The sequence below is a fragment of the Ensifer sp. EB106-05-01-XG146 genome, assembly GCF_058791875.1.
The window spans coordinates 785,919-896,315 of record NZ_JBYTDX010000001.1; the positions used below are offsets into that span (position 1 = coordinate 785,919).

General features: G+C 62.5%; 110 protein-coding genes and 1 tRNA gene (2 of these 111 running past the window's edge). 58 read left to right on the forward strand and 53 right to left on the reverse strand.

The features are described 5' to 3' along the window. Positions 1–307: the 5' portion of an aminopeptidase N gene (gene pepN / locus AC3WVQ_RS03755; protein WP_110818467.1), read on the reverse strand. The gene continues 2,342 nt to the left of window position 1, outside the view; only the first 307 of its 2,649 coding nucleotides appear in the window; the start codon lies at positions 305–307; its stop codon lies off the left edge, out of view. A 429-nt stretch (positions 308–736) separates the two neighbouring features. Here pepN and AC3WVQ_RS03760 point away from each other — a divergent pair, with 429 nt between their 5' ends. Next, positions 737–1,675 carry a DMT family transporter gene (locus AC3WVQ_RS03760; protein ID WP_060516200.1) on the forward strand — a complete coding sequence of 313 codons (939 nt, stop codon included), beginning with the start codon at positions 737–739 and terminating at the stop codon, positions 1,673–1,675. 8 nt (positions 1,676–1,683) lie between these two features. Here the strand turns inward: AC3WVQ_RS03760 and AC3WVQ_RS03765 are convergent, their stop codons facing one another. The 5 genes from AC3WVQ_RS03765 to AC3WVQ_RS03785 all read right to left on the reverse strand — a co-directional run bounded on the left by AC3WVQ_RS03765 (position 1,684) and on the right by AC3WVQ_RS03785 (position 6,039). Beyond that, positions 1,684–2,976: an MFS transporter gene (locus AC3WVQ_RS03765; RefSeq protein ID WP_060516199.1), complete on the reverse strand. Its 1,293-nt coding sequence runs from the start codon at positions 2,974–2,976 to the stop codon at positions 1,684–1,686. 197 nt (positions 2,977–3,173) lie between these two features. Beyond that, positions 3,174–3,329: a hypothetical protein gene (locus AC3WVQ_RS03770; RefSeq protein ID WP_089043881.1), complete on the reverse strand. Its 156-nt coding sequence runs from the start codon at positions 3,327–3,329 to the stop codon at positions 3,174–3,176. Between the two features lie 74 nt (positions 3,330–3,403). Further along, the gene (locus AC3WVQ_RS03775; protein WP_089043882.1) at positions 3,404–3,580 is read right to left on the reverse strand and encodes a hypothetical protein; all 177 of its coding nucleotides are present in this window, start codon (positions 3,578–3,580) and stop codon (positions 3,404–3,406) included. A 178-nt stretch (positions 3,581–3,758) separates the two neighbouring features. Next, a complete protein-coding gene (locus tag AC3WVQ_RS03780) occupies positions 3,759–4,643 on the reverse strand; it encodes a uracil-DNA glycosylase (protein ID WP_110818586.1) in 885 nt (294 codons plus the stop codon). Between the two features lie 97 nt (positions 4,644–4,740). Then, the gene (locus AC3WVQ_RS03785) at positions 4,741–6,039 is read right to left on the reverse strand and encodes an Hsp70 family protein (protein WP_090294659.1); all 1,299 of its coding nucleotides are present in this window, start codon (positions 6,037–6,039) and stop codon (positions 4,741–4,743) included. Positions 6,040–6,494: 455 nt separating this feature from the next. Here AC3WVQ_RS03785 and AC3WVQ_RS03790 point away from each other — a divergent pair, with 455 nt between their 5' ends. Further along, positions 6,495–8,156 carry an electron transfer flavoprotein-ubiquinone oxidoreductase gene (locus tag AC3WVQ_RS03790; protein ID WP_192370710.1) on the forward strand — a complete coding sequence of 554 codons (1,662 nt, stop codon included), beginning with the start codon at positions 6,495–6,497 and terminating at the stop codon, positions 8,154–8,156. A gap of 83 nt (positions 8,157–8,239) precedes the next feature. On the opposite strand, the gene AC3WVQ_RS03795 is transcribed toward AC3WVQ_RS03790, so the two are convergent. Continuing rightward, the gene (locus AC3WVQ_RS03795) at positions 8,240–9,145 is read right to left on the reverse strand and encodes an alpha/beta fold hydrolase (protein ID WP_090294656.1); all 906 of its coding nucleotides are present in this window, start codon (positions 9,143–9,145) and stop codon (positions 8,240–8,242) included. 91 nt (positions 9,146–9,236) lie between these two features. Here AC3WVQ_RS03795 and AC3WVQ_RS03800 point away from each other — a divergent pair, with 91 nt between their 5' ends. From AC3WVQ_RS03800 to AC3WVQ_RS03810, 3 genes are all read left to right on the forward strand, one after another. Then, positions 9,237–9,809 (forward strand): CGNR zinc finger domain-containing protein, encoded by a 573-nt coding sequence (locus tag AC3WVQ_RS03800; protein WP_090294655.1) that lies wholly within the window; start codon positions 9,237–9,239, stop codon positions 9,807–9,809. 231 nt (positions 9,810–10,040) lie between these two features. Then, the gene (locus AC3WVQ_RS03805; RefSeq protein WP_034804335.1) at positions 10,041–11,039 is read left to right on the forward strand and encodes an ABC transporter substrate-binding protein; all 999 of its coding nucleotides are present in this window, start codon (positions 10,041–10,043) and stop codon (positions 11,037–11,039) included. Positions 11,040–11,151: 112 nt separating this feature from the next. Continuing rightward, on the forward strand, positions 11,152–12,039 hold the full coding sequence (locus AC3WVQ_RS03810) for an ABC transporter permease (protein WP_060522087.1): 888 nt from the start codon (positions 11,152–11,154) through the stop codon (positions 12,037–12,039). A 73-nt stretch (positions 12,040–12,112) separates the two neighbouring features. Here the strand turns inward: AC3WVQ_RS03810 and AC3WVQ_RS03815 are convergent, their stop codons facing one another. After that, positions 12,113–13,021 carry a DMT family transporter gene (locus tag AC3WVQ_RS03815; RefSeq protein WP_090294654.1) on the reverse strand — a complete coding sequence of 303 codons (909 nt, stop codon included), beginning with the start codon at positions 13,019–13,021 and terminating at the stop codon, positions 12,113–12,115. Positions 13,022–13,173: 152 nt separating this feature from the next. Here AC3WVQ_RS03815 and AC3WVQ_RS03820 point away from each other — a divergent pair, with 152 nt between their 5' ends. Together AC3WVQ_RS03820 and AC3WVQ_RS03825 are read left to right on the forward strand one after the other, a co-directional pair. Then, positions 13,174–13,647 (forward strand): Lrp/AsnC family transcriptional regulator, encoded by a 474-nt coding sequence (locus tag AC3WVQ_RS03820; protein WP_060522089.1) that lies wholly within the window; start codon positions 13,174–13,176, stop codon positions 13,645–13,647. A gap of 167 nt (positions 13,648–13,814) precedes the next feature. Beyond that, positions 13,815–14,738, forward strand: coding sequence for a diacylglycerol/lipid kinase family protein (locus tag AC3WVQ_RS03825; protein ID WP_090294653.1), 924 nt, complete (start codon positions 13,815–13,817; stop codon positions 14,736–14,738). Here the strand turns inward: AC3WVQ_RS03825 and AC3WVQ_RS03830 are convergent. Both AC3WVQ_RS03830 and AC3WVQ_RS03835 read right to left on the reverse strand, forming a co-directional pair. After that, a complete protein-coding gene (locus AC3WVQ_RS03830) occupies positions 14,675–16,204 on the reverse strand; it encodes an ArnT family glycosyltransferase (RefSeq protein ID WP_090294652.1) in 1,530 nt (509 codons plus the stop codon). The two genes, AC3WVQ_RS03825 and AC3WVQ_RS03830, sit on opposite strands and share 64 nt — an antisense overlap. Then, complete coding sequence (locus AC3WVQ_RS03835) at positions 16,197–17,174, reverse strand: glycosyltransferase family 2 protein (RefSeq protein ID WP_034804195.1); 978 nt, start codon at positions 17,172–17,174, stop codon at positions 16,197–16,199. The genes AC3WVQ_RS03830 and AC3WVQ_RS03835 overlap by 8 nt, the downstream gene beginning before the upstream one ends. 130 nt (positions 17,175–17,304) lie before the next feature. Between AC3WVQ_RS03835 and AC3WVQ_RS03840 the strand changes: the two genes are divergently transcribed. Next, on the forward strand, positions 17,305–18,258 hold the full coding sequence (locus AC3WVQ_RS03840) for a lysylphosphatidylglycerol synthase domain-containing protein (protein ID WP_034804192.1): 954 nt from the start codon (positions 17,305–17,307) through the stop codon (positions 18,256–18,258). A gap of 41 nt (positions 18,259–18,299) precedes the next feature. Here AC3WVQ_RS03840 and AC3WVQ_RS03845 read toward each other — a convergent pair whose 3' ends face one another. The 5 genes from AC3WVQ_RS03845 to AC3WVQ_RS03865 form a co-directional block, all read right to left on the reverse strand. Then, entirely contained in the window at positions 18,300–19,802 is a 1,503-nt protein-coding gene (locus AC3WVQ_RS03845; RefSeq protein ID WP_034804189.1) for an AMP nucleosidase, read from the reverse strand. A gap of 83 nt (positions 19,803–19,885) precedes the next feature. Next, a complete protein-coding gene (locus AC3WVQ_RS03850) occupies positions 19,886–20,206 on the reverse strand; it encodes a YnfA family protein (protein ID WP_034804329.1) in 321 nt (106 codons plus the stop codon). Positions 20,207–20,351: 145 nt separating this feature from the next. Further along, entirely contained in the window at positions 20,352–20,528 is a 177-nt protein-coding gene (locus AC3WVQ_RS03855) for a hypothetical protein (protein ID WP_162728748.1), read from the reverse strand. A gap of 72 nt (positions 20,529–20,600) precedes the next feature. After that, positions 20,601–20,774 carry a hypothetical protein gene (locus AC3WVQ_RS03860; protein WP_034804185.1) on the reverse strand — a complete coding sequence of 58 codons (174 nt, stop codon included), beginning with the start codon at positions 20,772–20,774 and terminating at the stop codon, positions 20,601–20,603. A gap of 314 nt (positions 20,775–21,088) precedes the next feature. Continuing rightward, positions 21,089–21,430 (reverse strand): DUF2147 domain-containing protein, encoded by a 342-nt coding sequence (locus AC3WVQ_RS03865; protein ID WP_034804181.1) that lies wholly within the window; start codon positions 21,428–21,430, stop codon positions 21,089–21,091. Positions 21,431–22,025: 595 nt separating this feature from the next. Here AC3WVQ_RS03865 and AC3WVQ_RS03870 point away from each other — a divergent pair. After that, entirely contained in the window at positions 22,026–22,292 is a 267-nt protein-coding gene (locus tag AC3WVQ_RS03870) for a sel1 repeat family protein (protein ID WP_034804178.1), read from the forward strand. Between the two features lie 51 nt (positions 22,293–22,343). Here AC3WVQ_RS03870 and AC3WVQ_RS03875 read toward each other — a convergent pair whose 3' ends face one another. From AC3WVQ_RS03875 to AC3WVQ_RS03885, 3 genes are all read right to left on the reverse strand, one after another. Beyond that, a complete protein-coding gene (locus AC3WVQ_RS03875; RefSeq protein WP_090294648.1) occupies positions 22,344–23,459 on the reverse strand; it encodes a pyridoxal phosphate-dependent aminotransferase in 1,116 nt (371 codons plus the stop codon). A gap of 120 nt (positions 23,460–23,579) precedes the next feature. Then, positions 23,580–23,957 carry a PilZ domain-containing protein gene (locus AC3WVQ_RS03880; RefSeq protein ID WP_034804171.1) on the reverse strand — a complete coding sequence of 126 codons (378 nt, stop codon included), beginning with the start codon at positions 23,955–23,957 and terminating at the stop codon, positions 23,580–23,582. Positions 23,958–24,158: 201 nt separating this feature from the next. Beyond that, entirely contained in the window at positions 24,159–24,515 is a 357-nt protein-coding gene (locus AC3WVQ_RS03885) for a hypothetical protein (RefSeq protein ID WP_090294647.1), read from the reverse strand. A gap of 291 nt (positions 24,516–24,806) precedes the next feature. Between AC3WVQ_RS03885 and AC3WVQ_RS03890 the strand changes: the two genes are divergently transcribed. The 5 genes from AC3WVQ_RS03890 to AC3WVQ_RS03910 all read left to right on the forward strand — a co-directional run bounded on the left by AC3WVQ_RS03890 (position 24,807) and on the right by AC3WVQ_RS03910 (position 31,273). After that, positions 24,807–27,026, forward strand: a complete 2,220-nt coding sequence (locus AC3WVQ_RS03890; RefSeq protein WP_060522094.1) for a caspase family protein — start codon at positions 24,807–24,809, stop codon at positions 27,024–27,026. Positions 27,027–27,212: 186 nt separating this feature from the next. Continuing rightward, positions 27,213–27,302 (forward strand) — tRNA-Ser (locus tag AC3WVQ_RS03895). A gap of 660 nt (positions 27,303–27,962) precedes the next feature. Further along, entirely contained in the window at positions 27,963–29,009 is a 1,047-nt protein-coding gene (locus AC3WVQ_RS03900; RefSeq protein ID WP_492382598.1) for a porin, read from the forward strand. Positions 29,010–29,232: 223 nt separating this feature from the next. After that, the gene (locus AC3WVQ_RS03905; RefSeq protein ID WP_492382917.1) at positions 29,233–30,117 is read left to right on the forward strand and encodes a tyrosine-type recombinase/integrase; all 885 of its coding nucleotides are present in this window, start codon (positions 29,233–29,235) and stop codon (positions 30,115–30,117) included. A 115-nt stretch (positions 30,118–30,232) separates the two neighbouring features. Beyond that, positions 30,233–31,273, forward strand: coding sequence for a porin (locus AC3WVQ_RS03910; protein ID WP_034804167.1), 1,041 nt, complete (start codon positions 30,233–30,235; stop codon positions 31,271–31,273). A 151-nt stretch (positions 31,274–31,424) separates the two neighbouring features. Here the strand turns inward: AC3WVQ_RS03910 and AC3WVQ_RS03915 are convergent, their stop codons facing one another. The 3 genes from AC3WVQ_RS03915 to AC3WVQ_RS03925 form a co-directional block, all read right to left on the reverse strand. Next, complete coding sequence (locus AC3WVQ_RS03915; protein ID WP_090294643.1) at positions 31,425–32,312, reverse strand: alpha/beta fold hydrolase; 888 nt, start codon at positions 32,310–32,312, stop codon at positions 31,425–31,427. 160 nt (positions 32,313–32,472) lie between these two features. Continuing rightward, entirely contained in the window at positions 32,473–32,994 is a 522-nt protein-coding gene (locus tag AC3WVQ_RS03920; RefSeq protein ID WP_090294642.1) for a BA14K family protein, read from the reverse strand. A gap of 109 nt (positions 32,995–33,103) precedes the next feature. Then, entirely contained in the window at positions 33,104–35,170 is a 2,067-nt protein-coding gene (locus tag AC3WVQ_RS03925) for a lytic transglycosylase domain-containing protein (RefSeq protein WP_162731778.1), read from the reverse strand. Between the two features lie 293 nt (positions 35,171–35,463). Between AC3WVQ_RS03925 and dapA the strand changes: the two genes are divergently transcribed. Together dapA and smpB are read left to right on the forward strand one after the other, a co-directional pair. Beyond that, positions 35,464–36,348, forward strand: a complete 885-nt coding sequence (dapA, locus tag AC3WVQ_RS03930) for a 4-hydroxy-tetrahydrodipicolinate synthase (RefSeq protein ID WP_060580958.1) — start codon at positions 35,464–35,466, stop codon at positions 36,346–36,348. Further along, positions 36,348–36,827, forward strand: a complete 480-nt coding sequence (gene smpB, locus AC3WVQ_RS03935; protein ID WP_034804150.1) for an SsrA-binding protein SmpB — start codon at positions 36,348–36,350, stop codon at positions 36,825–36,827. The genes dapA and smpB overlap by 1 nt, the downstream gene beginning before the upstream one ends. Positions 36,828–37,019: 192 nt before the next feature. Here the strand turns inward: smpB and AC3WVQ_RS03940 are convergent, their stop codons facing one another. After that, on the reverse strand, positions 37,020–37,601 hold the full coding sequence (locus AC3WVQ_RS03940; protein ID WP_034804147.1) for a LabA-like NYN domain-containing protein: 582 nt from the start codon (positions 37,599–37,601) through the stop codon (positions 37,020–37,022). Between the two features lie 464 nt (positions 37,602–38,065). Between AC3WVQ_RS03940 and rpoZ the strand changes: the two genes are divergently transcribed. From rpoZ to era, 8 genes are all read left to right on the forward strand, one after another. Then, complete coding sequence (rpoZ, locus tag AC3WVQ_RS03945; protein ID WP_034804144.1) at positions 38,066–38,473, forward strand: DNA-directed RNA polymerase subunit omega; 408 nt, start codon at positions 38,066–38,068, stop codon at positions 38,471–38,473. Positions 38,474–38,686: 213 nt separating this feature from the next. Next, a complete protein-coding gene (locus AC3WVQ_RS03950) occupies positions 38,687–40,921 on the forward strand; it encodes a RelA/SpoT family protein (protein ID WP_090294639.1) in 2,235 nt (744 codons plus the stop codon). A gap of 165 nt (positions 40,922–41,086) precedes the next feature. After that, positions 41,087–41,236, forward strand: coding sequence for a DUF3563 family protein (locus tag AC3WVQ_RS03955; RefSeq protein ID WP_064816984.1), 150 nt, complete (start codon positions 41,087–41,089; stop codon positions 41,234–41,236). Between the two features lie 188 nt (positions 41,237–41,424). Beyond that, a complete protein-coding gene (locus AC3WVQ_RS03960) occupies positions 41,425–41,979 on the forward strand; it encodes a DUF2062 domain-containing protein (protein WP_060580957.1) in 555 nt (184 codons plus the stop codon). Beyond that, positions 41,976–42,395 carry a holo-ACP synthase gene (gene acpS / locus AC3WVQ_RS03965; protein WP_034804122.1) on the forward strand — a complete coding sequence of 140 codons (420 nt, stop codon included), beginning with the start codon at positions 41,976–41,978 and terminating at the stop codon, positions 42,393–42,395. The genes AC3WVQ_RS03960 and acpS overlap by 4 nt, the downstream gene beginning before the upstream one ends. Before the next feature lie 160 nt (positions 42,396–42,555). Continuing rightward, entirely contained in the window at positions 42,556–43,299 is a 744-nt protein-coding gene (gene lepB / locus AC3WVQ_RS03970; protein ID WP_060522099.1) for a signal peptidase I, read from the forward strand. Next, on the forward strand, positions 43,299–44,015 hold the full coding sequence (rnc, locus tag AC3WVQ_RS03975; RefSeq protein ID WP_090294803.1) for a ribonuclease III: 717 nt from the start codon (positions 43,299–43,301) through the stop codon (positions 44,013–44,015). The genes lepB and rnc overlap by 1 nt, the downstream gene beginning before the upstream one ends. 8 nt (positions 44,016–44,023) lie before the next feature. Next, a complete protein-coding gene (era, locus tag AC3WVQ_RS03980; protein WP_034804323.1) occupies positions 44,024–44,953 on the forward strand; it encodes a GTPase Era in 930 nt (309 codons plus the stop codon). Between the two features lie 75 nt (positions 44,954–45,028). On the opposite strand, the gene arsC is transcribed toward era, so the two are convergent. Beyond that, complete coding sequence (gene arsC / locus AC3WVQ_RS03985; RefSeq protein ID WP_090294637.1) at positions 45,029–45,457, reverse strand: arsenate reductase (glutaredoxin); 429 nt, start codon at positions 45,455–45,457, stop codon at positions 45,029–45,031. Between the two features lie 102 nt (positions 45,458–45,559). Then, on the reverse strand, positions 45,560–46,549 hold the full coding sequence (locus AC3WVQ_RS03990) for a glycerophosphodiester phosphodiesterase family protein (protein ID WP_090294636.1): 990 nt from the start codon (positions 46,547–46,549) through the stop codon (positions 45,560–45,562). Between the two features lie 179 nt (positions 46,550–46,728). Between AC3WVQ_RS03990 and AC3WVQ_RS03995 the strand changes: the two genes are divergently transcribed. The 4 genes from AC3WVQ_RS03995 (at position 46,729) to AC3WVQ_RS04010 (ending at position 52,314) form a co-directional block, all read left to right on the forward strand. Continuing rightward, positions 46,729–47,727 carry a glutathione S-transferase family protein gene (locus AC3WVQ_RS03995; protein ID WP_492382599.1) on the forward strand — a complete coding sequence of 333 codons (999 nt, stop codon included), beginning with the start codon at positions 46,729–46,731 and terminating at the stop codon, positions 47,725–47,727. Between the two features lie 316 nt (positions 47,728–48,043). Next, a complete protein-coding gene (locus AC3WVQ_RS04000; protein ID WP_090294633.1) occupies positions 48,044–49,351 on the forward strand; it encodes a cyclopropane fatty acid synthase in 1,308 nt (435 codons plus the stop codon). A 140-nt stretch (positions 49,352–49,491) separates the two neighbouring features. Continuing rightward, complete coding sequence (locus AC3WVQ_RS04005) at positions 49,492–51,801, forward strand: Tex family protein (RefSeq protein ID WP_090294631.1); 2,310 nt, start codon at positions 49,492–49,494, stop codon at positions 51,799–51,801. Between the two features lie 195 nt (positions 51,802–51,996). Continuing rightward, complete coding sequence (locus AC3WVQ_RS04010; protein WP_492382600.1) at positions 51,997–52,314, forward strand: hypothetical protein; 318 nt, start codon at positions 51,997–51,999, stop codon at positions 52,312–52,314. A 33-nt stretch (positions 52,315–52,347) separates the two neighbouring features. On the opposite strand, the gene rkpK is transcribed toward AC3WVQ_RS04010, so the two are convergent. The 3 genes from rkpK to AC3WVQ_RS04025 form a co-directional block, all read right to left on the reverse strand. Next, positions 52,348–53,661, reverse strand: a complete 1,314-nt coding sequence (rkpK, locus tag AC3WVQ_RS04015) for a UDP-glucose 6-dehydrogenase (RefSeq protein WP_060522103.1) — start codon at positions 53,659–53,661, stop codon at positions 52,348–52,350. A 169-nt stretch (positions 53,662–53,830) separates the two neighbouring features. Continuing rightward, positions 53,831–54,847 carry an NAD-dependent epimerase gene (locus AC3WVQ_RS04020; RefSeq protein ID WP_090294629.1) on the reverse strand — a complete coding sequence of 339 codons (1,017 nt, stop codon included), beginning with the start codon at positions 54,845–54,847 and terminating at the stop codon, positions 53,831–53,833. A 77-nt stretch (positions 54,848–54,924) separates the two neighbouring features. After that, a complete protein-coding gene (locus AC3WVQ_RS04025; RefSeq protein WP_034804089.1) occupies positions 54,925–55,248 on the reverse strand; it encodes an ArsR/SmtB family transcription factor in 324 nt (107 codons plus the stop codon). 50 nt (positions 55,249–55,298) lie between these two features. Between AC3WVQ_RS04025 and AC3WVQ_RS04030 the strand changes: the two genes are divergently transcribed. Next, positions 55,299–55,781 carry an SRPBCC domain-containing protein gene (locus AC3WVQ_RS04030; protein WP_034804086.1) on the forward strand — a complete coding sequence of 161 codons (483 nt, stop codon included), beginning with the start codon at positions 55,299–55,301 and terminating at the stop codon, positions 55,779–55,781. A gap of 103 nt (positions 55,782–55,884) precedes the next feature. Here AC3WVQ_RS04030 and AC3WVQ_RS04035 read toward each other — a convergent pair whose 3' ends face one another. After that, on the reverse strand, positions 55,885–56,628 hold the full coding sequence (locus AC3WVQ_RS04035; protein WP_034804083.1) for a L,D-transpeptidase: 744 nt from the start codon (positions 56,626–56,628) through the stop codon (positions 55,885–55,887). A 214-nt stretch (positions 56,629–56,842) separates the two neighbouring features. Between AC3WVQ_RS04035 and recO the strand changes: the two genes are divergently transcribed. Both recO and AC3WVQ_RS04045 read left to right on the forward strand, forming a co-directional pair. Beyond that, the gene (gene recO / locus AC3WVQ_RS04040) at positions 56,843–57,589 is read left to right on the forward strand and encodes a DNA repair protein RecO (RefSeq protein WP_060522226.1); all 747 of its coding nucleotides are present in this window, start codon (positions 56,843–56,845) and stop codon (positions 57,587–57,589) included. A gap of 16 nt (positions 57,590–57,605) precedes the next feature. Next, the gene (locus tag AC3WVQ_RS04045) at positions 57,606–58,115 is read left to right on the forward strand and encodes a PaaI family thioesterase (RefSeq protein WP_034804064.1); all 510 of its coding nucleotides are present in this window, start codon (positions 57,606–57,608) and stop codon (positions 58,113–58,115) included. 180 nt (positions 58,116–58,295) lie between these two features. On the opposite strand, the gene AC3WVQ_RS04050 is transcribed toward AC3WVQ_RS04045, so the two are convergent. Beyond that, positions 58,296–60,308, reverse strand: a complete 2,013-nt coding sequence (locus AC3WVQ_RS04050) for a PhoX family protein (RefSeq protein ID WP_110818462.1) — start codon at positions 60,306–60,308, stop codon at positions 58,296–58,298. A 195-nt stretch (positions 60,309–60,503) separates the two neighbouring features. On the opposite strand from AC3WVQ_RS04050, the gene AC3WVQ_RS04055 reads away from it, so the two are divergent. The 3 genes from AC3WVQ_RS04055 (at position 60,504) to AC3WVQ_RS04065 (ending at position 65,078) form a co-directional block, all read left to right on the forward strand. Then, positions 60,504–63,383 carry a DUF2339 domain-containing protein gene (locus AC3WVQ_RS04055; protein WP_110818461.1) on the forward strand — a complete coding sequence of 960 codons (2,880 nt, stop codon included), beginning with the start codon at positions 60,504–60,506 and terminating at the stop codon, positions 63,381–63,383. A gap of 6 nt (positions 63,384–63,389) precedes the next feature. Then, positions 63,390–64,046: an HD domain-containing protein gene (locus tag AC3WVQ_RS04060; RefSeq protein ID WP_034804057.1), complete on the forward strand. Its 657-nt coding sequence runs from the start codon at positions 63,390–63,392 to the stop codon at positions 64,044–64,046. Between the two features lie 180 nt (positions 64,047–64,226). Beyond that, on the forward strand, positions 64,227–65,078 hold the full coding sequence (locus AC3WVQ_RS04065) for an MOSC domain-containing protein (protein ID WP_034804054.1): 852 nt from the start codon (positions 64,227–64,229) through the stop codon (positions 65,076–65,078). A 46-nt stretch (positions 65,079–65,124) separates the two neighbouring features. Here the strand turns inward: AC3WVQ_RS04065 and AC3WVQ_RS04070 are convergent, their stop codons facing one another. Further along, positions 65,125–66,057, reverse strand: a complete 933-nt coding sequence (locus tag AC3WVQ_RS04070; RefSeq protein WP_090294625.1) for a phytanoyl-CoA dioxygenase family protein — start codon at positions 66,055–66,057, stop codon at positions 65,125–65,127. A 127-nt stretch (positions 66,058–66,184) separates the two neighbouring features. Here AC3WVQ_RS04070 and AC3WVQ_RS04075 point away from each other — a divergent pair, with 127 nt between their 5' ends. The 5 genes from AC3WVQ_RS04075 (at position 66,185) to nadC (ending at position 72,253) form a co-directional block, all read left to right on the forward strand. Beyond that, positions 66,185–67,051: a helix-turn-helix domain-containing protein gene (locus tag AC3WVQ_RS04075; protein ID WP_090294623.1), complete on the forward strand. Its 867-nt coding sequence runs from the start codon at positions 66,185–66,187 to the stop codon at positions 67,049–67,051. Positions 67,052–67,149: 98 nt separating this feature from the next. Further along, positions 67,150–68,388 carry an MFS transporter gene (locus AC3WVQ_RS04080; RefSeq protein WP_034804045.1) on the forward strand — a complete coding sequence of 413 codons (1,239 nt, stop codon included), beginning with the start codon at positions 67,150–67,152 and terminating at the stop codon, positions 68,386–68,388. Between the two features lie 173 nt (positions 68,389–68,561). After that, positions 68,562–69,641 carry a quinolinate synthase NadA gene (nadA, locus tag AC3WVQ_RS04085; RefSeq protein ID WP_034804309.1) on the forward strand — a complete coding sequence of 360 codons (1,080 nt, stop codon included), beginning with the start codon at positions 68,562–68,564 and terminating at the stop codon, positions 69,639–69,641. Positions 69,642–69,696: 55 nt separating this feature from the next. Continuing rightward, positions 69,697–71,295: an L-aspartate oxidase gene (locus tag AC3WVQ_RS04090; protein ID WP_034804041.1), complete on the forward strand. Its 1,599-nt coding sequence runs from the start codon at positions 69,697–69,699 to the stop codon at positions 71,293–71,295. Positions 71,296–71,344: 49 nt separating this feature from the next. Beyond that, positions 71,345–72,253: a carboxylating nicotinate-nucleotide diphosphorylase gene (gene nadC / locus AC3WVQ_RS04095; protein WP_034804039.1), complete on the forward strand. Its 909-nt coding sequence runs from the start codon at positions 71,345–71,347 to the stop codon at positions 72,251–72,253. 132 nt (positions 72,254–72,385) lie between these two features. Here the strand turns inward: nadC and AC3WVQ_RS04100 are convergent, their stop codons facing one another. The 9 genes from AC3WVQ_RS04100 to AC3WVQ_RS04140 form a co-directional block, all read right to left on the reverse strand. Further along, positions 72,386–72,631, reverse strand: coding sequence for a hypothetical protein (locus AC3WVQ_RS04100; RefSeq protein ID WP_077961811.1), 246 nt, complete (start codon positions 72,629–72,631; stop codon positions 72,386–72,388). 155 nt (positions 72,632–72,786) lie between these two features. After that, entirely contained in the window at positions 72,787–73,809 is a 1,023-nt protein-coding gene (locus tag AC3WVQ_RS04105; RefSeq protein WP_034804035.1) for an NUDIX hydrolase, read from the reverse strand. Then, a complete protein-coding gene (locus AC3WVQ_RS04110) occupies positions 73,757–74,296 on the reverse strand; it encodes a tyrosine phosphatase family protein (RefSeq protein ID WP_034804033.1) in 540 nt (179 codons plus the stop codon). Before AC3WVQ_RS04110 ends, AC3WVQ_RS04105 begins: the two co-directional genes overlap by 53 nt. 1 nt (position 74,297) lies before the next feature. Continuing rightward, complete coding sequence (locus AC3WVQ_RS04115; RefSeq protein WP_034804032.1) at positions 74,298–74,906, reverse strand: YfbR-like 5'-deoxynucleotidase; 609 nt, start codon at positions 74,904–74,906, stop codon at positions 74,298–74,300. Then, complete coding sequence (ygfZ, locus tag AC3WVQ_RS04120) at positions 74,903–75,751, reverse strand: CAF17-like 4Fe-4S cluster assembly/insertion protein YgfZ (RefSeq protein WP_060522110.1); 849 nt, start codon at positions 75,749–75,751, stop codon at positions 74,903–74,905. The genes AC3WVQ_RS04115 and ygfZ overlap by 4 nt, the downstream gene beginning before the upstream one ends. 155 nt (positions 75,752–75,906) lie before the next feature. Then, on the reverse strand, positions 75,907–76,701 hold the full coding sequence (locus AC3WVQ_RS04125; protein WP_034804030.1) for a hypothetical protein: 795 nt from the start codon (positions 76,699–76,701) through the stop codon (positions 75,907–75,909). A 15-nt stretch (positions 76,702–76,716) separates the two neighbouring features. Continuing rightward, entirely contained in the window at positions 76,717–76,986 is a 270-nt protein-coding gene (locus AC3WVQ_RS04130; protein ID WP_089043914.1) for a hypothetical protein, read from the reverse strand. Between the two features lie 158 nt (positions 76,987–77,144). Continuing rightward, a complete protein-coding gene (locus AC3WVQ_RS04135) occupies positions 77,145–77,597 on the reverse strand; it encodes a TIGR02301 family protein (protein WP_060522111.1) in 453 nt (150 codons plus the stop codon). Beyond that, positions 77,594–78,067, reverse strand: a complete 474-nt coding sequence (locus tag AC3WVQ_RS04140) for an NUDIX hydrolase (RefSeq protein WP_090294622.1) — start codon at positions 78,065–78,067, stop codon at positions 77,594–77,596. Before AC3WVQ_RS04140 ends, AC3WVQ_RS04135 begins: the two co-directional genes overlap by 4 nt. Positions 78,068–78,125: 58 nt before the next feature. On the opposite strand from AC3WVQ_RS04140, the gene AC3WVQ_RS04145 reads away from it, so the two are divergent. Beyond that, on the forward strand, positions 78,126–78,905 hold the full coding sequence (locus AC3WVQ_RS04145; protein WP_090294801.1) for an SOS response-associated peptidase: 780 nt from the start codon (positions 78,126–78,128) through the stop codon (positions 78,903–78,905). A 20-nt stretch (positions 78,906–78,925) separates the two neighbouring features. On the opposite strand, the gene AC3WVQ_RS04150 is transcribed toward AC3WVQ_RS04145, so the two are convergent. Continuing rightward, positions 78,926–79,069 carry a hypothetical protein gene (locus AC3WVQ_RS04150; RefSeq protein ID WP_164475065.1) on the reverse strand — a complete coding sequence of 48 codons (144 nt, stop codon included), beginning with the start codon at positions 79,067–79,069 and terminating at the stop codon, positions 78,926–78,928. A gap of 414 nt (positions 79,070–79,483) precedes the next feature. Between AC3WVQ_RS04150 and cysS the strand changes: the two genes are divergently transcribed. The 8 genes from cysS (at position 79,484) to rarD (ending at position 86,597) form a co-directional block, all read left to right on the forward strand. Next, entirely contained in the window at positions 79,484–80,875 is a 1,392-nt protein-coding gene (gene cysS / locus AC3WVQ_RS04155; RefSeq protein ID WP_060522113.1) for a cysteine--tRNA ligase, read from the forward strand. A 107-nt stretch (positions 80,876–80,982) separates the two neighbouring features. Continuing rightward, positions 80,983–81,366: a VOC family protein gene (locus tag AC3WVQ_RS04160; RefSeq protein ID WP_090294620.1), complete on the forward strand. Its 384-nt coding sequence runs from the start codon at positions 80,983–80,985 to the stop codon at positions 81,364–81,366. Positions 81,367–81,378: 12 nt separating this feature from the next. Next, on the forward strand, positions 81,379–81,870 hold the full coding sequence (locus tag AC3WVQ_RS04165; RefSeq protein ID WP_034804016.1) for a GFA family protein: 492 nt from the start codon (positions 81,379–81,381) through the stop codon (positions 81,868–81,870). Then, positions 81,867–82,343, forward strand: a complete 477-nt coding sequence (locus AC3WVQ_RS04170; protein WP_034804014.1) for a GFA family protein — start codon at positions 81,867–81,869, stop codon at positions 82,341–82,343. The genes AC3WVQ_RS04165 and AC3WVQ_RS04170 overlap by 4 nt, the downstream gene beginning before the upstream one ends. Then, the gene (locus AC3WVQ_RS04175) at positions 82,316–82,837 is read left to right on the forward strand and encodes a GFA family protein (RefSeq protein WP_034804013.1); all 522 of its coding nucleotides are present in this window, start codon (positions 82,316–82,318) and stop codon (positions 82,835–82,837) included. The genes AC3WVQ_RS04170 and AC3WVQ_RS04175 overlap by 28 nt, the downstream gene beginning before the upstream one ends. Positions 82,838–82,839: 2 nt before the next feature. Further along, a complete protein-coding gene (gene pip / locus AC3WVQ_RS04180) occupies positions 82,840–83,808 on the forward strand; it encodes a prolyl aminopeptidase (RefSeq protein WP_492382601.1) in 969 nt (322 codons plus the stop codon). Between the two features lie 24 nt (positions 83,809–83,832). Continuing rightward, positions 83,833–85,449, forward strand: coding sequence for a citramalate synthase (gene cimA, locus AC3WVQ_RS04185; RefSeq protein WP_090294619.1), 1,617 nt, complete (start codon positions 83,833–83,835; stop codon positions 85,447–85,449). A 215-nt stretch (positions 85,450–85,664) separates the two neighbouring features. After that, positions 85,665–86,597: an EamA family transporter RarD gene (rarD, locus tag AC3WVQ_RS04190; RefSeq protein ID WP_034804008.1), complete on the forward strand. Its 933-nt coding sequence runs from the start codon at positions 85,665–85,667 to the stop codon at positions 86,595–86,597. A 68-nt stretch (positions 86,598–86,665) separates the two neighbouring features. Here rarD and AC3WVQ_RS04195 read toward each other — a convergent pair whose 3' ends face one another. Then, positions 86,666–87,286, reverse strand: a complete 621-nt coding sequence (locus tag AC3WVQ_RS04195; protein ID WP_034804006.1) for an LOG family protein — start codon at positions 87,284–87,286, stop codon at positions 86,666–86,668. A 244-nt stretch (positions 87,287–87,530) separates the two neighbouring features. Between AC3WVQ_RS04195 and AC3WVQ_RS04200 the strand changes: the two genes are divergently transcribed. The 4 genes from AC3WVQ_RS04200 to pssA all read left to right on the forward strand — a co-directional run bounded on the left by AC3WVQ_RS04200 (position 87,531) and on the right by pssA (position 93,149). Continuing rightward, positions 87,531–89,294 (forward strand): LysM peptidoglycan-binding domain-containing protein, encoded by a 1,764-nt coding sequence (locus AC3WVQ_RS04200; RefSeq protein ID WP_090294617.1) that lies wholly within the window; start codon positions 87,531–87,533, stop codon positions 89,292–89,294. A 205-nt stretch (positions 89,295–89,499) separates the two neighbouring features. Then, entirely contained in the window at positions 89,500–91,386 is a 1,887-nt protein-coding gene (locus AC3WVQ_RS04205; protein WP_034804301.1) for an ABCB family ABC transporter ATP-binding protein/permease, read from the forward strand. Between the two features lie 179 nt (positions 91,387–91,565). Further along, positions 91,566–92,264 carry a phosphatidylserine decarboxylase gene (locus AC3WVQ_RS04210; protein WP_034803995.1) on the forward strand — a complete coding sequence of 233 codons (699 nt, stop codon included), beginning with the start codon at positions 91,566–91,568 and terminating at the stop codon, positions 92,262–92,264. A 9-nt stretch (positions 92,265–92,273) separates the two neighbouring features. Next, positions 92,274–93,149 carry a CDP-diacylglycerol--serine O-phosphatidyltransferase gene (gene pssA, locus AC3WVQ_RS04215; RefSeq protein ID WP_051659665.1) on the forward strand — a complete coding sequence of 292 codons (876 nt, stop codon included), beginning with the start codon at positions 92,274–92,276 and terminating at the stop codon, positions 93,147–93,149. A 108-nt stretch (positions 93,150–93,257) separates the two neighbouring features. On the opposite strand, the gene AC3WVQ_RS04220 is transcribed toward pssA, so the two are convergent. The 5 genes from AC3WVQ_RS04220 to alr all read right to left on the reverse strand — a co-directional run bounded on the left by AC3WVQ_RS04220 (position 93,258) and on the right by alr (position 99,084). Further along, on the reverse strand, positions 93,258–93,998 hold the full coding sequence (locus AC3WVQ_RS04220) for an SDR family NAD(P)-dependent oxidoreductase (protein ID WP_034803992.1): 741 nt from the start codon (positions 93,996–93,998) through the stop codon (positions 93,258–93,260). A gap of 12 nt (positions 93,999–94,010) precedes the next feature. Beyond that, positions 94,011–95,498: an amidophosphoribosyltransferase gene (gene purF / locus AC3WVQ_RS04225; protein ID WP_034803990.1), complete on the reverse strand. Its 1,488-nt coding sequence runs from the start codon at positions 95,496–95,498 to the stop codon at positions 94,011–94,013. Positions 95,499–95,643: 145 nt separating this feature from the next. Next, positions 95,644–96,267: a CvpA family protein gene (locus tag AC3WVQ_RS04230; RefSeq protein ID WP_034803987.1), complete on the reverse strand. Its 624-nt coding sequence runs from the start codon at positions 96,265–96,267 to the stop codon at positions 95,644–95,646. 124 nt (positions 96,268–96,391) lie between these two features. Next, entirely contained in the window at positions 96,392–97,795 is a 1,404-nt protein-coding gene (gene radA / locus AC3WVQ_RS04235) for a DNA repair protein RadA (protein ID WP_034804296.1), read from the reverse strand. A gap of 149 nt (positions 97,796–97,944) precedes the next feature. Continuing rightward, positions 97,945–99,084 (reverse strand): alanine racemase, encoded by a 1,140-nt coding sequence (alr, locus tag AC3WVQ_RS04240; protein WP_034803986.1) that lies wholly within the window; start codon positions 99,082–99,084, stop codon positions 97,945–97,947. A 150-nt stretch (positions 99,085–99,234) separates the two neighbouring features. Between alr and AC3WVQ_RS04245 the strand changes: the two genes are divergently transcribed. The 3 genes from AC3WVQ_RS04245 to AC3WVQ_RS04255 all read left to right on the forward strand — a co-directional run bounded on the left by AC3WVQ_RS04245 (position 99,235) and on the right by AC3WVQ_RS04255 (position 101,198). Further along, positions 99,235–100,092, forward strand: a complete 858-nt coding sequence (locus AC3WVQ_RS04245) for an AraC family transcriptional regulator (protein WP_034804294.1) — start codon at positions 99,235–99,237, stop codon at positions 100,090–100,092. A 156-nt stretch (positions 100,093–100,248) separates the two neighbouring features. Continuing rightward, positions 100,249–100,902 carry an AzlC family ABC transporter permease gene (locus AC3WVQ_RS04250; RefSeq protein WP_060580970.1) on the forward strand — a complete coding sequence of 218 codons (654 nt, stop codon included), beginning with the start codon at positions 100,249–100,251 and terminating at the stop codon, positions 100,900–100,902. Continuing rightward, the gene (locus tag AC3WVQ_RS04255; protein ID WP_090294614.1) at positions 100,899–101,198 is read left to right on the forward strand and encodes an AzlD family protein; all 300 of its coding nucleotides are present in this window, start codon (positions 100,899–100,901) and stop codon (positions 101,196–101,198) included. The genes AC3WVQ_RS04250 and AC3WVQ_RS04255 overlap by 4 nt, the downstream gene beginning before the upstream one ends. A 117-nt stretch (positions 101,199–101,315) precedes the next feature. Here the strand turns inward: AC3WVQ_RS04255 and AC3WVQ_RS04260 are convergent, their stop codons facing one another. Next, positions 101,316–102,818 (reverse strand): replicative DNA helicase, encoded by a 1,503-nt coding sequence (locus AC3WVQ_RS04260; protein WP_043611355.1) that lies wholly within the window; start codon positions 102,816–102,818, stop codon positions 101,316–101,318. A 332-nt stretch (positions 102,819–103,150) separates the two neighbouring features. Here AC3WVQ_RS04260 and AC3WVQ_RS04265 point away from each other — a divergent pair, with 332 nt between their 5' ends. Genes AC3WVQ_RS04265 through AC3WVQ_RS04275 form a run of 3 tightly spaced genes read left to right on the forward strand, consistent with a single transcriptional unit; the run spans position 103,151 to position 106,428 of the window. Beyond that, positions 103,151–103,594, forward strand: a complete 444-nt coding sequence (locus tag AC3WVQ_RS04265; protein WP_034803983.1) for a MarR family winged helix-turn-helix transcriptional regulator — start codon at positions 103,151–103,153, stop codon at positions 103,592–103,594. A gap of 5 nt (positions 103,595–103,599) precedes the next feature. After that, the gene (locus tag AC3WVQ_RS04270) at positions 103,600–105,312 is read left to right on the forward strand and encodes an MFS transporter (RefSeq protein ID WP_090294612.1); all 1,713 of its coding nucleotides are present in this window, start codon (positions 103,600–103,602) and stop codon (positions 105,310–105,312) included. An 18-nt stretch (positions 105,313–105,330) separates the two neighbouring features. Continuing rightward, on the forward strand, positions 105,331–106,428 hold the full coding sequence (locus AC3WVQ_RS04275; protein ID WP_090294611.1) for an HlyD family secretion protein: 1,098 nt from the start codon (positions 105,331–105,333) through the stop codon (positions 106,426–106,428). Between the two features lie 103 nt (positions 106,429–106,531). Here AC3WVQ_RS04275 and rplI read toward each other — a convergent pair whose 3' ends face one another. The 6 genes from rplI to AC3WVQ_RS04305 all read right to left on the reverse strand — a co-directional run. After that, positions 106,532–107,107, reverse strand: a complete 576-nt coding sequence (rplI, locus tag AC3WVQ_RS04280) for a 50S ribosomal protein L9 (RefSeq protein ID WP_034803982.1) — start codon at positions 107,105–107,107, stop codon at positions 106,532–106,534. Positions 107,108–107,139: 32 nt separating this feature from the next. Then, positions 107,140–108,093 (reverse strand): membrane protein, encoded by a 954-nt coding sequence (locus AC3WVQ_RS04285; protein ID WP_034803975.1) that lies wholly within the window; start codon positions 108,091–108,093, stop codon positions 107,140–107,142. Positions 108,094–108,285: 192 nt separating this feature from the next. Then, positions 108,286–108,534: a 30S ribosomal protein S18 gene (gene rpsR / locus AC3WVQ_RS04290; RefSeq protein WP_025426448.1), complete on the reverse strand. Its 249-nt coding sequence runs from the start codon at positions 108,532–108,534 to the stop codon at positions 108,286–108,288. Positions 108,535–108,560: 26 nt separating this feature from the next. Continuing rightward, positions 108,561–109,007 carry a 30S ribosomal protein S6 gene (rpsF, locus tag AC3WVQ_RS04295; RefSeq protein WP_034803973.1) on the reverse strand — a complete coding sequence of 149 codons (447 nt, stop codon included), beginning with the start codon at positions 109,005–109,007 and terminating at the stop codon, positions 108,561–108,563. 274 nt (positions 109,008–109,281) lie between these two features. Beyond that, complete coding sequence (locus tag AC3WVQ_RS04300; RefSeq protein WP_090294609.1) at positions 109,282–109,794, reverse strand: ClbS/DfsB family four-helix bundle protein; 513 nt, start codon at positions 109,792–109,794, stop codon at positions 109,282–109,284. Positions 109,795–109,813: 19 nt separating this feature from the next. Next, positions 109,814–110,397, reverse strand: partial view of an aldo/keto reductase gene (locus tag AC3WVQ_RS04305; protein ID WP_090294607.1) — the 3' portion only. The gene runs 460 nt beyond the window's last position; only the last 584 of its 1,044 coding nucleotides appear in the window; the start codon falls outside the window, past its right edge; its stop codon occupies positions 109,814–109,816.

Genomic DNA, 110,397 nt, shown 5'->3' on the forward strand with positions numbered 1-110,397 from the left:
TGGTGATGGTGATTTCGAACGGGGCGGTTTCGGGCAGGCCGCGGATCGTCAGCGTATCGTCGGCGACATCGTAGAGCGTTGCGGCGAGTTCTTCCTGGTCCAACAAAAGGCCGGTCATGGTCAACTCGTCGCCATCAAGCACGAGCGGCGCGGCACTGTCGACACCTTCGCGGCGATGGAAGATCAGCCGGGCCTCGACCTTGGTCTCCTTCGGATCGAGCTCGAAGGTCAGATCCACTCTCTCCAGAACGAAGTCGGTCGGCCGGTAGTCTTCCAGATGAATGATCTGGCCAGTATTTGTCCGCATGGTCAGTCCCGCTTGCACCGTTCTACTGGAGAATTTGTAGAGGGTGCCTGTGATGGTGAAAAGGCCAAGGGGCGAAAAGCTGGGCTGTGCCACACGATTGTGATGCCGGCGACCGCACTTCCGACAGAAAAGACATGGCGCCCGTTATTCTTCCCGCTCCCTTATCGGACCGATGTGTATCGAAGTGGGACTAACAAGACATGAATTGGAAAGGTTTTTTTCGGGGCAGCTAAAGAAAAGCCGGCCGCCCTACTGTCGAAGGTTAATCGATCAAGAAAAAACGTCATTCATCACGAAGTTTGATCCGACTTTCGAGAAAAGCGTCGCTAAGGTGGCCCGGTCCTGCAGCGGTGCTCTCCGCTGAAAAATCTCCAAACCAGCCCGCGTGCCAGCTGATCGCCGGTCAAGGCTGTTCGAAAAGTGCCCTCAATGGATGCGGAAGTCGAAAGCCCGATGAAGGGGATCCTGCTCAAGGTCCTTTCAGTCGTCATTTTCGTTTGCATGTCTACGCTGATCAAGGCGGCCGGAAACGAGATCGCCACCGGCCAGATCACCTTCTACCGCTCGGCCTTCGCCATGGTGCCGATCCTCGGCTATCTCGCCTTCCGCGGACAGCTGCGCGACGCCTTCAAGACCGAAGATTTTACCGGCCATATCGCTCGCGGCTTCGTCGGCATTCTCGCAATGAGCTTCGGTTTTTACGGCCTCGTACACCTGCCGCTGCCTGAAGCCATCGCCATCGGCTATGCCATGCCGCTGATCGCCGTCGCCTTCGCCGCGATTTTTCTAGGCGAGTCGGTGCGGCTCTACCGTTGGTCGGCCGTTGTCGTCGGGCTGGTCGGCGTGATGATCATCACCTGGCCACGGCTGACCCTTTTTCGCGAAGGCGGCTTCGGTTCGCTGGAGGCGCTGGGCGCTGCTGCTGTGCTGGTTTCGGCGGCCCTGGGCGCAGTTGCCATGGTGCTGGTACGAAAACTCGTCAAGAATGAGCGCACCCACACGATCGTGCTCTATTTCTCGCTGTCGGCCTCGGTCTTCTCTCTCGCGACCTTGCCCTTCGGCTGGCCGTCGATCTCGCGCGAGGCCTTCCTGTTGCTGATGGTCGCCGGTTTCTGTGGCGGTGTCGCCCAGATCCTTTTGACCGAGAGCTATCGCCATGCCGACATGTCGACCATCGCACCGTTCGAATACACTTCGATCGTGCTCGGCCTGATCATCGGCTACTTCCTGTTCGACGATATCCCGACGGCCGCCATGCTCGTCGGCACGGCCATCGTCGTTGGCGCAGGCATCTTCATCATTTTCCGCGAACATCGGCTTGGCCTCGAGCGCCGGGGCGCTCGCAAGCATGTGACGCCGCAGGGCTGAGCCACGGCCTACGGCCGCGGGTTTTCCCAGGCCGGAACCGTATCGTCGTCGATCAGCGGTTCCTGCGCCGCCTGCTGGGCAGCCGGGCTCGTCACATCAGGGCCGGGCGTCGGCATGACGCTCGTTGCCTGGAAGTCGGTCTTGACGACGAGCCCCTTGTGCTGCTCGCGCCGCAGAATGCGCCAGGCTGCATAGCCGCCATAGAGCGCGAAGTAGACGGCAAGGACGAGAAACAGCGCCGCCGGGCCGAAACGATCCATGACCGGACCGACCATCAGCGGGCCGGAAATCGTGCCGAGCCCGTAGGTGATCATCAGGCCCGAGGATGTTTCGACATACTCGTTGGGTTTGGCGAGATCATTGGCATGGGCGACGTTCAGTGCGTAGATCGGGAAGAGCACCGATCCGACGAAAGCGGCGATGATGTAGAGAACGGCGGGCTGGCTGCCGATCGATGCCGACATCACCAGGCACGAGATGACGCCGACGATGCCGCAGCCAACCATGACGATGCGCCGGTCGATCTTGTCGGAGAGACGTCCGATCGGGATTTGCGAGAGGGCGCTGCCGGTCAATAGCGAGGCGAGCAGTGTCGCGCCTTCCGCCGTCGAAAGTCCGATCTTCTGGGTGAAGACACCGCCGAGGTTCAGCCAGGCGCCCGAGAGCGCGCCGGCGAGAAAACCGCCGACGACGGCGACCGGCGAGCGGCGGAAGAGGGCGGGGATATCGAACTTCGCCTGTGCCGGTGGCGCCGGCATGGGGGAGGAGGAGAGCGCCGTCGGCAATAGCGCCAGCGAGAACAGCACGCTGCAGAGCATGAACAGCGACGTGTTTGTCGGGTCGCCGAGCGGCACCATGTACTGCCCGCCGATCGTGCCGACCATCGTCGTGATCAGGTAGAGCGAAAAGAGCAGGCCGCGGTTCTCGTTGGTAACGCGCTCGTTGAGCCAGCTCTCGATGACGAGATAGCTGCCGGAGATGGCAAAGCCGGCAATGGCACGGAACACAATCCAGAGGCGCCAGTCGACGATGAGGCCGCAGAGCAGGATAGCGATGGAGAGCAGCGTGATCAGCGCGGTGAAGACGCGCACATGGCCGACACGCAGCACGAATTTCGGCGTGACGACGCAGGAAAGGGTGAAGCCGACCGTATAGCCGGTGGCGATCACCGAGACCGTCAGCGTCGACCAGTTCTCGGCGACGGAACGCACGGGGATCACATAGCTCTGCAGGCCGAAGCCGACCATCATGAGCAGGGTCGACACCATCAGGCTGAAGACGGAAGCGAGGCTGGCCAGCATCGGCGCTCCTGGAAACGTGGCGCTTCGTCATTTGTCCGATGACAAGCAAACGCAGATGGAGCGAGGAACGGTCTGGCAGGGCCGGATGAGCCTGACACTCCTTAGTCGGGACGAGTGTGGCTCTATCCAGTTTTTTACGCCCTGTCGATTGCGACAGGCGATGGCAAAAAGGCGGTGCTTATACCTGCGGGCAGCAGTCAGTTCGGCAGCAACGGGCTCACGGCCGTGCGATGGGCGCGGCGTGCATCCTTCTTGGTGCTGAGAACGGTATATTCGCGCGAGGCGCGCACGGCCGTACCGATGTCGGAGATCGAATCGAGCAGGACCTTGAGGCTGGCAATCGGCTTGGTCATGGGTTCGTTCCTTTCTTCGTGTCGGGTCAATCGATGCGTCACGCGATACGCAAAAGCCGCGTATCGCGTGGGGATCAGCGCTGGATGAAGTCGGCGAAAATCTGCGCCGGACGGGTGGTCCGGGCGAGGCCGATCGCGGTCATCTGCTCGTTGGCTGCCGTGCCAAAGCGGTTGAACGGCGTCCGGTAAGCAGCGCCAGTGTGGCGGAGCGTCTCAAAGCTGCTGTGGATCGGACGAAAGCGGGCAGTCATGGTTCAATTCCTTAAATTCCATTCCTCCCGTGCCAGTATATTGCGCTGCAACATAACGTTTTGCAATGCGTCAAAATGCGCCGCTGATATGCGCAAACCGCATGGCTTTCTTCATTCTTTGTTCATGAAACGGGCAAGCGGCCGGGAGCACGATCCGGGCAGGGCGCTTTCCTTAGGATCAGCCGTGAATGCGGGCCTTGAAGGCAAGCAGGTCCTGCCAGGCGAAGCGCTTGTTGATCGGCGCCGTCACCAGGTCCTGCGGATGCAGGGTGGCAAGGGTCGGCACATTAATGCCGCCGATCGCAAGCTCGCGCCATTCGCCGCGAAGCTGGTGGATCGTGTCGTTGCCGCCGAAGAAGAAACGGGCGGTGAAATTGCCGAGCAGCAGCAGATGCTTAGGCTCTGCCAGCGCGATCTGGCGTTCGATGAAGGGTCGGCAGATATCGGCCTCGCGCGCCGTCGGCACGCGGTTACCCGGCGGGCGCCAGGGCACGATATTGCTCAAGAGCACGCTCTCGCGCGTAAGACCGATGCCCGCCATCATCCGGGTCAGCATCTCGCCGAGGCGGCCCGCAAAAGGCTGGCCGTCGCGATCGTCGTCGGCATAGGGCATCGGGCCGACGATCATGATGCCGCTTGCCGGATCACCCTCGGCAAAGACCAGATTGCGGGCGCTGTTCCTGAGATTGCAGCCGGCAAAACCTTCCATCGCAACGCGGAGCTCGGCGAGCGACCGGGCCGTTTCGGCGGCAAAGCGCGCCTCTTCGATCGCCTGCGCATCGGGGATGGCGACCGCAGGGGCGTTCGCGACTGGGGCAGGTGCGCGGGAAGGGGTGGGAGCAGCGGCCGCCGCTGTCTGGCGCGCCGTCGGTTGCGAAGCGGGTGCCTCCGCCCGGTTGCTGGTTGCCGCCACGCGGGCGTTGCCGCGTGCTGCCTTCATCGCCTCGAACTCGGCGAAACGGTCGACCGGTTCCTCTTCCAGCAGCCATTCGACGCCCGCATCGCCGTGGAAGGCGAGAAGGGCGGCAAGCTGCGCCGGAGAAAGGTCGTTGGCGGAAATCATGGCCGCCAACCTAGCCCATAAGCGGCCGGACCGGAACCGCTTTTCCGGCGCTCGACCCTCCTATCCAAGGTCATGCACATCCGGTTCGCGCGTCGGCTCAGACCGCATTCGCGGTCCAGTGGGCGATGTCCTCGTGCTCGCCGATCAGCGCCAGGCCATGGGCGATCGACAGCAGTTCGCCGCCGCTCTCGATCCGGTCGGCATCGAAACGCCGCTCGAAGATGCCGCGTACGGCCGGAACGAAGGAGGTGCCGCCGGTCAAGAACACCTTGTCGATCGTCTCGGGTGCCGTTGCCGTCGACTGCAGCACATCATCCAGCGCGCCCTCGATGCGGGCGAGCTCCGGCGCGATCCAGCCTTCGAAATCGCTGCGGCGAACGGTGCGGCGCGACATTTCGCCGAGCGGGGCGAAATAGAACTCGGTCTCGTCCTCCTTCGACAGTTGCATCTTCGTGGCCGAGATTGCGTTGTAGAGCGGATAGCCCTCGTCATGCTCGATCAGGTCAACGAAGGCCTCGAGCTTTTCCGGCTCCAGGCTCTGGCGCACGAGCTTCTTCAGATCGGTGAAATCTTTCAGTGTCTTGAAGATCGAAAGCTGATTCCAGCGGCCGAAATTCGCGTAGTAGTTCGACGGCACTTCAAGCAGCTTGTCGAAGCTCTTGAACAGACTCCCCTTTCCGATCAGTGGCGAGACGACGTTGTCGATGATGCGGAAGTCGAAATGGTCGCCGGCGATGCCCACGCCCGAATGGCCGATCGGGGTTGCCGTCAGGCGCCCGGCATTGGTCTCGAAGCGGATCAGCGAATAGTCGGTGGTGCCGCCGCCGAAGTCGGCGACGAGCACAGTTGCGTCCTGCTTCAGGTTCTGGGCGAAGTAGAAGGCCGCTGCCACCGGTTCGTAGACGTAGTGCACCTCCGGAAAGCCGAATTCGGAGAGGGCTGCGCCATAGCGCTCGAGCGCCAGCGCAGGGTCGGGGCTGGAGCCGGCAAAGTGCACCGGACGGCCGACGACGATGCGGCTGTACTGGTCCGCCCAGCCGTCACCGGCATAGTCGCGCAGCTTGGTCAGGAACACGCGCATCAGGTCTTCGAAGCTGTGGCGCTTGGCAAAGACCTGCGTGCCCTGGAAGAGGGGGCTTGCGGCAAAGGTCTTGATCGACTGCAGGAAACGACAGTCACCGGGATTGTCGATGAAGGCGCGGATGGCGGCCTGGCCCGCCTCGACCTTCAGCGCCTGGGCGCCAAGCTTGGCATCCTTCATGAAGGAGAGGGCAGTGCGCATGGCATCGGTCGAGCCGGCGAGGCTGTCGAAGCGCATCGAATGGGTCGTGTCGCCCGCGGCAACCGCCAGAACGGAATTGGTGGTGCCGAAATCAAAGCCGAGTGCCTTGACCATGAGTGTCTCCTTGCATCTGGCGTCGCTTCGCCGCCCGGAGTGGGGCCGGTGGCGCGCGACGCAACATGAATTCCGTGGGCCGCTTTCGGGGATCGATGGGCGGCCGGCTTCAAAGCCGAAAGACACGCCGTCCGGACGCCGAGAGGCGCCTTGCCGCGTGCCGATTGCGAATGGGGTGTGCCAGCGCGTACCGCTGGAAGGGTGCGGCGGCCTCGTCGCACGGCTCTTCGGCAAAAGCAAGGCCGCATGGGTCATAGCTTCGCTGCGCGACAAATTGATGTATTTACGTTTACGTACACGTCATATAGATATTTGCCTATACTCATGACCTCATGCGCAAAAGCGGGCATCGTCTGTCGCATCCCGGCTCGACAAGCCAAACTGCATTTGCCATGACGGAATGATATGCCCTGGGAACGGAGCCGGCAGAAGACCGGTGAGACTGGAGAGACGGTATGACCGAACAAGACCTGCCCGAACGCGAGAGCATGGAGTTCGACGTTGTGATCGTGGGTGCGGGGCCGGCGGGTCTTGCGGCGGCGATCCGGCTGAAGCAGGTCAATCCGGAGCTTTCGGTCGTCGTGCTCGAAAAGGGCGCTGAAGTCGGTGCGCATATCCTGTCGGGCGCCGTCGTCGATCCCATCGGCATCGACCGCTTGCTGCCGGACTGGCGCGCCGACGCCGACCATCCGTTCAAGACCGAGGTGACGGACGATCATTTCCTGTTCTTAGGGCCCGCCGGCTCGATCCGCCTGCCGAACTTCCTGATGCCGCCGCTGATGAACAATCACGGCAACTACATCGTATCGCTTGGGCTCGTCTGTCGCTGGCTGGCGACAAAGGCGGAGGAACTCGGCGTCGAGATCTATCCGGGCTTTGCCGCCACCGAAGTGCTCTACAACGACGAGGGTGCGGTCATCGGGGTTGCCACCGGCGACATGGGCATCGAGCGGAACGGCGAACCGGGCCCGAACTTCGCCCGCGGCATGGCGCTGCTCGGCAAATACACGCTGATCGGCGAGGGCGTGCGCGGTTCGCTCGCCAAGCAGCTGATCGCCAAGTTCGATCTCTCCAGGGACAGCGACGTCCAGAAGTTCGGCATTGGTCTGAAGGAGCTCTGGCAGGTCAAGCCCGAGAACCATCGCCCGGGTCTGGTGCAGCACTCCTTCGGCTGGCCGCTCGGCATGAAGACCGGTGGCGGTTCCTTCCTCTATCACCTCGAAGACAACATGGTCGCCGTCGGCTTCGTCGTGCACCTGAATTACAAGAACCCCTATCTCTTCCCCTTCGAGGAGTTCCAGCGCTTCAAGACGCATCCGGCGATCCGCGGCACGTTCGAGGGCGGCAAGCGTCTGTCCTATGGGGCGCGTGCGATCACCGAGGGCGGCTACCAGTCGGTGCCGAAGCTCTCCTTCCCCGGTGGCGCGCTGATCGGCTGTTCGGCCGGTCTCGTCAACGTGCCGCGCATCAAGGGCAGCCACAATGCGGTACTTTCAGGCATTCTCGCGGCCGAGAAGCTGGCAGCGGCGATCGCCAGTGGCCGCGCCAATGACGAGCCGATCGAGGTCGAACGCGGCTGGCGTGACAGCGCCATCGGCCAGGACCTGAAGCGGGTGAGGAACGTCAAGCCGCTGTGGTCGAAGTTCGGCACGGCGATCGGCGTTGGGCTCGGCGGTCTCGACATGTGGACCAACCAGCTGTTCGGCTTCTCCTTCTTCGGCACGCTGAAGCACGGAAAGACCGATGCGCAGTCGCTCGAACCCGCAGCGCAGCACAAGAAGATCGACTATCCAAAGCCGGATGGGGTTCTGACCTTCGACCGGCTGTCCTCGGTGTTCCTGTCGAACACCAACCATGAGGAGGACCAGCCGGTTCATCTCAAGGTGAAGGACATGGATCTGCAGAAGCGCTCCGAGCATGACATCTATGCCGGTCCGTCGACGCGCTACTGTCCGGCCGGGGTCTACGAATGGGTGGAGAAGGACGGCAGGCAAGTCTTCGTCATCAACGCGCAGAACTGCGTGCACTGCAAGACCTGCGACATCAAGGACCCGAACCAGAACATCAACTGGGTGCCGCCCCAAGGCGGTGAAGGCCCGGTCTATCCGAATATGTAATGTTCGAAGTCGGGTCTCAGAATCTCGACCCGTAAAGGATTACAAGGGCGCCGGCGGCCATTGGCCGCGGCGCCTTTGTCGTTTCATGCCTTCGCCCAGATGCGATCAACGAAATCGGCAATCAGCGGTGCGATCTCCGGCAGGTTTTCTTCCAGCGCGAAGTGGCCGGTATCGAACAGGTGGAACTCGGCCTCAGGAAGGTCGGTGAGGAAGGCGCGGGCGCCCTTCTCTGTGAAGAAGGGATCGTTACGGCCCCAGGTGATCAGGGTCGGCGGCCGTTCGCGGCGCAGCCACTCTTGCCATTCGCCATAGCGGGCAAGGTTGCTCTTGTAGTCGAAGGCAAGATCGATCTGCGGCTGGCGGCGGTCCTGGCGATCGAGGAAGTGCTGATCCATGGTCCAGCCGTCAGGTGCGACTAGGTCCGGATCCTTCGTCCCGCCGACATATTGCGCACGGGTCATCTCCAAGGTCAGTAGCTGCCGCACCTGCTCTTCAGCGCCTTCGTCCTCGGATTTGAGCGCAATGAAGTCGCGGGCAATGTCGGAAAGCCCCTCCAGATAGGCATTGCCGTTCTGGACGATCAGCCCGGCAATGCGCTCGGGCTTTCTGCTTGCAAGACGAAACCCGACGGGCGCGCCGAAATCGAAGGCGTAGAGGACGAAGCGTTTCAGCGCGAGCGCATCCACGAAAGCTTCCATGACATCCGCCAGCTTGTCGAAACTGTAGACGAAACTGCCGCCTTCGTTCGTCGAGGTCGGCGCGTCGCTATGCCCGAAGCCCGGATAGTCAGGCGCGATCAGACGGTAGTCGCTGCCAAGCGCGTCCATTAGCCGCCGGTACTGGTGGGAAGACGAGGGGAAGCCGTGCAGAAGCAGGATTGTCGGGAAATCGGCCGGCGCTCCGGTCGGCACGCTCTCGCGGTAGAAGACCCGGACGCCTCCGGCCTCGATGAACCGGTGCCGGATCGATGGAATGCTATGCCTGCTCATTTAACACTCCTATTGGCAATATTTATGCATTAGAATTGCGCCGGAAAAACTAATGCGTCAATATCGAAATTATGCATTATGTGAGGCCTGTATGGATCTGGTTCCTTTCGTCGGAGAGTCCCTTGCTCTTGATCTCGTCAACACTCGCCCTTTGACCGCGAGCGGCCGTGTCGATCTCTTCGCGGCCGATGGCGGGCTCGCGCATTGGCTGGCATTGGAGGGGCCTCGCATGTCGGATGTCGCGTTTGCCAGCATCGGTGCGGCCGACGCCGACGATCTCGCGCCAGTCCTTGCCGTCCGCTCGCATGTGGCGTCGGCCATCGCACATGTGATGGACAGGCAACCTGTTCCGGCCGCGGATATCGAGGGCCTTAACGCGGCAATGGAGGCAGCACCGGTCGTCCGCCGTCTCGATTGGACCGATCCGCCGCGGCTCGTCAGCGAAAGAACGGCGGAGCCCATGGTCCAGCTAGCCGGTTTCCTCGCCGAGGACGCTGCGGCGTTGCTTGCCGGCGGCGACGCCAGGCTGATCCGCAAATGCGAGGCGGAGGATTGTGTCATGCTGTTCGTTGGCAGCAATGCCCGGCGGCGCTGGTGCTCGGCGGCGCGTTGCGGAAACCGGGTGCGCGTGTCGCGCTATTACCAGCGCAGCAAAACGTTCTGACGACCACTTCAGCGATGCGCAAATATTAGGAAAGGCACCCGTTGACGCAAATGGGAAAGTCCTTGCCGGAAAAGCCCGTTAGCTTTCATGATGTCATCGGCTTGAAGCCGACGGATCTGCAGGCCGTTCGGTCCCTGTTGTCTTGAGTTGGACCGAGCCCTGTGACGCTGTCGATCCCCGCGGTGAGATCGGCAGTGCGACGGGATGCACCGCCAAAACAAGGGAACGGAAATGAAGAAGCTTCTTGCAACGACTTGCCTGGCCGCGGGCCTCTTTGGCCTCGCCGGCGCAGCTTCGGCCGCCGAATGCGGCGACGTGACGATCGCCAACATGAACTGGCAGAGCGCCGAGGTGCTGGCGAGTGTCGACAAGATCATCCTGACGGAAGGCTACGGCTGCAATGCCGAATTGGTGGTCGGAGACACCGTGCCAACGATCACCTCGATGATCGAAAAGGGCCAGCCGGATGTCGCACCCGAAGGCTGGGTCGACCTGCTTCCGGATGTCGTCAATCGCGGCCTCGAGGAGGGCAAGCTCGTCGGCGCCGCCGTGGCGCTCTCCGATGGCGCCGTCCAGGGCTGGTGGGTGCCGAAATACATCGTCGATGCCAATCCCGACATCAAGACGATCGATGACGCCTTGAAGCACAAGGAACTGTTCCCGGATCCGGAAGACGCAAGCAAGGGCGCCGTCTTCAACGGCCCGCAGGGCTGGGGCGGCACGGTCGTGACGACGCAGCTTTATAAAGCCTATGGCGGCGAAACGGCTGGCTTCACGCTGGTCGATACCGGTTCGGCCGCCGGCCTCGATGGCTCGATCGCCAAGGCCTATGAGCGCAAGCAGGGCTGGGTCGGCTACTACTGGGCGCCGACGGCCCTTCTCGGCAAGTACGAGATGGTGAAGCTCGAGCATGGTGTGGCCGCCGATCCGGCCGAATGGAAGCGCTGCAACACGGTTGCCGATTGCCCGGATCCGAAGAAGAACGACTGGCCGAAGGACAAGGTCCAGACGCTGGTGACCAAGGCCTTCGCCGATCGCGCCGGCCCGGCTATGGATTACCTCAACAAGCGCGCCTGGACCAACGACACGGTCAACAAGCTGATGGCCTGGATGACCGACAATCAGGCGAGCGGGGAGGAGGGCGCCAAGCACTTCCTGCAGGAAAACCCCGATATCTGGACCCCGTGGGTTTCGCCCGAGGTCGCCGAAAAGGTGAAGGCCGCGCTCTGATCGCGATGGTCATAACCAGCGGGCGGCGCAGTCATGTGCGCCGCCTCTTCGTTCGAGGTCCGGCAAAGGCAAAACAACAATCGCGGCCGGCGAAATCTGAAGGGGAAATGGAATGGACTGGTTAACCCAGTTTCCACACATGGATGACGAGAGCCTGAGAGCCTTGAAAAAGGCGATCGACGAGGGATTTCGCGGCTTCACGCGCGCCTATGGCGACGCGATCGAAGGCTTCTTCGAGCCCTTGCAATTCTTTCTCATCCAGTCGGAGCGCTTCATGACGAAGACGCCCTGGCCAATCATCCTGATCTTGATCGCTTTCATCGCCTGGGTGGCAAGCCGCAACTGGAAGATCGTCGCCGGCTGCATCGGCACGCTGCTTCTGATCGGCTACTTCGACATGTGGGACGACACGATGAAGACGGTCTCGATGATCTTCGTCTGCACCGTGCTGTCGATCGCCATCGGCATTCCGATCGGCATCGTCATGTCCCGTTCGGATCGGTTTCAGAACATCGTCAATCCGATCCTCGACGTGATGCAGACCATGCCGAGCTTCGTCTACTTGATCCCGGTCGTCATGCTGCTCGGCATCGGCAAGGTGCCGGGGCTGATCGCCGTCGTCATCTACGCCATCCCGCCGATGATTCGCCTGACGAACCTTGGCATTCGCCTCGTCGACAAGGACGTGCTGGAGGCGGCCGATGCCTTCGGTTCGTCGGCGTGGCAGAAGCTCAAGAACGTTCAGATGCCGCTCGCCTTGCCGACGATCATGGCCGGCATCAACCAGACGATCATGATGGCGCTCGCCATGGTGGTCATCGCCTCGATGATCGGTGTTCAGGGCCTCGGCCAGCCGGTGCTGAAGGCGATTGCCAACCAGTACTTCACGCTCGGCATCTTCAACGGCCTTGCGATCGTCGGCATTGCCATCATCTTCGATCGCGTCAGCCAGGCCTACGGTCACCGGCTGCAAAAACACCGTGAAATCATTCACGGTTGAGCTTGTCGTCGAGACAGAAAAAGGCCCCGGAGCGAACACCTCCGGGGCCTTCGCATTCTAACGAGCTTTGCGTTCAGGGCCTGGACGAAAGAATGCCGGTCGAAAGCGCGACGCCTGTAGCGGTGACGACCGCGGCGAGGATCTCGAAGGGGCCGATCTGCTCGCCGAGCAGGACGGCGCCGCCGATCATCGCGAGAACCGGTGTCAGCGCCGTGAAGGCGGCCGCCTGGGTACCGCCAAGGCTCTTCACGGCAAAGCCGTAGGCTACCATGGCGACGAGGCCGGACAGGAGGCCCTGGCTGGTGACCTGCAAGGCGATCTCCTGGGCCGGAACGCTGGCAAGGGTGGTTCCAAAGCAGGCGGCAAGTCCGAGATGGATCAGGAACGACCAGATGGCGATCAGGGCGCTTCCCTGCAGCGGGCTGAGGCCGGAGCGGCGGAAGGCATGGGTATAGATCGCCCAGAGGGTCGCCGCAGTCGGCAGCAGCGCATAGCCGCTCCAGCCGGTCGAGGCCGCACTTCCGAGGCTGCGCGCCAGGAGGATGGCGACGCCGGCAAGGATTGCGGCAAAGCCGAGCACGCGCATCCGGTCCGGCCGCTCGCCGAAGACCGTGATGCCGATGAGCGCGGTGGCAAGCGGCATCGAGCCACCGAGGAGAACGCCGACCGAGGAAGCTGGAACGGAGTGGATCGCAAAGGCGGAGACCTGGAAGAACAGGGCGCCCGAACCGGCGACCATCAGGACGAGCAACAGCAGCGGCAGCTTGCGCGGCAGAAGCCCGGTCTTCAGCCAGACCGGGGCAAGAAGGACCGCCGGCACGCCGTAGCGGATCAGCCCGAGGTCGATCGTGCCAAGCGCGGTGCCGGCCGAGTGGCGGGTCGCCAGTATCCAGCCCGCCCAGATGAGGACGGTTACGAAGGCGCCGGCATAGCCGGCGGCGACAGGCGTCGTATTGCCGCGATCGAGAGCGAGCGCAACCATTTGAATTTCCTTCCCGAATTGGATACCTGAGAGGCTTTTGGGTCTGGAAGGAAGATTACGCCCTGATAGCGGGGCATGTCCTTGCGATTTATGCCCGAAATAGACTATCGTCAGCAACAATGTGCCAATAACAACAATCGAAGTTCATAAAAATGCCAAGCCTCGATAAATTCGATCTCGCCATCCTTAGAATCCTTCAGGAGGACGCGCGCGCAACGAACGTCGAGATTGCCGAAAAGGTCAATCTTTCGCCGTCGCCCTGCCTGCGGCGCATCCGCAACCTGGAAAAATCCGGCATCCTGCGCGGCTACAGGGCCGACATCGATCGTAAGGAAGCCGGTCTCGGGCTGACGGTCTTCGTCGAAATCAAGGTTGGGCGCCATAGCCGCGAGAACGCACAGCAGCAGCAGGAGGCGCTGCTCGCCATCCCCGAGGTGGTCTCCTGCTTCCTGATCTCCGGCAATGCCGATTTCCTCGCCGAGGTCGTCGTCGAGGATCTGCCTGCCTATGAGAAACTCTTGACCGAGACGCTGTTGGCCTTGCCCGGCGTCACCGACATCCGGTCCAATTTCGCCATCCGCTCGATCAAGACAGGCGGACCGCTGAAGTTGCCCGAACCGCGCTGATCGCTGCATTGCTGTGACACTCGGCTTCTGTTGTGCTGGTCGTGATGGAGCGGACGAACGACCGGCGCTCCCGTTAAGTTTCGGTAAGGTTCTGGAATTGGCCGCAATCGCGCTTATCTGATCGCGGTGAGCCGCATTGCCGCGGCAATGGAGCCGACGAGCCGTTCATGAAAATCAAGGCAATCTTCAATCGCGACGGCGGAACGTTCCGCACGACGGACATAGCCGCCTATGGCCAGAAGGTCGAAGAGGTCTTCCAGGCCGCAGGCCACCAGATCGAGATTGCAGCGGTTTCCGGAAACGAGATGCAAGAGGCGTTGGAGCGGACCTGCCGTCGCGACGACCTCGACGCCATTCTTGCCGGCGGAGGTGACGGCACGATTTCGGCCGCCGCCGGCGTCGCCTGGAAGAACCGCATGCCGCTCGGCGTCGTTCCCGCCGGAACGATGAATCTTTTTGCCCGCACGCTGAAGCTGCCGCTCGATATCTGGAAAGTGCCGGAAGTGCTGGCGAATGGCGTGATCATCGACGGTGACATCGGCAGCGCCGATGGCCGTGCGTTCGTGCATCAATTCTCCATGGGGCTGCATGCGCGCATGGTGCGCTACCGCGAATCCTACAGCTTTCGCTCAAGAGCGGGAAAGATCGCCGCCAGCACCCGCGCCGCAGTCGGAGTGATTCTCAATCCTCCGGATTTCGAGATCGAGTTCGATGTCGATGGTCACAAGGAGAGCCGTCATGTCTCGGCGGTCTCGGTTTCCAACAATCCGTTCGGCCGCGACACGCTGATGTATGCGGACGACGTGACCGCCGGCCATCTCGGCTTTTACACGGCGCCGCCGCTGAGCCCGCCGGGTGTCGCCAAGCTCGCGCTCGATGTAATGCGCGGCAAGTTTCGCGACAGTCCGCTGATTACCGCCATGAGCGGTCATGCCCTCGATCTGCATTTTCCGAAGGTCGAACGAAAGATCAACTGCGTCATCGACGGCGAACTTCTGCCCATGGGCCGCGACGTCGCGCTGCGCATTCACCCTGGCGAACTCAAGCTGCTCGTCGGCGCGGATCGCGACGGATCGTCGATCCAGAAGTAGCCGAAACTGTAGCGATCCTCGAGCGTGCCGTGGAGATAGGGCAGGGCGAGTTGCTGCGGCTGCAAGTGCGTTTCCGGCACGCCGAAGGATTTGAGGACATCGACGAGTGGCGCCGGTGGCGCTGCATCGGCCTTGCCGTCGTTGGTCCAGACAACGAGAAGCGGCCCGGCCAGCTGACCGATCGCCGGGCTGCTGTTGTTGCCGGGCACGTAGACCTTGGCCCCGTGCAGGCGCGTTCGCAGATTGCCGGCCACCTGCTTGTTGGTGGCCAGAACCATCGCCGGTTCGCGTCCCTGCTGCTGAACGATGGTGTCGACGAGGCTGCTGTAGGGGATGCTCAGTCTCGAAACCTTGCCGAACCAAGGCCGCACGACTGCGCGGGTAGACACCACGACCAGCGTGGTCACGATGACGAAGCCGATAAAGAGGGCGACGGGCCGGACGCTACGTGTGGTGTCAACGCCGGACGCCTTGACCTTGAGGGCCAGATAGAGCGGCAGCAGGACGAGGAAGAGAACCAGCCACTTTTCCCGCATATGGGTGGCGCCGGTGACCAGCATGATGACGAGAACGGCGCCGAGACAGAGGACCAGCATGCGCCCGACGACCCGAGCCCAGAGGCTGTCGGCGCGCCAGATCGCCGGCAGGTCCTTGCGAAACACGAGGGCGAAGACGGCGAGGATGATCGCTGAGCCGCGAAGCGTCGAGGCAAAGAGCGCGACGATCGCCTTCAACGCCTTCGACACGAAACCGGCTTCCTGCCCCGTTCCCATTTCCTTGAAGGTATTGCTCGACGCGGCGCCGATATTTTGCAGGACCCAGGTGCCGTGCGGCAGGGCAATCAGCGCGCAGACTGCGATTGCGACAAGGATGCGCCAGTCGAAGAGCCGGGCGCGAAGTTTCGGTTCGGGCAGGATCGCGACGATCGCCGCGACCGGAACGATCACGAAGTTGTACTTTGAGATGACGCCGATCCCGACGGCGACGCCTGTAAGAGTGTAGGCAAAGAAGGTCGGCCGGCTCATCGTCCGCAGGAATGCGTACAGGAAGAGCGAAACGGCAAATAGCGCGGCGACCGTGTGCGAGAGGTCGCGCTGGGCAAGCAGGAAGATCGGCGGCAGAGCGAGGACGCCCATTGTCGTGATGGCTGCAAGGCGCCGGTCGCCGAGAACCTCGCGGGATGCAAGGCCGAAGAAGAGACAACAGAGGAACAATAGGCCGTTCTTGAGTACGGTCATCGTCGCCACTGACGGGCCGAGCAGCGAGGTCAGCCCGTATTGCAGCCAATTGTAGAAAGGCGGTTGCGAGCCGTAGCCGAGCATCAGGAACTGCGAGACATAGGCCTGCTCGGATTCGTCGATCTCGAGCGAAGTCGAAGCGGAAAGCCTCAGTGCGATGCAAAGCAGGAAGTAGCCCGCAATCAGCGCAAGGATCAGGTTTGGCCGGCGGTTGACGGCCTCAAGCATCTGTCTGGTCCCGCACGAAGACCTGCCGGACGATATAGTTCGTCGTGCCGTCGTCGCTGAAATAGGTGCGCGCCATCATTTCCGCGAGGATGCCCGTGGTGATGAGCTGAACCGACGACAGGAACAACATCACACCGACGATCAGCATCGGGCGGGTTCCGATATCGTTGCCGAGCACGAACTTGTCGAAGCCGAGATAGAGCAGGATCAGGGCGCTGAGCGCCCCCGTCGCAAGGCCGATCGAACCGAAGAAGTGTCCCGGGCGCGCCTTGTAACGCATGAAGAACAGCACCGACAAAAGATCGAGAATCACCCGGAAGGTTCTGGAGATCCCGTACTTGGATTGGCCATGCTGCCGTGCGTGGTGGGTGACCGGCATTTCGCCGATGCGGCTGCTCGGCACGACGCCTGCGACCCAGGCGGGGATGAAGCGATGCATTTCGCCCATCAGCTTCACCTGCTTGATGACGGACGCGCGATAGACCTTCAGGCTGCAGCCATAGTCGTGAAGCCGGACGCCGGTGATCTTGCCGATCAGGCGATTGGCGCACCAGGACGGGATTTTCCGAAGGAGCAGGCCATCCTGCCGGTTCTTTCGCCAGCCGACGAGCAGGTCGAGCTGACGCTCCTCGATCGCTGTGACCATCTCGGGAATATCGGCCGGGTCGTTCTGCAGGTCGCCGTCGAGCGTGGCGATCAGGCGGCCGGTGGCGGCATCGATGCCCGCCTGCATCGCGGCCGTCTGTCCGAAGTTCTTTTGCAGTTCAACGATCTTGAGGTCGATGCCGGGATCGGAAAGGGCCTTTCTTGCATTCACAAGCGTTCGATCGGTGCTGCCGTCGTCGACGAGGATCAGTTCCCAGGGGGACGGAAAATTCGCCAGCGCATCGCGGACCCGCGTAATCAGCGGCTGAATGCTGTCTTCTTCGTTGAATACGGGAATGACGACGGATAGCTCTATGGGATGCATGGGAACCGCTCATACATACGGCGCTCACGCTGCCGCAAGAATTGGACTGCTTACATAATCGTTTTCTTGCACAGTTATCGGTGATAACCAACGTTCAATCTTGCCCTTCAACACGGGAAATCGAGGCCTGATGACATCGGATTGCGAGCCTGACCGGCGATCCTGGCTCGTCCGCAACCGGATGACATTGCTGTCGGCGGGCGCCATTGCGGCCTACGCGGCCTTCGTTGAGTGGTTCTGGGGCTGGTCAGCGCTCTTGCGCCAGTGGTCCGAAATCGGCGTTGGTGCCGCATCTGCGGCCCTCTTGCTGCTCATCGCGACCTACTTCATTCGCTGCTATCGCATCTACGATTACTTCCCGAGCGAAACGTCGGGGCGTTTCCTGCCGCTCTTTCGGGTCACCCAGGTCCACAATCTCCTGAACATCATGCTGCCGTTTCGGGCCGGCGAGACCAGCTTTCCTCTCCTGATGCGTTCGGAGTTTTCTGTCCCGCTCGCCAGGGGGACGGCCGCTCTTCTGGTCATGCGCCTGCTCGACCTGCATGCGCTCCTCGTCGTGGCCGTCGTCGGATTGGTCTTCGGCAGAGGGTCGATCGGGCTCTGGCTCGTCTGGTTTGCGGCGCTTGCCTCGCCGCTTCTCTTCTTTCTCTTGAAGGACCACGCAATCGCGCTGGCGCGCAGGCTCCTGCCGGCAAAGTTCGAGCCGGTCGTCGAGGAATTGGAGGCGGGCCTGCCGGGCACCGTGGCTGCGTTCCTGCGCGCCTGGGGCATGACCATCCTCAACTGGGCCGTCAAGGTAATCGTGCTCGCCTGGGTGCTGGCGTTCATGGGAGTTGCGCCGCTTGCGGCCTGTTTTGGCGGCGCGCTCGGAGGCGAGCTTTCTTCGGTGCTGCCGATGCATGCGCCGGCTGGCGTCGGCACCTATCCGGCAGCGATTGCGGCCGGTGCCGTTTCCTTCGGCGCCCCCGCCGGCCGGGCGGGCCTCGAACTGCTGGCGACCGCCGGCGTCAACGCGCATCTCCTGATCATCGTGTCCGCAGTCGCGGGCACGCTGTTGTCGATGGTTTTGGGGAAACGTCGCTAGACGCCGTGCCGTGGGGCAATGTCCTAGCGAGGTTTTGACCTCTACTGGAACGAGGTCTCGTAGAAGCTTCTGAGCTTGCGCGAATGCAGCTTTTCCGGCGGCATCGCCGCGAGCTTCTGCAGCGCCAGGATGCCGATCTTCAGATGCTGGCTGACCTGCGTCTTGTAGAAGGCCGTTGCCATGCCCGGCAGCTTCAGTTCGCCATGCAGCGGCTTGTCGGAGACGCACAACAGCGTTCCATAGGGCACGCGGAAACGGAAGCCGTTGGCGGCGATCGTTGCCGATTCCATGTCGAGCGCGATGGCGCGCGCCTGCGACAGGCGCTTGACCGGGCCACGCTGGTCGCGAAGCTCCCAGTTGCGGTTGTCGATGGTGGCGACGGTCCCGGTGCGCATGATCTGCTTGAGATCGTAGTCCCGATAACCGGTCACTTCGGCTACGGCATCCTGCAGCGCCACCTGCACTTCGGCGAGCGCCGGCAGCGGGATCCAGACCGGCAGGTCGTCGTCGAGCACGTGATCCTCGCGCATATAGGCATGGGCAAGCACGTAGTCGCCGAGCCGCTGGCTGTTGCGCAAGCCGGCGCAGTGGCCCAGCATCAGCCAGACGTGCGGGCGCAACACGGCGATATGGTCGGTGATCGTCTTGGCGTTGGACGGGCCGACACCGATGTTGACCATGGTGATGCCGCCGTGGCCCTTCTTCTTCAGGTGATAGGCCGGCATCTGCGGCAACCGCGGAAGGGTAAAGTCCGTCTCCGGCTTGTCGGCCCCGGCGGGCGTAATGATGTTTCCGGGCTCAACGAAGGCCGTGTAGCCGTTGCCGCCTTCCGCCATCTGCTGGCGGGCCCAAGCGCAGAATTCGTCTATATAGAACTGGTAGTTGGTGAAGAGCACGAAGTTCTGGAAATGATTGGCGCTCGTCGCCGTGTAGTGGCTGAGGCGCGCCAGCGAATAGTCGATGCGCTGCGCCGTGAACGGGGCAAGCGGCGACGGTTCGCCCGGACCTGGTTCGTAGGAACCGTTGGCGATCTCATCGTCCGTGGTCGTCAGATCAGGCGCGTCGAACAGGTCGCGCAAGGGGATGTCGATGGCATTGGCGGCCGATGCCTCGACATAGGCGCTTTCGCCGAAGGCGAAATGCAACGGGATCGGGGTGGCCGATTCCGAGACCGTGATGCCGAGACCGTGGTTGCGCGTCAACAACCCGAGCTGTTCCTTCAGATAGTGCCGGAAGAGTTTTGGCCGCGTGATCGTCGTCGTATAGACGCCGGGCGCGCTGACATAACCATAGGAAAGACGGGAATCGACATGGCCGAAGCTGCTCGTCTCGATGCTGACCTGCGGGTAGCAGGCGCGATAACGGGTCAACGGCTTGCCGCCCTTGCCCAGCCCCTCGAACGCCTCGCAGAGGAACCGGGTATTGCGCTCGTAAAGCGCCTCGAGGCAATCGACTGCGGCCGCAGGATCATCGAAATACTGCGGCTCGAAAGGCTCGGGCGTTGCTGTGGAAAGGACGGAGTGTGAAGAGATTCGCTTGTTCATGTCGCATTATAGGCTGCGGCTTCTGACAAGCAAACGACAAGATGGCGGCACGCACAACCGCGGGGCGATTTGAGGCCCGTCGCTCAACGCGGGCCGGCGAGGATGATCGCACTGCCGATCAGCGCAACCGTCATGCCGGCAAGATCCCAGCGGTCCGGTCTGACGCCTTCCGCCAGCCAGAGCCAGATGAGCGATGCGGCGATATAGACGCCGCCATAGGCCGCATAGGCGCGGCCGGCCGCGGGGCTGTCGATCAAGGTCAGAAGCCAGGCAAAGAGCGCCAGCGAGACGATTCCGGGAACAAGCCAGAGCGCAGACTTGTCGAGCTTCAGCCAGGCCCAGAAGGCAAAGCAGCCGGCAATTTCTGCAAGGGCGGCGAGGGCATAGATGAGATAGGCGGGCATCGGTTCGGGTCTGGTGGCCTTGGCTGAGACGAATCCTCTGGAAAACCAAGGATAGGAAAGCGGCTCGCCGATGCGCAAGCCGGTTAAAACAAAAGGGCGCAATGTGCGCCCCTTTCAGCTCGTAGTTCCGATCCGCAACGATCCGTCAGGTCATGGCCTGGCGCTGCAGGGTGACGAAGAGGACAAGGCCCGCGCCCTGCTTGCCGACGCCCGTGCCGCTGGCCTTGGAATAGGCGAGCGCCCCGACCGGCGCCATCAGCAGGCTGGCAAGCGCCAGGACGCGCAGCGACAGAAAGGCCGAAGTCGAAAGTGCTGCCAGCATGTTCGTCTCTCCATCAGACCACGAAGTGATCGGTTTCAGTTGAGGCTCTGGAACTTAGCCTGCCTGGCTGCGTTAGAGCTTGGCCTGGCAGTACTGTGCCGTGTGGGCGGTGCAATCGGTCAGCGAACCGAGATAGGTGTTGCTGCGGCGACGTTCGGTGTCAGCGCTGACTGCAGCTGCAAGAGTGACAGCGAAAACGACCATCAGAAGGCTGATGATGGTGAGGCGCCGAGCGAGGATATCCATGGTTCTGTCCGTTGTTTGGAGGCAGGTTCAAATCGATTGAGTGTGTTTTCGCATACCCAAACTGAATTGATGCTGAGATGTCCGTTCATCTGGCGTTCATCTTCGGTTGTACGCCCACGGAGCCGAGAGCCGGCCGACCCCGGTGGCACTGTCCGTCGAAACGGAAGGCGTATGCTCGGGCCATTTCAAAAGGCCGGTTGAGGGCGCCGGCGAAAGGCCGCTCGGCAGATCCTTCGCGCCCATAAAAAAGGGCAGCCATCGGCTGCCCTTTCATCGTCGTAATCGTAGCGGCGATTTCTGCCGCGCCGGCTCTGTTAGAGACGGGTCCATGTCTGCGACTTGCACAGCACCTTCAGCACGCAGCCCTTCATCTTCAGCGAATTGCCGTTGACAGCGCCCGAGCCGCTATAGGTCTTGTCGGTGTCCGGATCGGTAATCTCGCCCGAGTAGCTGCCATCGGTGCCCGAAAGGTTGCCGATGCGCTTGCCGGCATGCTTGCCGGTCTTCAGCGTGATGCAAAAGGCGCCGCCGCAGGGGGCGATTTCCGCCGTGGCGCCGCTCGCCGTCTTCCAGTTGCCTAAGATCGGTTCCGCCGCCGCGGCGGTTCCGGCAATGCCGAGAGCCAGCGTCGCGGTGATGAGCAATGTACGTAGCATTCGTGTCCTCCAGATTGAGGCTGCCGGCGTGGTCCGCTCCGCCGGCAGCTCAAGATGTCCTCGTATGAAAAGGCAGTCTCCTCACCGCCGCGGGCAAGATAGCTTACGCGCACGTAAAGGTAAACCAGCCGAATCGCGGCCTTTGCCGCTTTTTCCTGGGCGGTTTTGAGCGCTTCTTGCGCAAGGAATTGCGCGGACTTTTCTGGCGCCGATCTTTTCGTGGTTAGCGTTTGGTTGAAATCGTCGATTGAATTTTTCGTAAATTTTGAGGCGAATGCGCGCGATTTCAGGCCTTCCGATGTTTAACAAAAACTCAAGTTTACCAAGCGTTTGAACTTTGTTTGTCGCAAATTAAGCATGCATTTTAAGCGCCCATTGAAGCCCGTCAGGCATAGTGAAGCCATAAGACGAGCGGAACGAAACGCTCCGAAAAACCACCGAAGACGACACCGCAAAAAAGACGGCGCGCTTCGGAAAGGCCCGCAAAGAGGCAAGGTCGAACAGGGACCAAAACAAGTGCTGATCTGGAGCATGGTCCGCCCCAAACGGGCGGGCCGCTTCGGAAAAACCAACCAGGCAAGACAGGGACACGACAATGGCACGTTTTGATATGCAGATTGCTTCGGATGCCGCGATGGGTGGTGACAACCAGGCGGAAGTCTTTTGCGACATGGGTCTGGCCTATGCGACCGGCCACGGTCGCCCGGTCGATCTCGTCGCCGCCCACAAGTGGCTGAACATCGCGGCGATCAAGGGTTGCGACCGCGCCGTCGATCTGCGCGCCGACCTGGCGATGACGATGAGCAAGCCGGACCTCGCAGCGGCGCTGCGCGCAGCTCGCGAATGGATGACGGTTCACTGATCGGACGGGCGGCGCCCGACGGCGCCGCAAGCTGGGCCTTGAGAAAAGGGGTCAGGCGAGTTTCTTCAGGACCGCGGGCATAGCCGCTTCGAGCAGGACCATCTCCGTCTCCGGTCCGGTGCTGATCCGGATGCAGCGATTGAGCGGCGCCACCCCCGGCATTCTTATGAAGATGCCGTGGTCGCTCATCAAGGTATCGACGATCGCGCGGGCATAGACCGCGTCCCGGCCACAATCGACGGCCACGAAGTTGGTGGCTGAGACGAGCGGGGCAAGGCCATTTTGCGTGGCGATAGCAGCAATTCGCTGCCGCGACGCCGCAATCTTGGCCGTCACTTCCTTCAGATACACCTCGTCCGCAAGCGCTGCGATTGCCGCGGCGACGCCGATCCGATTCATGCCGAAATGGTTGCGGATCTTGTCGAAAGCCTGGGCCGTGCCCGGCGTGGTGACCACATAGCCGACACGCGAACCCGCAAGCCCGTAGGCCTTCGAGAACGTGCGCGTGCGCACCACGTTCGGCATGTCGATCAGGGCGTCGATCGGTGGTAGCGCTTCGGCCGGTGCGGTTTCACAGTAGGCTTCATCCAGAATGAACAGCGTCGTTTCGGGCAGGCCCCTCGCGAACTCGACAATGCGTTCGGCCGACCACCAGCTTCCCATCGGATTGTCGGGATTGGCGAAATAGACGAGCGGCGCATTTTCCTGCTTCACGGCTGCCAGTAACCCGTCGAGGTCTTCCCGGTCCCCCGCATAGGGCACTGTGACGAGCCGGCCGCCATGGCCGACGACGTGGTAGTTGAAGGTGGGGTAAGCCCCGAGCGAGGTGACGACCGGCATGCCCGGCTCGATCACCATGCGGACGATCTGGCCGAGCAAGCCGTCGATGCCTTCGCCGATCGCGAGATTGGCCGGGCTGGTTCCGAGACGGGCTGCAAGCGCCTGTTTCAGATCGTGATTTTCCGGGTCAGCATATTTCCAGGTTCCGCTGGATGCCTCTCTCATCGCTGAAAGCACGCTCTCCGCCGGACCGAAGCCGCTTTCATTGGCGCCGATGCGCGCCGCGATCGCGCGCCCGCGCTGGCGTTCGATCGCCTCCGGCCCGACAAAGGGGATGGTGGATGGTAGGGATTGGATGAGCGGCGTGAAGCGAGAGAATGCGGACATGCTGAAGATAAGGCCCCGTTCGGATGACGTACGGGGGAACTTATCGCATGCTTTGGCAATTCGGAATCGTTCCCGAAAGAAAAGCTGCGGGAATCCGCCGCCTTTCGTCTTGCGGGTTGCCTATCGCCGCGGCTTTGCGTTCTTGACCTGCCCGGTGAAGAACTCCTGCCGGATGATTTCGCGCAGCAAGGTCTGCTCGATCGGCTTGATGAACTGGACGCCGATGCGCTCGCCGTTGCGATAGACCTCTGCACAGCCGATCCGAAGCGAAGTGCCGACGATGTGCAGATAATAATGTTGCGGCAGACCGATATTGGTGTCGACGGCAAAGCTCGCGCCGCCGCGCGATATGTCGATCATCCGGCAGGACCGGACCGAGACGCTTCCGAGCCCCGGCTGCACGGCGGTCAGCGTGCCCGCATGGCCGATGTTGAAACGCTCGTAGCGCCGCTCGTAAAATGGCGAGGGGACGCAGGAATACATGGTCTGGTTCTGCATGCGTCTTTCTCCGCCAGTGCCGGGTCGCACGGCACGATCAACCTTTGACCGCATTCGTGGACCCCGGACAATTCATTTGTCCCACATCATATCGGTGGACGATTTCCACCGATGCTAGAATCAGTCTTGCAGAAGAAACTTGCAATCCCCTGAAATCGATCACTAAAAATCTAATGTCGGGGCTCGCTTGATTTGAGGAGATCAAAGTCCGCCGCTGGAAAACTGCATGCGGATCAGGCGTCTCAGGAAATCTGCCGAAAGCAGCATGTTGAAACGCACCCCGAGTTCCGCTCTCTCACGGTAAACCTCGGAGCAACCGATCTCTTCCTTGAAGCCCTCGATCTCGAGGAAGAAGTGCTTCGGCAGCGGGATCGTCGCATTGAAGTCGAGCATCGCGCCGGCAATAGAGATATGGCGCAGCAGGCACCGATACTTTGTCTTGGCTCTCAGGTGCTGGCCAATGACGAGGATCCTGCACGGCCGCTCGATGAAATAATGCTGGTGGGTCGTGGCGAGCTGGCCTGGCTTTCCCTCGGCGACATGCATTTTCATCGACATGGCAAGCTCCGTATCAGCGCAGCCCTCGGCGGATCTGTGGTGTTCTTGGCGGACTCGCTGCCCCCGTGATCGAGCTAAGCACGCCGCCTTGCTTCGACCTTGTGCCATCGGCAAGCGTTGTCGCTAAATTATGGCAGGTGCGCACATTGAAAGCCCCAACCTCATACGTAATACTTTCATTAGACATGAGCGGGGCGCCGATGGCCGCCTCCGAGGGTAATCGGGCGAGGCATCGCCTGTCGTTCACGCTGGGCAAGGCGGAAGACGATGATCGGTGCTGGAGGGAATAACATGGCCTTGGGGCTTGCGCGGCGGTGGCTGCCGCTTTCGATCGTCTGTGTGGCGCTGCTTGTGTCGATGCCATCAGGGGCATGGGCGGCAAAACGCGTCGCGCTGTTGATCGGCAATGAGAAATATGAAGCGACGTCGCCGCTCAACAACCCCGCCAACGACGTCGAACTGATGAAGGCTTCGTTTGAGGATGCCGGGTTCGACTCGGTGACGACGGTGCACGACGTCGGTCGCCAGGACATGGTCAAGGCCCTGCGCGACTTCGAGGATCTCGCGACCGGTGCCGAAGTTGCGATCGTCTATTACTCAGGCCATGGCATGGAGATGAATGGCGAGAACTTCCTGCTTCCCGTCGACGCGCAACTGAAGACTGACAAGGATATCGAGGACGAGGCGATCGGCCTCGATCGAGTTCAGCGTTCGCTCGAAGGCGCGACCAAGCTCAAGCTGGTGATTCTCGACGCCTGTCGCAACAATCCTTTCGAGCAGAGCATGACGCGTTCGATCTCGACCAGGGCCGTTTCGCGCGGACTGGCGCGCGTCGAGCCCGAATCGGCCGATCTGCTCGTCGCCTTCGCCTCGAAGGCCGGCACGGTCGCGCTCGACGGGGAGGGCAAGAACAGCCCCTTCGCCACGGCACTCGCCAAGTATCTGACGGAACCGGGCGTCGATGTCCGCATCGCGCTTGGAAAGGTTCGCGACGAGGTGGTGTCGGTGACCAATCGCGGCCAGGAGCCTTTCGTCTACGGCTCGCTCGGCGGCGCCCAGATCTTTCTCAACATCAAAGAGGTGAACATCACCGTCACCAACAATGGCGGACAGCTGTCGCCCAACAGCCAATCCGAGGCGGCTGCCGACTGGCAGAACATCCGCGATCTCGCGGACAAGGACCTGTTGACCGCCTTCCTGGCCAAGCATGGTTCGGACCCGGTCTACAAGATGCTCGCCGAAAAGAAGTTGAAGCTCTTGAGCGAAGCCGAGCAGACATCGAGCGTGACGCCGGACGAGATTGCCTGGGACGCCTTGAAGCAGTCGACCGATGCGGCGGCGCTGACGCGCTTCATCGAGCGCTACCCTGACAGCAAGCACAAGGCGGAGGCCGAGCAGCAAATTGCGGCCCTCGAGCCACAGAAGGGCCTCAACGTCTCGCCGACCGGCAAGGACACCCAGGCTTCGCGCGATTGCTATCTGCTTGCCGGCGAGCCGCAGTCGATGCCCGGTTTCCTCGGGGTCAATTTCCTGAAGCTCGACGCCGAAAGGGCGCTCACCGCCTGTGCCCAAGCCGTCAACGAAAACCCTGACGATATGATGCTCGTCAATATGTTGGGGCGCGCGCAGGACGCCGGGCGGAATTATGTCGAGGCGCGGCGCAACTACCGGAAGGCGGCCGACGGCGGCAACATGTATGCGTTGACCAATCTCGCGTGGTTCTCGGTATACGGGACCGATGGGCCGGTGGACGTCGACGAGGGCAAGCGCATGTTCGACCAGGCGGCCCGCGCCGGCAATGCCTATGGGCAGGCCTCGCTCGGCTGGCTCTATCGCGAGGGCTATGACGGCATCGCGCAGGACTATGCGGAAGCCGCCCGGTGGTATGAACTGGCGGCCAATCAGGGCTATGCCAATGCCATGGCGACGATGGGCTGGTTCTATCGCGAAGGTCTTGGCCTGCCGAAAGACCTCCAACAATCGCTCGCCTGGTATAAGAAGGCAGCCGAAAGCGGCGACGCCAACGCCATGTCGTCGCTCGGTTGGGCCTATCAGAACGGGCTGGGGACTGAGCAGAGCTACCCGGAAGCCAAGGTCTGGTACGAGAAGGCGGCCAACGTGGGTGATTCCTATTCCATGGCACTGCTCGGCTGGTTCTACGATATCGGCAATGGTGTCGCGCAGGACTATGTGCAGGCGCGCACCTGGTATGAGATGGCGGCCAACGCCGGCAGCGCCTATGCGATGGGCAACCTCAGTCGCCTCTATGATTACGGCCTCGGCACCAAGGCGGACGCGAAGGAGGCGGTTCGCTGGGCTGCAGCCAGCGTCGAGGGCGGCGATCCGGCGAAACTCGATGAACTGAAGAGCCAGCCCAACAATTTCACGCCCGCATTCCGCAAGGAAATGCAGAACCTGCTGAAGGACCGCGGGTATTATGGTGGTCCGGTCGACGGCGAGTTCGGCGCGGCGACCCAACAGGCAATCGAGCGCCTCGCGCGCAAATCGTAGGCAGCACGCGTGCGCCGATGCGGAATCACATCGCTGCGTACGCTGGTCTTGCCTGCGGAGATGAGGGCGAACACGACGCGGCACGACGGGTTGCCGATCGCGGCCCACATGAAAATGCGAGGATTTCCCGGAAACCGACAAAAAAATCTTGCATTGGCCGCTGAGTGACACTAGTCAGGCGCTAACGGAGAGGTGGCCGAGTGGTCGAAGGCGCTCCCCTGCTAAGGGAGTATACCGGAAACGGTATCGAGGGTTCGAATCCCTTCTTCTCCGCCATTATCCCAAATAGCCCCATGTCCTTTGCACCCCGCCCTTCGAGCGAGCATCTGGTCTCGGCTATCTCGCGACTGAATTTCATTTGTTGTGGTTCGTTGGCCGTGGCGGCAGTCGTCGCCAGGGGCGCCCGTGCATTCTTGGTGCTGGTGCTGATCTTTGCATCGTCCAGAATCACCTGGTCGGGGCGTTTGCCGAATCTCTGCGTTGATTCTGCTGATTCCTCAGGCCGCCATCCTTTCTCCACCAAGCGCTTTCTTGGAGCGAATGCTGTTTTAGGCATTCACTGGACATCTGAAACGGGGTTCGCGTCCAGCTTTTCCCCTGTTTTGGGCGGGTTTCTGCCTCTTTCTGAAACAGGCGACCCCCACCTTCCTTATGCTAACCCCCCGTCGCTAAAGGGTTTTCTTAATGCTTTGTTAATTTTCTGCGGGGGTCTGCGGCGATTTTGTGTCGTTTCAGCAACAGGCCTCGGCGAAGGGCGATGCAAAGGACGTGAACTCGCTAGTTGGACGTTGCGCCGGTGATCCGGTCTTGTATTTTCAACTCCGGAAGCAAGGGCGGTTGATCGTCCGACTTCTTGAACGTTGGGGATGGGGCAGGGAAAGCTGTCCTTCAGCAAAATACCCAGACCCGTTTGAAACTTTTGACTGGAGGTCAGAAATGAACATCAAGAGCCTTCTTCTCGGCTCCGCTGCAGCTCTCGCAGCAGTTTCCGGCGCTCAGGCAGCCGACGCAATTGTCGCAGCCGAGCCGGAGCCCATGGAATACGTTCGCGTTTGCGACGCTTTCGGCACTGGTTACTTCTACATCCCGGGCACCGAAACCTGCCTCAAGATCGGCGGCTTCATCCGTGTTCAGGGTTCGTTTGGTCGTGACGCTGCTGACAGCCGTTACAACCAGGAATTTGACGGCAACCCGGGCGATCAGTCCACCTCGGACTGGGACGTTTTCTCCCGCGCTTACATCTCGTTTGACGCCAAGAGCGACACCGAGTACGGCACGCTCACCGGCTTCTTCGCTGCTGAGTTCAACGCTGACAACGACACCGACATCGGCGACAGCTTCATCGACGTTGACGAAGCCTACATCCAGCTCGGTGGCCTCAAGGCCGGCTTCTTCTACAACTGGTGGGATAAGGGCCTGAACGGCGAAACCGACTCGCTCGGCAACGTCACGGAATTCAACTCGATCGCCTACCTCTATGACGGCGGCTCGTTCCAGGCTGGTATCTCGGTTGACGAACTCGAAGGCACCTCGACCAAGTCGAACGGTGTTGGCGTTTCCGGTATCGTTTCGGCTTCGCTCGGCGGCGTTTCCTTCGACCTGCTCGGCGGCTACGACACTGAATTCGAAGAAGGCGCAGTTCGCGGCTTGCTTTCGGCTGACCTCGGTCCGGGCGTCTTCCAGCTCGCTGGTATCTGGGCTTCCGACCCGAACGCTTACTGGGCACGTTCCGAGTGGTCCGTTGCTGCTTCGTACCGCTTCAACGCTACGGATAAGCTCGCCATCACTCCTGGCGCTCAGTACTTCGGCAGCCTGCAGGATTCGCTCACCAGCTTCGGTAACGACGATGCATGGCGCGCTGGTGTAACGGTTGACTACAAGATCACCGAAGGCCTCGCTACCCGCGTGTCGGTTCAGTACGAAGATGAAGACAACGGCGACGACCAGGTATTCGGTTTCGTCCGCCTGCAGCGCGACTTCTAAGATCGTCTGACTTCGGTCAGAAGCGTGGCCCGCAACTCTTTCGAGTTGCGGGCTGTTGCTGTTTCGCAACGTTTGCATGTCATCGAGCCACCGGATTCGCCCAAGGTGAAGGCATTGGCTTGAACATAGCTGGTTTCTCGGCCTCATTCGCAAGAGGGAGAGGGAAACTGCGAGCGTGGGACAGGACGCTGAAAAACAAGCGGGCGACTTCAGCTTTCCGGATATGCGTTCGGGATATGAAGTCAGTTACAGTTTTAGCCCGCAACGCCCGATCGGGATGGTGAAGGAAACCACTCTGGGCGAACTGCTTCAGCGCTATGCCGATGTGTTGTGGGAAGAGGGCAGCCACAAATATAACGTAAAAGCCTTCATCGGCGAACTTGACGAGATTTTGATCGGCATCAGGTTCACAACGTTCTCACACGACATACTCGACAGCCTTATCGGCGCACTACGCAAACGCGGCAACAGCAACGCAACCATCAACAGGAAGATGGCGGCGCTGAGTAAGTTGCTGCGGAAAGCGTACAAGATGGGTGACATCCACAGTTTGCCCGAGTTCAAGCGACAAAAAGAAAGAGCCGGACGCCTCCGCTTTCTAGAGGCCGCCGAAGAGGAAGCGTTGTTCCGAGAAATCGGCAACCGTTCGGAGCTCTATTTGCAGCTTTCCATCTTCCTCGTGGACACCGGCGCCCGCCTCGGCGAATCCATCGCTCTCAAATGGAATGATATTTATGAGGGCCGCGTGACATTCTGGGTCACCAAATCCGGTCGCAGTCGCACTGTGCCGCTCACCGCCAGAGCGAAAGATGCGATGAACCTGCTTGCCGATAGGTCTCCCGGACCATTCTCTTCGGTTGACCCTCAAAAATACCGTGCGGTCTGGAACGCAGCAAAACAAGAGGCCGGACTAGGCGCGGAAGAGGATATTGTCCCGCATGTCCTACGGCACACCTGCGCGTCTCGACTGGTGCGCGGCGGCATCGACCTTCGGCGGGTGCAAATGTGGCTCGGGCATCAGACACTCGAGATGACAATGCGCTACGCCCACCTGGCCTCGCACGATCTCGACATGTGCGTTCCGGTGCTTGAGCGCCATCTGAAATAACACTCGCTACTGGTCCCTCGGCATGACTCACCAGCAAGGTCGCTGTGCTGAACTTTAGCTGGCGAGCCGATCAGTCAGATGCGGAAAAATTTCCGATTCTGACTGGAGGTCAGAAATGAACATCAAGAGCCTTCTTCTCGGCTCCGCTGCAGCTCTCGCAGCAGTTTCCGGCGCTCAGGCAGCCGACGCTATCGTCGCAGCAGAGCCGGAGCCCATGGAATACGTTCGCGTTTGCGACGCTTTCGGCACTGGCTACTTCTACATCCCGGGCACCGAAACCTGCCTCAAGATCGGCGGCTTCATCCGTGTTCAGGGTTCGTTCGGTGAAGACGCTGCTGACAGCCGTTACAACCAGGGCAACCTGGGCGGTCAGTCCACGTCGGACTGGGACGTTTTCTCCCGCGCTTACATCTCGTTCGACGCCAAGAGCGACACCGAATACGGCACGCTCACTGGCTTCTTCGCTGCTGAGTTCAACGCTGACAACGACACCGACATCGGCGACAGCTTCATCGACGTTGACGAAGCCTACATCCAGCTCGGTGGCCTCAAGGCCGGCTTCTTCTACAACTGGTGGGATAAGGGCCTGAACGGCGAAACCGACTCGCTCGGCAACTTCACCGAATTCAACTCGATCGCCTACCTCTACGACGGCGGTTCGTTCCAGGCCGGTCTCTCGGTTGACGAACTCGAAGGCACCTCGACCAAGTCGAACGGTGTTGGCGTTTCCGGTATCGTTTCGGCTTCGCTCGGCGGCGTTTCCTTCGACCTGCTCGGCGGTTACGACTCTGAACTCGAAGAAGGCGCAATCCGCGCTCTGCTCTCGGCTGACCTCGGCCCGGGCGTCTTCCAGGTTGCTGGTATCTGGGCTTCGAACCCGAACGCTTACTGGGAAAAGTCTGAGTGGACCGTTGCTGCGTCGTACCGCTTCAACGCGACCGACAAGCTGGCCATCACCCCCGGCGTTCAGTACTTCGACAACCTGAGCCACGGCTCGCTCACCGACTTCAGCGGTGACGACGCATGGCGCGCTGGCGTCACGCTCGACTACAAGATCACCGAAGGTCTCGCGACCCGCGTGTCGGTTCAGTACGAAGATGCTGACGGCGAACAGGATCAGGTATTCGGCTTCGTCCGCCTGCAGCGCGACTTCTAAGATCGTCTGACCTCGGTCAGAAGAGAGAAACCCGGCTTTCGAGCCGGGTTTTTTCGTTTTGGTATGGCACCATGAATTTTGGTCCTGCACTTGCATCATCGTGCTTGAGGAGATCAGGGAGTAAAGACCGCGTCGGCGCGGCTTCCTTGGGTCAGCGCGAGCGCGCGAGGTCGTTTAGAAATGCGGTGATGGCGTCGCGTGGACCGTCCAGATGAAGCAGCGGCGCATGGCCCTGGCCAGGCGCGATGAAGGCGGTCATCGCATTATGTCGTCGGCGCATTTCGCGCACTGTCGTCTCTGAAAGAAGCCGCGAATGCTCGCCCCTGACGACCATCAGGGAGACCTGGTTCATGGCGTCAAAGGGTGTCCACAGATCGGGCAATGGTGTTTCGCGTGTCAATCCGCGCAGGGACTGCGCGATTGCTGGATCGAAATCGGGAACCGGGATGCCGTCCTCGTCGCGAAAAATCGCTTTGGCCATGTCCGACCAGTCGCCGTCGCTTAAGACTGGAAAGTCGCCGCCGTGCAGTGTCCTCAGGTAGCCGGGTGCCTTCGCCCAGCTTGGCGGAGCGGCGCTGGAGTTGAGGTAATCCCGGATCGCAAGCAGACCTTCAATTTCGATCACAGGCCCGATATCGTTGAGCACTGCGGCTGCAATCAACGAAGGGGCGCGATCGACGAGGTTGTGGAGGATCAGGCCACCTCGCGATGTGCCGATAAAGATTGCCTTTTCGACCGCAAAGTGAGCACAGGCCGTTATCACATCGGTCGTTTCGACGACCACCGTGTAGTGGCTCTTATCAGCGTCGCGTTCCGAGTTGCCGCGCCCCCGATAATCCAGTGCGATGACGGGAATGCCCCGTGACGTCGAAAGAAAGCTTGCGAGTTCGTGAAAGTCCCGGCTGTTGCGGGTGAGGCCCGGGAGGCAGATGATTGGTGTCGCCGCGGATGGCGAAGGGGGAGGGCCGTAGCTTCGGGCGTAGAGAAGCAGCCCATCGGAACTACGGAAGTTATGCTCTTGGAATACGTCTTGGCCCATGCTGCTCCCTCTCGGACAGCTAAAATCTATCCGTTTGAAGGTGAGGAGCAAGTTGTTCGGGCCGACATAGCTGTTCGGCGGCCCGAGCGTGGCTGGCGATAGCCAACGGATGTGACTTTTCCCCTTGCGTTGGCAGCGGTCTGCTCAACAACTTTTTAGCTCAATAGGGCGAGCTACATTGGCGTCGCGGGCCGCCATAGGGCTGGTAGCTGTTGTCCCAGGCCCTATAGGAACGATAGCGCGCATAACACCAGCGCTGGTGTGCATTGCCGCTGACGGCTCTTGGTCCGTTGTAGTATCTCGGTTGGCTCAACAAACCGCCGATGATCGCGCCTGCGGCCAGTCCGCCGATCACCGCCCCGACGTCGTTGTCGTCGTGGTCATAGTGGCGGCGATATCGATCCCGGTAGTATCTGTCGCGGTAGTACCCGCTGCGATTATAGTCGCGGTAGTCGCGGTAGTCGCGATCCCGATAATAGCCATGTCGCCCGCGAAGTTCGCAATAGGGAACGGCGCAACTGGATCGGCTCTTGCGTTCTTCGCCGCGCTCGTAGGAGAATTGAACCTGTTGGACATTGGTCGTCCCGGAGACGATCGGCGGAGCGCTCGGGAACGCGCCGGCGGGCGGCACGCTGCTCAAGGCGGTCGCCAGCGAAAGGGCGACGATTGTCAAGGTCTTCATAACGTTCACCATTTCCTTCGGAAAAGTCTGGCTTTAGAAGGGAAATGGTTGAAGGCGTGGTTTGTGCCGTTGACGCTGATCACAATTATTTGATTGCGGCTGAGGCCGGCTATTGCCGTCCCATTCTCAGGTCTTCGACGATATCGGCTTTTTGCCCGAGCCTCGATTTGTAGACCTGATAGTTCTCCATCACCCGTTGGACATAGGTGCGCGTTTCCTGAAACGGAATGCGTTCGATCCAATCGACGACCTCGTCGATCGGCTTGCCGCGCGGGTCGCCGTAGCGGTCGAGCCATTCCGGAACGCGGCGCGGGCCGGCATTGTAGGCGATAAAGGTGAGGATGTAGGAGCCGCCGAAACTGCTGATCTGTTCGCCGAGATAATGCGCGCCGAGCGTGGCGTTGTAGCCGGCGTCGCTCGTCAGCCGGTCCTGCGAGTAGGCAAGGCCGTAGCGGCTGGCAACGCCCTTGGCCGTTCCCGGCATCAACTGCAACAGACCGCGGGCGTTGGCGGTGGAGATGGCGCCCGGGTTGAAGGCGCTTTCCTGGCGCGCGATCGCATAGGCGAGTGCCTTGCCGGAGCCGTCGATATTGGCGCTTGACGGGATCACGCCCACGGGAAACGCGAGCGCTGCAACATCGATTCCGCGCCCAAAGGCAATCTTGCCGACCTGTAGGGAAAGCTGGTGGTTGCCGGTTCTTTCCGCTCGGGCGGAAAGTAGCGCCAGTTCGCCGGGGCTCGTCAGTTCGTCGGCAAGCGCCCGGTAGATGCTGTCGGCGCGCCAGGTGTGGCCTGTGCCTTCAAGCCGCGTGATGGCGCGCACCGCCTCGCGGCTTTCGAACCGCGATCGGTCGTCTGCCGTCGGGGCCGGATAGGCGACGTTCAGCGTCTTGCGACCCAGCCGGGCGGCTGCGAGTTGCCCGTAGAACGTTCCGGGATAGCGGGCTGCGTTTGCGAAATACCCGTTGGCGTCACCCGGTCCGCCGGCCTCGGCCGAGCGGCCGAGCCAGTACCAAGCGCGCGAAGCGGAGAGGGGACGGCTCGACACATCCAGAATGCGGCGGAAGTGACGCGCTGCGGTCGCCGGGTCCTCCATGCCGCGCAGGGCATACCACCCGGCATGAAACTCGGCGTCGATAATATCGGTCGCGTCAGTCGCGAGATGGCCGGCGGCGATCCGATAGGCGCCTCGAAAGTCGCCACTGTCGAGCAGCCCGCGGCTGACGACCCGTTGCTCGACCCACCATTCGCCAGGGTTGACCAGGGCGCTCTTGTCCTTGGGCATGCGCGCAAGGAGCTTTGCTGCTTCCTCGTATTTCTTTTGTTTGCGCAGGTGCTCGATCTGAATGAAGAGATAGGCTGCGTCCTTGCGCCAGGCAGGATCGACCGCTGCGATGAGGGCCGGCGCCTTGTCGCTGCCACGGCTGACCGCCGCCCAGGCGCGATAAAGCGATTGAGCGTTTCCTAGGTCGCCGAACCGTTCGGCCTGCTCGACGCGGTTGCGATAGAGAAGCAGCACCATGCGGTGCTGATGATTGTCTGTGGTCAAGAGGCCGGAAAACTCGTCAAGGATCTTGGTCTCGATGTCCTTGTCGAGCGTGTCACGTTGCCAGATTGTACGCAGGTTCTTGGCGGCTATGTCGGCTTTTCCGGTGGCGACGAGAGCACGCGCAAGAATGAGGGAGCCTTCCGTCGTTTCCGGCTGCGTGTTGCCGAAAGCGGCGAGCACATCGGCCGCCGGCGGGTTCTCTCGATAGAGCGCTCGTTCGGAGTTGGCGCGCAGCGATTTTAGCCCCGGCCATCCCTGCAATTCCCGTTGGGCATCGGCGATTTCAAAGGAAGGTACGCCCCGCTGGCCGGAAACGGCGATCGCCCAGGTCAATATGTGCCGGTCGAGCGTGCCTTCGGTCATCGCGTCGCGTACGGCAATCGCTGCGGCCGGCTGCTTGTTGGACAGAGCATCGAGCCCCGCCTTGAGATCGCTGCTGACGGGTCCGGCAGCCGTCGCGATGGCATTCGTGGTTTCGTTCGCGGCAATGGGGGCTGCCTTGTCCAAGAGCGCGGGCTTGCGTGTCGGAACTGGTATGCGGTCAAGGGTTTCTGCGTTGCCCGTTGGCGCTGCCAGAAGCACCGCGCCGATGATGGCGGCGACAGGCAGATATATTGACCCGCGCATCAAGAACCCCGTGTTCCCCGTGTCCAACATTCATCCGCCGCCAGATTGCCCGATGACAAGACGGGCGGCCAGTATCGATCGTAACAATTGCGCCAAACCCGCTCTCGCCCTGGTTGGGCGGTCGTGATTATGCAGGCCAAACATCAAGCTTTTGCATGAAAACCGGCGTGAAATGCCGTGTTACAACGCTTGCCGCAGCCACCTCACATGATTATGGTGCGGCAGTTTTTTAACCGTCGATTACGGCCAAAGCATGAGTGCAGACTTCGCTTTTACGCCGTCAGGAGTTGTGCATGTTCAAGGGTTCCATTCCCGCTCTCGTAACACCGTTCACCGCCACCGGCGCGGTGGATGCGGATGGTTTCGTCGCGCATGTGGAATGGCAGATAAAAGAAGGCAGCCATGGCCTGGTGCCCGTTGGCACCACCGGCGAGTCTCCGACCCTTTCACATGATGAGCACAAGAAGGTGGTCGAGCTCTGCATCGAAGCGGCTGCCAAGCGCGTGCCTGTTATCGCCGGCGCCGGCTCCAACAACACGACGGAAGCGATCGAGCTTGCACAGCACGCCGAAAAGGCTGGCGCCGATGCGATCCTCGTGGTTACGCCCTACTACAACAAGCCGACGCAGAAGGGCCTCTTCGCGCACTATGCCGCGATCGCCGAGAGCGTGAAGCTGCCGATCGTCATCTACAACATCCCCGGCCGCTCGGTCGTGGATATGAGTGTCGAGACCATGGCGGCGCTCAGCAAGGCTTACGCCAACATCATCGGCGTCAAGGATGCCACCGGCAAGATCGAGCGCGTCTCCGAGCAGCGCATGGCCTGTGGTCCGGAGTTCGTCCAGCTTTCGGGCGAAGACGCAACCGCGCTCGGCTTCAACGCCCATGGCGGCGTTGGCTGCATTTCGGTCACGGCAAACGTTGCGCCACGCCTTTGCGCCGAGTTCCAGCAAGCGACGCTTGCCGGCGATTATGCCACGGCGCTTGCCTATCAGGACAAGTTGATGCCGTTGCACAAGGCGATCTTCATGGAGCCGGGTCTCTGCGGCGCCAAGTATGCGCTGAACCGCCTCGGTCGTATGAGCCGCACCGTGCGCTCGCCGCTGTTGCCGACGCTCGAGCCGGCAACCGAGGCCGCGATCGATGCAGCACTCAGACATGCAGGATTGATGAACTGATGGCACCCAAAGGAAGCCAGCGCACGGTCAATAAGGTTGTGGCGGAAAACCGTAAGGCCCGCTTCAACTACGAGATCGTCGACACCTACGAGGCCGGTCTGGTTTTGACCGGCACCGAGGTCAAGTCGTTGCGCGAAGGCAAGGCCAACATTGCCGAATCCTATGCGACGGACGAGGGCGGCGAGATCTGGCTGATCAACTCCTATCTGCCGGAATATCTGCAGGCGAACCGTTTCAATCATGAAACGCGGCGGCGGCGGAAACTGCTCCTGTCGAAGCGCGAGGTCAATCGGTTGCAGGGCGCCGTCAACCGCGAAGGCATGTCGCTGATCCCGCTGAAGATCTACTTCAACGATCGCGGCCGCGCCAAGTTGGAGCTGGCGCTCGGCAAGGGCAAGAAGCTGCACGACAAGCGGGAGAGCTCGAAAGAACGCGACTGGAACCGGCAGAAAAGCCGCCTGCTGAAGGACCGTGGCTAAGAGAAATCGCTTTGCGTTGCGTCCGCCAAAGACGGCCGATGCAACGCAGCTGTCGGCCACGGCGCGCTGAAAGCCCTGCCTGCAATTTTTGATATTTATTGAGAGAACTCAACGATCGACGTCGTTGACGCGGACTGGTTCAAGCGGCGCTCGCGCAATCGCGATCACGCGCCTTGCGTTCGAATGAACGCCTCAGATCTCGACCGGATCGGCCACCGGCTCGGTGTTGTGTCGCGGGGTACGTTCGGACGGTTCGCGGCCGATTTCGGCACGCAGCGTCGCAAGATCGATAAAGTGGTCGGCCTGGCGGCGCAGGTCGTCGGCAATCATGGGCGGCTGCGTCGACATGGTCGAAACGACAGAAACCTTGCGCCCCCTGCGCTGCAGGGCTTCCACCAGCGTGGTGAAATCGCCATCGCCGGAGAAGATGACGAGGTGATCGACGGTTTCGGACTGTTCCATGGCATCGATCGCCAGTTCGATATCCATATTGCCCTTGATCTTGCGGCGGCCGAGCGAGTCGGTGAATTCCTTGGCCGGCTTCGTCACGACCTTGTAACCGTTATAGTCTAGCCAATCGATGAGCGGGCGGATTGAAGAGTATTCCTGATCCTCGATGAGGGCCGTGTAGTAGTAGGCGCGCAGCAGATAGCCGCGCTTCTGGAATGCTTTCAGGAGCTTACGATAGTCGATGTCGAAGCCGAGGCTTTTCGATGCCGCATAAAGATTCGCGCCGTCGATAAAGAGTGCGATTTTTTCGCGGGGGTCGAACATCGTCTTTCCTTTTTCAATCGCGGCGCATCAAAGGCCGCCTGCCGGCGGGTGCGCAAAAGTAAGTCGATTACATTAATAATTGCTGATATGGCAAATAATGTAGCTTATGTATTGCATTATTCCAGCCGCGCGCTCGCGAATATAGCTAGTTTTAGCAGTTGCTATAGATCGTCCACATCTCTGGGTCGCTTTTTCCATCAGGGGCTTTATTTATGGCCAGAAAATGCAACCGTAATGTGTGAGCGACGTCTCCAGCTCATTCGCATCGCATTTTATCACGAAGTGTGACGTTACGTGAGCGTCCCTTGAAGGAAAAACTTGAACTTGCCTTGTTTTGATTGTATCCGGGCGCTTAATTCCAGAAATCGGACCCGATGAGGCGCCGTCAGGCGACTGCTCCGGTTTCGTGTTGTCAATCCGTGCAGCGGCGATGCCGCCGCGCTTCGAGCCCAAAAGGACAGGCAATGGCCCGCGTCACCGTCGAAGATTGCATCGACAAGGTCGATAACCGTTTCGAACTCGTTCTGCTTGCCAGCCACCGCGCGCGCCTGATTTCTCAGGGCGCCGCCATCACCATCGATCGCGACAACGACAAAAACCCCGTCGTCGCGCTCCGCGAGATTGCAGACGAGACCCTGTCTCCCGGCGACCTCAAGGAAGACCTGATCCACTCGCTGCAGAAGCATGTCGAAGTGGACGAGCCCGAGCCCGATCCGGCTTCGCTGCTACAGACCGATGCCGAGACGACGTTTACCGAAGTCGCCGAAGACGAAGATCAGCCGGAAGCCATCACCTTCGACCGCATGTCGGAAGAAGAACTGCTTGCCGGTATCGAAGGTCTGGTGCCGCCGGAAAAGAGCGACGACTACTGAGATCCGTCGCGGAACGCCCGTTCCCACGTGTTTTCAAAGCAGTGCGCCACTCGTATGATTGGCGCACTTTTTTATTGATTTCTTCTAGAGCGGGAAAAGGAAAGTGTTTGCGGTTTTCCGCCCGCGTCCCGCTCTAAATTAGGAGAACGATCACGTTTATGATTTTAGGTCGATGGGACCTGAAATCATCATGATCTAGAGGATCGCCAGCGAATGATGCGCCAATACGAGCTCGTTGAGCGCGTGCAGAAGTACAAGCCCGACGTCAATGAAGCCTTGCTCAACAAGGCTTACGTCTATGCGATGCAGAAGCATGGCCAGCAGAAGCGGGCAAGCGGCGATCCCTACATATCCCATCCTCTGGAGGTGGCGGCGATCCTGACCGAGATGCGTCTCGACGAGTCGACCATCGCCGTTGCTCTTCTGCACGACACGATCGAGGACACGACGGCCACACGGCAGGAAATCGACGATCTCTTCGGCGAGGATATCGGCGCGCTCGTCGAAGGACTGACGAAGATCAAGAAGCTCGATCTCGTCACCAAGAAGGCCAAGCAGGCGGAGAACCTGCGCAAGCTGCTGCTCGCCATTTCGGACGATGTGCGGGTTTTGCTCGTGAAGCTCGCCGACCGGCTGCACAACATGCGCACGCTCGACCACATGTCGGCGGAAAAGCGCGCCCGCATCTCCGAAGAGACCATGGATATCTACGCGCCGCTCGCCGGCCGCATGGGTATGCAAGACATGCGTGAGGAGCTTGAAAACCTCTCGTTCCGCCATATCAATCCCGAGGCCTTCGAAACGGTCACCCGGCGGCTGGAGGAATTGTCCGAGCGCAACGAGGGCCTGATCAAGAAGATCGAGGACGAGCTTCGCGAGCTGCTTCAGGCCGAGGGCCTGAAGGCGGCGCAGGTGAAGGGTCGGCAGAAGAAGCCCTATTCGGTCTTCCGCAAGATGCAGTCGAAGTCGCTGTCCTTCGAGCAGCTGTCCGACGTCTGGGGCTTCCGCATCATCGTCGACGATATCCCGTCCTGCTACCGGGCGCTCGGCATCGTCCATACGCGCTGGCGCGTCGTCCCGGGCCGCTTCAAGGATTACATCTCGACACCGAAGCAGAACGACTACCAGTCGATCCACACCACCATCGTCGGCCCGTCCCGCCAGCGCATCGAGCTACAGATCCGCACCCGACGCATGAACGACATCGCCGAATACGGTATCGCGGCGCACTCGCTCTACAAGGACAGGGAGGGCAAAGAGGGTGCGTCGGCAGATGCGGCCCTGTCGCCGACGTCGAACGCCTATTCCTGGCTCCGGCGCACGATCGAATCGCTCGCGGAAGGCGACAACCCGGAAGAGTTCCTGGAGCACACCAAGCTCGAACTTTTCCAGGATCAGGTATTCTGCTTCACGCCCAAGGGCCAGTTGATCGCACTGCCGCGCGGCGCGACGCCAATCGACTTTGCCTATGCCGTTCACACAAATATTGGTGACACCTGCGTCGGCGCCAAGATCAACGGCCGTATCATGCCGCTGGTCACCCGGCTCAATAATGGCGACGAAGTGGAGATCATCCGCTCGGGCATCCAGGTGCCGCCGCCGGCCTGGGAAGAAATCGTCGTTACCGGCAAGGCCCGCTCGGCGATCCGCCGCGCGACGCGTGCGGCCATCCGCAAGCAATATGCCGGCCTCGGCTATCGCATTCTTGAGCGCACCTTCGAGCGCGCCGGCAAGAGCTTTTCGCGCGAGGCGCTGAAGCCGGCGCTGCATCGGCTCGGTCAGAAGGAAGTCGAGGACGCCATCGCCTCCGTCGGCCGTGGCGAGCTTTCCTCGCTCGACGTGCTGCGTGCGGTCTTCCCGGATCATCAGGACGAGCGGGTCACGGTGAAGCCCAGTGCCGACGACGGCTGGTTCAACATGCGCAGTGCCGCCGGCATGGTGTTCAAGTTGCCGGGCCGCGGCAAGGATGCCAACGGTGTCGCCCACGTCGAGGGGCCGGAGGCCCTGCCGATCCGCGGTCTCTCGGGCAATGCCGAGGTTCATTTCAGCCCGGCCGGGGCCATCCCGGGCGACCGCATCGTCGGCATCATGGAGAAGGACAAGGGGATCACCATCTACCCGATCCAGTCGCCGATCCTGCAGAAGTTCGATGACGAGCCGGAGCGCTGGATCGACGTGCGCTGGGATCTGGACGAGGCCAACAGCAGCCGCTTCATCGCCCGCATCGCGATCAGCGCCCTGAACGAGCCGGGGACGCTGGCCGAGGTGGCTCAGGCGATCGCCACCAGCGACGTCAACATCCGGACTTTGTCGATGGGGCGCGTGGCTGCGGACTTCAGCGAACTGCAGTTCGACCTCGAAGTCTGGGACCTGCGCCAGCTCAACCACCTGATCACGCAGCTCAAGGAATTGCCGAGCGTGTCCATGGTGAAGCGCCTGTTCGAATGAGCCGACTGGCCGCGCCTTGCGCAAATGCCTGCAAAACAGGCAGCCTGCGCGGGGCGAAATGGCAAGCCATGCCATCAGCGCATGGCTGCCGCTATTTCCTGTGTCTGGTGGAACAGGGACCTCTAAACTATCTTCTCGGTCGGGAGGTAAACAAAGAGGTTTGCCATGTTTAGTCAGTTGAAGAAGATCACCCGCGCTCTGCGCGTCCCCACTCAGGAAGAGCGCGAGCTCGCCTATCTCAATAACTCGGTCGACCGTATCGACCTCGAGTACCGCCAGCGCCAGATCGATCGCGGCCTGTTCCGTAACTACTAAGCCCGCTGCGTCCCGTCTTCTGGCGGGATGCTGAGCCATGCGTTCGGTGGATGGCTCGCCTGCGACATGCGCGCGGCGCCTGTGCGGGTTGCAAGCGACAGGCAGGACGCCTATCTTGCGGCCAGAAAACAGGCGGACGCGCGGTCTTGTGCCGGCTGACGGCTTCAAGACGCGGTCATGACGGCATAATGTTATTCAGGCGCAGAAAACCGGTTACGATTTCCGAAAGGCTGCGGTCCATCGTTTGGCCGCGCAAGGGTTTTGCACGCGGCCTGCGTTATGTGACGCTGCGTGTGTTGCGCCTTTCATCGACACCGCATTCGATTGCCGTCGGCGTGGCGGCGGGTGCCGCTTCGTCTTTCACGCCGTTTTTCGGTCTGCATATCCTTATTGCGGTTGCGCTCGCTTTCCTGTTCTCGGGCAATCTCGTGGCGGCGGCGATCACGACCGCGCTCGCCAATCCCGTCACGATCCCGATGATCCTGACGGCGTCCTACGAACTCGGGACGGCAATCCTCGGCGTCGAGAGCGCACACGCTGCGAGCTCGGCCGACGTCATGCGCATGGTCGAGCACCTCGACCTTCCGGCCCTTTGGGGTCCGGTGTTCAAGCCGATGCTGGTCGGCTCATTGCCGCTCGCGGCAGGCGGCGCCGTCCTTTCCTATATTGCGGCCTACCAGGCGGCCCGGCTCTTCCAAAAGCGCCGCCGGGCACGCACCAAAGAGCTCGGATCCTCTTCATGATCATAGGCATAGGCAGCGATCTGATCGATATCAGGCGGATCGAAAACTCGCTTTCCCGCTTCGGCGAGCGCTTCGTTCAGCGCTGTTTCACCGAAATCGAGATCGCCAAGTCCGAAGGGCGGAAGAACCGCGCGGCATCCTACGCCAAGCGCTTCGCCGCCAAGGAAGCCTGTTCCAAGGCGCTCGGCACAGGCCTCGCGCAGGGCGTCTTCTGGAAGGACATGGGCGTCATCAATTTGCCGGGCGGCAAGCCGACAATGAACCTGACCGGCGGTGCCGCCGCGCGTCTGGAGCAGATGTTGCCGCCGCATCATCGCGCCGCCATTCATCTGACGATCACCGATGATTTTCCACTGGCCCAGGCCTTCGTGATTATCGAGGCGCTGCCCGTTGCCCCGATTGAGGGAACGGTTTAGAGCATTCCGCTGGAAAAACCGGCCCTGACCGATTGAAGGGGCGGCGGTTTGCAGCATATGAGACCGGGATTGCGCGCAGTCCAAAGCCGGACCGAGAGTACGGACAAAAGTTGAGAGCAGGCCCCGCGCGGGCGTTGCGATGATAAAGGAACACAGTAGCGTGGCAGAAAAGACAGAAGCGAAGCAGAGCGGCCTCTGGGAGAACGTGAAGGTCGTCATCCAGGCATTGCTCCTGGCCTTGGTCATCCGTACGGTTCTCTTTCAGCCCTTCACCATTCCGTCCGGCTCGATGATGCCGACGCTGCTGGTTGGCGACTACATCTTCGTCAACAAGTTCGCCTACGGCTTCTCCAAGTACTCGCTGCCGCTTTCGCCCGATCTGTTCTCCGGCCGCATCTTCGCAAGTGAGCCGAAGCGCGGCGATATCGTCGTCTTCCGTTTCCCGCCGAACCCGGATATCGACTACATCAAGCGCCTCGTCGGCCTGCCGGGCGACCGCATCCAGGTGCGCAACAGCATCCTCTACATCAACGACAAGCCGGTCGAGCGCACGCCGGATGGCGGCTTCCGCGCCGACGACCAGTACGACACCGGCGGCGACGTTCCGGTTTTCCGCGAAACGATGGACAATGGCGTCTCCTATGACACGCTTGACCAGTTCCCGGATGCGCGCGGCGACAATACCCGCGAATTCATCGTGCCCGCCGGCCATTACTTCATGATGGGCGACAACCGCGACAACTCGGCTGACAGCCGCTTCGACGTCGGCTTCGTGCCTGCCGAAAACCTCGTCGGCCGCGCCAGCATGATCTTCTTCTCACTCGGTCACGACACGTCGTTCCGCGAAGTGTGGAAGTGGCCGACGAACCTGCGCTACGACCGTCTGTTCAAGGCGGTCGAATGATGAAGTCGCGGTCGCTGGGCGCGGAGGATCGGGTAAAGCTTGAGGCCGTGATCGGTTATCAGTTCACGGAGAAGGAGCGCCTTGATCGGGCGCTCACCCATTCCAGCGCGCGAAGCGCCAAGGGTTCCAACTATCAGCGCCTCGAATTCCTGGGTGACCGGGTGCTCGGGCTTTGCGTGGCGGAGCTTCTGTTCCAGACCTTTCGCGATGCCAATGAGGGCGAGCTTTCGGTCCGGCTGAACCAGCTCGTCAGCGCCGAAAGCTGCGCCAAGGTCGCCGACGACCTGGAGCTGCACCAATTCATCCGCACAGGCTCGGACGTCAAGAAGATAACCGGCAAGGCGATGATGAATGTGCGGGCGGATGTGGTAGAGTCGCTGATCGCCGCCATCTATCTCGACGGCGGTCTCGAAGCTGCCCGCGGCTTCGTGCTGCGCCATTGGAAAGATCGCGCGGTGCGTGCCGATGGGGCGCGCCGCGATGCAAAGACCGAATTGCAGGAATGGGCGCATGCCAAGTTCGGCATCGCGCCGGCCTACCGGACGGATGAGCGCTCCGGCCCCGACCACGACCCCCGCTTCACGGTAACCGTCGAAGTTACGGGTGTCGCGCCGGAGACCGGAACAGACAGATCCAAGCGCGGAGCCGAGCAGGTGGCCGCGACGAAATTGTTGGAACGCGAAGGCGTGTGGCGGAAGAGTTCCGCCGGAAATTGACGGAAAACATGACGGACATGGAAAAAGATACGGCCGCCGAAGGCGCGCCGACCCACTCGGGCTTCGTGGCGATGATCGGAGCGACCAACGCAGGCAAGTCGACCCTGGTCAACCGCCTCGTCGGTGCCAAGGTTTCGATCGTCAGCCACAAGGTGCAGACGACGCGCGCGATCGTGCGTGGCATTGCCATTCATGACAACGCCCAGATCGTTTTCATGGACACGCCCGGCATCTTCAAGCCGCGCCGCCGGCTCGACCGCGCCATGGTCACGACCGCCTGGGGCGGCGCCAAGGATGCGGACGTGATCATGTTCCTGATCGACAGCGAACGCGGCCTGAAGGGCGATGCGGAAGCGATCCTCGAGGGGCTGAAGGAAGTGCACCAGCCGAAGATCCTGGTGCTGAACAAGATCGACCAGGTGCGTCCCGAAGACCTCTTGAAGCTGGCGGCTGCCGCCAACGAGACGATCAAGTTCGAGCGCACCTTCATGATCTCGGCGCTGAACGGCTCGGGCTGCACGGATCTGATGGATTACTTGGCTGAGACGCTGCCAGAAGGCCCCTGGTACTATCCGGAAGACCAGATCTCCGATCTGCCGATGCGCCAGCTTGCCGCTGAAATCACCCGCGAAAAGCTCTTCCTGCGGCTGCACCAGGAACTTCCCTATGCCTCGCATGTCGAAACCGAGAAGTGGGAAGAGCGCAAGGACGGCTCGGTGCGCATCGAGCAGGTAATCTACGTCGAGCGCGAGAGCCAGAAGAAGATCGCGCTTGGCAAGGGCGGCGATGCGATCAAGGCGATCTCGACCGCATCGCGCAAGGAGATCTCCGAGATCCTTGAGCAGCCGGTGCACCTGTTCCTGTTCGTCAAGGTACGCGAAAACTGGGGCGACGACCCCGAGCGCTTCCGCGAAATGGGCCTGGAATTTCCGCGATAAGGCCGCACGCACACCGTTTGGTGTGATGTTCTACGGCACCCGTTGAAACGGGTGCCGTATCAAACGCAGGCGGCCTCAGGCGCCCGCTATCAGCTTTCCTTTTGCATCGAGAACCGGTTCGCCGTCCTCCTTCGAGAACGGGCCCTTGTGCGTGTCCGGCAGGATGTCGAGCACCCGTTCGGATGGACGGCAGAGCCGCGTTCCGATCGGCGTCACCACGAAGGGGCGGTTGATGAGGATCGGGTGGGCCATCATTGCGTCGATCAGCCGTTCGTCGCTGACCGTGGGCTCGCCAAGCCCGAGTTCCGCATAGGGCGTGCCTTTCTCGCGGAGTGCGTCCCGCACCGTCAGGCCGGCATCGGCAATCATTTTTTCCAGCGCCTGCCGCGACGGCGGCGCCTGCAGATACTCGATCACCGTCGGCTCGATACCGGCGTTGCGGATCATCGCCAGCGCGTTGCGCGAGGTGCCGCAGGCGGGGTTGTGGTAGATCGTGACGTTCATGCGCTTGCCTTCCGCGGTGTTGAGACCGCCGCTGCGGCCAGCTTCGACGGTTGCTCAAAGCCATAGGGTCGAAGCTTGCCGCAGGCAAGTCGGCCGCCCGTGTCAGTTCGTACCGGCGTCAGCGACCTGCCGCTTTGCGAGCGCCGGGCCGATCATCTCGATCCGGTTGGTCCAGATGTAGCCGGAGAACCCTGGCGGTACCATTTCCAGATCCTGCATCGTGTCGATGCCGGTGGTGAAATCGCCGCCGCCATAGGGACCGAGCAGGATGATCTCGCTTCCGGCCGCCTTCATCCGTGCAGCGAAACGGTCGGGCCAGCCCCAGAGAAGCGGCGCATAATTGCCGGGCACGATCACAAACGTGTTCTTGCACGCGTCCGGCATCAGGCCGCTCCAGCCGTAGCCGAGATAACGGGTCAGGCACGCCATCGTCGACGTCCGGTCGTAGCCTCGCATCCCTTGCAGGCGTTTCAGCGTCTCGCGGGTCGGCTCCTCGCCGCCATAGACGCCGAACACGGCCTCCCGCCATTGCGGTTGCGCGTCGACACGCGTTGCGAGTTCAGCGCCTTCCTCGGCGCGCCGGCTCTTGAAGTTGATCAGGAACCTGCGGTCGGGCAGGGCGGCCAGCACCTCCTCGAGCGTCGGCATCTGGCCGACGCCCTTGCCGCGGAACGGGAAGGTCTTGCCGCCGTCTGCCGTGTAGCCATAGCCGATGTCGAGAGACTTCAGCGCCGTCATCGGCGTTTCCTCGGTGACGCCCTTGGCCTCGGTCCGGCAATCGAGCGTCCAGTCGTGGAAGACGGCGAACTGTCTGTCGGGCGTCAGATGCACGTCGAGTTCGACGACATCTGCGCCGGCGTCGAAGGCGGCCTGCATCGAGGCGATCGTGTTTTCGAGATAGGGATGCTCCGGCGTCCTGATGATCGTTGCCGTACACGTGTCCCTGCCGACGTTGTCCGTCGGATAGGTTTGATGCATGCCCCGGTGGGCAAGCAGTTTTGCGGTGCCCGCCGGCGGCGCGACGAACAATGATGTGTTCATCAACCACACGACCGCGACAAACAGCACGAAAATGGCAAGCGCTTTCTTCATCCTGATTCTCCTCTGGGAATCGGGATTGCCCGACATTGTGGCGCGACGATGTTGTTTTGCACGTATCGCGTGCGTGCGTGTCGCGGATTGCGAACAATGTGTCACCCGCGCGCGCGGTTGACCGTGGTCCGGGCCCCGTGAGAGGTAGCCGTCACAGACTTGCGATCCAGGAGAAAGAGATGCCGCAGCTCGTCGAGGGAAAATGGATCAAGGGCGACGTTGCGGCGAGCGAGATGAAGGGCGGCGCGTTCCATCGCGAGCCGACGCGGTTTCATCGCTGGATCACGCCCGATGGCAGGCCGGGCCCGGAAGGGCAGGAGGCCTTGCCAGCCGAGGCCGGGCGCTTCCGCCTGTTCGTTTCCTTTCTCTGCCCTTGGGCCTCGCGTACGATCGCCTTCCGCAATCTCAAGGGCTTGCAGGACATTGTCGGCTTGACCGTTTCCAATCCGGAACTGGGCGAAGATGGCTGGGTCTATGACGAGCCTGTCGATGCCGGCGCGCGCGTCGGCAAGATCCGCTTCCATCACGAGCTCTATGTGGCGAGCGATCCGACCTACACCGGTAAGGTCTCTGTTCCCGTGCTCTGGGACATGCGCGAAGGGCGGATCGTCAACAACGAGTCCGCCGATATCATCCGCATCTTGAACTCGGCCTTCGATGGGCTCACCGGCAACCGGCTCGACTTCTACCCCGAGGCGCTGCGTGCCGAGATCGACCGCTGGAACGGCCCGATTTACGAGCGTGTCAACAACGGCGTCTATCGATCCGGCTTCGCCAAGACCCAGGGCGCCTATGACGAGGCGGTGGCAAGCCTCTTTGGCATGCTCGACGAACTGGAGGCCCACCTTGCGGACAATCGTTACCTCGCCGGCGAGCACCTGACCGAGGCCGACATCCGCCTCTTCGTCACCCTCGTTCGCTTCGACGCGGGCTATCACGGGGCGTTCAAATGCAACATCCGCCGGATCGAGGATTATCCGGCGCTGTCGAATTACCTCCGCGAGATCTACCAGTGGCCAGGCATCCGCGAGAGCGTACGCATCGACCATATCAAGCGCGGCTACTATGGCATCGTCCACATCAACCCGACGCGCATCGTTCCGGCAGGCCCGCTGCTCGATTTTGACCGGCCCCATGACCGCGCGCGTCTACCCGGTCTAGGCGTCGCTGAAATCTAGGTTTGTTTCTCAGCATTTGCTAAGGAAACAAATTTATGAGGGGCCATAAAGAACCCATTGTCAATCGATCGAAGCTTCCTACCTTATTTTGAGTTCTGATGGATAGGAGCCCGATGGCGGCTGCCTGACGAATTCGCGGCGATGTGCCCGCCGGATACCCGTGAGGCTACGCCCGTGCCGGTTCTCGCCGCTTCCGGACGCGCTGGCGCCTGTTCCCGATGCGCCCCGCGCAACCACTCCTGAAGCCCCGAAAGAGCCGACCCTTCGCATCTCTCATGCACCAGGACACGTTCGGTAGCTCTGGTAGGGGTGGGATATGAATGCAGCATTGTTGACATTGCTTCGCCGTCTGGTGCGCAACGGTAACCTGACGGTTGTATTTTCTTCCGGTGAAAAAGTGATCCTGGGTGACGGCAGCGGAAAGCCGGCATCAATCCGCATCATCGATGCGGAGGCGGAGGCGGCGATCGTTCGTGATCCCGGTCTTCGTTTCGGTGAAATGTATATGGACGGGCGTGTCGTCATCGAGAAGGGCGACATCTTTGATGTGCTCTCGATCGTCAAGGAAAACGGCATCGAGAACGCGGCCAATGCCACCAACACGATGACCGGCCTGTGGCATGTGTTGCGTCAGCAATTGCTGAGCCGAATCCCGGTCAATCGTAACCGGCACAACGTCGCCCATCACTACGACCTTGATCGCAAGCTTTTCGACCTGTTCCTCGACGAGGACTGGCAATATTCCTGCGCCTATTTTCAACCGCAGGGCATATCGCTCGATGCCGCGCAGCTCGCCAAAAAACGGCATATCGCGGCAAAGCTCCTGCTGGAGCCGGGCCAGAAGGTGCTGGAGGTCGGCTCCGGCTGGGGCGGCATGGCCATGTATCTGGCCGAATCCTCGGGCGTTGAGGTCACCGGCATCACGCTCAGCGAAGAGCAGCTGAAGGTCTCGCGGGATCGTGCCGCCAGGCGTGGGCTCTCCGATCGGGTCCGCTTCGAACTGCAGGACTACCGCACTCTGCAGGGCCGGCAGTTCGACCGCATCGTCTCGGTCGGCATGTTCGAGCATGTCGGCACCGGCAACTACGGCAACTTTTTCGGCAAGATGAACGCGCTGTTGAAGCCCGACGGCGTCATGCTGCTGCATTCGATCGGCCAGATCTACAAGCCCTGGGCCACCAACCCGTGGATCGAGAAGTACATCTTCCCCGGCGGCTATATCCCGGCGATTTCGGAGGTCCTGCCTTCCGTCGAGCGCACGCGGCTGCTGGTGAAGGATGTCGAAATCCTGCCGATGCACTATGCCTGGACGTTGAAAGCCTGGCGCGAGCGCTTCGTCGCCCGGCGCGAAGAGGCGATCAAGCTCTACGACGAGCGGTTCTTCCGCATGTGGGAGTTCTATCTGGCTGCGTCTGAGACGGCCTTCCTCTACGACAAGCACTTCATCTTCCAGCTGCAGATCTCACCGTCTCTCGGTGCCGTCCCTGCCTCGCGCGGCTATATCGAGGAGAGGGAGCGGCAATTGATCGAGTTCGAAAAGCGCCGGCCGCCGCTCGAGCCAGTCAACACCTGGGACGTCGTGCCCGAGCAGGAGCATGTCGAGCCTGCCGCCATGGCGTGCTGAACCATCGGCCGTCCCGCCTGAAAGCGGGGCGGCCGATCCATCTTCTGTGGAGTTCCGGTTTTCCGCTGAAGGCCTTCACTTGGCCTTCAAGGTCTGCGCCTTTATGGTCGCCAATCAAACAGCAAAGACGGAATTCCCATATGGCCAGCCCTGCAAAACCCATCGCCGCCATCATCGCCAGCGAAATCAAGGCGACACCTTCGCAGGTCGTCGCGGCGGTCGAGCTGCTCGACGAGGGCGCCACGGTGCCGTTCATCGCGCGTTACCGCAAGGAAGTGACGGGCGGGCTCGACGATACGCAGCTGCGTATGCTTTCGGAACGGCTGACCTATCTGCGCGAACTCGAGGCGCGCCGTGCATCGATCCTCGAATCGATCCGCGGCCAGGACAAGCTGACCGCCGAACTCGAAGCCAAGATCGCCGCCGTCGAAACCAAGGCCGAACTCGAGGACATCTATCTGCCCTATAAGCCAAAGCGCCGCACCAAGGCGGAAATCGCCCGCGAGCGTGGCCTCGGGCCTCTGGCAGAAGCGATCCTTGCTGATCGCTCCATAGCACCTGCCGACCGCGCCGCGGCCTTCCTGACTGCAGAGGTGGCCGATGTGAAGACGGCGCTCGATGGTGCGCGCGATATCATCGCCGAAGGCATGACGGAGAATGCCGATCTGCTCGGCCGCCTGCGCAACCACATGAAGGGGGCCGCCTTCCTGCGCGCCAAGGTCGTCGACGGCAAGCAGGAGGCCGGTGCCAAGTTCTCCGACTACTTCGATCATTCCGAGCGCTGGGCGACGACGCCAGGCCATCGCGCCCTGGCCATGCTGCGCGGCTGGAACGAAGAGGTGCTGTCCGTCGATATCGTCGTCGACCAGGACGATACCTCGCCGGTCAAGCCGGTCGAGCGCATGATCGCCGCCGCCTACAATGTCGGTGGCCACCTGCCGGGCGACAAGTGGCTTGCCGAGATGATCGGCTGGACCTGGCGCGTGAAGCTCTCCATGTCGCTGTCGCTCGATCTCATGCGCGAACTGCGTGAGCGCGCCGAGGAAGAGGCGATCCACGTCTTTGCCCGCAACCTCAAGGATCTGCTGCTGGCCGCACCTGCGGGATCGCGGGCGACCATGGGGCTTGATCCGGGCATCCGCACCGGCGTCAAGGTCGCCATCGTCGACGGCACCGGCAAGTTGCTCGAAACCACAACCGTCTACCCGTTTCCGCCGAAGAACGATGTCCGTGGCACCCAGGCGGAACTCGCTTCGCTCATTCGCAAGCACAAGGTGGAGCTGATCGCCATCGGCAACGGCACCGGCAGCCGCGAAACCGAAAAGCTCGTGACCGACATGCTCTCGCAGCTCCCGGCGCCGAAGCCGACCAAGGTCATCGTTTCCGAGGCCGGCGCCTCGGTTTACTCGGCTTCCGAAACCGCCGCCCTGGAATTCCCGGGTCTCGACGTTTCGCTGCGCGGTGCGGTCTCGATCGCCCGCCGCCTGCAGGATCCGTTGGCCGAACTCGTGAAGATCGAGCCGAAGTCGATCGGCGTCGGCCAGTACCAGCACGATGTCGACCAGTCGAAGCTCAGCCGTTCGCTGGATGCGGTGGTGGAAGACGCGGTGAATGCCGTCGGTGTCGATGTCAACACGGCTTCTGCGCCGCTGCTGGCGCGCGTTTCAGGCCTCGGCAAATCTTCCGCCGAGGCGATCGTCGCTCATCGCGATGCGACCGGCCCGTTTGCGAGCCGCAAGGAACTGTTGAACGTGCCACGGCTCGGCGCGCGCACCTTCGAGCAGTGCGCGGGCTTCCTGCGCATTCCCAACGGCAAAGAGCCGCTCGACGCCTCCTCGGTCCACCCGGAGGCCTATGGGGTCGCCAAGAAGATCGTTGCTGCCTGTGGTCGCGACGTACGTGCGCTGATGGGCGACAGCGTCGCGCTGAAGAGCCTCGATCCGAAGGTTTTCGTCGACGAGCGCTTCGGCTTGCCAACGGTCAAGGACATCCTTGCGGAACTGGAAAAGCCCGGTCGCGACCCGCGCCCGAGCTTCAAGACCGCGACCTTCGCCGACGGTATCGACGACATCAAGGACCTGAAGGTCGGCATGCAGCTCGAGGGCACCGTGACCAATGTCGCCGCCTTCGGCGCCTTCGTCGACATCGGCGTGCACCAGGACGGCCTCGTGCACGTGTCCCAGCTCGCGGACCGCTTCGTCAAGGATCCGCATGAGGTGGTAAAGGCCGGCGATGTGGTGACCGTTCGTGTCACGGAGGTCGATGTTCCGCGCAAGCGGATCGGCCTCACCATGCGCAAGGATGGTGGCGCCGAGACGGGCCGCGAGCCGCGGTCGGGCGCGCCGGGCGGCAACAACAATCGTGGTCCCGCCCCGCGCCAGCAGAAGCCGCAGCAACCGGCTCAGGGCGCCTTCGGTGCGGCGCTGATGGAAGCGATGAAGCGCAAATAGGGCAGGCCTTCGCCGCGGGCGCATCCGGCGTCCCCGGCCGCATGCTCTATAAATTAGCTAATTGTAATAATCCGGCCTTTCCACCATACTGACTGCAGGGCGGCGCGGATATATTGTGCCCATGCCGCAGCCGGCCGGCGACGGAAAGGTCAACGCAAACTCCTTCGCCGGGCGTCCGGTGAAAGGAGTTCGGTGATGGTGGGCAGTGCGATCCGCGGCCTGGCATTGGTCGCCCTCTTGGCGGCGGGCGTGGCGGCGCGTCCCGTTCCCGCGATCTCCCAGGCTCCGGTCAATTGTGCCGACCGGTCCGAAGTGATCGCGTTTCTGACGCGGCTATATCAAGAGAAGCAGGCGGCAACCGCGCTGATCAACCAGCAGGCGATCATGGAGATCTACGCTGCCGACAACGGCAGCTGGACGCTGATCGTCACCGACGTCAATGGGCGAAGCTGCGTCATCCTTGCCGGCAAGAGCTGGGAAACCCTGCCACCCTTGCCGATACCGAAAGCCTAGCTTCTTGGGGCTGAGCGGGCGCAGCCGCTCCTGTCAGAGCGACCGGCCGACGCTCGAATAGCTGAAGCCGTGCTTCACCACCTCGTCCTCGCGGTAAATGTTCCTGAGGTCGACGAGAATGGGCGTCTTCATCACGGTCTTGAGCCGGCGGAAATCAAGCGCCCGGAACTCGTTCCATTCGGTAACGATCACCAGCGCATCGGCTTCGTTGGCGGCCTCGTAGGGGTCGCTGGCGTAGTCGATCCCGTCGATCACCTTCTTCGCGTTTTCCATGCCCTCCGGATCATAGCCGATGACATGGGCGCCAGCGTCCTGCAGCGTCTGGACGACCACGATCGCCGGGCTGTCGCGCATGTCGTCGGTGTTGGGCTTGAAAGTGAGGCCGAGGATCGCGATCTTGCGGCCGCGCACGTCCCCGCCGGCCGCTGCGATGACCTTGCGGCCCATGGCCCGCTTGCGGTTGTCGTTGACGGCCACCGTCGTCTCGACCAGCCGCACCGGGCTGTCATAATCCTGCGCGGTCTTCACCAGCGCCAGGGTGTCCTTCGGGAAGCACGATCCGCCGTAACCTGGACCGGCATGCAGGAATTTCGAGCCGATTCGGCCATCGAGGCCGATGCCGCGGGCGACATCCTGGACATTGGCACCGACCCGCTCGCAGAGATCCGCCATCTCGTTGATGAAGGTGATCTTCATCGCGAGGAACGCATTGCCGGCATATTTGATCAGCTCGGACGTACGGCGCGAGGTGAAGACCAGCGGCGACTGGTTGAGATAGAGCGGACGATAGACCTCGGTCATCACGTCCCGCGCCCGCGCGTCGTCGCCCGAAAGGCCGATGACGATGCGGTCGGGCCGCTTGAAGTCCTCGATCGCGGCACCCTCGCGCAGGAATTCCGGGTTGGAAACGACGGCGAAATCGGCGTCCGGATTGGTTTCGCGGATGATGCGCTCTACCTCGTCGCCGGTGCCGACCGGAACGGTCGATTTCGTCACGATCACGGTGAACCCCTTGAGGTTCTCGGCAATCTCGCGCGCAGCCGCATGCACATAGGAAAGGTCGGCATGACCGTCACCGCGCCGTGACGGCGTGCCGACCGCAATGAAGATGACATCGCTGTCGGCGACGGCGGCAACGAGATCAGTCGTGAAGGTAAGGCGGCCCGAAGCGACGTTGCTGGCCACCAACTGGTCGAGGCCGGGTTCGAAGATCGGAATGCGCCCCTGCATCAAGGCGTCGATCTTGCTCTCATCCTTGTCGAGACAAACGACGTCGTGACCGAAGTCCGCAAAACACACGCCGGAAACAAGGCCAACATAGCCGGCGCCGATCATCGTGATTTTCATAGGCTCTTTCCCTTGTTGTGTTCCACAGCGAACTCAGTTCATAGAACGTGCAATTGCGTATTTTTGCAATTGCTTATGCGCTCAGGTTCACACCCATTTATGCTCGATTGCGCTTAAAGCAAGCCGTCCCGCCAGCAGAATAATCCGTGGGGAGTAGCGGGTGAGCGGCTCACCGGTTCGCGTTGTAGTAATCCTTGTACCAGGCAGCGAAGCGCGCCACGCCCTCTTCGACAGAAAGCGAGGGCTTGAAATTGGTCAGCGCTTCGAGAAGGTCGGGGGAGGCGTAGGTGCGGGGCACATCGCCCTGCTGCATCGGCAGCATGTTGCGCACCGCCGGCTTGCCGACCGCCTTCTCGACCGTTTCGACGAAGGTCATCAGTTCGACCGGCTGCCCGCCGCCGATATTGACCACGCGGAAAGGCCCCTGGCGCGAGAGCGTGTCCTCGGCCTTTTCCTCCGGCACGCGGTTTTCTTCCGCCGGCGCCACATGGGAAAGCCGGAGAATGCTCTCGACCAGGTCGTCGATATAGGTGAAGTCGCGGCTCATGCGGCCTTCGCCATAGATATCGATCGGCTGTCCCTTGTGGATGGCATCGACGAACTTGAACAACGCCATGTCGGGCCGCCCCCAGGGGCCGTAGACCGTGAAGAAGCGGAAGGCAGTGGTCGGCACCTTGTAGAGATGGGCATAGCTGTGCGCCATCAGCTCCATCGACTTCTTGGTGGCGGCATAGAGCGTCATCGGCTCGTCGGCACGGTCGGTTTCGGCAAACGGGATTTTTTCGTTGGCGCCGTAGATCGAGGAAGTCGAGGCCAGCATCAGGTGCTTAGGGTTAAGCTCCCGCGCCAGTTCCAGCATGTTCCAGGAGCCGACCAGGTTGGAATCCACATAGGCCTTCGGGTTTTCGAGGCTGTAGCGCACACCCGCCTGGGCGGCGAGGTGGATGATGACTTCGGGTTCGGCGAGCTCGGCCGCCCGGCGCAGCGCGTCTCTGTCCTCAAGCATGCCGACGACGGGCTTGAAGCCGTTCGAGCGGGCGAGGATCGCGTGCCGATTCTCTTTCAGCGTCACGTCGTAATAGGGGGTCATCCCGTCGAAGCCGACAACGAAATGCCCTTCGTCGATCAGCCGCTTGGCGAGGTGAAAGCCGATGAAGCCTGCGGTGCCGGTGATGAGGTAGCGCACGACGATGTCCCCAATTTACGTATCGGCCGTTCATACGAAGAAAGCCGATCGATTGAAAGCCGAAACCATCGGTCTGGTTACCGGTCGAGGTCCTGTTGCAGGGCGGACAGCACCGACATCGCATGGCCGGCATACTGGCTGATCCAGCGATCATGGATCGCCTGGATCGGCAATGCGTTCAGATGGTTCCAGCGTTCACGCCCCTCGCGGCGGACGAGTACGAGCTCGGCCTGCTCAAGGACTTTCAGGTGCTGCATGACCGTACAGCGGTCGAGATTGCTGAAGCGCTCGCAGAGCATGCCGGTGGTCTGCGGCTCCTGGCGCATGGCGTCGAGCATCTGCCGGCGCAGCCCGTTGGCGAGCGCCTTGAATACCAGGTCATCTTTCGAATCGGTTGACATGTTATGTTTCTATAACATACTCTTGTTGGCCCCGACAGGAGGAATACGCCATGCCCTTTGAATTTCGTGTGAACGGACGGATCGGCCGCCCTGTCGCCCAGGTTTTTGATGCGGTCGTCAATCCGGACCAGCTCAGCCGCTACTTCGTGACGCTCGGCGGCATCAGCGGGCCGCTGGTGGCCGGCGCAACCGTGACCTGGTGGGGCGAGGTGCCGATTCAGGTGGAGGTGGTCGAGCCCAACGAGCGTATCGTCTTTTGCTGGGGCGCCATGGTCGCCGAGGGCGAGGATGCCTACCAGACCCGTGTGGAGATGCGCTTCCAGCCGCTGGAGGATGGCGCCACGATGGTGACGATCGCCGAAACCGGCTGGCGCGAGAACGCGCAGGGGCAGAAGAGCTCCTACGTCAACTGCGAGGGCTGGTCGCAGATGCTCGCCTGTATGAAGGCCTGGCTCGAATACGGCATCAACCTGCGCGACGGCTATTACCTCAGCGAACTCTCAGGCAAGCCGGCGCTCGAGCCGCAGGCCTAGCCGGCCGGTCGTCTGCAGTGCGGCGCCGACTTGAGCGACGGGCGTTAATGTACCTGAATGCGCCGGGCGTCACTGAGGCGCGCCCGGCTGAGCATTCGGCGTCTCAATACATCGGAGGAAGGCCGCCATTGGCGGCGCTCGCCATGGGAATGCCGCCGGCCGGCTCCGTCATCGGCGGTTCGGCCTGCAGCACGACGACGCGCGAATCGACCGGTACGCGGCTGTAGAGGTCGATGATATCGGGATTGAAGAGACGGATGCAGCCGCTGGACACGGCCTTGCCGATCGACCAGGCCTCGGTCGTGCCGTGGATGCGGAACAGCGTGTCGCGGTTGCCCTGGAATAGATAGAGCGCGCGGGGGCCAAGCGGGTTGCGCACGCCCGGCTCCATGCCGCCGGCAAGCGGGCCGTAACGTTCCGGCTCGCGCGCCACCATCTCTTGCGTAGGCGTCCAGCGCGGCCATTCGGCCTTGCGCGCGATCCGCGCTTCACCTTCGAACTCAAGGCCGGCCTTGCCGACGCCGATGCCGTAGCGCATCGCCATGCCGCCATCCTGCACGAGGTAGAGGAAGCGGTTCTGGGTATCGATCACGATCGTGCCCGGCGGCTCATGCGTCTGATAGGCGACCTGCTGGCGCAGATAGCGCTTGTCGACCTTGCTGATGTCGATGGCATCCAGCGGGAATTTTTCGTTCGGCAGCGGGCCGTACATTGCCACATAGTATGGATCCGGTCCCTTCGGCTTGGCTGGCCCCGACGTGGTGACGCAGCTTGCGAGCGTCGAGGTGGCGAGAAGAAGGGCGAAGAGCTGCGCCAGGCGGCCGGCGCTGTTCCGGGACACACACATAATAAAGTTCTGATCCTGCTGATTGTCATTTTCGGGCGGGAGACACGGCTTTTGCCGCCCTTCCGTTCTAATGTCAAAGACGGCGTCGGGGCGGCGACAGCATGTCGCAAATGAGGCAACCATTAGGTGTGGCCGAAAGGCTACAGTCGGCAATGGCATTTTGCTTCCGCAAGACAGCTTGATCCGCTTTCGACCGCGGGTGTATGCCATAGCCATGCAATGGAGCGATCAGGCCATCATTCTCGGGATCCGGCGGCACGGCGAAAGCTCGGCCATCGTCGAGGTCATGAGCGCTACCCACGGCCGGCATCTCGGCATGGTGCGCTCGGGGCGTTCGCGCACGATGCAGCCGGTGCTGCAGCCGGGCAACTCGGTGGAGGTCACCTGGCGCGCCCGGCTCGACGAGCACATGGGCGAATTCCGGATCGAACCGGTGGAGCTGCGGGCCGCCCGGCTGATGGAAACGGCAACCTCGGTCTATGGTATCCAGGCGCTCGGCGCTCTTCTTAGGCTGCTTCCCGAGCGCGACCCGCATCCGCATCTCTACGAGGCGCTGACCGTCATCGTCGACCATCTCGCCGATCCCGCCGACGCCGGAGAATTGTTCGTGCGCTTCGAACTCGCAGTCCTCAACGACCTCGGCTTCGGGCTCGATCTCACCGAATGCGTTGCAACCGGCGCTCGTACCGAACTCGTCTATGTCTCGCCGAAATCGGGCAGGGCGGTCTGCCGGGAGGCCGGAGAGCGTTATGCCGACCGCATGTTGGCGTTGCCGGACTTCCTTTCGGCCGAAGCGCGAAGGGCTGCGGATCACGACAGCCTCGCCGCCGCCTTCCGCCTGACCGCCTTCTTCCTCCACCGCCATGTCTATGAGCCGCGCGGTCTCGACGTTTCTTCCGCCCGCGACGGTTTCGTCCATGCGGCGCTGAAGGCGCTGAAAGCGCAATCCTCAGCCGCCTGATTCCCAGGAGTTATCGATGTACCAAGAGCTTTATCCCGGCATGTCCGTATCCGGCGTCGGCGTGCTGTCGCTCGACCGCGTCGCCCGCGATGGCGGTCTCAAGGCAATGCAGGATCTTTTGAGCGGCGAGCTGCCGGCGCCGCCGATGTCGAAGACGCTGAAGTTCGGGTTGAGCGAAGTCGAGGAGGGTCGGGTGGTCTTCAAGGGGCTGCCGACCGAGGAACACCTCAATCCGCTTGGCACAGTGCATGGCGGATGGACGGCAACGATCATGGATTCGGCCCTCGGCTGCGCTGTCTTCACCACCGTCAAACCTGGGGAGGCCTATACGACGGTCGAGTTCAAGGTGAACCTCGTGCGGCCGCTACTGCCCGATATGGGCGAGGTCTTCTGCGAGGGGCGCATCGTGCATCGTGGCCGCACCATCGCGACCTCCGAAGCCTGGCTGCGCGACCGTAACGGCAAGTTGCTCGCCCACGGCACCGAAACCTGCGCCATCTTCCCGATCGACAATCTCAGGCGTTAAAGCAATTCCAGGAAAAGTGCGAAGCGGTCTTCCGCTCGGAATTGCGTCACTTCAAGCTGAGCAATTCCAGGAAAAGTGCGAAGCGGTTTTCTGCTCGGAATTGCGTCGCTCAAGCAATGTCGGAAGCAAGAAACGCCGCGCAGAATGGCGCGGCGTTCCTCTTTGTAATCGCAGTCCTGATCAGCCGATGCGGCCGCCGCCCTGCTTCGTTACGGCGACGACAGCCGGGCGTACCGGCATGTCGTCCTGGAAGTCCGGCCAGCGGGTGGCCGGCGTCTCGTAAGTTGCAAGGCCGGCGTCGCCCGGGTGCTGGACGGCGAGGAAGAATGTGTCCGAGGTCGGGTTGAAGCAGGGGCCGCACATTTCGGCGCCGACCGGCACGCGGAAGAAGAGCTTCGACGTGCCGCGGGCGGCGCCGTCCGTGTCGATCGCCCAGATACCGTCGGTGCGGCCGGTGTCCTTCTCGTTGTTGCCGTCGGTCGATACCCAGAGGCGGCCATCGGTGTCGATGGCGCAATTGTCGGGCATGCCGAACCAGCCGTTCTTGGTGGTGGCGGTCGAGAACGAAGCGCCGACCTCGGCAACGCTCGGATCGCCGCACTTCAAAAGAACGTCCCAGCGGCTCTTCAGCGACGCGAAGTCGCCGTCGGTCTCGGTGATCTCGACGATGTGGCCGAAGGCGTTCTTGGCGCGCGGGTTGGCCGCGTCGACTTCTTCGGCCTTGCGCTTGGTGTTGTTGGTCAGCATCACGTAGACCTTGCCCGTCTTCGGGTTCGGCTGAACGTCTTCCGGACGGTCCATCTTGGTGGCACCGAGCGCGTCGGAGGCAAGACGGGTGTTGATCAGCACGTCCGCCTGCGAGGCAAAGCCGTTGGCTTCGGTCAGCGGGCCTTCGCCATGCGTCAGCGGCATCCAGGTGACGGTGCCGTCTTCGTCGAACTTGGCGACATAGAGTGTGCCCTCGTCGAAGAGGTCCATGTTGGCGGCGCGATCGTCAGGTTTGAAGGTGCCCTTGGTCACGAACTTGTAGACATAGTCGTAGCGCTCGTCGTCGCCGGAATAGAGCACGACGCGGCCGTCCTTGTTGACGATCGATTCGCAGCCTTCGTGCTTGAAACGGCCGAGGGCTGTGCGCTTCTTCGGCACCGACGTCGGATCAAGCGCGTCGACCTCGACGATCCAGCCGAAGCGATTGGCTTCGTTCGGCTCCTTGGAGACGTCGAAACGGTCGTAGAAGGACGCCCATTCATACTGGCCGCCCGGTGCGCCCAGCCGCTTCAGCTGCTTGTATTCCGGATGGTCCTCGGCAATCTCGCCGCCGAAATAGCCGTTGAAGTTTTCTTCGGCCATCATGTAGGTGCCCCACGCGGTGACGCCGCCGGCGCAGTTGTTGAGCGTGCCGAACACCTTTTTGCCGGTCGGGTCGGACGGCGTCTTCAGGCGGTCGTGACCGGCGGCCGGGCCGGTGATCTGCATCTCGGTGTTGACGGTGATGCGACGGTTGTTCTTGCCGTCGAGAATCGGCTGCCACTTGCCGTCGACCTTGCGGATCTCGATGATCGTGCCGCCATGTGCGGCCATCTCGATGTCGACCAGCTCCTTGCTGTATTCGCCGAGAACGACCTTCTCTTCCTCGACTTCCTTGCCGTCCTTCGTCACCTTTTCCTTCACGACGCTGGCGAAGGCGGGGAACATCAGTTCGGCATTGGTGTATTCGTGGTTGATGACGAGCAGGCCGTGGTCGGCGCTGCCGTCGAGCGGGATGAAGCCAACATAGTCGTTGTTGTAGCCGAACAGCTTTTCCTGGGCAGCGGCCGTCTGGTTCTTCGGGTCGAACTCCGGGCTGTCGGCGAAGATCTTGTCGCCCCAGCGAAGCAGGACGTCGGCATCGTAACCTTCGGCCACATGGTGCTTTTCGTCGACGCCGGCTTCGATCTCGGTAAAGTCGAAGCGCGAACCGTCCTCGGCGCGTGCCTCTTCGGCGGTCAGGAGAGCGAGCGGGCTGACGGTGGTCGAGATCGCGGCAACTGCCAGCGAGCCGCCGATGAACGACCGGCGCGAGAAGCGGCGGTGGATGATGTCGCCCATCGTCGGATTGGCGGAACAGTTGTGGCCGACATCTTCCAGCTCTTCCCTGCGTTCCGTCAGCGTCTTGAATTCGGTCTCTTCCGTCTGGGCGAGATGCTTGTCCATGATCGGGTCTCCTGGTTGAACGATGGAAACCACCGCGCGAGGCAGCGGTGTTCATCCGCCTGTACCAGCTGCCCCATGACAGTTCTGCGACATTTCCGTGAAGAGATTACAGCGCTCGGCCGTCTATAGATTTGGCGCTTGCATAAAAGTCTGTATGGTTGCGCGCGCCGGCGATTGCGACTGCCAGGGGAAAGTATGTTCGAACTTATTGCTTTAGCTGCCTTTATTCTGGCCCTGTCCGCCTATCTCGGCAACCGCAGGACGACCGAGCGTCTTGGTACCGAACTGGCCGCCCTCAAGGCGGAGGTCGTGGCGCTGAAGGCCGCTCCGGGGGGAGGCGCCCCGGCTGAAACGGCGACCGAGGCGATTGCGGCTGCGGACGAGTTGCCGGCCATGTCGGAGACGCCGGAGCCAGAGACGCTGGACGATGCCGCTGCCGCCTTCTCGGCCAGTGCGCGCGAGGGCGCGCGGATTTTCGGCGATGCGGAAGGAGCCGCGGCCAAAATCGAGGGCGAGGAGACGATCGCTGCCGGCACGGAAGCACCGCAGCCGGTCGCAACCGTACCCCGTCAGACCGAAAGCCTGGAAAGCCGCCTCGGCGCCCGTTGGGCCGTCTGGGTTGGCGGCATCGCGTTGGCGCTCGGCGGCGTCTTCATGGTCAAGTATTCAATCGATGCGGGGCTGTTGAGCCCGGCGGTTCGCCTGACGCTTGCTGCCTTGTTCGGCCTCCTGCTGATGGCGGCGGGCGAGGTCATCCGTCGGCGCGCGGTGCCCGTGATCGCCAACGAATTCCAGAACGCCATGATCCCCGGCATCCTGACGGCGGCCGGTGCCGTCACCCTCTTCGGGGTCGCCTATGCCGCCTATGGCATCTACGAATATATCGGCACGGGCACGGCCTTCGTTCTCCTGGCGGCGATTTCGCTCGCCACCGTCGGCCTGTCGCTGCTGCATGGGCAGGCGCTCGCTGGCCTCGGCCTGCTTGCCTCGCTGATCACGCCGGCGCTGGTTTCGAGCAACGAACCGCGCCCCTGGGTTCTTTTCGGCTTCCTCACGATCGTTTGGCTCGCGACCCTGCTTGCATCGCGGCTGCGCCAATGGACCGTAGTGCCGACGCTTGCCAATGTTGGCATAGGGCTCTGGGGCCTTGCCTATGTCGCTGCGGCATCGCCCTTCGAAGCACGGCCGGTCGCTTTCATCCTACTCGTGATGATCGCCGGCATCGGGCTTATCTGGCCGGCCGCCATCGAACGGGAGCCAGTGGCAGAAGCGCGCGAAATGCGTGATGCGACTGAAGGGTCCGAAATGCCGGAGTCGACCGAAGCGACAACCCGACCCCGGGCCGTCGTCGGGCCATGGGAACGCCTGTTCGTTCCACCGCACGCGGCAATCTCCATTTCGGCCGCGATCGTCGTCACCATGCTTGCGCTCCTCCTCATCAGCCCAGCAGTCTATGCGGTCCGCTTTCCGGTGGCGGAGTTTGCGGTTGTCGTTGCGGCGCTGGCGGCGTTGGGCGCCTGGCGGACAACGGCAGTCTATCCCGCCGTGCTTTCAGCGGTCGGCGCTGTTGCTGGCGTCTGGAGCCTGACGGCGCTGAGCGGCGTGCTCGCCTATCTCGATCCCTCGCTGGCCGACGCTCTTCCGGCAGTCGTCCTGCCCGGGCGCACCGCGATGATCACCGCAATGCTGCTTGCGGCGCTGTTCGTCGCACTCGGCGGTTTCGTGCTGTCGCGCCGGCTCGTCGCCCATCCGCAATATTCGACACTCTGGGCGGGCATCGCCGCGGTCGTTCCGGTCGCGCTCGTCGCGATGTCGTTCCTGATGACCGGCAACTATTCCTTCGACCTGCCGCACGGCCTGTTCTCACTCGTCGCCGGGGCGGCGCTGCTGGCACTTGCGGACTGGCTCTACCGCCGCGAAAGCGAGGCGATGGCGCGCGATACGGCGGCCGGCTTGCTGGTGGCCGGCTCCTTCACCTTTCTCGTGCTTGCCCTCCACGCCTGGACGGATGGGCTGGTCACGACGCTTGCGATCGCCGTGCTTGGAACGGCCTATGCGCTCGCCACGCGGATCCGCACCTGGCCGATTCTTCCGTGGATGACTGGTGCAGCGGCCGTCGTCGTACTCGGGCGCATCGCCTGGGAGCCGACGATCGTCGGTGCCGGCAATCTCGGCACTACGCCCGTCTTCAATGCGCTGCTGCCGGGCTACGGCATTCCCGCCGTGCTGCTTGCAGGCTCCGCCTATTTCCTGAGATCCTGGCCAGGCACGCGCGTGCGCAACCTGCTGCAGGCGCTTGCCAGCCTTTTCGTGCTGTTGACGCTCGCGATCCTGGTGCGCCATGCGATGAACGGCGGCGTGCTCGACAGCGCGGTGCCAACCCTCGGCGAGCAGTCGATCTACACGCTGCTGGCAATCGGCGCCTCGGCGATCTTCATGAGCCTCGACATGAAATCACCGAGCCCGGTCTTCCGCTACGGCGGCATGGGCCTCGGCGTGCTCTCGATGCTGTCGGTGCTTTCGGCGCATCTCCTCGGCCTCAACCCCTATTTCAGCGGCGAACTGCTGGGGCGTATCCCGTTCTTCGACCTGCTGTTGATCGGTTATCTGTTACCGGGGCTCGGCTATGCGGGGCTCGCCTGGTATGCACGCGACAAGCGGCCCTTGCCCTATGTCATGGCACTTGCGGTCAGCGGCGCGGTGCTTGCTTTCGCCTGGGCGAGCCTCACGGTCCGCCGTGTCTGGCAGGGGGAAAACATCGCGGACTGGAAGGGTTTTCTGCAGGGCGAGACCTACACCTATTCGGTCGTCTGGCTGCTGCTCGGCGTGCTGCTGCTGGTGCTCGGCTCGCGCTTCCATGCCAAGAGCATCCGCATCGCGTCGGCCGTTCTGGTCTTCGTTGCCGTGCTGAAGGTGTTCCTGATCGACATGTCCAACCTCGAAGGTTTCCTGCGGGCTCTGTCCTTCATCGGCCTTGGCGGGGTATTGATCGGGATAGGGCTCTTCTACCAGAAGATCTTGTCCGGCGTCGGCGCTGCACCGACGGCGCCGGCAAAGCCTGCCGAACAGCAATAGGACATCATGACAGAGATTTCGAAACTCGCGGCCGCCTTCGCGCCGCATGAGGAACTTGCGGCGGCGTTGCTGCCGCATGCCTTCGCCGCCGATGACGGCTCGCACGATGCCGCACATCTGATCCGTGTCTGGAAGAATGCCGCCCGCATCCAGGCGGAGGAGGGCAGTGAGGCGCGTTTGCTCGCCGCCGCGGTGCTGCTGCATGACTGCGTCTCGGTCGAGAAGAACTCGCCCCTGCGCACGCAGGCATCACGACTGGCGGCCGAAAAGGCGACGGGCATTCTGAAAGATCTCGGTTGGGGCACGGATGAGATTGCCGCGGTGGCGCACGCCATCCTGACGCACAGCTTCTCGGCGAACATCCCGCCGGAAACCCTGGAGGCGAAGATCCTTCAGGATGCCGATCGGCTGGATGCGATCGGCATGGTCGGCGCTGCCCGCTGCTTCTACATCGCCGGGCGCATGGGCAGCGGCCTTTACGACCCGCTCGATCCGTTGGCTGAGGCGCGGGCGCTCGATGACAAGGCCTTCGCCATCGATCATTTCGAGACCAAGCTCTTCCGGCTCGCTGACGGGTTCAAGACCGAGGCCGGCCGCCGTCTGGCTCACGAGCGTGAGCAGCGGCTACGCGACGTGCTCGCCATGATGCTGGATGAAATCTAGTTGCCGGGAAGGGCGTGGGGCGCTTTTCTGCGAGCGATTGTGCCGCGCCGATTGCACCGGAACATTTCTCCGTTTCCATCAAACCGAGAAATGATCTAGGCCTTTCAACGGATTGCAGCCGCCCGGTGAATCGGATCGTCAGGCGCTTGAATCAGTTTTTGAAGATGGAAGGAACTGTCCATGAAGGTGACCGGCCTCAATATTCATCCGCTGAAGAGCGGTCGCGCGATTGCCCGCGAGACGGTCTCGGTCAATCTCGACGGCGTCGAGGGTGACCGGCGTTTCATGCTGATCCAGCCGGATGGGCGCTTTATCACCCAGCGCGAACTGCAGACATTGGCGCAGGTTGAGGCGAGCCACATCGATGGCGGCGTGCACCTGAGGATGGGTGAGCGGGAGATCTCCGTCCGCTTCGATCCGGACCGTCGTCTGAACGTCGTCGTTTGGGGCAGCGAGGTCGATGCCGCCGTGTCGGATGAAACGACGGACGAGGTTCTCTCTTCATGGTTCGGCCGCCCGGTCAGGCTCGCCCATATGGACGCCTCGGCCGAACGGCTCGTCGGCGCCGAATGGGCAGGAGCGGCCGCACCCGTCGGCTTTGCCGATGGCTTTCCGATCCTGATCACGACCACGGGTTCGCTTGCCGATCTCAACCGGACGCTCGCCGAAAAGGGCCAGGAACCGGTCGGCATGGAACGGTTCCGCACCAACATCCTCGTCGACTGCGATGAAGCCTGGGAGGAGGATTTCTGGGAGAGCGTCGAGATCGGCGGCATCCGCTTCGATCTCGTCAAACCCTGCTCGCGCTGCATCATGACGACCCAGGACCAGATCACCGGCGAGCGCATCGGCGGCAATCCGATCCAGGGGTTGGCGGAGAAGCGCATGTCGGCCGACCGCCGCGTGACCGGCGTGCTCTTCGGCTGGAATGCGGTGCCGCGCAGCGAAGGCACCGTGAAGCTCGGCGATGAGGTCAAGATCATCGGCCGACGCGGCGAGCGCTGGCCGATGAAGGTGCGTGCTTCGGCTTAGTTCAGAAGCAATTCCGGACGGAAACGATCTCACGCGTTTCTCGGTATCAAGCCCAGGGCGTGATACCGAGAAGCTTGGCGCCCAGATCCGAAAGGCTGGCGGGGGAGGCGTTGTGCTTTTCCCATTCGCGCGGGTCGCCGGGAAAGGCGTCGCGCTTCGGATGGTCGAGCTCGCGCCACAGGCGCACCCGTTCCTCGCGCTCGGCGACATTGCCCCATTCTGCCGGATGCATCGAAATGTACTGCGCCATGCGCACGCGGCCATCGGAATGATTGGGCCGCACGCCGTGGGCCAGCAGGCTGTTGAAGATCATCAGGTCGCCGGCCTCCATCTCGATGTTGACGGTCGAAAGACCGGTCATGTCGGGGTGCATCGGGTCGCGGTCGGCGCTTTGAGTCTTCTCCCAGCTTTCGAAGTTTTCGAACAGTTCCGGCACGCATTGGAAGCCGCCGACGTCGCCGTCCTGCTTCTTGAGGCTGAGCACGCCCTGAACGCCGATCGGCAGCGGCCGGATTGAGGTGTCGACGTCCCAATGTATGAAGCCGTTGGGATTGCCCTTGACCTTCTTCGGTGGGTTGAGGTTGGCGCGGTCGATCGTCACCCACAGGTCTTCGCGGTCCCAGATGTCGACGAAGGCGCCGTAGATGCGCGGCTCCTGGCGGTTGTCCCAGAGATACTGGTGATTGTAGATCTCCAGCATGCCGGTGTTGTTGAGTTCCTTCATCTTGTGCTCGCGTCGCTGCGGCGCATACCAGGTCGAAGGGTCGACCGGATCCTTTTCGTCGAAGCGCCAGAGCAACTCGACGAGCCGCTCGACATTGGTCGCCGGTACCGCCTGACGGACGATGACGTAGCCCTTGGTGATCCAGTGCTGCCAGTCCGCTTCCGAAAGCACGCGCAGAGGCAGCCGCTTCCGGATGTCCTTCAGTTGAATATCGAGATGGGCCGCCGTCGGGTGACTGTCTCTGAGTGGCTGCATGTGGATCTCCTCGCCTGGCAGGTTTGATTGGTGATGGAGAAAACCTAGCCCTTTCAACGGTGCCGCTGTTGCACGCAGCCTGCCTACATTGATACTATTCTGGCTTCTGAGGATAGAATGGTGCAACATGAAGGCTGTTTTGCAGAAGATCTCGAGGCCGACCAATGCCTCATCAATCTTGCTAGACCGCCGGCTCGACGATGCCATCCCGTTCCAATGGCACCATCATCCCGAGTTCGAACTGACGCTGACGCTCAACTCGCGCGGCCAGCGCTTCATCGGAGACCATATCGGTGCCTATGAGGACGGCGATCTCGTGCTGGTCGGCTCCAACTTGCCGCACACCTGGCACTCCGCCGGCAAGGTCGACGAGGCCGAACCGCACGTGGCGCTGGTGCTCTGGTTCCATCCGGAATGGGTGGAGCGCGTGGAGGAAGGCTTCGTCGAACTCGCCGGCGTCAAGGCGATGTTCGAGCGTTCGGCTCCAGGGTTGCAGTTCACGCCGGAAGTGGCCACCCGCGTGCGGCCGCTGTTCGAAGGGTTGCGCCGGTTGGCGCCGGAGGAGCGCCTGCCGGACGTCCTGTCGATGCTGACGATCCTGGCGCGCGAGCAGGCGGTAACACCACTGTCGAGCCGGGTCGTCACGCCATCAGGCCGATCGGTCGACCGCGGCCGCCTCGACCGGGTGCTCGACCATATCCACCTGCATTACGCCGAAAACCCGTCGATGGACGAACTCGCGGATCTGGCCGCGCTCAGCCTTTCCGGCCTGCACCGCCTGTTCCTGCGCCACCTCAACATGCCGGTCTCGGAATATCTGATGCGCCTGCGGATCGGCGAGGCCTGCGCGCTGCTCAGTGGTTCGGCGCGTTCGATCGCTCATGTCGCCGATGCCGTCGGCTATCGTTCGCTTGCCAACTTCAATCGCCAGTTCAAGGCGGCCAAGGGCATGACGCCGAGAGCGTTTCGCGACCGGTTCCGCAGCGCCGCTTGATCAAGGCATCAATTCCGGTGATTGCGGCGTCAATTTAATTGGCTTTTATCTGTTTTAGCAGCCGCCTAGGATCGCGCTCCATCAATCGGAGAGATTCCATGTCCGCTGTTTCCGGAGCATCCGCGCCGTCCAGTGCCCGTCAGGAGATGCCCTGGCTGATCATTGCGGCCGGCTCGGTCGTTGCGATGCTCACCTTCGGCCCGCGCTCGGCGATGGGCTTCTTCCAGCTGCCGATGCTCGCCGATACGGGCTGGGACAGGACGACCTTCGGCCTTGCCATGGCATTGCAGAACCTCTGCTGGGGCCTGAGCCAGCCCTTCTTCGGCGCGATCGCGGACAAGTTCGGAACGTGGCGCGTGCTCGCCATGTCGGGCCTTCTCTACGCTGCAGGGCTCTTCATCATGGCCTTCGCCAACGCGCCGATCTGGCTGCACATCGGCGGCGGCGTGCTCGTCGGCATGGCGGTGGGCTCCGGCTCCTTCGGCATCCTGCTCTCCGCCTTTGCCCGCAACGTCACGCCGCATCAACGGTCGCTCGCCTTCGGCATCTGCACGGCGGCGGGCTCGGCCGGCATGTTCCTGTTCGCGCCCCTGAGCCAGGGGCTGATCTCGGCCTATGGCTGGTCGGACAGCCTGGTCTATCTCGGTGTCCTCATGCTGGTGGTGCCGTTCTTCGCGATCCCGCTGCGCGGCAACGCGTCCTCCGGCCGCCAGAGCGAGGCGCAATTCAAGCAGTCGATCGGCGAGGCGCTGAAGGAGGCACTTGGCCACAAGAGCTACCTGCTGCTGGTTTCCGGCTTCTTCGTTTGCGGCTACCAGGTTGCCTTCATCACCGCGCACTTCCCGGCTTACATAGGCGATATCGGCATCGACGCGCGCTATGCGGTGATCGCGCTGGCACTCATCGGCTTCTTCAACATCATCGGTTCTCTGTCGGCGGGCTTCATCGCCCAGCGCTACTCGAAACCCTATTTCCTGGCGCTGATCTATATCGCGCGGTCGGTGGCGGTGACGGCCTTCCTGCTGCTGCCGCAGACGCCGACCTCGGTCATCGTCTTTGCCATCGTTATGGGCCTGCTCTGGCTTTCGACCGTGCCGCCGACCAATGCGCTGGTCGCGATCATGTTCGGTACGCGCCACCTCGGCCTGCTCGGCGGCATCGTCTTCCTGTCGCACCAGGTCGGCTCATTCCTGGGTGTGTGGATGGGCGGCTACCTCTACGACCACTTCGGTTCCTACGATCCGGTGTGGTGGCTCGGTGTAGCCCTCGGCGTCTTCGCTGCAATCGTCCACTGGCCGATCGAGGAGAAGGGCGTGGCACGGCCGGCGATGGCCTGATCGCGAACCAAAATCAGAAGCGCCGCGAAAAGCGGCGCTTCTATTCTTGAATTCTGTCACAAAACTTTCTAAATCAACCCATGCGGCTTTGCCGCTTTTGTTTTGGTTCAATTATGCTCAGAGTGAGCATAATTGAAAACCCGCCCAGGAAGAGGGGCGGAGAGGAGATGTCGATGACGCGCCTTGCACCCCGCACCGCGGCCGTGGCGAAACCGGTTTTTGTCAGCGCCGCTGAGCGCTTCGGCATCATCGAAAGGCCCGAGCTCGCCTTTACGCCGGCGATCGCGCGCGAAACCGAGCATCTCTACGAGAAGGTCAAGGATTTCATCCCGGCGATCGAGTGGCCGGTCTACGCGCCCTATGTGCACGCCATCAACCGGCTGAAGAAGGAGCGTAACGCGGTCATCCTCGCGCATAACTATCAGACGCCGGACATCTTCCACTGTGTCGCCGACATCGTCGGCGACTCGCTGCAGCTCGCGCGCGATGCTGCCAAAGTCGATGCGGAAATCATCATCCAGTGCGGCGTGCACTTCATGGCCGAAACGTCGAAGTTGCTGAGTCCGGAAAAGACCGTGCTGATCCCCGACGCCAAGGCAGGCTGCTCGCTGTCGGAATCGATCACCGGCGCCGATGTCCGCCTGCTGAAGCAGCGCTACCCCGGCGTTCCCGTCGTCACCTACGTCAACACGTCTGCCGACGTGAAAGCCGAGACCGACATCTGCTGCACCTCGTCGAACGTGCTCGATGTCGTCGAGAGCCTGGAATCCGACACGGTTCTCTGCATTCCCGACGAATACCTGGCGATGAACGTCGCGCGCCAGACCAACAAGAAGATCCTGACCTGGAAGGGCCACTGCGAGGTGCACGAGCGCTTCACCGCCGCCGAGTTGCTCGCCTACAAGGAAGCCAATCCGGGTATCGAGATCATCGGTCATCCGGAATGCCACCCGGACGTAATCGCCGTCTGCGACTTCGCCGGCTCGACCTCCGGCATGATCAACTACGTCAAGGACAATCGCCCGTCGAAGGTGCTGCTCGTTACCGAGTGCTCGATGGCGTCGAACATCCAGGCCGAGATCGAAGGCGTCGAGTTCGTCAAGCCGTGCAACCTCTGTCCGCACATGAAGCGCATCACGCTGCCGAAGATCCTCGACAGCCTGCTGACCATGACGGAGGAGGTTCTCGTCGATCCTGATATCGCCGATCGCGCCCGCCTTGCGGTCGAGCGCATGGTGAACCTCAAGCAGTAACAATTTCCGCCGGGTCATACCGGATGCAGGCATGCGCATTGGAGGAGAATGAATCATGCTGACCGACCATTTCCGCCCGCAATCCTTCAACGGGATTGACGATATCGTCATCGTCGGTGGCGGCCTGGCCGGCCTCTTCTGCGCGCTGAAACTGAGCCCGAGACCGGTGACGATCCTTGCCGCAGCCCCGATCGGCCACGGCGCCTCGTCGGCCTGGGCTCAAGGCGGCATCGCCGCAGCCATGAGCCCCGGCGACACCTTCGAGAAACATGTCGCTGACACGTTGGCCGCCGGTGCCGGCATCGTCGACGAGAAGATGACGCGCATGATGGTGGCCGAAGGCCCGGCGCGCATTCACGATCTGCTCGAATACGGCGTGCCCTTCGATCGCGATCTCGAAGGCAAGCTGCTGCTCTCGCGTGAGGCGGCCCATTCCGAGCGACGCATCGTCCGCGTCAAGGGCGACATGGCCGGCAAGGCGATCATGGAAGCGCTGATTGCCGCCGTCCGCCGGACGCCTTCGATCCGCGTGATCGAAGGCTATGTAGTCGAGGAACTCGTGCGCGAAGGCCGGTTCATCTCCGGCGTCATCGCCCGGCCCGATGCCGGCCAGTCGAAGAAGCGTGTGGCTTTCCCGGCCCGTGCCGTCGTGCTCTGCTCCGGTGGAATCGGTCATCTCTATGCTGTCACGACCAACCCGTGGGAAGCGTGCGGGCAGGGGCTCGGCATGGCCGCCCGCGCCGGCGCGATCATCGCCGATCCGGAATTCGTGCAGTTCCACCCGACGGCGATCAACATCGGCAAGGATCCGGCGCCGCTCGCGACCGAGGCGCTGCGCGGTGATGGCGCCCAGCTTCTGAACGCCGCCGGCCATCGCTTCATGCTCGATATCCACCCGGACGGCGAGCTTGCGCCGCGCGACATCGTTTCGCGTGGTGTCTTTGCCGAGGTCCAGGCCGGCCGCGGCGCGTTCCTCGATTGCACCAAGGCTGTGGGCAAGCATTTCCCCGAGATGTTCCCGACGGTCTATGCCTCTTGCATGGCGGCCGGCATCGATCCGGTGACGCAAGCCATCCCGGTCGTGCCGGCGGTTCACTATCACATGGGTGGCGTGCTCACCGATGCCGAAGGTCGCACCTCGATCGATGGTCTCTGGGCTGCTGGAGAAGTGACCTCCACCGGCGTGCACGGCGCCAACCGGCTCGCCTCCAACTCGCTGCTCGAAGCCGTCGTCTTTGCCGCCCGCATCGCCGAAAACATCAAGGGCACGCTGCCGACGCCGCAGCTTACCGAATGGGGCGATAATGCCGGCGAGAACGACGATCCGGTGACCGTCGAAGACAGCCCGCAACTGAAGATCCTGCGCCAGGTGATGAGCGATTGCGTCGGCGTGATCCGAACCCGCGAGAGCCTGGTAAAGGCGATCCGCGAGATCGCACAGCTCGAGCGCGACAACACCCGCATGCGCTTCACCAACATTATTACCACGGCCAAGTTGATCGCCGTCGGCGCGCTGCGGCGCACGGAAAGCCGCGGCGGTCACTTCCGCGCCGATTGCCCACAGGAACAGCCGGAATGGCGCCGCCGCACCTATCTGACGCTCGCCGACGCCAACCGCCTGGCGAGCGAACTGGCGGAGACGGAAGCGGCGTGATTTCACGCGCGCCGCTTGCATGGACCGACACTCAAGGACGAAAAAGCAGATGACCGCAGCCCTCCGCCCCGAACTTCCCGCACTGATGATCGAGGACCAGGTGCGTGCCGCACTTAACGAGGATCTCGGCCGCGCCGGCGACATTACCACGCTCTCGACCATCGGGCCGGAGCTGACCGCAAAGGCCGGCATGAACGTGCGCGATGCGGGTGTTGTTGCCGGGCTGGAGCTTGCGCGTGCCGCCTTCCGTCTGGTCGATCCGTCGATCCACTTCGAGGCATTGGTGGCGGATGGTGACCGGGTCGCGCCGGGCACGGCGATCGCCCGGATCTCCGGTCGCGCCCGCGGGCTGCTGTCGGCCGAACGTGTCGGCCTGAACTTCCTGATGCACCTTTCGGGCATCGCAAGCTATACGGCGAAATTCGCCGACGAGATCGCCCACACGCGTGCGAAGGTCTGTTGCACCCGCAAGACCATTCCTGGGCTGCGGGCGCTGGAAAAATACGCGGTGCGTCTGGGCGGTGGCTCCAATCATCGCTACGGCCTCGACGATGCCGTGCTGATCAAGGACAATCACATTGCCGTATCTGGTGGTGTCGCCAGCGCCGTCCATGCGGCGCGTGCCTATTGCGGCCATCTCGTCAAGATCGAGATCGAGGTCGATGGCCTCGATCAGATGCGCGAGGCGCTGACGGCCCAACCCGACGTCATCCTGCTCGACAACATGGGGCCGGACTTGCTCCGCGAGGCCGTTGCGGTCAACCGCGCGTTTTGGCAGCTCTCCGCCGACGCCTATGCGGTCGATGCCCGCCGGACGCGGTTGGAGGCTTCAGGCAACGTCAAGATCGATACGGTGCGGGCAATCGCCGAGAGCGGCGTCGACTACATCTCGACCTCGAAGATCACCATGGCCGCCCCGACGCTCGACATCGGCCTTGATGTGGTGATCGAAAGGTAAGCAACTCCAGGAAAAGTGCGAAGCGGTTTTCCGTCCGGAGTTGCGCCCAAAAGAGGCCAACTCCAGGAAAAGTGCGAAGCGGTTTTCCGTCCGGAGTTGCGTCTTTTCAGAAGCTAACCGAGGTTTTGAACGTCAACGCTGCATGATGAACGGGCAGGAGAAACGTTCGCCGACGGTGATCTGCGTGCCGCAGTCGTAGCGGCAGGTCCGGAACTGCCCGTTCAGGTCCTGGCTGTTGAGATTGCAGATGGTTGTCTGCGGCTGCATGCCGCCGCCCTGTTGGTTCTTGAAGTAGTCGGGCATCTTCGGCTTTTCGTCGGTTCCCGATTGGGGCGAGGTGCCGAGCAGCGACGTAAGCAGGGTCAGGACGAGCAGCATGGTTGTCACCTCGGTCGTAAACGCCGCATGGTTTGCGGGCAGCGAAAGTTCGGTCGCGTCCCACTGCACCGATTATAGCATCATCCCCGCACATGTAGGGCGTTCTGTCGGATGTTTTTAGGTGCCGATCCACCGTTTGGTGGGCGGTACTGCCCTCATCGCCCACCGACCTTGAGCCCCGGGGCAGGGCGCTCGTCGAGGATCTGGCGGCGGAAGCGGAAGAGGGCGGCCGGCCGCCCACCGGTGGAAGACAGCGTCATCCCCGTCGGCTCCACCAGTTCGGCCCCTTCGACCAGGCGGCGGAAGTTCTGCTTGTGCAGGTGGCGCCCGGAGATCGCTTCGACGGTTGCCTGCAGATCGGTCAGCGTGAACTCGGGCGGCATCAGTTCGAAGACGACCGGCCGGTACTTGATCTTGCCGCGCAGCCTCGCCATTGCCGTGGCGACGATGCGGCGATGGTCATGGCGCATCGCCAGCCCGGCGGTCAGAACGTCGTTGCCATTACCGTGGCCGTCGATGGCCGCCTCGGGCACGAGCCCTGCCTCGTAAAGGAGCTCATAGCGCTCCAGCACGCGTTCCTCGTCCCAGGGAAAATCGCCGAGGCCGAAGGCCAGGCGAATGCGCGCCCGGCGCCCGGCAATCCGGGCGGCTCGGTCGTCACCGGACACACCTGTTTCCCAGCGGGCAAGTGCCGGCAGGAGCGCCTGGTCCAGCACCGCCGGGCGACCCTGCCGCCAGTCCTCCCAGGGCAGGTAGCCGTACCAGTCGCGCCAATGCGCGCCGGCTTCGGCCAGCCGCTCGGTGTTTTCGGCATCGGTTCTCGTCAGGGCCAGATAGCCGACCGAGACCATGTGCTTGCCTTCTTCGCCCGGCAGCCGCTGACGGCCGCGATCGCCGAAGGTGTAAAGCTGTTCGATATAGCCGAGCTTCAGCGCCGTACGCTTTTCGACGCGATCGCGCAGGCTCGTCTCAAAGGTCCGGTGGAGCGCCGGATCGAAGGGGCCGAAGGGCAGGCTGTCACGCGCATCGCCGTCACTTTCGCTGACGGCGAGGATGCGCGGGCTGCGGTTGACGACGGCGACGATCGCCGCATTGAGGCCGATCTCGACCGTTGTCGGCTGCGTCTCAATCGGCAACGGCTGCTCCTTCGGAAGCAAGCGGCAGAAGGAACGGCGCATTGCCGTCGGCATCCGCGCCGCGACCGATCGCGCGAACGGCGGCGATCAGCCTTCCATTGCGCGCAAGCACGCCGTCGCCAATCTCGACGAGCCGGCTGTTGGGGGTCGCATAGGGCGAGGCGCGGCGCAGCCGCTGCACCAGCTCCGCGTCGTCCTGGTCCGGCTCGGCCGCGAGCGCGGCGATGAGGGCGGCTGCCGGCGAACGGGAGACGCCCATCCAGCAATGAACGAGGAGCGGCCGTGCACGGTCCCATTCGCGCGCAAAGGCGACGATCTGCCGGACATGGTCTTCCTGCGGCGCAATGAGGTCGCCGGTGCCGGCAAAGGTGATGTCGTTCATGCCGAGCGTCAGATGTCGCGCCTTGGCGATGACGCCGGGGCGATGGAAATCCTGGCCCTTGGCGACGAGGCTGATCATCTCGGTGCAGCCATGGCGGACGGCCATTTCGGCAATGCGGGAAAGCGGAGAAACGATGATGCCGGGCATGTCAGATTTCCGCGCGCGCGGGCACGCGCTGCGCTTCCAGCGTGAGGAACCGTTCGGTGAACAGGCGCTGCGCCTCGACCGCCGGCAAGGGATCGATCAGCAGCGTCTCGCGGGTGATGCCGCGCGGCTGGCCGAAGAACTTGCGCGCCTCTTCGACGGAGAAGCCGGCAAGCACCGTTGCTTCGAAATAGGCCGCGACATGATCGGCCTTCTTGATGCGGTCCTTCAATTCCTTGGAGCAATGCGGCGGCAGGCCGAAACGAAGGTGGATGGCGCTTTCCAGCCGCTTCTCGACCGATTTGTAGCCGCCGCCGACCACCGCCTTGAACGGCGAGATCATGTCGCCGATCACATATTCCGGCGCGTCGTGCAAAAGCGCCAGCAGGCAATCGTCGGTGCTGCACTTGTTGCTGCGGCGAAAAATATCTTCGACCATCAGGCTGTGCTGGGCGACAGAGAAGGCATGATCGCCGGCGGTCTGGCCGTTCCACCGGGCAACACGGGCGAGGCCATGGGCGATGTCGCCGATCTCGACATCGAGCGGCGAGGGATCGAGCAGGTCCAGCCTTCGGCCGGAAAGCATGCGCTGCCAGGCGCGGGCCGCCGTCACGCGCTTGCCTCGTCCGTGCTGGTCGGGAAGGTGAGGCCGGTCCATTCGGGCAGAACCATTGTCACCGGCACGTCGCCGGCGAGCAGCGGGATCCCATTCGCCATGGCTTCACCGGCCTTGTCGATGCGCACGATCGCGAGCGCCGACTTGCCCTGCACCGTGCCCAGCGCGCCGATCGCCTTGTCGTTCGCCGTAATCGTCGTTCCCGTGGGAGGAAGGGCGGCGTCCGCCGAAACGATCACGACCCGGCGGCGCGGCGTGCTGCGGTGCTGCATGCGCGACACCACTTCCTGACCGACGTAGCAGCCCTTCTTGAAGGAGAGGCCGCCGTTTTTGTCCAGGAGCACGTCATGGGGGAATGCGTCCTGCACCGCATAATCGGCACCGGCATTCGCAATGCCCGCCGCGATCCGCAGCCGTTCGAGGTCTTCTGCGCCGGCCGTGTCGCCGGTGGCTTCCCCATAGGCGCGAAAGAGCGCAACGCCCGCCTTCTCGAAACGGTGGTCCCTATAGGCACCCGTCGGTGCTGCTTCGTCGAATATCACGGTGACGGCGTCGGAAGCCCTGATCGAAAGCTCGACTGCCGAGCGAAGCTTGTACATTGTCATGCGCTTCAGCAGCGCTTCGGCCTGGTCGCGTGCCGTTTCCAGCCGTAGGCCATCGCCGTCGCGGGAGATCAGGAACTCGAACAGGATCTTGCCCTGTGGCGTCAGAAGCGCGCCAGGACGCGCCTCGTCGGGCGCAAGCGCGTCGAGGTCGGTGGTGATCAGTCCCTGAAGAAGATCTTCGGCGTCCTTGCCGGAAATGGAGACGATCGCACGATCGTCGAGGCGAACTCTGGGCATCGTTCGAATCCTGTTCGACGGGAGGGGAGAATCCCGCGCTAACCTAGCAAACGATCACCTGGTAGCCGTGGCCGACTCAGGCCCCGGTCTCACCGGCGATCTCTTGGCGAAGAGGTAGGATGTTCGGCTGTCATCGGCAAGCAGGTCGCCGGCGCTCAGTCGCCGGCGATGAAGAATTTCCACTTGCCGTCCGGCATGATGCCGACGCGATAGAAGTTGTAACTGCCGAATTCTTCCATGTCGGCAAAGTCGCCGGCGGTGACCAGGCGGAACAGGTCGACCTTTTCCGGTGCCGTCAGCGTCGAAAGCTTCTTTTCTGCAAAATAGGGCCAGACATAGGCCTCCTGCGGCGTGCCCTTGTCGACCAGCACGAAGCCGGTCGACAGCACGTCGAGCAGGATCGCGAGAATTTCGACGCCTTCCTGGTCGCCCGAAAGGCTCTTCAGGATCGACACCGGGTCTTCATCGCCGGTGACGCCGGTGACCTGGGTCTGGTTCGGGCCCTTGCCGAGCAACGGGCGCAACCGCTCGATGTCGCCGGAAGCCGCCGCCTCGACGATCAGCTCGCGCATGCGGGCGACCGGCGCCGGAATCTTGGAAACGTCGGTCAGGACTTCGACAGGCCCGGTCGGCTCCGGTTCTTCGGCTTCGGGAGCGTCTTCCTTCGTGGCTGTCGCCGACTTGTTGATCAGCGGGTCGGGCATCGGGATTTCGAGCGGAAGCGTCTCTTCCTCATCCGGCTCTTCGGCAACGGGTTCGGCGGCAGGCGGCGTCGCCTTCTGATCGCCGGCGGCAGGCTGTTGCTCGGCCGGAACGGGTTGCGGCGCGCCCTGCAATTCGCTGAGAGCGAAGGCGGGGGAAACCGCTGCCGGGGTGGTCAAGGCGACACCGGCCAACAGCAGTGTGGCGAGGCGAACCGGAAGGGTCCGGTTTGCAAGATTCCGATGCATCGGGCAGTCCTGATATTACTGAATCGTGCGCTGGGGCGAGAATTCGCCGGCGAGCACGCGCTCGCGAAGCGAATTGAGCATTGCTTCGGCGCCGTCTTCGCCATGAAGCCGAACGGTTTCCCGCATGGCAAGAGCAATGGCCGCATCGGCGATGATTTCCGGCTCGATACCGTCGGCCATTCCGTCCGCCCAGGCCTCGCTCTGGTGTTCCAGCGCAGCCTGCATCTTCTCGTGGACGATCATGTCATCGATGTCGGTCAGGCTTGGTTCCATCATTCGTTCCATGCGACTTCCATTGTGCAAGCGGTTCATATTATGGCCGTTCGGCTGAACTCCGACTGAACGACCGTGACGGACTCGCCACTTCTTACCACTCTCTTAACGAACTTAGCAGCCTTTTCCCGAAACGACACGGGGTCGTGAGAAAAGAGGTTAATTTATTGCTAATTTCCAAAGCGGGCGACGATTTCTGACGCAAGTGTTGCCCCTTCGGCACGATATCGCTGTTCGGCGACGATCGCAGGGCCTGTGCAGTTCGTATAGACCGATGCGAAGGTGCGGTACCCGCGGTTGAAGGCGGCAGTCATCCGCTCGCGTCGTTTGACTTCGGTGGCGGTTTCCTTGTCGATCAGATCCTGCATCGAGCGGCGCCAGACGTCTTCCGGTTCCTTGACGCAGAGATTCCTGAGGTAGTGCACGGAGCCGAGGATCTCGGAGAGTCGAATCAGCCGCTGGTCATAGGGCGTCGGCTTTTCTTCCACAGCGGCCGGGGCAGGGGCTGCGGTCTCGGTCTTGGCCGGCTCTTTCGTCGGTGTTTTTTGCGCCGCCGCACCAGTGGCGACCGTCAGGGCGATTGCAGCGAGCGTAAGCCTTGCGAGGATCGGGACAGGGATCATGATTTCATCAAGCCCGAATTGTCGGCGGTTTCAAGGCCGTCGCCTGATGTCGCGGCGTTCGCGCCGGTGCCGGAGAGCCTTTCCACACATTCGCGCACGCTGTCGGGGATCGGCAGGGCGAAGATCTCCTCAGGGGTGAACCAGCCGAGCCCTGCCGCGTCGTCGCTGGCGACGGCCACCGCGTCGGCATCCGCCTCGGCCCTGAACACCGAAAGCAGGAAGTGTCGCCCTTCGGACTCCCTGCCCGGCAGATCGTAGATTTCAAACAGCACCGGATCGCGCGCCTTGATGCCGGTTTCTTCGAACAATTCGCGAAGCGCTGTCTCCTCTGGCGTCTCGCCGGGCTCGGCACGGCCGCCCGGAAAGGCGTACATGTCGGCCGACGGTGGGTTGGCCCGGCGAACGAGCAGATAGCGGCTGTCGCGTTCTAGAATGACGGAGGAAGCAAGTTCGGGCTTGGTCGGCATCAGGGAATCAAATCGTCTCGGTAGCGTTGACCCATCCTACGTGAAGTGCCACATCGATGTCATGTGCGGACGTTTTGCGCTGACGGCGACCCCCGACGAAATGATGGAATTGTTCAGCCTGCTGGAAAGCGACGACTTTCCGGCGCGCTTCAATATCGCGCCAACCCAGCCGATCATGGTTGTCGTGGCCGGCGAGCGCGCGGCACCCGGCAGCAACCTGCCGGAGCGCAAGGCGGTGCTCGTGCGCTGGGGCTTTGTGCCGGGCTGGGTGAAAGACCCGCGTGACTTTCCGCTGCTGATCAATGCGCGGGCCGAATCTGCAATCGACAAGGCCTCGTTTCGCGCCGCCATGCGCCACCGGCGTGTTCTCGTGCCGGCCTCCGGTTTTTACGAATGGCGCCGGCCGCCGAAAGGCAGCCGCGAGCCGTCGCAGGCCTATTGGGTGCGCCCGCGGAAGGGCGGCATCGTCGCTTTCGCCGGGCTGATGGAAACCTGGTCCTCGGCCGACGGCTCCGAGGTCGACACAGCGGCCATCCTGACGACGGCCGCCAACGCCTCGATCCGGCAGATCCATGACCGTATGCCGGTCGTCATCCAGCCCGAGGATTTTGGCCGCTGGCTGGATTGCAAGACGCAGGAGCCGCGCGAGGTTGCCGATCTCTTCGGCCCCGTCGCGGAGGACTACTTCGAGGCGATCCCTGTCTCGGACAAGGTCAACAAGGTCGTCAACACCGGTCCCGAAATCCAGGATGCCGTCACGCCCAGGTCGGTTGCGGATGCCCAGCTAAAAGGCAAGGGCAAGCCGACCGAGCCCGATGGCGGGCAGATGTCTCTCTTTTAAGGAAAAGAGCGTCGGAACCGTCAGGCTGGCCGCTTGGTCAGCTTGCCAGCCGGCTTCGCCTTCACCTGCAACGCTGCGGCAAGTACGGCCTTCAGGCCGAGCGGGCGATACTGTTCGACGAGGTTGGCGGATTTGGTGATGTCTTTGGTCTTTGCGGCTTTCACTTGCACTCACTCCTTGATGCTTTCCCGAACCGGATACACTGTCGCTTTCGTACGTCTTCACGAAAGCGACGCTCCTCCTCGCTCTCCGGAGACAGGATTTCGTGGTGTGCTACCAACTACACCGCGAATCTGTTTTCCGCATGGCGATCTCAGATAAGCCTAATCATGACAAATCCATGACCGCGGAATCCTTTCGATAGTCGGCTGTGCTTGCACGCGGCTGACCTCTTGACCGAAATCGGGTGACGCGCGATAAGTGAGGCCATGAAAACGGTTATCTGCATTATCTGCCGGAACATTATTCGCTAGCGCTCCGCTGGCCTGGCCGTTTTCGTCTCCTAAAATCCAAGATGACAAACGCGCGGGCCTCCCGGGCGCGGTATTTTACGGTCGTATGCATCTTGGAGAATGGCAATGGGCGGAACGCCGACACTGAAGCTGTACAACACGCTGACGCGGGAGAAGATCGAGTTCAAGCCGATCGATCCCGACAACGTTCGCATGTATGTCTGCGGCCCGACGGTCTATGACTATGCCCATATCGGCAATGCCCGGCCGGTCATCGTCTTCGACGTCCTGTTCCGGCTGCTGCGCCATGTCTATGGCGCGGATCACGTCACCTATGCGCGCAACATCACCGACGTCGACGACAAGATCAACGCGCGGGCGCTGCGGGACTATCCGACCCTGCCGCTCAACGACGCGATCCGCCGGGTGACGGAGAAGACCGAAACGCAGTTTCTCGACGATGCCAGGGCGCTCGGCTGCCTCGATCCTGATGTCCAGCCGCGGGCGACCGACAACATCGCCCAGATGATCGACATCATCGAAAAGCTCATCGTCAAGGGCCACGCCTACCAGGCGGGCGGCGAGGTGCTGTTCGATACCAAGTCGATGGCCGATTACGGTCAGCTCTCGAAGCGCAACCTCGACGAACAGCAGGCCGGCGCCCGCGTCGCCGTCGAGGCGCATAAGAAAAGCCCCGGCGATTTCGTGCTGTGGAAGCTCTCCGGCGACAACGAACCGGGTTGGGAAAGCCCGTGGGGCAGGGGCCGTCCCGGCTGGCACATCGAGTGCTCGGCCATGAGCAGCCGCTATCTCGGCGAGGTTTTCGACATCCACGGCGGCGGGTTGGATCTCATCTTCCCGCACCACGAAAACGAGATTGCCCAATCCCGTTGCGCCCATGGCACCGAGGTGATGGCGAATGTCTGGATGCACAACGGCTTCCTGCAGGTCGAAGGCCGCAAGATGTCGAAGTCCGAAGGCAACTTCGTCACCATCTACGAACTGCTGCACACGGAAAAGTTCGCCGGCCGCCAGTGGCCGGGCGACGTGCTGAGGCTCGCGATGCTGATGACGCACTATCGCGAGCCGATCGATTTTTCGGTGAAGCGGCTGGAAGAGGCAGAGCATCTGCTCTCCAAGTGGCCGGTGCCGGGTGACGCCACGGGTGAGGCCGACCCGGCCGTGGTCGCCGCACTTGCCGACGACCTCAACACGGTCGCGGCCGTCCAGGCGGTCCATGCGCTCGCCCAGAAGGCGGCGACCGATCCGAAACTGCTCGGCACCTTCGCCGCAAGTGCTGCGCTGATCGGCGTGGTGCCGCAGGCGGTCGAACTCGACGAGGGGCTGGTCCGCGACATCGACAGCCGCGTGCGAGCCCGTCTGGAACTGCTGAAGGCGAAGAACTTCGCGGAAGCCGACAAGATCCGCGATGATCTGCTGGCGCGCGGTGTTCAGCTGAAGGACGGCAAGGATCCGGCAACCGGCGAGCGGGTGACGACCTGGGATATCAAACGGTGACGGTGGGCCGCCCCCAGAGCCCTGTCCGATCGCTCTGATCGGTTCGGACAGGGCATCTGAAAGGGCAGCGGAAAGCGGAGCGCATGCATGAAAGAGGAGTTCGTGCGATGATCGACCATACGGGCATTCCCGTCGCGGATTTCGACCGGGCGCAGTCGTTCTACGACAAGGCCTTTGCTCCGCTTGGCGCCTCCTTGCTGATGATGGTGCCGTTGGAGCACACCGGCGGCGTGAAGGTCGGTGGTTGTGGCCGCGAGCGGCCGGTTTTCTGGCTGCATGAAACGGCCGAGGCAGGCCCGGGCCGCCACTACGCCTTTTCGGCGCGCAGCCGCGCCGAGGTCGATGCCTTCTATGAAGCGGCGATTGCCGCCGGCGGACTTGACAACGGCAAGCCGGGGCTGAGACCGCACTACCACCCGGACTATTACGGGGCCTTCGTATTCGATCCCGACGGCAACAATATCGAAGCCGTCTGCCACGCGCCGGGCTAAGGAGGAGTTGCGATGAGTCTCGACAACAGGCCCCATTATGCCGGCGGCTGCCAATGCGGCGCGGTCCGGTTCCGCGTCGAGGGCAAGCTCGGTGACGCATCCGTCTGTCATTGCCGCATGTGCCAGAAGGCGAGCGGCAATTTCTACATGCCCTTGGTTTCGGTTCGCGGCGCGCATGTGACCTGGACCCGCGGAGAGCCCAAGCGCTTCCAGTCGTCAAACGCCGCGCGACGCGGCTTCTGCGCCGATTGCGGCACGCCGCTGACCTACGAGGCACCGGATGGCATGGCGCTGGCGATCGCTGCCTTCGACGAGCCGCAAGGCATCGTGCCGACCATCCAATGGGGAGTCGAGGGTAAGCTGCCCTATGTCGATCACGTTGCCGATCTGCCTGGCGTTCATACGCTGGAAGATCCGGACGCAATCGAGTTCCTGACCAATCTCGTTTCCTATCAGCATCCCGACCACGACACCGAGACCTGGCCCCCGGAGGAGAAGCGATGACCGAAAACGTTCGAACAGGTGGATGCCAATGCGGCGCGGTCCGCTTCCGGATCAAGGGTGAACTCGGACGCGCGTCGATCTGTCATTGCCGCATGTGCCAGAAACAGTTCGGCTCGTTCTTCTCGGCGCTGGTGACGGCGCCGAAGGATGGCGTCGAATGGGTGCGGGACGAACCGAGCTATTTCCAGTCCTCGGTCAACATCGACCGTGGCTTCTGCCCGAAATGCGGAACGCCGATGACCTATCGGCATCCGGGTGGCCTTGAGATCGCCATCGGCACCTTTGACGATCGCACCGATCTGGCGCCGAAAATCCAGGTCAATCACGCCTCGCGGCTGCCCTGGGTCGATACGATCTTCGAGCAGCCGGTGCTTGAGGATCAGGATTTTTACGCCAGGCAGGAAAGCATCATCTCGTTCCAGCATCCCGACCACGAGACCGATCAATGGCATCCCTCGGGAGCATTCCGGTGACCATCGCGCGCATCTATACGGGCGGATGCCAATGCGGCGCCGTGCGCTACCGCGCCGAGGGCGTGCTTGCGGACCCGCATATCTGTCATTGCCGCATGTGCCAGAAGGCGACCGGGAACTATTTCATGCCGCTCGCCAATGCGTCCCGAGACACGTTCGACATTACCCGGGGCCAGCCGTCCTGGTTCCGCTCGTCGCATCTGGTGCGCCGCGGTTTTTGCAGCGATTGCGGCACGCCGCTGTTCTACGATATGCCCGACGAGAACTTCATCAACATCGCGCTCGGCTCGCTCGACGACCCCGATGACGTACAGCCCGTTTACCAGTCCGGCGTCGAATCCCGCGTCATATGGTTCTCACGGCTCGCGGGCTTGCCACCAAGGGAGACGGATGACGGTAGCGAGGTCTCGGCGACCCGCCATCTGATCGTTCTCGAAACCAACCGCCAGCATCCCGACTACGACACCGTGCACTGGCCGCTCACGAAAGACTGAAAATGACGACTGTTCTGCGTACGCTTTATCCGGAAATCGAACCCTATGCGTCGGGCCACCTCGAGGTCGGCGACGGTCACACCATCTATTGGGAAAAGGCCGGCACGCCGGGCGCTAAGCCTGCCGTCTTCCTGCATGGCGGGCCAGGCGGCACGATCTCGCCGAACCACCGCCGCCTGTTCGATCCGACGCTCTACGACGTAACGCTGTTCGACCAGCGCGGCTGCGGTAAGTCGACGCTGAATGCCAGGATCGAAGCCAACACCACCTGGCATCTCGTCGCCGATATCGAGCGGCTGCGCGAGATGGCCGGCGCCGACAAGTGGCTGGTCTTCGGCGGTTCCTGGGGATCGACGCTGGGGCTTGCCTATGCCGAGAAGCACCCGGAACGGGTTTCCGAACTGGTGCTGCGTGGCATCTACACGCTGACCAAGGCCGAGCTCGACTGGTACTACCAGTTCGGCGTCTCGGAGATGTTCCCGGACAAGTGGGAGCGTTTCATCGCGCCCATTCCCGAGAACGAGCGCCACGAGATGATGCACGCCTATCATCGCCGCCTGATGAGCGAGGACAAGGCGACACGCCTTGCGGCCGCCAAGGCCTGGAGCATCTGGGAGGGTGAGACGATCACGCTGTTGCCGGAGCTCGCAACCAGCGAGCCCTTCGCCGACGACGATTATGCTGACGCCTTCGCGCGGATCGAGAACCACTTCTTCGTCAATGCCGGCTGGATGGAAGAGGGCCAATTGCTGCGCGACGCCCACCGGCTGCACGGCATTCCCGGCGTCATCATCCACGGGCGGTACGACATGCCGTGCCCGGCGAAGTACGCTTGGCAGCTGCACAAGGCCTGGCCGGGATCAGAGCTGCATCTGGTCGAGGGAGCAGGCCATGCATATTCCGAGCCGGGCATCCTCGACCGGCTGATCCGCGCCACGGACCAGTTCGCAGGCAAGACCGAGCAAAAGTAAACCGAGCATATTTGGACGAGAGCCATGACCAGGGAACGCATCTACCTCTTCGACACGACGCTGAGAGACGGGCAACAGACGCCCGGCATCGACTTTTCCGTCGAGGACAAGATTGCGATTGCCGGCCTGCTCGATCAGTTCGGCATGGACTATATCGAAGGCGGCTATCCCGGCGCGAACCCGACCGACACGGAATTCTTCGGGCGCAAGCGTACCCAGAAGGCCTCCTTCGTCGCCTTCGGCATGACCAAGCGCGCCGGGGTTTCCGCGTCGAACGATCCGGGCCTCGCGGCGCTGCTCGCGGCCAAGAGCGACGCCATCTGTCTTGTCGCCAAGAGCTGGGACTATCACGTCGAAGTGGCGCTCGGCTGCACCAACGAGGAAAACCTCGACAACATCCGGGCCTCGGTCGAGGCGGTGGTCGCCTCCGGTCGCGAGGCGATGGTCGATTGCGAGCATTTCTTCGATGGCTACAAGGCCAACCCCGCCTATGCGCTCGCCTGCGCGAAGACGGCCTTTGACGCCGGCGCGCGCTGGGTGGTCCTCTGCGACACCAATGGCGGCACGCAGCCTCCGGAGGTGCGCGAGATCGTTGCGGCCGTGATCGCTGCCGGCGTGCCCGGCGCCAATCTCGGCATCCACGCCCATAACGATACCGGCCAGGCGGTCGCCAATTCGCTTGCGGCGGTCGAGGCCGGCGTACGCCAGATCCAGGGCACGCTGAACGGCATTGGCGAACGCTGCGGAAACGCCAATCTCGTCACGCTGATCCCGACGCTTGCTTTGAAAGAGGCCTATTCCAGTCGCTTCGAAACGGCGATCGATGCCGACCGCTTGCTGGAGCTGACGAAGCTCGCCCATTCCTTCGACGAGCTGTTGAACCGCTCGCCAGACCAGCAGGCGCCTTACGTCGGCGCGTCGGCCTTTGCAACCAAGGCCGGCATCCACGCTTCGGCATTGCTCAAGGATCCGCGCACCTATGAGCACGTGGCGCCGGAAAGCATCGGCAACCTGCGCAAGGTCATGGTGTCCGACCAGGGCGGAAAGGCCAATTTCATCAACGCGCTGAAGCGCCGCGGCATCGTCGTCAGCAAGGACGACCCGAAGCTCGACAAGCTGATCGCCATCGTCAAGGAACGCGAAGCGACCGGCTATGCCTACGAAGGGGCGGATGCGAGCTTCGCGCTGCTCGCCAGCCGCATTCTCGGCACGGTGCCGGATTTCTTCCACGTGGAAAGCTTCCGGGTGATGGTCGAGCGCCGCTTCGACGCCAACGGCCATCTGAAGACGGTGTCGGAAGCGGTGGTGAAGGTGGTCGTCGACGGCGAGACGATGATGTCGGTCGCCGAAGGCCACGGCCCGGTCAACGCGCTCGACCTGGCGCTGCGCAAGGATCTCGGCAAGTACCAGTCGGAAATCGAAGACCTGGAGCTCGCGGACTACAAGGTCCGTATCCTCAATGGCGGGACCGAGGCGATCACCCGCGTTCTGATCGAATCGACCGATGGCACGGGCGCACGCTGGTGGACCGTGGGGGTCTCCGACAACATCATCGATGCGTCTTTCCAGGCGCTGATGGACAGTATCGTCTTCAAGCTGCTCAAGAACCGCGACCACGTCGGGCTGATCGCCGCCGAGTAATTTCGGCGATCGACCCGGTAACGCTGATGAACTGGCCGGGGGAGGGTGAGCAAAACTCATTCTCCCTTCACGGAAATGAATTGGTGCATCACCGGCCATTGGGGTAGGACGCACCAATGGGAGATCGTGCCGGCCGACTGGCTGTGCCCTCCCTTCTGACCGGTGAGCGGCCATTGCCGCCAGGGCTCTCCGGCAAAACACCAGGAAAAGATGATATGGCCGAGCCGAAAGCACCCGCCGAAAATACCGATTCCGCACAAGGCTTTGCCTTCGCGCTGACCGCCTATCTGCTTTGGGGCTTCCTGCCGTTCTTCATGAAGGCTGTCGCCCATATCCCGGCGCCGGAAGTGGTGGCGCACCGGATCGTGTGGTCGGTGCCGCTCGCAGGTCTCGTGCTGCTCTGGCTCGGGCGCACCGACGATATCAAGACGGCACTGCGCTCGCCGCGCATGCTGTGCATGGCCGCACTGACTGCCGTGCTCATCACCATCAACTGGGGCATCTATGTCTGGGCAATCGGGGCGGGCCGCGCCATCGAAACCGCGCTCGGCTACTACATCAATCCGCTCTTCTCGATCTTCCTCGGCGCCGTGCTTTTGAAGGAGAGGCCGAACCCGGCGCAGATGGTCGCAATCGCGCTCGCTGCTTCCGCCGTCGCCGTGCTCGCCTTTGATGCCGGCGGTCTGCCGTGGGTGTCGATCGGCCTCTGCCTGTCCTGGGGTTTCTACGCCTTCTTCCGCAAGACCCTGCCGGTTGGCCCCAACCAGGGCTTCTTCCTGGAAGTCCTGCTGCTGAGCGTTCCGGCCATCGGCTACATTATCTGGCTGGAGACGACGGGGCAGGGCCATTTCGGCGACACCGGCATGGCCGACGTCCTGTGGCTGCTGTCCTGCGGCATCGTCACGGCCGTGCCGCTGATGATCTATGCCAATGGCGCCAAGCTCCTGCGCCTCTCGACCATCGGCATCATGCAGTACATCGCGCCGACGATGATTTTCGTGATCGCCGTCTTCGTCTTCCATGAGCCCTTCGGTACGGCAAAGCTCATCGCCTTCGGCCTGATCTGGGCGGCGCTGGTGATCTATACCGGCGCGATGCTGGCTGAAAGCAGGGCGCGCCGCGCCCTGCAGGCAAGCCCCGCCGAATAATGTCGGTTGCAATAGAAACAAAAAAGGCGCGCCGGGGGCGCGCCTTTTTTGTTGGCTGAACAGGTTTCTCAAAGCTTGGAGATGATCTCGGCTTCGCCGTCGCGGCCGTTGCCGCCGTTGGCGGCCGCCAGGATGGTCGGCACGATGTCGGCGGCGTCATTGACGACGAGCGGCTGCACCAGATGCGCCGTGTGGACGAAGCCCTCTTCGCGCATGTGCTGCAGGAGGTCCATCATCGGCCTCCAGAAATTGTTGATGTTGCCGAAGACCATCGGCTTGCGGTGACGGCCGAGCTGCGCCCAGGTCATGATCTCGACGATCTCTTCAAGCGTGCCGATGCCGCCCGGCAGAGCCACGAAGGCGTCGGCGCGTTCGAACATCGTGTGCTTGCGCTCGTGCATGTCGGCCGTGACGATCAGTTCGTTCAGTTGGCCGAGCGAATGGCGGGTCGCTTCCTTGTCCATCAGGAATTCAGGGATGATCCCGGTAACTTCGCCGCCGTTGGAAAGCACGCCGCTGGCAACCGCTCCCATGATGCCGCGTGTGCCGCCGCCATAGACCAGGCGAAGCCCGTGATCGGCGATGGAGCGGCCGAGCGCGCGGCCGGCCTCCATGTAGGCATTGTCGCGTCCCGGCTGTGAACCGCAATAGACGCAGATGGATCGAATCGTGCTGTTCTCGGTGCTCATGCCCCCCAAAAAACATTGCAGCGCAGCATGGGTCAAGAAAAATGAGGGGAAACCCGGCTTTCTGTGGGTTGCCGTGCCTTCGGCTGCTTGTATGCCGAATCGCGAATCGCTAGCAATTTCAGTGATTGATTGAAGAAATCGGACGAGTTGCTTGCTGTTGCGCTATAATGACGGCGCAAGCCCGCACCGCAGGCCGATGAGAGGGCATGCGCGGAGCGTTGCTCCGCTCCGTGTGGAGAGTGGCATGATCAAAAATAAGGCCGGCTGGGTGGCCATTTCTGTCCTCGTGGCAGCAACAGCGTTGATGGTATTCGTAATTCAACCGAACTTGCGCGACGACGGCCAGAAGCCAACGGCGGAGCAGGCGGCAGGCACCGCGACACAGTCGACCGAGGCGACGCCTGCGACCAGTGGCCCGCAGGCGGCTGGCGCCTCTGCCGAGACAGCAAAGACGGATGCTGCGCCGCAGCAGGAACAGTCGAAGGCCGACGCGGCGACTGCCGCCAATGCGCCTGCAACCGATCCCGCCATTCCCGGTTTCGATGTGTTGCGCGTGGAGCCCGATGGCTCGACGGTGATCGCCGGCCATGCCCAGCCGAATTCGAAGCTTGAGATCCTGAGCGGCGATACGGTGGTCGGCACCGCTGATGTCGGCGCGACCGGCGACTTTGCCGCGGTCTTCGACGATCCGCTTCCGGCGGGTGACCATCAGCTCACGCTGCGCAGCACCGGCGAAAACGGTGCGGTGAAGAGCTCCGAGGAGGTCGCGACCGTTTCTGTTCCCAAGGATCCGTCCGGTCAACTGCTTGCCATGGTCTCGAAGCCCGGCATGGCGAGCCGGCTGATCACGACGCCGGATACGGTGGAGGGGACAGCGGCTGTGGACGCCAAGCCGGCCGAGGTTGCTTCCGCAACGCCGCAGGCGGTCGATACCGCTACTGCGCCGGCCAAGCTTTCTGGCGTGCCGGGCCTGCAGGTGAGCGCCGTCGAGATCGAAGGCAGCAAGATGTTCGTTGCCGGCAGCGCCAAGGCAGGCGCCTTGGTTCGCGTCTATGCCGACGACAGGCTCGTCGGCGAAATGAAAGCCGACGACAAGGGCCACTTCGTCGTCGACGGCCAGATCGAGTTGACGGTGGGCAGCCACATCATTCGGGCCGACATGCTGAACGAGGATGGCACCAAGGTCGTGATGCGCGCTTCGGTTCCCTTCGACCGGCCCGCCGGATCGCAGGTCGCGGCCGTGGCACCTTCGGGCACGCCGTCCGCAACCGCGGGTCTCGATGGCCTGCGTGCGGAAGCTGGAAAGGCGCTCGCACTGTTGAAGGGTCTCTATGCCAATGGCAAGGTGCCGAACGGCGAGCAACTGGCCGCCGCCCGTTCGGCGACCGAGATTGCGTTGAAGTCGCTTGCCGATTTCCGCGTCGCCGACAGTTCCGACCAGACGCTCGTCGCTTCCGCGACGCGGGCCGCAAAGGCCTCCGCAAGTGCGCTCGCGGCGCTGAAGGCTGCACCTCAGGACGCATCGAGCGTGGCGACGGCACTTGCCAAGGTTGATGAAACGGTTGGTGCGGTCCTTGCCGAGCAGGGCAGCGCCACGCCGGCGTCGCCCGAGAGGGCCCAACCGAAGGACAATGCCCCGGCTCCGGGCGAACTGGCAAAGGCAATGGGTGCTGGAAGCGCAGTTGTAAACGACGCTGCACCGGCGCAGCCGGCGACCGAAACCGCGGCCGTTGCAGCCTCGCCCGACCAGCCCCAGACGCTCGAGCAGGCTCCGCTCAAGGAGAGCAAGAGTTCGGTGATCATCCGTCGCGGCGATACGCTGTGGCAGATCTCGCGTCGCGTCTACGGCGCGGGCCTGCGCTACACCACGATCTATCTCGCCAACCAGGACCAGATCGAGGATCCGGACCGCATTCGCCCGGGTCAGGTCTTCGGCGTGCCGGACAAGGCGCTGCCGGACGAAGAATCGCGGGAAATTCACAAGAAGCACATGAAACAAGAACAATAAGCAGCCGATCGGCGGCCGCCGACATTGCGGCGGCTGCGACGGATGCTTATCTCCAGACCAAGGGCGGCGCCTTCGACAGGGCGCCGCTTTTCATTGAACGGTGATGACGGCGCCGCAGGTCTTCGTTTACAGGGAAGGCTCGGCGCAGAGCTTGGATGCGCAACAATCTGCCTCCAAGCGCGCAAACGTAAGAGCGGATCAGAACGTGGCACCCCAGAAGAAAACCGTTTCGGCCGATACCAGCAATCCCTTGCATACGATCGCCAATCTCTGGCCCTACATGTGGCCGTCGGACAGGGCCGATCTCAAGCTTCGGGTGATCTGGGCGACGGTCATTCTGATCATCGCCAAGGTCGTGCTGATCCTCGTTCCCTATTCCTTCAAATGGGCAACCGATGCGCTGAACGGCAAGCCGGATGTCCTGGGCTTTCTGCCCGTGTTCATGACCGGCGCGGTCATGCTGGTGCTTGCCTACAACCTCGCGCGTCTTTTGCAGGCCGGCTTGAACCAGCTGCGCGATGCGCTGTTTGCAAGCGTCGGTCAGCACGCGGTCCGGCAACTGGCCTACAAGACCTTTGTGCACATGCACCAGCTGTCGCTGCGCTTCCATCTGGAGCGGCGCACCGGTGGGCTTTCTCGCGTCATCGAGCGCGGCACCAAGGGCATCGAAACGATCGTCCGTTTCACCATCCTCAACAGCGTGCCGACCCTGATCGAATTCCTGCTGACGGCCGTGATCTTCTGGTGGGGCTACGGCTTCAGCTATCTCCTCGTCACCGCTGTCACCGTCTGGCTCTACATCTGGTTCACCGTGCGCGCGAGCGACTGGCGCATCGCCATCCGCCGTTCGATGAACGACAGCGACACCGACGCCAACACCAAGGCGATCGACTCGCTGCTGAACTTCGAGACGGTCAAGTATTTCGGCAACGAGGAGATGGAAGCCCGTCGCTTCGACAAGTCGATGGAACGCTACGAGGCGGCGGCGACCCAGGTCTGGACGTCGCTCGGCTGGCTCAACTTCGGCCAGGCGTTGATCTTCGGCGCCGGTACGGCCGTGATGATGATCATGTCAGCGCTTGCCGTGCAGCGTGGCGAGCAGACGCTGGGTGACTTCGTCTTCATCAACGCCATGCTGATCCAGCTTGCGATCCCGCTCAACTTCATCGGCTTCGTCTACCGCGAAATCCGTCAGGGGCTCACCGACATCGAGCATATGTTCGACCTGCTCGACGTGCGTGCCGAAGTGGTGGATCGCCCGAATGCGAGCGAACTTGTCATCGGCAAGGGCGCCATCGCCTTCAAGGATGTGCATTTCGCCTATGACGCGGCGCGTCCGATCCTGAAGGGCATCACTTTCGAAGTGCCCGCCGGCAAGACGGTCGCCGTCGTTGGCCCCTCCGGTGCCGGCAAGTCTACGCTCTCGCGGCTGCTCTATCGCTTCTACGACGTGCAGGAAGGGGCGATCACCATCGATGGCCAGGACGTGCGCACAGTGACGCAGAAGAGCCTGCGCTCGGTGATAGGCATGGTGCCGCAGGATACGGTGCTCTTCAACGACACCATCGCCTACAACATCCGCTATGGCCGTGTTTCGGCGAGCGAAGCCGAAGTCGAGGCGGCGGCCGAAGCCGCGCAGATCGCCGAGTTCATCCGCACCCTGCCGGAGGGCTTCCAGGCCATGGTCGGCGAACGGGGCCTGAAGCTTTCGGGCGGCGAGAAGCAGCGCGTTGCGATCGCCCGCACCATTCTCAAGGCGCCGCCGATCCTGATCCTCGACGAGGCGACCTCGGCACTGGATACGCGCACGGAGCAGGAGATTCAGTCGGCACTCGACGTCGTTTCGCGCAACCGCACGACGCTTGTCATCGCGCACCGGCTCTCGACCGTCATCAACGCCGACGAGATCATCGTGCTGAAGGACGGCGTCATCGCCGAGCGCGGCACCCATGGCGAGCTGATCGATCGCGACGGCCTCTATGCCTCGATGTGGAGCCGCCAGCGCGAAGCGACGCAGGCCGAAGAGCAACTGAAGCGCGTGCGCGAGAGCGACGATCTCGGCATCGTCACCCGCGGCGAGCCGGCGGTTTGATGGCGTCTTTTTCTTTGCTGCGCGCGACGCGTTTTGTCGCTACCGGGCGGGCAACGTTGCCCGCCGGGACATTTCGCGCTAGAGCGGGGGGCAGGAAAAGCGTTTGCGGTTTTCCGTCCGCATCCCGCGCTAACTTATAGAAAACGATCACGTTCCACGGAAAATCTGGAGTAGAGTTCATGAGCCTGGTCAATACGATCCGCAACACGCTCGTCCCGGTGCACAAGGAAGGCTACCGCTTTGTTGCGATCTTCTTCGTCGTGTCGCTGGTGCTTGGCTTCCTGTGGGAGCCGTTGATGTGGATCGGCTTCGTGCTGACCGCGTGGTGCGCTTACTTCTTCCGCGACCCCGAGCGCATGACGCCGCTCGACGACGATCTGGTGATCAGCCCGGCCGACGGCCGCGTCTCGTCGATCGCGACGGTCCTGCCACCGGAAGAACTGAACCTCGGTTCGGAACCGATGCTGCGCATCTCCGTTTTCATGAATGTGTTCAACTGCCACGTGAACCGCGCGCCGATGGCCGGCACCATCACCCGCGTCGCCTATCGCGCCGGCAAGTTCGTCAATGCCGAGCTCGACAAGGCGAGCCAGGAGAACGAGCGCAACGGTCTGGTGATCGATACAAAACACGGCGCCATCGGCGTCGTTCAGATCGCCGGTCTCGTTGCCCGCCGCATCCTGTGCTGGAAGTATGAGAACGGCTCGCTGGAGGCCGGTGAACGCTTCGGCCTGATCCGCTTCGGCTCGCGTCTCGACGTGTTCCTGCCGGCCGGCTCCGAGCCGCGCGTCAGCGTCGGGCAGACTGCCGTTGCGGGCGAAACCGTGCTCGCCGAGTTTGGCTCGGCCAAGGGCCCGGTCATCAGCCGCCGCGCATAAGGAGTGTCTATGGAAGGCTCTGAACAGGAAAAACCGATCGACACGCGGCAGGCGTCCGAGGACGCCAGCGGCTCGAGCGATACCGCGCGCGGCCCACGGCTGCGCGAAATCCCGCTGCGGTTGATGATCCCCAATCTGATCACCGTGCTCGCGATCTGCGCCGGCCTCTCGGGTATCCGGCTCGCCTTTGAAAACCGCATCGAGCTTGCCGTTGCCATGGTGTTGCTCGCCGCCTTTCTCGACGGCATCGACGGCCGCGTCGCGCGCGCCCTGAAGGCGACGTCGAACTTTGGCGGCCAGATGGATTCGCTCGCCGACATCATCAACTTCGGTGTCGCGCCGGCCCTCGTGCTCTATGTCTTCATCCTCGACCAGGCGCGTTCGATCGGCTGGATCGCGGCACTGATCTACGCGATCGCGATGGGCCTGAGGCTCGCCCGCTTCAACGTGATGGCGGAGCGCCAGGTCAAGGCGTCCTGGCAGTCGGAATATTTCGTCGGCGTGCCAGCGCCCGCGGGCGCCATGCTGGTGCTGTTGCCGGTCTATCTCGGCCTCCTGGGCCTGGCGCCAGAACGCACCTTCGCGCTCATCGCATCCGCCTACACGGTGCTGATCGCCTTCCTGCTCGTCAGCCGTCTGCCGGTCTGGTCCGGCAAGTCGGAAAACAGCCGCGTGCGCCGCGACCTCGTGCTGCCGGCCATCCTCGGCGTCGTCTTCTACGTCGCGACGCTGATGACCTACACATGGGAAACGATGGCGGTGACGGCGCTTGGCTACCTGATCACGCTGCCCTTCGGCGCGCGATCCTGGCAGCGCAAATATGGCGGCGACTGGCCGGCCCATCCTTCGACCGGCGGCGACGGCCTGCCGGGCGACAAGGACTAACGCAAGTCCGCGAGAGGCGTGAATCGGCTTTCCGACCGGCAATGCCCAAAATGAAAAGGCCACCGTGACGACACGGTGGCCTTTCTCATTTGAGCGGTGTGACGAAGCTTATTCCGGCAGCCGGTAGTCGACGATCTTGTCTTCGCGCACGATGTAGAGCTTGCCGGTCTCGGTCTGGTTGGGGCCAACCAGCGGCAGCAGCTTGGCTGCGACTTCCGAAGGATGCGGCACGGTTTCCGGATCCTCGCCCGGCATCGCCTGAGCGCGCATCGCCGTACGGGTGGCGCCGGGGTCGACCGAGAGGATGCGCAGCGGCAGGCGCTGCGTCTCGCCGGCCCAGGTACGGGCCAGAGCCTCGACGGCAGCCTTCGAAGCGGAGTAGGGCCCCCAGAAGGGCTTGCACTTGTGTGCAGCGCTCGACGACAGGATCAGCGCACGGCCGGCATCCGACTTGATCAGCAGCGGCTCGAGCGAACGGATCAGCCGCCAGGTGGCGTTGACGTTGATGTTCATCACCTTGTCGAACACCTTCGCCTCGACATGCCCGATCGGCGAGATCGTGCCAAGCACGCCGGCATTGGCAACGAGGATGTCGAGCTTACCCCAGCGTTCGTTGATCGCGCCACCGAGCTTGTCGATCGCCGGCATGTCGGCAAGGTCGAAGGGCACCAGCGTCGCCGAGCCGCCCGCCGCCTTGATCGCGTCGTCGAGTTCTTCGAGACCGCCGACGGTGCGGGCGCAGGCAACCACATGGGCACCGGCCTTGGCCAGTTCGAGAGCGGTGAAATAGCCGATACCGCGCGATGCGCCGGTGACCACGGCCACCCGGCCTTTGAGATCGATCGTCATTTTTCTGTCTGATTATCCGTTGCTGGCGAGAACCGAGAGTTTGCGGACATTGCTGGCGCCTTCCTGGTCGAGAAGGCGGGTCGGATAGTCCCCGGTGAAATAGTGGTCGGTGAACTGCGGCGACTTCGGATCGCGCTTTTCGCCGCCGACCGCCTCATAAAGACCGTCGATCGACAGGAACTCGAGCGAGTCCGCGCCGATGTAGCGGCACATGGAGGCGAGGTCCGCATGCTGGTTGGCGAGCAGCTTGTCGCGGTCCGGCGTGTCGATGCCGTAGAAGTCCGGATGGAAGATCATCGGGCTCGCGACGCGCACATGCACTTCGCGCGCACCGGCCTCGCGCATCATCTGCACGATCTTTACCGACGTCGTGCCGCGCACGATCGAATCATCGACGAGGATGATGCGTTTGCCCTCGATCATCGCGCGATTGGCGGAATGCTTGAGCTTGACGCCGAAGGCGCGGATCTGCTGCGTCGGCTCGATGAAGGTGCGGCCGACATAGTGGTTGCGGATGATACCGTATTCGAAGGGGATGCCACTCTGCTGGGCATAGCCGAGGGCGGCCGGCGTGCCGCCGTCCGGCACGGGAACCACGACGTCGGCCTCGACCGGCGCTTCCTTGGCGAGGTTGATGCCCATGTTCTTGCGCGACACATAGATGCTGCGGCCGCCGACGACCGAGTCCGGCCGGGCGAAGTAGACATACTCGAACAGGCAAAGACGCTCGGGCTGCGAAACCTCCGGCTTGCGCGCGTCGATGGTGATCGAACCGTCGGGCTGGATCTCGCAGATGATGACTTCGCCGTTCTCGACGTCGCGGACATAGGTCGCGCCGATGATGTCGAGTGCGCAGGTCTCGGAGCAGAAGATCGGCTTGCCGTCGAGTTCGCCCATCACGAGCGGACGGATGCCGATCGGATCACGTGCGGCGATCAGCTTCGTGCGCGTCATCGCCAGCATCGAATAGCCGCCTTCCATCTGGCGGATGGCATCGATGAAGCGGTCGGAAGAGGACGCCTGCTTGGAACGGGCGATCAGGTGCAGCACGACTTCGGTGTCGGACGTCGACTGACAGATGGCGCCGTCGGCGATCAGCTGCCGGCGAAGCGTGAGGCCGTTGGTGAAATTGCCGTTATGGGCGACCGCAATGCCACCGACTTCGAGTTCGGCAAAGAGCGGCTGCACGTTGCGCAGCGCCACTTCGCCCGTCGTCGAGTAGCGGGTGTGGCCGATCGACATGAAGCCCGGCAGTTTCGCCAGCGTCGCCGGATCCGTGTAGTGGTCGCCGACGAGGCCCATGCGCTTCTCGGTGCAGAACTGCTTGCCGTCAAAGGTGACGATGCCGGCTGCTTCCTGGCCGCGATGCTGGAGCGCATGAAGGCCCAGCGCCGTCAGCGCCGCCGCGTCCGAGTGCCCCAGTATGCCGAAGACGCCGCACTCTTCGTGCAGCTCATCGCCTTCGAGTTCATCGTGGATTTCGATGGATCTATCGGTCATCACAGTCGCCTTTGCTCCGTACCGGTGCGCATATCGTGATCAGGCCCGCCGTCTTCAAGCAATCTTAGCTGAAAACGGCTGCAAGCGTTATTCCCCAAAAGGACAAAGCCCGCGGGGCGGGCTTTGTCGGCAAATCGTTCCTGTCTCAGCCGTTGGTGGCCGGGGCGTCGTCGGCGGGCGCCTGGTCCGGCGTCGTCGCAGGTGCCTGGCCGGGCGTCGTTGCCGGCGCTTCGCCTTCGCCTTCGCCGGTTGTGTCCTTGCCGCGCAGGCGATCGAGAATGGTGGCGTCGGCTTCTTCGGGCAAAAGCGCGATCAGCTTGTTGCCGAGATTGTCGAGCAGCGGCTTCGACTTGGCCTGGGTGACCCAAGTCGGCTGCTGCTGCGGAGCGACGAGCCAGTTGAAGAACAGCATGGCGACGACGACCAAAAGGATGCCGCGGGCAGCGCCGAACAGGAAGCCGAGCGTGCGGTCGAGCGCGCCGATGCGGCTGTCGATGATGAAATCGGCGATCCGCATGGTGATGAAGGAGATGATGATCAGCGCGATCAGGAAGATCACCGCCGCCGATCCGATCATCGCGACCGTGTCGCTGTTGGTATACTGCTTCGCGTAGGGCAGGAGATGCGGGTAGAGGAAGTAGGCGGCAGCCGCCGCACCCACCCAGCTCGCGACCGAAAGCACCTCGCGCGAGAAGCCTCGAACCATGGCCAGGATTGCGGAAAACAGGGCGACGCCGAGAACGATACCGTCGAGAATTGTAATGGGCATTTTGTCCTTACTCCGGACCCGGTTCGTCCGGGTCTCCTCAAGCCTATCCGCCATCGGCCCTGAGTTCAGGGCATTTGCAGCCTGTTTGCGGCCCTTAAAGGGCGGCCTGCGGCATCCGCATCTTTCAGTCTTCGTCCTCCACCGGTCTCAGCGCGTTTCGCGACCCCGCGATGCGCGCCACCAGATCGGGCAGGCTTTCCATCTCGCTCCAGCGGCCATTGCCGTTTTTCGGCAGTTCGGTCGAAGCGGACGGCAGGACCGCCTGGGAGAACCCGAGCTTCTCGGCTTCCTTAAGGCGTTGTGCGGTATGCGCAACCGGCCGGATGGCACCCGACAAGCTGACTTCGCCGAAATAGACGCAATCCGCCGGAAGGGCAAGCCCGGCAAGCGATGAAACCAGTGCGGAAGCCACAGCTAGATCGGCCGCCGGCTCGGAAATGCGGTAGCCACCGGCGATGTTGAGATAGACGTCGTGCTGGCCGAGCCGCACGCCGCAATGGGCTTCCAGCACGGCAAGGATCATCGAGAGCCGTGCGGAATCCCAGCCGACGATGGCGCGTCTCGGCGTGCCGAGCGAAGTCGGGGCGACCAGCGCCTGCACTTCGACGAGAACCGGGCGGGTGCCTTCCATGCCGGCAAAGACGGCGGCGCCCGGCGATTTCTCGTTGCGTTCGCCGAGAAACAGTTCCGACGGGTTGGCGACCTCGCGCAGGCCCTTGTCCGACATTTCGAACACGCCGATCTCGTCCGTCGGGCCGAAGCGGTTCTTGACGGTGCGCAGGATACGATAGTGATGGCCGCGGTCGCCTTCGAAATAGAGCACGGCGTCGACCATATGCTCGACGACGCGCGGACCGGCGATCTGGCCCTCCTTGGTCACATGGCCGACGAGCACGACGGCGGTTCCCGTCTGCTTGGCAAAGCGGATCATCGCCTGCACGCCGGTGCGAACCTGGGTCACCGTGCCCGGCGCGGAATCGACGATGTCGCTCCAGAGCGTCTGGATCGAATCGATGATCACGAGATCCGGGCGCTTGCCTTCCGACAGCGTCGCCAGAATGTCCTCGACGTTGGTCTCAGCAGCGAGCAGCACATCGCTGTCGGCAGCCCCCAGCCGCTGGGCGCGAAGACGCACCTGCGCCACAGCCTCTTCGCCCGAGACATAGATGACGCGATGCTTGCGGCGCGAGAGCGCTGCCGCTGCCTGCATCAGCACCGTCGACTTGCCGATACCGGGATCGCCGCCGACGAGCAGCGCCGATCCGCGCACGAAGCCGCCTCCGGTCACCCGGTCGAGTTCCGAGATGCCTGTCTGGATGCGTGGCGCGTCTTCGATCTCGCCCGAGAGCGTGGTGAGCGCCACCGGGCGTCCCTTCTTCGGCGCGCGCGACGGACCGCCGCCGATGCCCGCCGTCGGGTCGTCCTCGATGATCGTGTTCCACTCGCCGCAGCCTTCGCATTTTCCCACCCAGCGAGTGTGGATCGTGCCGCAGTTCTGGCAGATGAATTGGGTACGCGCTTTCGCCATCGGCATCGACTTTCGGAATGTGAGACCGCCTACGTCGCGAGGGGACGTCGGCGGCAAAGAATCACCTGTATCGTCACATAATGCCGCAAAGTGCGGAACAAAAGGTGAATTTCTGCAAGAATGACCGAAAAATGAGCTGAAGGAGCGCGTCAGACGCTGTCGATATAGTGCCTGATATAGCGGCGGCCGAGGCTGGTCAGCATCTCGTAGCCGATCGTCCCTCCGGCGCGCGCGACATCGTCGATGGCGATGTGCCGGCCGAAGAGCTCGATGTAATCACCCGGTCGTACCGCGCTTTCAGGAAGGTCCGTGACGTCGAAGAGACTGAGGTCCATGGTGACGCGCCCGACATGCGGGACCTTCTGGCCGTGCAGGAAACCGAAGGCCCCTGATGGCGTTGCCTGCCTGAGCGTGACGCCGCCGCCGGACACGGAACGGTGATAGCCATCGGCATATCCCACAGCCACCGTGGCGATGCGACTGTCGCGGTCGAAGCGGGCAGAGGCGCCATAGCTCGCGGTGCCGCCGGCGGCCACGTCGCGCACCTGGATGATCCGTGCTTCGGCGGTCACCACCGGCTTCATCGGGTTGGGGATGTCGTTCACCGCCTCGCCGCCATAGACGGCGATGCCCGGCCGGGTCAGGTCGAAATGATAGTCGGGCCCGAGGAAGACGCCGCCGGAGTTGGCAAGGCTCGCATCGACCCCTTCATAGGCAGTCGACACCTCATGGAAGCGACGGAGTTGAAGGCCATTCAGCCGATGGTCCGGATCGTCGGCGCTGACGAGATGGCTCATGATCAGCACCGGCGAAAAGCTTGCCGGCCGCGCCGGGTCTGTCGCAAGCGCAACGGCCTGCTCGACCGTAAGGCCGAGCCGGTTCATGCCGGTATCCACATGCAGCACGCAAGGGTGGTCGCCACGCTCGGAAAGGGCGGCCATGAACACCGCCAGCTGCTCGTCCGAGTTGATGACCGGCACCAGATCGTTGTCGAAGAACAGCGCCTCGTTGCCCGGCCACATCCCGGCGAGAATGTAGATCCGGCCGTCCGGTGCAAGCGGACGGAGTGCTGCGCCTTCCTCGGCATTGGCGACAAAGAAATCGCGGGCGCCGGCCGCATAGAGGGCAGGGGCCGCCTGCGCGATGCCGATGCCATAGGCATCCGCCTTGAGGACGGCTGCGGCACGCGCCTTGCCGGAGCGCTTGTTCATGGCCCGCCAGTTGTCGACAAGCGCGCCAAGATCGATCGTGAGCCGGTTGGAAGCGGAAAGGAAGTCTGGAGGAAGCATGCCGGGCACTCTGCGTGGATGATCCAGGATCAATACAGCCAAGCGCAGAGCGTCGCAAATATTCCCCTGTCGTAGCGCCCTCGCGGATGGACCAGGCAAACGAGCACTTTTGTGCAAGACGCAGCCGCGCAGGCGCACTATGGTTTTGCCATGCAGACAATTTCGCAGGAAGAAGCCATCGATGTCATGCCGATAGAGGGCGCCGAGCGCACGCGCTTCTGGCGGGATTCCCGCTTCATGGGCATGGAATGTCTGACGGCGACCTTCATCACCCATGAATTTGCGCCGCACGCGCACGAAACCTTCAGCATCGGCGCCATCGAGGCCGGCTCGCAGATCAGCAAGATCAAGGGCGAGCGTTCGGAGGCCGGCCCCGGATACTTTTATCTGATCAATCCCGACGAAATTCACGACGGTCATCCGGGCGGCAGCGGCTATCGCTATCGCATGGTCTATCCGAGCGCCGAACTGCTGGTGAGCATCATCGAGGATGTCACCGGACGCGCTTTCAAGGGCACGCCATCCTTCTCCAAGCGTGTTTTGCAGGCGCCGGACCTGGCTCTTTCCTTCCATCAGGCCCACCGCACGCTCGAAGTGTCGGGGGCGACGCTCGAGGCGGAGGAAAAAATGTTCGCGGTGCTTGCCGCGATGTTCGAGCGCCACGGCAGCACGATCATCACGCCGATCGAAACGCGCGAGCAATCGGCCGTTCACCGGGCGCGCGACTTCCTGGCGGAAAACTATGCCGAGGACATCGGGCTCGAGGAACTGGCGAAGGTCGCCGGCCTCAGCCGCGCCCACCTCATCCGCGCGTTCCGCAAGGAGTTCCACATCACCCCGCATGCGTTCCTGACCGACAAGCGCGTGCGGGCGGCAAAGACACTGCTGCGGCACGGCTGGTCGGCGGTGGACGCAGCCTATCAATGCGGTTTTGCCGACCAGGCGCATTTCAGCCGTCATTTCAAGGCGCGCACCGGCGTCACCCCTGGGGCCTTCCGCGCCGGCTGATCACTTTCGTTCAAGACGATCCGCAGCCCGAGTCCTAGAACACTCGGGCAATTGCGATCGCGCGCCTGTGTGGAAGGGCGGCGCATCGCGCGAATGGAGACGTGGACGTTGCAGGAAAGAAGTGCGTTCCAGGAATTTCGGGCCGCGGCCGTTGCTATGACGCCGCTGATCGTCGCGGTCATGCCGGTCGGCCTCGTGTTCGGTGCGGTGGCGGCGAGCAAGGGACTTGCGCCGGCCGAGGTGGCGCTGATGAGCGCGCTGGTCTTTGCCGGCGGGTCCCAGTTCGTCGCGATGGATATCTGGACGCATCCGGCGTCCTGGGCGGCGCTTGGCTTTTCGGCACTGCTCGTCAACATCCGCCATGTGCTGATGAGCGCTTCGATCGGCGGCAAGCTCGACAGTTTCTCCGGCCCGGCGCGCTATGCCTCGATGCTGCTTCTGGCCGACGAGATCTGGGCCATGGCCGAGATGCGGGCGAGCAACGGCAAGCTGACGCCTGCCTGGTATGCGGGCCTTGCGGTGCCTTTCTACTGCCTTTGGGTGCTGACGAGCCTTGCGGGCGCGTTGCTTGGGGCATTCCTGGGCGATCCGAAGGTTACCGGCCTCGACTTTGCGTTCCCCGCCGTCTTCATCGTGCTGGTCATGGGGTTCTGGAAAGGACGGGAGACGGGTGCCGTTCTGGCGGCTAGCGCTTGTGCTGCCGTGCTCACGCATCAGTTGCTGCCAGGTGTCTGGTACATCGCTGCCGGGGCTGCGGCCGGGGTCGTGGTCGCGCTTCTCTCCGGTGCACGCAAGGAGGCCCATGCATGACCGTCGATCCAAATACACTGCTTGCCATCGTCGCCATGGCGGCTGCGACGATCGCGACCCGCATCGGCGGTCTCGTGCTGATCCGGTATGTGACGATCGGGGAAAGCCAGAAGCGCGCACTGGAGGCGATACCGCCGGCCGTGCTGATGGCGGTTATCGCGCCGACGGCCTTCGTGACCGGCCCGGCGGAAACGATCGCCGCTGCCGCGACGGCCGTGGCCGCCATACGGCTGCCGCTCCTGGTATCGGTCGCCGTCGGTGTCGTCTCGGTAGCGCTGCTGCGCCTCGTGTTCTGAGAGGTTTGTGCTGGCGCGGCGCGCTTCAGCCAAAAGGCACGTGCCATTTGAGATTGAGAGCGGGCTGGGAAACCGCAAACATTTTTCCCAGCCCGCTCCGGCCGCCCCCACGGAACCCTAGTGTTCTTCGTACTGGGTGAAGGATGGATCGGCGAGATCGGTGAAGCGCGTGAATTCCGACTGGAAGGCGAGTTTCACGGTACCGGTCGGTCCGTGACGCTGCTTGGCGATGATCACGTCGGCCGTGCCCTTCACCTGCTCCATCTTCATCTTCCATTCTTCGTACTTCGGGTCGAACTCGTCGCGCGGCTCCAGGTTCTTCACGTAGTATTCCTCACGGAACACGAAGAGCACGACGTCGGCGTCCTGCTCGATCGAGCCCGATTCACGAAGGTCGGACAGCTGCGGCCGCTTGTCTTCGCGGCTTTCGACGCCACGGGAGAGCTGCGAGAGCGCGATGATCGGAACGTTCAGTTCCTTGCCGAGCGCCTTGAGGCCGGTGGTGATCTGGGTGATTTCCTGCACGCGGTTGTCGCTGGATTTGCCCGAGCCGGTCATGAGCTGGATGTAGTCCACCACTAGGCAGTCGAGGCCGCGCTGGCGCTTCAGGCGCCGCGCGCGGGCGGAAAGCTGGGCGATCGAGATACCACCGGTCTGGTCGATATAGAGCGGCACCTTCTGCATCATCTGCGAGCAGGCGACGAGCTTTTCGAAGTCGGCCTCGGAGATGTCACCGCGGCGGATCTTCGAGGAGGAGACTTCGGTCTGCTCGGAGATGATACGGGTGGCGAGCTGTTCGGACGACATTTCGAGCGAGTAGAAGCCGACGACGCCGCCGTTCTTGGCCTTGAACGAGCCGTCAGCCTGGACTTCCGGCTCGTAGGCCGCAGCAATGTTGTAGGCGATGTTGGTGGCAAGCGAGGTCTTGCCCATGCCGGGGCGTCCGGCAAGCACGATCAAGTCGGAACGCTGCAGGCCGCCCATCCGGCCATCAAGCGACAGGATGCCGGTTGAAATGCCCGAAAGGCTGCCGTCGCGCTCGAAGGCCTGGCCGGCCATGTCGATGGCGAGCGCCACGGCGTCGTTAAACGACTGGAAACCGCCGTCGTATCGACCGGTCTCGGCAAGTTCGAACAGACGGCGCTCGGCGTCTTCGATCTGGCCCTGCGGAGGCATGTCGAGCGGCGCGTCATAGGCGATGTTGACCATGTCCTCGCCGATGGTGATCAGCGAACGGCGCAGCGCCAGGTCATAGATCGCCCGGCCATAGTCTTCGGCGTTGATGATCGAGACGGCAGCGCCGGCAAGGCGCGCAAGATAGGTCGCGACGGTCACGTCGCCGACCTTCTCGTCGGCCTTGAGGAAGGTCTTGATGGTGACCGGGTTCGCCATCTTGCCCATGCGGATGATGTCGCCGGCGACTTCGTAGATCTTGCGGTGCAGCGGCTCGTGCAGATGCACCGGCTTCAGGAAGTCCGACACGCGGTAGTACGCGTCGTTGTTGACGAGGATCGCGCCAAGCAGCGCCTGCTCGGCCTCGAGGTTGTTCGGGGCCTCGCGGTAGTGCTGGTCCGCCTGATCTTTGCCGATAGGGGATAGCTTTCGCGACGCTTCGTTCATTCGTTTATCTCTGCCTCTGTCTGGTGTGGCACCGGTTTGCGTTTTAGCGCGGGCCGGGTCAAGTGCACGAGGGACACAGTCGCGAAGCGACGTCACCGCGCCCGGCGCTGTTCCCGTTGTTCGACTGATCCACAGGCGGGGGCTCGCAAATGTGCGGATTATGCCGTCGTCACAAATTTGGTCGTTGACGCCGCGAATCACCCGAACCTTCCCGACGAAACGAAGTGTAGCGCCGTCCTCCTCTGCCTCAAATCCGCATCTTGAAAATCCACCGCATTTGGATTAGATAGAGGCAGAATAATTAGCATGCTAGTAATATGGAAAAGATACCAATGTATCAACCCACCGTGAACCGCGAACTGTTCGATGCCCTGTCGCTGCTCAATCGCAAGCTGCGCGCCGTGTTCGATGCGCGGGTGAAGGAGAAGGGGCTGACGCTGTCGCGCGCCCGCGCGCTCTTCGCCTTGACGAAGAAGGATGGCCTGAACCAGCGGGAGCTCGCCGACGAACTCGACATCGAGACCCCGACACTGGTGCGCCTGCTCGACGGCATGGAGAAGCAGGGCTTCATCGAGCGGCGGGTCGAGGTCTCCGACCGACGCGCCAAGCAAATCCATATGACCGAACTCGGCCGCACCGTTGCCGACGAGATCCTCAGGCTTGCCGACGAAATCCGGGCCGAAGTGCTGCAAGGCATCGACGCAGCCGAGCTTGCCGTGACAAAGCGGGTGGTTCGTGCGATCGCCGACAATGTTCAGTCGCTGGCGCGGGAGTGACGGCGATGGGCGCAGTCGCGACGGCCGCCGCAAACGACAATCGCCTTGCCTCCGAGCTTGAGGCCGCGGAGGCCGTCGACGAGGACCAACACGGAGAAACCGTTATTGCGCCGGAACCGGCGCCAACCCCCGTGCCGGCCCCCGTCGAGAAAGGTCTGTTGCTTTCGGCGGTCTATGTCCTGGGCTCCGTGCTCCTGTTCCTGACGCAGGGGCTCGGCATGAACCTGGCGCTCGCCAACCTTACGCAGGTCCAGGGCTCGCTTTCGGCGACCTCCATCGAAGCCGGCTGGCTCTCGGCGGCCTACATGGCGCCGAATGTCAGCCTGTCGATCGCGCTGGTGAAGATCCGCGCCCAATACGGGCTGCGCCGTTTTGCCGAAATCAGCATCGCCGGTTTCGTCGTCGTCTCGTTGATGAACGTCTTCGTTTCCGATCTGCATTCGGCGATCGTCGTGCGCTTCATCAGCGGCATTGCCGCCGCACCGATGTCGACGCTCGGCTTCCTCTACATGCTCGAAGCCTTTCCGCCGGCGCGCAAACTGACCGTCGGGCTGGCGCTGGCGCTCACCTGCACGACGATTTCCGCGCCGGTCACCCGCCTGATCTCGCCGACCTTGATCGAATATGGCCAGTGGCATGCGCTCTACACGCTGGAAATGGCGCTGGCGCTGATCGCGCTGCCGATCATCTACCTGCTGCCGCTGACGCCGGTCCCGCATGCCAAGGTTATCCAGCGCATGGATATCCTGAGTTACCTCCTCGTCGCCGTCGCCTTCGGCTGCCTCGCCGTGGTCCTGACCATGGGGCGCCTCTACTGGTGGTTCGAGGCTCCTTGGCTCGGCGTCCTGCTGGTCGTCTCGATAGCGACGCTGACGACCGCGGTGCTGATCGAGCTTTATCGCCCGGTGCCGTTGATCGACGTGCGCTGGATCGCTTCAAAGGAGATCGTGCACTTTGCCGCCGTTCTCTTGATTTTCCGGCTGGTCGCCTCCGAACAATCGACTGTTGCTGCGAACTTCTACCAGCAGCTCGGTCTCCAGTTCGAGCAGGTCGCAACCCTCTATTGGATCATCCTTGCTGCGGCCATCGGCGGCGGTCTGCTTTGCGCCGCGCTGATGAATCCTGAACATGCGGAGCGCGTGCATATTCTGGCACTCGGCCTCCTGGCGGCCGGCGCCTACATGGACAGCCAGGCGACCAGCCTGACACGGCCGGAGCAGATGTATCTGAGCCAGGCGATGATCGCGTCCGGAACGGCGCTCTTCCTGCCGCCGGCCATGGCGCGCGGCTTCAAGGCGGCGCTCGCCAAGGGGCCGAGCTATATCCTCAGCTTCATTGTGATCTTCCTCTTTACCCAGAGCATCGGCAGCCTGATCGGCTCCGCCGCCTTCGGTACCTTCGTCACGATCCGTGAAAAGTTTCATTCCAACCTTCTCGCGGAACAGATCGTGCTCTCGAACCCTCTGGTTGCCCAGCGCGTCAACCAGCTTTCCGCCGCTTACGCCAAGGTGATGGGCGACAAGACCCTGCTCGGCGGCGAGGGCACCGTGTTGTTGTCACAACAGGTGACCCGCGAAGCTTACATCCTCGCCTACAACGACGCCTTCCTGCTTGCCTCGGCGGTCGCGCTTTTCGCGCTCGCCGGGCTGCTGCTGCACATCTTCTACAACTGGCTCAGGCAGAGATTGTCCGCTCCTGCGCCGATGCCGGCCACCTGATTGACAGAGTTGACGACCATGTTGAAATCCTTGCGCTCTCCCACGAGCATCATCGTTCTTCTCGCCGGCATCGCCGGTATCGCCCTTGTGCTCTACGCCTGGCGGCTGCCGCCGTTCCACAGTTCGGTGGAATCGACGGAGAATGCCTATGTGCGCGGCTTTGTAACGATCATGAGCCCGCAGCTTGCGGGCTATGTCGCCGACGTTCCGGTGCACGACTACGAGACGGTCAAGGCCGGGCAACTGCTGGTCAAGATCGACGACCGCATCTATGCGCAGAGGGTGGCGCAGGCGGAAGCCACGCTTGCCGGGCAGAAAGCCGCACTTGCCAATTCCTTTCAGCAGGAGCTTTCCGCCAAGGCGGGCATCGCCGCCAGCCAGGCGCAGCTCGATGGTGCCAAGGCTGCCTTCAATCGGGCCCGGGCGACCTGGGACCGCATCCGCCCGCTCGCGGAAAAGGGTGTTTCGACCCGCAGTGATGCCGACCAGGCGCGTGCAGGCTTTGAGCAGGCCGACGCTGCCGTGAGCCAGGCAGAGGCCGGGCTGGAAGTGTCGAAGCAGGCGCTGGCGACGACGCTTGGCGCGCGTGCCGGATTGCAAGCCGCGGTGAGCGGGGCGGAAGCGGCCGTCGAACTCGCGCGAATCGATCTCGACAACACCCGCATCGTCGCGCCGCGGGACGGCCGTCTCGGTGAGATCGGCGCGCGGATCGGTCAATATGTGACGGCCGGCTCGCAACTCCTGGCGCTGGTGCCGAACGACGTCTGGGTCGTCGCCAATTTCAAGGAAACGCAGCTCGACGGCATGAAGGCGGGCCAACCCGTCGCCATCGCGGTCGACGCGCTGCAGCGGAACGAGCTGACGGGGCATATCGAGCGGTTCTCGCCCGCCGCCGGTTCGGAGTTCAGCATCATCCGTCCGGACAACGCCACCGGCAACTTCACCAAGGTGGCCCAGCGCGTCGGCGTGCGCATCGTCGTCGATCCCGGCCAGCCGCTGGCGGAAATGCTGTCGCCCGGCCTTTCGGTCGTCGTACGCGTCGACAAGGACGCGCCGGTGCGCGTTGCGCCGGACCAGGCGAACATCGGTGTCGCGCCTGTTGCCGCCCACGGATAAGACGGCCGAGGCCCACAGAGCCATTGCCAGAAACGGCCGCGCAACCAAGAAAAAAGCCCGGATCGATGATCCGGGCTTTCGCGTGTTGAATGGCCTTTAAGGCTTATTCTTCTTCGCCTTCGAATTCGGCTTCCGGGTTGAAGAAGTCTTCCGGCTTGAGGGCGTCTTCGTCAACACCGTAGATGGCGTCGGCCGAGGTCAGGCTTTCGCCCTTTGCCTGGCGACCGGCTTCTTCGGCCGAACGGGCAACGTTGACTTCAACCGAGATCTCGACTTCCGAGTGCAGGTGCAGCGTGACCTTGTGCAGGCCGATCGACTTGATCGGCTGGTTGAGGTCGACCTGGTTGCGGCCGACGTTGAAGCCTTCGGCAGCGAGCACTTCGATGATGTCGCGGGCAGCAACCGAACCGTAGAGCTGGCCGGTTTCGCCAGCCGAGCGGACGATGATGAACGACTTGCCGTCGAGCTTCTCGGCAACAGCCTGGGCTTCCGACTTGCGCTCGAGGTTGCGGGCTTCGAGCGTCGAACGCTCAGCTTCGAAACGGGCCTTGTTGGCAGCGTTGGCGCGCAGCGCCTTGCCGAGCGGCAGGAGGTAGTTACGGGCAAAGCCGTCGCGAACCTTTACGGTTTCGCCCATCTGGCCGAGCTTGGCGATACGTTCGAGAAGAATGACTTCCATGTTGGTTTCCTTTCAGAGTTCCAGTTCGTTGGTCAGTTTTTTCCAACCGGCGTGACCGCGATGGTGCGTCGCGTATCGATCAGGCCGGACAGGAGGAAGAAGAATGCCGGGATCGTGAACACGAGCACCGACAGGTATGCAATCCACAGCACGGGAAGCCGCCAGGACTTGCCGCGTGTGCGGAAATGGAAGGAGGCGAAACCGGCAAGCAGGAAGCCCGCGCCGAAGGTTCCGCAGATCAGCGCGCCGATCGTTGCGGGTGCGCCGCCGAGGAAGGTGAGGACCAGGCCGCCGAGAAAGATGAAGATCGCGTTGCGGTGCATGCGCAGCGTCGACGGAATGTCCTCGCGCGGGCGCAACGACCGGCCGGACATCTGCACGATGCGGGTGGCGAGGTAGTAGGCGGTAAACAGCATCAGCACCCAGATCGCGCCCTGGACGAGCGGCAAAGCGAGGGTGAAAAGCGACTTGATCTGGGCGATGGCAGCCGCATCCGGGTTGTAGGCGCTGTCCTGCGCCTTCACGGCCTGAATGACGATATCGACCATGCGATCGGAGATATCGGCTCCATAACCGACGATCACGCCGACGATGATCATGCCGACGGTCACCAGACCGGCGAGATGGCTGAGGATATCGGAGAGCGGATACCAGGCAAGCGCCTCGTCCGGGCCGCCGAGTTCGGACGCCGGGCGGGCGAGATTGGCGAGATGGCTCAGCCAACCGGCCGGGATCAGCGTGACAACGAGGATCAGCAGCGCGAAGTAGGGCGAAACGAGAACGGCACCGGTGGCGCCGGCCGTGACGATCGCGGTGATCGCTGCGGCATTGCCCCAGCCGAGGCCGGCAATCAGGATTGGAAGTGCCGAAGCGGCATAAAGGACGATCGCAAGAGACGACTGCGTATTCGCGCCCATCGACAAGAGGGCGGCGGTAAAGCCGGCGAGAACGCCGGTCAGCAGCGATGTCCTGTTCACATTCGTCACGTTCGCTGTCCTGCTTCGTGCAGTTAGGGGATGGCCAAAGCGCAGCCCCAGCATGGGATTTTGGCGCATCGCGCCGGTTCCGATCCGCGCCCATCGCGGAAGGGAGAGAAAGAGGCGCTCACCTTCGGGGAGCGCCTCTCCCAACAAGTCGGGTTCCGTCGAGTCAGAAGACTGACGGAGAGTCAGCCGTTCTTAGGAAACGACGTAGGGCAGCAGGCCGAGGAAGCGTGCACGCTTGATCGCCTGGGCGAGTTCGCGCTGCTTCTTCTGGGAAACGGCCGTGATGCGGGAAGGAACGATCTTGCCGCGCTCGGAAATGTAGCGCTGCAGAAGACGGATGTCCTTGTAGTCGATCCGCGGAGCGTTTGCGCCCGAGAAGGGGCAGGTCTTGCGGCGGCGGTGGAACGGGCGACGAACCGGAGCGGAAGAAACTTCAGCCATTGTCTTAATCTCCTAAAGCTTCTTGATTACGCACGGTCTTCGCGCGGACGGCGCGGGCGGTCTTCGCGGTCGCCACGGTCCGGACGCGGACCACGGTCGCCGAAGCCACGCTCCGGACGGTCGCCATCGCGGCGCGGACGGTCGTCGCGGTCGCGCTTCTGCATCATGGCAGACGCGCCTTCCTCGTGCTTCTCGACGGCGATCGTCATGTAGCGCAGGATGTCTTCGTTGATGCGCATCTGGCGCTCGATTTCGTGAACAGCCGCTGCCGGAGCATCGATGTCCATGAGAACGTAGTGAGCCTTGCGGTTCTTCTTGATGCGGTAGGTGAGGGACTTCAGGCCCCAGTTCTCGACGCGACCGACCTTACCGCCGTTTGCTTCGAGCACGCCCTTGTACTGCTCGACGAGACCGTCGACCTGCTGCGGCGTGATGTCCTGGCGGGCCAGGAATACGTGTTCATAAAGAGCCATTGTGGCTTGCCTTTCTTGCGTTAATCAGCCCGGACCTCGGCGGCTAAGCCTCAACGACTGTTCTTAGTGGCTGCAGGCAGCCGGCAAGAAAGTGTTGTATCGAGACGGTCGAGAGCGGAGACACGGGAGGCCGGAAAGACGTGCAATCCTAACGGCTCCCCTCGAGGAAGCCGGCCCTCCGTTCAGCCACCAGCCAGAAGACCGGGCATTTCGAACAGCGCGCTTATACGCATTTTTCCGCGGAAGGCAAGGCTTGCCGCGTCTTTTCCGCTTTCTACGCCAGCCCGTTCACCTTTTTCCATTTGCGCAGGCGGCCGTGGGCGTTGGCATAGGGAGAGGAAGTGTTGAACTGGATCATGCGTCCGAGCGTGAATTTTCCGTACCATGGCCGCCCGTAAAGCGTCTGCTCGTCGCGATCCCTGATGAGTACCTCGAGCGTCTCCTTGCTGCGCCTCAGTCTGGCGACAAGCTCGCCCGGCGAAAGAGCGTGGAAGTCCGCATAGAATTTCTGCGCAAGCCGTCCGAGTTCGTTCCATTGATAGCCCGTCTCGGGGAAGTCGACCAGCTCGCCGCGCTGATCGCGATCGATCCATTTGATCACCAGTTCGCCCCAGCCGATGAGGTAGGCGACGAGGTCGCCGACGCTCATCATCGTGCCCTTGGCGTGGCCTTCTAGCGACGGTTCGCGGTAGCGCTCGTCAGGAACCCGTTCCAGCTCGCGCATCAGCCTGGCGAACTGGACGTCGATCGCCGCAAGCAGTTCCGCTTTCGTCTGGGGTACCGGCATCGGCGATCTGGTCTCACGCTCAGATCGGCATCGGGTAGATCCGGTGCAGCCGCCGGATCCCGTTCACGATGTCCTGCGACAGCGTAAGGTCGACGGCGCCAAGGTTGGTCTTCAACTGCTCCATCGAGGTCGCGCCGATGATGACGGAAGCCATGAACGGCCGCGCCAGGCAGAAGGCGATGGCCATCTGCGCCGGATCGAGGCCGTGCTCGCGTGCCAGTTTGACATAGCCTTCGACGGCCGGTTCCTGGTGCGGCGTGAAGCGGCCGCCGAGATCGCCGTTGATCGAAAGTCGCGAGCCCTTCGGCTTCGCGCCATCGAGGTACTTGCCGCTTAAGAGGCCGGCGGCGAGCGGCGAATAGGCGAGCAGGCCCACGTCTTCGTGGTGCGACAGCTCCGACAGGTCGAGGTCGTAGGCGCGGTAAAGCAGGTTGTATTCGTTCTGGATCGAGGCGACGCGCGGCAGGCTATGACGCTCTGCCATGTCGATGAACTTCATCGCGCCCCAGGCCGTTTCGTTGGAGAGGCCGATGGCGCGGACCTTGCCGGCCTTCACGAGGTCGCCGAGCTTGTCGAGGATTGCCCGGAGGTCACTCGCGACAT

What these genes read in the sequence shown, in the direction of transcription:
- AC3WVQ_RS03765 (WP_060516199.1), bottom strand. Translation starts at nt 2,976, where the DNA reads ATGCTGGCCAGCCTCGCTTCCGTCTTCAGCCTGATGGTGTCGACCCTG.
- rplI (WP_034803982.1), bottom strand. Translation starts at nt 107,107, where the DNA reads ATGGAAGTCATTCTTCTCGAACGTATCGCCAAGCTCGGCCAGATGGGC.
- purF (WP_034803990.1), bottom strand. Translation starts at nt 95,498, where the DNA reads ATGACCGATAGATCCATCGAAATCCACGATGAACTCGAAGGCGATGAG.
- AC3WVQ_RS04145 (WP_090294801.1), top strand. Translation starts at nt 78,126, where the DNA reads ATGTGCGGACGTTTTGCGCTGACGGCGACCCCCGACGAAATGATGGAA.
- AC3WVQ_RS03855 (WP_162728748.1), bottom strand. Translation starts at nt 20,528, where the DNA reads ATGCTGGCAGCACTTTCGACTTCGGCCTTTCTGTCGCTGCGCGTCCTG.
- pssA (WP_051659665.1), top strand. Translation starts at nt 92,274, where the DNA reads ATGGAAGGCTCTGAACAGGAAAAACCGATCGACACGCGGCAGGCGTCC.
- AC3WVQ_RS03900 (WP_492382598.1), top strand. Translation starts at nt 27,963, where the DNA reads ATGAACATCAAGAGCCTTCTTCTCGGCTCCGCTGCAGCTCTCGCAGCA.
- AC3WVQ_RS03775 (WP_089043882.1), bottom strand. Translation starts at nt 3,580, where the DNA reads ATGACTGCCCGCTTTCGTCCGATCCACAGCAGCTTTGAGACGCTCCGC.
- AC3WVQ_RS03760 (WP_060516200.1), top strand. Translation starts at nt 737, where the DNA reads ATGGATGCGGAAGTCGAAAGCCCGATGAAGGGGATCCTGCTCAAGGTC.
- AC3WVQ_RS04220 (WP_034803992.1), bottom strand. Translation starts at nt 93,998, where the DNA reads ATGACGATCGATCTCAAAGGCCGGGTGGCCGTGGTCACCGGCGCATCG.
- nadC (WP_034804039.1), top strand. Translation starts at nt 71,345, where the DNA reads ATGACCGCAGCCCTCCGCCCCGAACTTCCCGCACTGATGATCGAGGAC.
- AC3WVQ_RS04045 (WP_034804064.1), top strand. Translation starts at nt 57,606, where the DNA reads ATGTACCAAGAGCTTTATCCCGGCATGTCCGTATCCGGCGTCGGCGTG.
- AC3WVQ_RS04110 (WP_034804033.1), bottom strand. Translation starts at nt 74,296, where the DNA reads ATGCCCGGCATCATCGTTTCTCCGCTTTCCCGCATTGCCGAAATGGCC.
- AC3WVQ_RS04275 (WP_090294611.1), top strand. Translation starts at nt 105,331, where the DNA reads ATGTTGAAATCCTTGCGCTCTCCCACGAGCATCATCGTTCTTCTCGCC.
- cimA (WP_090294619.1), top strand. Translation starts at nt 83,833, where the DNA reads ATGACCAGGGAACGCATCTACCTCTTCGACACGACGCTGAGAGACGGG.
- AC3WVQ_RS03785 (WP_090294659.1), bottom strand. Translation starts at nt 6,039, where the DNA reads ATGGTCAAGGCACTCGGCTTTGATTTCGGCACCACCAATTCCGTTCTG.
- AC3WVQ_RS04050 (WP_110818462.1), bottom strand. Translation starts at nt 60,308, where the DNA reads ATGGACAAGCATCTCGCCCAGACGGAAGAGACCGAATTCAAGACGCTG.
- AC3WVQ_RS03990 (WP_090294636.1), bottom strand. Translation starts at nt 46,549, where the DNA reads ATGAAGAAAGCGCTTGCCATTTTCGTGCTGTTTGTCGCGGTCGTGTGG.
- AC3WVQ_RS03925 (WP_162731778.1), bottom strand. Translation starts at nt 35,170, where the DNA reads ATGCGCGGGTCAATATATCTGCCTGTCGCCGCCATCATCGGCGCGGTG.
- ygfZ (WP_060522110.1), bottom strand. Translation starts at nt 75,751, where the DNA reads ATGCCCAGAGTTCGCCTCGACGATCGTGCGATCGTCTCCATTTCCGGC.
- AC3WVQ_RS04080 (WP_034804045.1), top strand. Translation starts at nt 67,150, where the DNA reads ATGTCCGCTGTTTCCGGAGCATCCGCGCCGTCCAGTGCCCGTCAGGAG.
- recO (WP_060522226.1), top strand. Translation starts at nt 56,843, where the DNA reads ATGCAATGGAGCGATCAGGCCATCATTCTCGGGATCCGGCGGCACGGC.
- alr (WP_034803986.1), bottom strand. Translation starts at nt 99,084, where the DNA reads ATGCTTCCTCCAGACTTCCTTTCCGCTTCCAACCGGCTCACGATCGAT.
- AC3WVQ_RS04245 (WP_034804294.1), top strand. Translation starts at nt 99,235, where the DNA reads ATGCAGACAATTTCGCAGGAAGAAGCCATCGATGTCATGCCGATAGAG.
- AC3WVQ_RS03780 (WP_110818586.1), bottom strand. Translation starts at nt 4,643, where the DNA reads ATGATTTCCGCCAACGACCTTTCTCCGGCGCAGCTTGCCGCCCTTCTC.
- AC3WVQ_RS03820 (WP_060522089.1), top strand. Translation starts at nt 13,174, where the DNA reads ATGCCAAGCCTCGATAAATTCGATCTCGCCATCCTTAGAATCCTTCAG.
- AC3WVQ_RS04175 (WP_034804013.1), top strand. Translation starts at nt 82,316, where the DNA reads ATGGCATCCCTCGGGAGCATTCCGGTGACCATCGCGCGCATCTATACG.
- AC3WVQ_RS04300 (WP_090294609.1), bottom strand. Translation starts at nt 109,794, where the DNA reads ATGCCGGTACCCCAGACGAAAGCGGAACTGCTTGCGGCGATCGACGTC.
- AC3WVQ_RS03805 (WP_034804335.1), top strand. Translation starts at nt 10,041, where the DNA reads ATGAAGAAGCTTCTTGCAACGACTTGCCTGGCCGCGGGCCTCTTTGGC.
- AC3WVQ_RS04170 (WP_034804014.1), top strand. Translation starts at nt 81,867, where the DNA reads ATGACCGAAAACGTTCGAACAGGTGGATGCCAATGCGGCGCGGTCCGC.
- radA (WP_034804296.1), bottom strand. Translation starts at nt 97,795, where the DNA reads ATGGCGAAAGCGCGTACCCAATTCATCTGCCAGAACTGCGGCACGATC.
- rpsF (WP_034803973.1), bottom strand. Translation starts at nt 109,007, where the DNA reads ATGGCTCTTTATGAACACGTATTCCTGGCCCGCCAGGACATCACGCCG.
- AC3WVQ_RS04010 (WP_492382600.1), top strand. Translation starts at nt 51,997, where the DNA reads ATGGTGGGCAGTGCGATCCGCGGCCTGGCATTGGTCGCCCTCTTGGCG.
- AC3WVQ_RS04060 (WP_034804057.1), top strand. Translation starts at nt 63,390, where the DNA reads ATGACAGAGATTTCGAAACTCGCGGCCGCCTTCGCGCCGCATGAGGAA.
- acpS (WP_034804122.1), top strand. Translation starts at nt 41,976, where the DNA reads ATGATCATAGGCATAGGCAGCGATCTGATCGATATCAGGCGGATCGAA.
- AC3WVQ_RS04005 (WP_090294631.1), top strand. Translation starts at nt 49,492, where the DNA reads ATGGCCAGCCCTGCAAAACCCATCGCCGCCATCATCGCCAGCGAAATC.
- cysS (WP_060522113.1), top strand. Translation starts at nt 79,484, where the DNA reads ATGGGCGGAACGCCGACACTGAAGCTGTACAACACGCTGACGCGGGAG.
- AC3WVQ_RS04130 (WP_089043914.1), bottom strand. Translation starts at nt 76,986, where the DNA reads ATGGAACGAATGATGGAACCAAGCCTGACCGACATCGATGACATGATC.
- AC3WVQ_RS04210 (WP_034803995.1), top strand. Translation starts at nt 91,566, where the DNA reads ATGAGCCTGGTCAATACGATCCGCAACACGCTCGTCCCGGTGCACAAG.
- AC3WVQ_RS03845 (WP_034804189.1), bottom strand. Translation starts at nt 19,802, where the DNA reads ATGAACAAGCGAATCTCTTCACACTCCGTCCTTTCCACAGCAACGCCC.
- AC3WVQ_RS04195 (WP_034804006.1), bottom strand. Translation starts at nt 87,286, where the DNA reads ATGAGCACCGAGAACAGCACGATTCGATCCATCTGCGTCTATTGCGGT.
- AC3WVQ_RS03840 (WP_034804192.1), top strand. Translation starts at nt 17,305, where the DNA reads ATGACATCGGATTGCGAGCCTGACCGGCGATCCTGGCTCGTCCGCAAC.
- pip (WP_492382601.1), top strand. Translation starts at nt 82,840, where the DNA reads ATGACGACTGTTCTGCGTACGCTTTATCCGGAAATCGAACCCTATGCG.
- AC3WVQ_RS03835 (WP_034804195.1), bottom strand. Translation starts at nt 17,174, where the DNA reads ATGCATCCCATAGAGCTATCCGTCGTCATTCCCGTATTCAACGAAGAA.
- AC3WVQ_RS04030 (WP_034804086.1), top strand. Translation starts at nt 55,299, where the DNA reads ATGCCCTTTGAATTTCGTGTGAACGGACGGATCGGCCGCCCTGTCGCC.
- AC3WVQ_RS04230 (WP_034803987.1), bottom strand. Translation starts at nt 96,267, where the DNA reads ATGCCCATTACAATTCTCGACGGTATCGTTCTCGGCGTCGCCCTGTTT.
- AC3WVQ_RS04260 (WP_043611355.1), bottom strand. Translation starts at nt 102,818, where the DNA reads ATGAACGAAGCGTCGCGAAAGCTATCCCCTATCGGCAAAGATCAGGCG.
- AC3WVQ_RS04160 (WP_090294620.1), top strand. Translation starts at nt 80,983, where the DNA reads ATGATCGACCATACGGGCATTCCCGTCGCGGATTTCGACCGGGCGCAG.
- AC3WVQ_RS03880 (WP_034804171.1), bottom strand. Translation starts at nt 23,957, where the DNA reads ATGCAGAACCAGACCATGTATTCCTGCGTCCCCTCGCCATTTTACGAG.
- AC3WVQ_RS03800 (WP_090294655.1), top strand. Translation starts at nt 9,237, where the DNA reads ATGGATCTGGTTCCTTTCGTCGGAGAGTCCCTTGCTCTTGATCTCGTC.
- smpB (WP_034804150.1), top strand. Translation starts at nt 36,348, where the DNA reads ATGGCACCCAAAGGAAGCCAGCGCACGGTCAATAAGGTTGTGGCGGAA.
- AC3WVQ_RS03870 (WP_034804178.1), top strand. Translation starts at nt 22,026, where the DNA reads ATGGCACGTTTTGATATGCAGATTGCTTCGGATGCCGCGATGGGTGGT.
- AC3WVQ_RS03860 (WP_034804185.1), bottom strand. Translation starts at nt 20,774, where the DNA reads ATGGATATCCTCGCTCGGCGCCTCACCATCATCAGCCTTCTGATGGTC.
- AC3WVQ_RS04000 (WP_090294633.1), top strand. Translation starts at nt 48,044, where the DNA reads ATGAATGCAGCATTGTTGACATTGCTTCGCCGTCTGGTGCGCAACGGT.
- AC3WVQ_RS04075 (WP_090294623.1), top strand. Translation starts at nt 66,185, where the DNA reads ATGAAGGCTGTTTTGCAGAAGATCTCGAGGCCGACCAATGCCTCATCA.
- AC3WVQ_RS03850 (WP_034804329.1), bottom strand. Translation starts at nt 20,206, where the DNA reads ATGCCCGCCTATCTCATCTATGCCCTCGCCGCCCTTGCAGAAATTGCC.
- AC3WVQ_RS03885 (WP_090294647.1), bottom strand. Translation starts at nt 24,515, where the DNA reads ATGTCGATGAAAATGCATGTCGCCGAGGGAAAGCCAGGCCAGCTCGCC.
- AC3WVQ_RS03795 (WP_090294656.1), bottom strand. Translation starts at nt 9,145, where the DNA reads ATGAGCAGGCATAGCATTCCATCGATCCGGCACCGGTTCATCGAGGCC.
- rarD (WP_034804008.1), top strand. Translation starts at nt 85,665, where the DNA reads ATGGCCGAGCCGAAAGCACCCGCCGAAAATACCGATTCCGCACAAGGC.
- rnc (WP_090294803.1), top strand. Translation starts at nt 43,299, where the DNA reads ATGAAGTCGCGGTCGCTGGGCGCGGAGGATCGGGTAAAGCTTGAGGCC.
- AC3WVQ_RS03995 (WP_492382599.1), top strand. Translation starts at nt 46,729, where the DNA reads ATGCCGCAGCTCGTCGAGGGAAAATGGATCAAGGGCGACGTTGCGGCG.
- AC3WVQ_RS04255 (WP_090294614.1), top strand. Translation starts at nt 100,899, where the DNA reads ATGACCGTCGATCCAAATACACTGCTTGCCATCGTCGCCATGGCGGCT.
- AC3WVQ_RS03920 (WP_090294642.1), bottom strand. Translation starts at nt 32,994, where the DNA reads ATGAAGACCTTGACAATCGTCGCCCTTTCGCTGGCGACCGCCTTGAGC.
- AC3WVQ_RS04250 (WP_060580970.1), top strand. Translation starts at nt 100,249, where the DNA reads ATGACGCCGCTGATCGTCGCGGTCATGCCGGTCGGCCTCGTGTTCGGT.
- AC3WVQ_RS04100 (WP_077961811.1), bottom strand. Translation starts at nt 72,631, where the DNA reads ATGCTGCTCGTCCTGACCCTGCTTACGTCGCTGCTCGGCACCTCGCCC.
- AC3WVQ_RS04035 (WP_034804083.1), bottom strand. Translation starts at nt 56,628, where the DNA reads ATGTGTGTGTCCCGGAACAGCGCCGGCCGCCTGGCGCAGCTCTTCGCC.
- AC3WVQ_RS03865 (WP_034804181.1), bottom strand. Translation starts at nt 21,430, where the DNA reads ATGCTACGTACATTGCTCATCACCGCGACGCTGGCTCTCGGCATTGCC.
- AC3WVQ_RS03960 (WP_060580957.1), top strand. Translation starts at nt 41,425, where the DNA reads ATGTTATTCAGGCGCAGAAAACCGGTTACGATTTCCGAAAGGCTGCGG.
- dapA (WP_060580958.1), top strand. Translation starts at nt 35,464, where the DNA reads ATGTTCAAGGGTTCCATTCCCGCTCTCGTAACACCGTTCACCGCCACC.
- AC3WVQ_RS03955 (WP_064816984.1), top strand. Translation starts at nt 41,087, where the DNA reads ATGTTTAGTCAGTTGAAGAAGATCACCCGCGCTCTGCGCGTCCCCACT.
- AC3WVQ_RS04265 (WP_034803983.1), top strand. Translation starts at nt 103,151, where the DNA reads ATGTATCAACCCACCGTGAACCGCGAACTGTTCGATGCCCTGTCGCTG.
- AC3WVQ_RS04135 (WP_060522111.1), bottom strand. Translation starts at nt 77,597, where the DNA reads ATGATCCCTGTCCCGATCCTCGCAAGGCTTACGCTCGCTGCAATCGCC.
- arsC (WP_090294637.1), bottom strand. Translation starts at nt 45,457, where the DNA reads ATGAACGTCACGATCTACCACAACCCCGCCTGCGGCACCTCGCGCAAC.
- AC3WVQ_RS03810 (WP_060522087.1), top strand. Translation starts at nt 11,152, where the DNA reads ATGGACTGGTTAACCCAGTTTCCACACATGGATGACGAGAGCCTGAGA.
- AC3WVQ_RS04125 (WP_034804030.1), bottom strand. Translation starts at nt 76,701, where the DNA reads ATGCATCGGAATCTTGCAAACCGGACCCTTCCGGTTCGCCTCGCCACA.
- AC3WVQ_RS04105 (WP_034804035.1), bottom strand. Translation starts at nt 73,809, where the DNA reads ATGCGCCGTTCCTTCTGCCGCTTGCTTCCGAAGGAGCAGCCGTTGCCG.
- AC3WVQ_RS04065 (WP_034804054.1), top strand. Translation starts at nt 64,227, where the DNA reads ATGAAGGTGACCGGCCTCAATATTCATCCGCTGAAGAGCGGTCGCGCG.
- AC3WVQ_RS03905 (WP_492382917.1), top strand. Translation starts at nt 29,233, where the DNA reads ATGCGTTCGGGATATGAAGTCAGTTACAGTTTTAGCCCGCAACGCCCG.
- AC3WVQ_RS03770 (WP_089043881.1), bottom strand. Translation starts at nt 3,329, where the DNA reads ATGACCAAGCCGATTGCCAGCCTCAAGGTCCTGCTCGATTCGATCTCC.
- AC3WVQ_RS04055 (WP_110818461.1), top strand. Translation starts at nt 60,504, where the DNA reads ATGTTCGAACTTATTGCTTTAGCTGCCTTTATTCTGGCCCTGTCCGCC.
- AC3WVQ_RS03950 (WP_090294639.1), top strand. Translation starts at nt 38,687, where the DNA reads ATGATGCGCCAATACGAGCTCGTTGAGCGCGTGCAGAAGTACAAGCCC.
- rpsR (WP_025426448.1), bottom strand. Translation starts at nt 108,534, where the DNA reads ATGGCTGAAGTTTCTTCCGCTCCGGTTCGTCGCCCGTTCCACCGCCGC.
- AC3WVQ_RS04165 (WP_034804016.1), top strand. Translation starts at nt 81,379, where the DNA reads ATGAGTCTCGACAACAGGCCCCATTATGCCGGCGGCTGCCAATGCGGC.
- AC3WVQ_RS03825 (WP_090294653.1), top strand. Translation starts at nt 13,815, where the DNA reads ATGAAAATCAAGGCAATCTTCAATCGCGACGGCGGAACGTTCCGCACG.
- AC3WVQ_RS04090 (WP_034804041.1), top strand. Translation starts at nt 69,697, where the DNA reads ATGCTGACCGACCATTTCCGCCCGCAATCCTTCAACGGGATTGACGAT.
- AC3WVQ_RS03915 (WP_090294643.1), bottom strand. Translation starts at nt 32,312, where the DNA reads ATGGGCCAAGACGTATTCCAAGAGCATAACTTCCGTAGTTCCGATGGG.
- rpoZ (WP_034804144.1), top strand. Translation starts at nt 38,066, where the DNA reads ATGGCCCGCGTCACCGTCGAAGATTGCATCGACAAGGTCGATAACCGT.
- rkpK (WP_060522103.1), bottom strand. Translation starts at nt 53,661, where the DNA reads ATGAAAATCACGATGATCGGCGCCGGCTATGTTGGCCTTGTTTCCGGC.
- nadA (WP_034804309.1), top strand. Translation starts at nt 68,562, where the DNA reads ATGACGCGCCTTGCACCCCGCACCGCGGCCGTGGCGAAACCGGTTTTT.
- AC3WVQ_RS04025 (WP_034804089.1), bottom strand. Translation starts at nt 55,248, where the DNA reads ATGTCAACCGATTCGAAAGATGACCTGGTATTCAAGGCGCTCGCCAAC.
- AC3WVQ_RS04200 (WP_090294617.1), top strand. Translation starts at nt 87,531, where the DNA reads ATGATCAAAAATAAGGCCGGCTGGGTGGCCATTTCTGTCCTCGTGGCA.
- AC3WVQ_RS03830 (WP_090294652.1), bottom strand. Translation starts at nt 16,204, where the DNA reads ATGCTTGAGGCCGTCAACCGCCGGCCAAACCTGATCCTTGCGCTGATT.
- AC3WVQ_RS03790 (WP_192370710.1), top strand. Translation starts at nt 6,495, where the DNA reads ATGACCGAACAAGACCTGCCCGAACGCGAGAGCATGGAGTTCGACGTT.
- AC3WVQ_RS03815 (WP_090294654.1), bottom strand. Translation starts at nt 13,021, where the DNA reads ATGGTTGCGCTCGCTCTCGATCGCGGCAATACGACGCCTGTCGCCGCC.
- AC3WVQ_RS03910 (WP_034804167.1), top strand. Translation starts at nt 30,233, where the DNA reads ATGAACATCAAGAGCCTTCTTCTCGGCTCCGCTGCAGCTCTCGCAGCA.
- AC3WVQ_RS04070 (WP_090294625.1), bottom strand. Translation starts at nt 66,057, where the DNA reads ATGCAGCCACTCAGAGACAGTCACCCGACGGCGGCCCATCTCGATATT.
- AC3WVQ_RS04270 (WP_090294612.1), top strand. Translation starts at nt 103,600, where the DNA reads ATGGGCGCAGTCGCGACGGCCGCCGCAAACGACAATCGCCTTGCCTCC.
- AC3WVQ_RS03940 (WP_034804147.1), bottom strand. Translation starts at nt 37,601, where the DNA reads ATGTTCGACCCCCGCGAAAAAATCGCACTCTTTATCGACGGCGCGAAT.
- AC3WVQ_RS03875 (WP_090294648.1), bottom strand. Translation starts at nt 23,459, where the DNA reads ATGTCCGCATTCTCTCGCTTCACGCCGCTCATCCAATCCCTACCATCC.
- era (WP_034804323.1), top strand. Translation starts at nt 44,024, where the DNA reads ATGACGGACATGGAAAAAGATACGGCCGCCGAAGGCGCGCCGACCCAC.
- AC3WVQ_RS03890 (WP_060522094.1), top strand. Translation starts at nt 24,807, where the DNA reads ATGGCCTTGGGGCTTGCGCGGCGGTGGCTGCCGCTTTCGATCGTCTGT.